Annotated in this window: 95 protein-coding genes and 6 pseudogenes (1 of these 101 running past the window's edge); 31 read left to right on the top strand and 70 right to left on the bottom strand. The window is 52.1% G+C overall.

Annotation, left to right across the window (positions count from 1 at the left end):
• From PSCS_RS13015 to PSCS_RS13005, 3 genes are all read right to left on the bottom strand, one after another.
• Positions 1 to 500, bottom strand: partial view of a long-chain fatty acid--CoA ligase gene (locus tag PSCS_RS13015; RefSeq protein WP_068812528.1) — the 5' end (the start) only. 1,141 nt of this gene lie to the left of the window's left edge; only the first 500 of its 1,641 coding nucleotides appear in the window; it begins with the start codon at positions 498 to 500; its stop codon lies off the left edge, out of view.
• Positions 501 to 709: 209 nt separating this feature from the next.
• Complete coding sequence (locus tag PSCS_RS13010; RefSeq protein ID WP_068812527.1) at positions 710 to 1,114, bottom strand: hypothetical protein; 405 nt, start codon at positions 1,112 to 1,114, stop codon at positions 710 to 712.
• A gap of 207 nt (positions 1,115 to 1,321) precedes the next feature.
• Positions 1,322 to 2,932: an FAD-dependent oxidoreductase gene (locus PSCS_RS13005; protein ID WP_068812526.1), complete on the bottom strand. Its 1,611-nt coding sequence runs from the start codon at positions 2,930 to 2,932 to the stop codon at positions 1,322 to 1,324.
• A 656-nt stretch (positions 2,933 to 3,588) separates the two neighbouring features.
• On the opposite strand from PSCS_RS13005, the gene PSCS_RS13000 reads away from it, so the two are divergent.
• From PSCS_RS13000 to PSCS_RS12985, 4 genes are all read left to right on the top strand, one after another.
• A complete protein-coding gene (locus PSCS_RS13000; RefSeq protein WP_068812525.1) occupies positions 3,589 to 5,838 on the top strand; it encodes a winged helix-turn-helix domain-containing tetratricopeptide repeat protein in 2,250 nt (749 codons plus the stop codon).
• A gap of 202 nt (positions 5,839 to 6,040) precedes the next feature.
• Positions 6,041 to 8,578: a TonB-dependent receptor plug domain-containing protein gene (locus PSCS_RS12995; protein ID WP_068812524.1), complete on the top strand. Its 2,538-nt coding sequence runs from the start codon at positions 6,041 to 6,043 to the stop codon at positions 8,576 to 8,578.
• A gap of 69 nt (positions 8,579 to 8,647) precedes the next feature.
• On the top strand, positions 8,648 to 9,826 hold the full coding sequence (locus tag PSCS_RS15690) for a c-type cytochrome (RefSeq protein ID WP_082866611.1): 1,179 nt from the start codon (positions 8,648 to 8,650) through the stop codon (positions 9,824 to 9,826).
• 189 nt (positions 9,827 to 10,015) lie between these two features.
• Positions 10,016 to 10,600 carry a MaoC family dehydratase gene (locus PSCS_RS12985; protein WP_082866610.1) on the top strand — a complete coding sequence of 195 codons (585 nt, stop codon included), beginning with the start codon at positions 10,016 to 10,018 and terminating at the stop codon, positions 10,598 to 10,600.
• Between the two features lie 28 nt (positions 10,601 to 10,628).
• Here the strand turns inward: PSCS_RS12985 and PSCS_RS12980 are convergent, their stop codons facing one another.
• The 4 genes from PSCS_RS12980 to PSCS_RS12965 form a co-directional block, all read right to left on the bottom strand.
• The gene (locus PSCS_RS12980; RefSeq protein ID WP_068812523.1) at positions 10,629 to 12,248 is read right to left on the bottom strand and encodes an FMN-binding glutamate synthase family protein; all 1,620 of its coding nucleotides are present in this window, start codon (positions 12,246 to 12,248) and stop codon (positions 10,629 to 10,631) included.
• Positions 12,249 to 12,296: 48 nt separating this feature from the next.
• The gene (locus PSCS_RS12975; RefSeq protein ID WP_068812522.1) at positions 12,297 to 13,253 is read right to left on the bottom strand and encodes an NAD(P)H-dependent flavin oxidoreductase; all 957 of its coding nucleotides are present in this window, start codon (positions 13,251 to 13,253) and stop codon (positions 12,297 to 12,299) included.
• A gap of 31 nt (positions 13,254 to 13,284) precedes the next feature.
• Entirely contained in the window at positions 13,285 to 14,292 is a 1,008-nt protein-coding gene (locus PSCS_RS12970) for a zinc-binding alcohol dehydrogenase family protein (protein WP_068812521.1), read from the bottom strand.
• A gap of 598 nt (positions 14,293 to 14,890) precedes the next feature.
• A complete protein-coding gene (locus tag PSCS_RS12965; RefSeq protein WP_068812520.1) occupies positions 14,891 to 15,340 on the bottom strand; it encodes an Hsp20 family protein in 450 nt (149 codons plus the stop codon).
• Positions 15,341 to 15,860: 520 nt separating this feature from the next.
• On the opposite strand from PSCS_RS12965, the gene PSCS_RS12960 reads away from it, so the two are divergent.
• Together PSCS_RS12960 and PSCS_RS12955 are read left to right on the top strand one after the other, a co-directional pair.
• On the top strand, positions 15,861 to 16,472 hold the full coding sequence (locus tag PSCS_RS12960) for a TetR family transcriptional regulator (protein WP_157885714.1): 612 nt from the start codon (positions 15,861 to 15,863) through the stop codon (positions 16,470 to 16,472).
• A gap of 97 nt (positions 16,473 to 16,569) precedes the next feature.
• On the top strand, positions 16,570 to 18,075 hold the full coding sequence (locus tag PSCS_RS12955; protein ID WP_157885713.1) for a hypothetical protein: 1,506 nt from the start codon (positions 16,570 to 16,572) through the stop codon (positions 18,073 to 18,075).
• A gap of 3 nt (positions 18,076 to 18,078) precedes the next feature.
• Here PSCS_RS12955 and PSCS_RS12950 read toward each other — a convergent pair whose 3' ends face one another.
• A complete protein-coding gene (locus PSCS_RS12950; RefSeq protein ID WP_068812517.1) occupies positions 18,079 to 19,680 on the bottom strand; it encodes a transglutaminase family protein in 1,602 nt (533 codons plus the stop codon).
• An 8-nt stretch (positions 19,681 to 19,688) separates the two neighbouring features.
• On the bottom strand, positions 19,689 to 20,870 hold the full coding sequence (purT, locus tag PSCS_RS12945; protein ID WP_068812516.1) for a formate-dependent phosphoribosylglycinamide formyltransferase: 1,182 nt from the start codon (positions 20,868 to 20,870) through the stop codon (positions 19,689 to 19,691).
• Between the two features lie 150 nt (positions 20,871 to 21,020).
• On the opposite strand from purT, the gene PSCS_RS12940 reads away from it, so the two are divergent.
• On the top strand, positions 21,021 to 21,965 hold the full coding sequence (locus tag PSCS_RS12940) for a D-2-hydroxyacid dehydrogenase (RefSeq protein WP_068812515.1): 945 nt from the start codon (positions 21,021 to 21,023) through the stop codon (positions 21,963 to 21,965).
• On the opposite strand, the gene PSCS_RS12935 is transcribed toward PSCS_RS12940, so the two are convergent.
• The 4 genes from PSCS_RS12935 to PSCS_RS12920 form a co-directional block, all read right to left on the bottom strand.
• Positions 21,950 to 23,887: an outer membrane protein assembly factor BamB family protein gene (locus PSCS_RS12935; protein ID WP_068812514.1), complete on the bottom strand. Its 1,938-nt coding sequence runs from the start codon at positions 23,885 to 23,887 to the stop codon at positions 21,950 to 21,952. The two genes, PSCS_RS12940 and PSCS_RS12935, sit on opposite strands and share 16 nt — an antisense overlap.
• A gap of 181 nt (positions 23,888 to 24,068) precedes the next feature.
• Entirely contained in the window at positions 24,069 to 24,419 is a 351-nt protein-coding gene (locus PSCS_RS16290) for a hypothetical protein (RefSeq protein WP_068812513.1), read from the bottom strand.
• Between the two features lie 2 nt (positions 24,420 to 24,421).
• The gene (locus PSCS_RS16285; protein WP_068812512.1) at positions 24,422 to 26,365 is read right to left on the bottom strand and encodes a DUF5916 domain-containing protein; all 1,944 of its coding nucleotides are present in this window, start codon (positions 26,363 to 26,365) and stop codon (positions 24,422 to 24,424) included.
• 313 nt (positions 26,366 to 26,678) lie between these two features.
• Positions 26,679 to 28,358, bottom strand: coding sequence for an aminotransferase class V-fold PLP-dependent enzyme (locus PSCS_RS12920; RefSeq protein ID WP_068812750.1), 1,680 nt, complete (start codon positions 28,356 to 28,358; stop codon positions 26,679 to 26,681).
• Positions 28,359 to 28,521: 163 nt separating this feature from the next.
• Here PSCS_RS12920 and PSCS_RS12915 point away from each other — a divergent pair, with 163 nt between their 5' ends.
• Positions 28,522 to 28,974: an Lrp/AsnC family transcriptional regulator gene (locus tag PSCS_RS12915; protein ID WP_317621812.1), complete on the top strand. Its 453-nt coding sequence runs from the start codon at positions 28,522 to 28,524 to the stop codon at positions 28,972 to 28,974.
• Here the strand turns inward: PSCS_RS12915 and PSCS_RS12910 are convergent.
• Positions 28,952 to 30,802 (bottom strand): CocE/NonD family hydrolase, encoded by a 1,851-nt coding sequence (locus PSCS_RS12910; protein WP_082866609.1) that lies wholly within the window; start codon positions 30,800 to 30,802, stop codon positions 28,952 to 28,954. The two genes, PSCS_RS12915 and PSCS_RS12910, sit on opposite strands and share 23 nt — an antisense overlap.
• A gap of 160 nt (positions 30,803 to 30,962) precedes the next feature.
• Between PSCS_RS12910 and PSCS_RS12905 the strand changes: the two genes are divergently transcribed.
• Positions 30,963 to 32,336 (top strand): phenylacetate--CoA ligase family protein, encoded by a 1,374-nt coding sequence (locus tag PSCS_RS12905; RefSeq protein WP_068812510.1) that lies wholly within the window; start codon positions 30,963 to 30,965, stop codon positions 32,334 to 32,336.
• A 70-nt stretch (positions 32,337 to 32,406) separates the two neighbouring features.
• Here PSCS_RS12905 and PSCS_RS12900 read toward each other — a convergent pair whose 3' ends face one another.
• The 3 genes from PSCS_RS12900 to PSCS_RS12885 all read right to left on the bottom strand — a co-directional run bounded on the left by PSCS_RS12900 (position 32,407) and on the right by PSCS_RS12885 (position 36,974).
• Positions 32,407 to 34,290, bottom strand: coding sequence for a TonB-dependent receptor domain-containing protein (locus PSCS_RS12900; protein WP_068812509.1), 1,884 nt, complete (start codon positions 34,288 to 34,290; stop codon positions 32,407 to 32,409).
• A gap of 12 nt (positions 34,291 to 34,302) precedes the next feature.
• Positions 34,303 to 35,289 carry a TonB-dependent receptor plug domain-containing protein gene (locus PSCS_RS12895; protein WP_068812508.1) on the bottom strand — a complete coding sequence of 329 codons (987 nt, stop codon included), beginning with the start codon at positions 35,287 to 35,289 and terminating at the stop codon, positions 34,303 to 34,305.
• An 866-nt stretch (positions 35,290 to 36,155) separates the two neighbouring features.
• Complete coding sequence (locus PSCS_RS12885) at positions 36,156 to 36,974, bottom strand: class I SAM-dependent methyltransferase (RefSeq protein WP_068812506.1); 819 nt, start codon at positions 36,972 to 36,974, stop codon at positions 36,156 to 36,158.
• 141 nt (positions 36,975 to 37,115) lie between these two features.
• Between PSCS_RS12885 and mrcB the strand changes: the two genes are divergently transcribed.
• On the top strand, positions 37,116 to 39,452 hold the full coding sequence (mrcB, locus tag PSCS_RS12880) for a penicillin-binding protein 1B (RefSeq protein WP_082866607.1): 2,337 nt from the start codon (positions 37,116 to 37,118) through the stop codon (positions 39,450 to 39,452).
• Positions 39,449 to 40,000, top strand: coding sequence for a tetratricopeptide repeat protein (locus tag PSCS_RS12875; protein ID WP_068812505.1), 552 nt, complete (start codon positions 39,449 to 39,451; stop codon positions 39,998 to 40,000). Before mrcB ends, PSCS_RS12875 begins: the two co-directional genes overlap by 4 nt.
• Here PSCS_RS12875 and PSCS_RS12870 read toward each other — a convergent pair.
• Positions 39,990 to 42,155, bottom strand: a complete 2,166-nt coding sequence (locus tag PSCS_RS12870) for a S1 family peptidase (protein ID WP_068812504.1) — start codon at positions 42,153 to 42,155, stop codon at positions 39,990 to 39,992. The two genes, PSCS_RS12875 and PSCS_RS12870, sit on opposite strands and share 11 nt — an antisense overlap.
• A gap of 173 nt (positions 42,156 to 42,328) precedes the next feature.
• Here PSCS_RS12870 and PSCS_RS12865 point away from each other — a divergent pair, with 173 nt between their 5' ends.
• From PSCS_RS12865 to PSCS_RS12835, 6 genes are all read left to right on the top strand, one after another.
• Positions 42,329 to 42,970, top strand: coding sequence for a matrixin family metalloprotease (locus PSCS_RS12865; protein ID WP_068812503.1), 642 nt, complete (start codon positions 42,329 to 42,331; stop codon positions 42,968 to 42,970).
• Positions 42,942 to 43,883 (top strand): hypothetical protein, encoded by a 942-nt coding sequence (locus PSCS_RS12860; protein WP_157885712.1) that lies wholly within the window; start codon positions 42,942 to 42,944, stop codon positions 43,881 to 43,883. The genes PSCS_RS12865 and PSCS_RS12860 overlap by 29 nt, the downstream gene beginning before the upstream one ends.
• A gap of 115 nt (positions 43,884 to 43,998) precedes the next feature.
• Positions 43,999 to 44,277: a sll1863 family stress response protein gene (locus PSCS_RS12855; RefSeq protein WP_068812501.1), complete on the top strand. Its 279-nt coding sequence runs from the start codon at positions 43,999 to 44,001 to the stop codon at positions 44,275 to 44,277.
• Positions 44,278 to 44,680: 403 nt separating this feature from the next.
• A complete protein-coding gene (gene vapB / locus PSCS_RS12850; protein WP_068812500.1) occupies positions 44,681 to 44,911 on the top strand; it encodes a type II toxin-antitoxin system VapB family antitoxin in 231 nt (76 codons plus the stop codon).
• Positions 44,911 to 45,315, top strand: coding sequence for a type II toxin-antitoxin system tRNA(fMet)-specific endonuclease VapC (vapC, locus tag PSCS_RS12845; protein ID WP_068812499.1), 405 nt, complete (start codon positions 44,911 to 44,913; stop codon positions 45,313 to 45,315). Before vapB ends, vapC begins: the two co-directional genes overlap by 1 nt.
• Positions 45,316 to 45,904: 589 nt before the next feature.
• Positions 45,905 to 46,957 carry an IS5 family transposase gene (locus PSCS_RS12835; protein ID WP_068812497.1) on the top strand — a complete coding sequence of 351 codons (1,053 nt, stop codon included), beginning with the start codon at positions 45,905 to 45,907 and terminating at the stop codon, positions 46,955 to 46,957.
• A gap of 480 nt (positions 46,958 to 47,437) precedes the next feature.
• Here the strand turns inward: PSCS_RS12835 and PSCS_RS12830 are convergent, their stop codons facing one another.
• Complete coding sequence (locus PSCS_RS12830; protein ID WP_068812496.1) at positions 47,438 to 47,782, bottom strand: hypothetical protein; 345 nt, start codon at positions 47,780 to 47,782, stop codon at positions 47,438 to 47,440.
• 296 nt (positions 47,783 to 48,078) lie between these two features.
• Here PSCS_RS12830 and PSCS_RS12825 point away from each other — a divergent pair, with 296 nt between their 5' ends.
• A complete protein-coding gene (locus PSCS_RS12825) occupies positions 48,079 to 48,483 on the top strand; it encodes a cation transporter (protein WP_068812495.1) in 405 nt (134 codons plus the stop codon).
• Between the two features lie 182 nt (positions 48,484 to 48,665).
• Here PSCS_RS12825 and PSCS_RS16480 read toward each other — a convergent pair whose 3' ends face one another.
• From PSCS_RS16480 to PSCS_RS12735, 19 genes are all read right to left on the bottom strand, one after another.
• Positions 48,666 to 48,776, bottom strand: coding sequence for a ubiquinol-cytochrome c reductase iron-sulfur subunit N-terminal domain-containing protein (locus PSCS_RS16480; protein ID WP_082866605.1), 111 nt, complete (start codon positions 48,774 to 48,776; stop codon positions 48,666 to 48,668).
• 7 nt (positions 48,777 to 48,783) lie between these two features.
• Positions 48,784 to 51,144: a phosphoketolase family protein gene (locus tag PSCS_RS12820; RefSeq protein ID WP_068812494.1), complete on the bottom strand. Its 2,361-nt coding sequence runs from the start codon at positions 51,142 to 51,144 to the stop codon at positions 48,784 to 48,786.
• Between the two features lie 36 nt (positions 51,145 to 51,180).
• A complete protein-coding gene (locus PSCS_RS12815; protein ID WP_068812493.1) occupies positions 51,181 to 52,323 on the bottom strand; it encodes an acetate/propionate family kinase in 1,143 nt (380 codons plus the stop codon).
• An 11-nt stretch (positions 52,324 to 52,334) separates the two neighbouring features.
• The gene (locus tag PSCS_RS12810; protein WP_052041364.1) at positions 52,335 to 52,598 is read right to left on the bottom strand and encodes a DUF5676 family membrane protein; all 264 of its coding nucleotides are present in this window, start codon (positions 52,596 to 52,598) and stop codon (positions 52,335 to 52,337) included.
• Positions 52,599 to 52,645: 47 nt separating this feature from the next.
• Positions 52,646 to 52,813 (bottom strand): hypothetical protein, encoded by a 168-nt coding sequence (locus tag PSCS_RS12805; RefSeq protein ID WP_229694565.1) that lies wholly within the window; start codon positions 52,811 to 52,813, stop codon positions 52,646 to 52,648.
• Between the two features lie 22 nt (positions 52,814 to 52,835).
• Entirely contained in the window at positions 52,836 to 54,191 is a 1,356-nt protein-coding gene (locus PSCS_RS12800) for an MBL fold metallo-hydrolase (protein WP_068812492.1), read from the bottom strand.
• Positions 54,188 to 55,096 carry a ribose-phosphate diphosphokinase gene (locus PSCS_RS12795; RefSeq protein WP_317621811.1) on the bottom strand — a complete coding sequence of 303 codons (909 nt, stop codon included), beginning with the start codon at positions 55,094 to 55,096 and terminating at the stop codon, positions 54,188 to 54,190. The genes PSCS_RS12800 and PSCS_RS12795 overlap by 4 nt, the downstream gene beginning before the upstream one ends.
• Positions 55,097 to 55,110: 14 nt before the next feature.
• Positions 55,111 to 56,625: a thymidine phosphorylase family protein gene (locus tag PSCS_RS12790; protein WP_397387503.1), complete on the bottom strand. Its 1,515-nt coding sequence runs from the start codon at positions 56,623 to 56,625 to the stop codon at positions 55,111 to 55,113.
• Between the two features lie 68 nt (positions 56,626 to 56,693).
• Positions 56,694 to 58,046 (bottom strand): APC family permease, encoded by a 1,353-nt coding sequence (locus tag PSCS_RS12785; protein ID WP_068812490.1) that lies wholly within the window; start codon positions 58,044 to 58,046, stop codon positions 56,694 to 56,696.
• Positions 58,047 to 58,157: 111 nt separating this feature from the next.
• On the bottom strand, positions 58,158 to 58,526 hold the full coding sequence (locus tag PSCS_RS12780; RefSeq protein ID WP_068812489.1) for a hypothetical protein: 369 nt from the start codon (positions 58,524 to 58,526) through the stop codon (positions 58,158 to 58,160).
• Positions 58,527 to 58,538: 12 nt separating this feature from the next.
• A complete protein-coding gene (locus tag PSCS_RS12775; protein WP_068812743.1) occupies positions 58,539 to 58,886 on the bottom strand; it encodes a hypothetical protein in 348 nt (115 codons plus the stop codon).
• 47 nt (positions 58,887 to 58,933) lie between these two features.
• Positions 58,934 to 59,359: a hypothetical protein gene (locus PSCS_RS12770; RefSeq protein WP_068812742.1), complete on the bottom strand. Its 426-nt coding sequence runs from the start codon at positions 59,357 to 59,359 to the stop codon at positions 58,934 to 58,936.
• A gap of 10 nt (positions 59,360 to 59,369) precedes the next feature.
• Positions 59,370 to 60,020, bottom strand: coding sequence for a methyltransferase family protein (locus tag PSCS_RS12765; protein WP_068812488.1), 651 nt, complete (start codon positions 60,018 to 60,020; stop codon positions 59,370 to 59,372).
• Positions 60,021 to 60,045: 25 nt separating this feature from the next.
• The gene (locus PSCS_RS12760) at positions 60,046 to 60,339 is read right to left on the bottom strand and encodes a DUF2933 domain-containing protein (RefSeq protein ID WP_068812487.1); all 294 of its coding nucleotides are present in this window, start codon (positions 60,337 to 60,339) and stop codon (positions 60,046 to 60,048) included.
• Between the two features lie 8 nt (positions 60,340 to 60,347).
• Positions 60,348 to 60,686, bottom strand: coding sequence for a P-II family nitrogen regulator (locus tag PSCS_RS12755; protein WP_068812486.1), 339 nt, complete (start codon positions 60,684 to 60,686; stop codon positions 60,348 to 60,350).
• 13 nt (positions 60,687 to 60,699) lie between these two features.
• On the bottom strand, positions 60,700 to 61,053 hold the full coding sequence (locus PSCS_RS12750; RefSeq protein WP_068812485.1) for a cupredoxin domain-containing protein: 354 nt from the start codon (positions 61,051 to 61,053) through the stop codon (positions 60,700 to 60,702).
• A gap of 24 nt (positions 61,054 to 61,077) precedes the next feature.
• Positions 61,078 to 63,423 carry a heavy metal translocating P-type ATPase gene (locus PSCS_RS12745; protein ID WP_188619112.1) on the bottom strand — a complete coding sequence of 782 codons (2,346 nt, stop codon included), beginning with the start codon at positions 63,421 to 63,423 and terminating at the stop codon, positions 61,078 to 61,080.
• Between the two features lie 15 nt (positions 63,424 to 63,438).
• The gene (locus tag PSCS_RS12740) at positions 63,439 to 63,756 is read right to left on the bottom strand and encodes a heavy-metal-associated domain-containing protein (RefSeq protein ID WP_068812484.1); all 318 of its coding nucleotides are present in this window, start codon (positions 63,754 to 63,756) and stop codon (positions 63,439 to 63,441) included.
• 19 nt (positions 63,757 to 63,775) lie between these two features.
• The gene (locus tag PSCS_RS12735; RefSeq protein ID WP_082866642.1) at positions 63,776 to 64,267 is read right to left on the bottom strand and encodes a MerR family transcriptional regulator; all 492 of its coding nucleotides are present in this window, start codon (positions 64,265 to 64,267) and stop codon (positions 63,776 to 63,778) included.
• Between the two features lie 1,129 nt (positions 64,268 to 65,396).
• Between PSCS_RS12735 and PSCS_RS12730 the strand changes: the two genes are divergently transcribed.
• From PSCS_RS12730 to ppk2, 6 genes are all read left to right on the top strand, one after another.
• Positions 65,397 to 66,149: a MauE/DoxX family redox-associated membrane protein gene (locus PSCS_RS12730; RefSeq protein ID WP_068812483.1), complete on the top strand. Its 753-nt coding sequence runs from the start codon at positions 65,397 to 65,399 to the stop codon at positions 66,147 to 66,149.
• 788 nt (positions 66,150 to 66,937) lie between these two features.
• Positions 66,938 to 67,150: a hypothetical protein gene (locus PSCS_RS12725; protein WP_068812482.1), complete on the top strand. Its 213-nt coding sequence runs from the start codon at positions 66,938 to 66,940 to the stop codon at positions 67,148 to 67,150.
• A gap of 110 nt (positions 67,151 to 67,260) precedes the next feature.
• A complete protein-coding gene (locus PSCS_RS12720; RefSeq protein ID WP_068812481.1) occupies positions 67,261 to 68,202 on the top strand; it encodes a DMT family transporter in 942 nt (313 codons plus the stop codon).
• Between the two features lie 87 nt (positions 68,203 to 68,289).
• A complete protein-coding gene (locus PSCS_RS12715; protein ID WP_068812480.1) occupies positions 68,290 to 68,571 on the top strand; it encodes a DUF5676 family membrane protein in 282 nt (93 codons plus the stop codon).
• A gap of 135 nt (positions 68,572 to 68,706) precedes the next feature.
• Complete coding sequence (locus PSCS_RS12710; protein ID WP_068812479.1) at positions 68,707 to 70,365, top strand: BCCT family transporter; 1,659 nt, start codon at positions 68,707 to 68,709, stop codon at positions 70,363 to 70,365.
• A 522-nt stretch (positions 70,366 to 70,887) separates the two neighbouring features.
• Positions 70,888 to 71,631: a polyphosphate kinase 2 gene (gene ppk2, locus PSCS_RS12705; protein ID WP_068812478.1), complete on the top strand. Its 744-nt coding sequence runs from the start codon at positions 70,888 to 70,890 to the stop codon at positions 71,629 to 71,631.
• A 191-nt stretch (positions 71,632 to 71,822) separates the two neighbouring features.
• Here ppk2 and PSCS_RS12700 read toward each other — a convergent pair whose 3' ends face one another.
• The 5 genes from PSCS_RS12700 to PSCS_RS12680 all read right to left on the bottom strand — a co-directional run bounded on the left by PSCS_RS12700 (position 71,823) and on the right by PSCS_RS12680 (position 78,993).
• Entirely contained in the window at positions 71,823 to 72,923 is a 1,101-nt protein-coding gene (locus tag PSCS_RS12700) for an ABC transporter permease (RefSeq protein WP_068812477.1), read from the bottom strand.
• A gap of 1 nt (position 72,924) precedes the next feature.
• The gene (locus tag PSCS_RS12695) at positions 72,925 to 74,019 is read right to left on the bottom strand and encodes an ABC transporter permease (RefSeq protein WP_027948886.1); all 1,095 of its coding nucleotides are present in this window, start codon (positions 74,017 to 74,019) and stop codon (positions 72,925 to 72,927) included.
• Positions 74,020 to 74,212: 193 nt separating this feature from the next.
• The gene (locus PSCS_RS12690; protein ID WP_068812476.1) at positions 74,213 to 77,242 is read right to left on the bottom strand and encodes a Tn3 family transposase; all 3,030 of its coding nucleotides are present in this window, start codon (positions 77,240 to 77,242) and stop codon (positions 74,213 to 74,215) included.
• 7 nt (positions 77,243 to 77,249) lie between these two features.
• Positions 77,250 to 78,509: a site-specific integrase gene (locus PSCS_RS12685; RefSeq protein WP_068812475.1), complete on the bottom strand. Its 1,260-nt coding sequence runs from the start codon at positions 78,507 to 78,509 to the stop codon at positions 77,250 to 77,252.
• Positions 78,499 to 78,993 (bottom strand): hypothetical protein, encoded by a 495-nt coding sequence (locus tag PSCS_RS12680; protein WP_068812474.1) that lies wholly within the window; start codon positions 78,991 to 78,993, stop codon positions 78,499 to 78,501. Before PSCS_RS12680 ends, PSCS_RS12685 begins: the two co-directional genes overlap by 11 nt.
• A gap of 127 nt (positions 78,994 to 79,120) precedes the next feature.
• Here PSCS_RS12680 and PSCS_RS12675 point away from each other — a divergent pair, with 127 nt between their 5' ends.
• Positions 79,121 to 80,206: a DNA-binding protein gene (locus PSCS_RS12675; RefSeq protein WP_082866604.1), complete on the top strand. Its 1,086-nt coding sequence runs from the start codon at positions 79,121 to 79,123 to the stop codon at positions 80,204 to 80,206.
• Positions 80,207 to 80,454: 248 nt separating this feature from the next.
• Positions 80,455 to 81,489, top strand: a pseudogene (locus tag PSCS_RS12670) (IS481 family transposase).
• Positions 81,490 to 81,528: 39 nt separating this feature from the next.
• On the opposite strand, the gene PSCS_RS12665 reads toward PSCS_RS12670, so the two are convergent.
• The 13 genes and pseudogenes from PSCS_RS12665 to PSCS_RS12610 all read right to left on the bottom strand — a co-directional run bounded on the left by PSCS_RS12665 (position 81,529) and on the right by PSCS_RS12610 (position 93,575).
• Positions 81,529 to 82,074, bottom strand: coding sequence for a heavy-metal-associated domain-containing protein (locus PSCS_RS12665; protein WP_267890018.1), 546 nt, complete (start codon positions 82,072 to 82,074; stop codon positions 81,529 to 81,531).
• Positions 82,075 to 82,127: 53 nt separating this feature from the next.
• A complete protein-coding gene (locus tag PSCS_RS12660; RefSeq protein ID WP_068812734.1) occupies positions 82,128 to 82,355 on the bottom strand; it encodes a hypothetical protein in 228 nt (75 codons plus the stop codon).
• A 27-nt stretch (positions 82,356 to 82,382) separates the two neighbouring features.
• Positions 82,383 to 83,159, bottom strand: a complete 777-nt coding sequence (locus PSCS_RS12655; protein WP_267890020.1) for an APC family permease — start codon at positions 83,157 to 83,159, stop codon at positions 82,383 to 82,385.
• Between the two features lie 104 nt (positions 83,160 to 83,263).
• Positions 83,264 to 84,208, bottom strand: a complete 945-nt coding sequence (locus tag PSCS_RS12650; protein ID WP_068812472.1) for an IS5 family transposase — start codon at positions 84,206 to 84,208, stop codon at positions 83,264 to 83,266.
• A 72-nt stretch (positions 84,209 to 84,280) separates the two neighbouring features.
• Positions 84,281 to 84,907, bottom strand: a pseudogene (locus PSCS_RS12645) (APC family permease); the annotation flags it as partial.
• Between the two features lie 23 nt (positions 84,908 to 84,930).
• Positions 84,931 to 85,215, bottom strand: a pseudogene (locus tag PSCS_RS16475) (hypothetical protein); the annotation flags it as partial.
• 165 nt (positions 85,216 to 85,380) lie between these two features.
• Entirely contained in the window at positions 85,381 to 86,484 is a 1,104-nt protein-coding gene (locus PSCS_RS12640; protein ID WP_068812471.1) for an ABC transporter permease, read from the bottom strand.
• The gene (locus PSCS_RS12635) at positions 86,484 to 87,578 is read right to left on the bottom strand and encodes an ABC transporter permease (RefSeq protein WP_008172528.1); all 1,095 of its coding nucleotides are present in this window, start codon (positions 87,576 to 87,578) and stop codon (positions 86,484 to 86,486) included. The genes PSCS_RS12640 and PSCS_RS12635 overlap by 1 nt, the downstream gene beginning before the upstream one ends.
• Entirely contained in the window at positions 87,575 to 89,305 is a 1,731-nt protein-coding gene (locus PSCS_RS12630; protein WP_068812470.1) for an ATP-binding cassette domain-containing protein, read from the bottom strand. Before PSCS_RS12630 ends, PSCS_RS12635 begins: the two co-directional genes overlap by 4 nt.
• Positions 89,306 to 89,311: 6 nt before the next feature.
• Positions 89,312 to 90,274 (bottom strand): HlyD family secretion protein, encoded by a 963-nt coding sequence (locus tag PSCS_RS12625; RefSeq protein ID WP_008172531.1) that lies wholly within the window; start codon positions 90,272 to 90,274, stop codon positions 89,312 to 89,314.
• 175 nt (positions 90,275 to 90,449) lie between these two features.
• Complete coding sequence (locus PSCS_RS12620; RefSeq protein ID WP_068812469.1) at positions 90,450 to 91,805, bottom strand: MBL fold metallo-hydrolase; 1,356 nt, start codon at positions 91,803 to 91,805, stop codon at positions 90,450 to 90,452.
• Positions 91,806 to 91,993: 188 nt separating this feature from the next.
• Positions 91,994 to 92,234, bottom strand: a pseudogene (locus tag PSCS_RS16165) (MarR family transcriptional regulator); the annotation flags it as partial.
• Between the two features lie 486 nt (positions 92,235 to 92,720).
• A complete protein-coding gene (locus PSCS_RS12610) occupies positions 92,721 to 93,575 on the bottom strand; it encodes an ABC transporter ATP-binding protein (protein WP_068812468.1) in 855 nt (284 codons plus the stop codon).
• Positions 93,576 to 93,733: 158 nt separating this feature from the next.
• On the opposite strand from PSCS_RS12610, the gene PSCS_RS12605 reads away from it, so the two are divergent.
• Together PSCS_RS12605 and PSCS_RS12595 are read left to right on the top strand one after the other, a co-directional pair.
• Positions 93,734 to 94,015, top strand: a complete 282-nt coding sequence (locus PSCS_RS12605; RefSeq protein ID WP_068812467.1) for a DUF5676 family membrane protein — start codon at positions 93,734 to 93,736, stop codon at positions 94,013 to 94,015.
• 1,266 nt (positions 94,016 to 95,281) lie between these two features.
• Positions 95,282 to 96,565 (top strand): ATP-grasp domain-containing protein, encoded by a 1,284-nt coding sequence (locus tag PSCS_RS12595; protein ID WP_068812466.1) that lies wholly within the window; start codon positions 95,282 to 95,284, stop codon positions 96,563 to 96,565.
• Between the two features lie 70 nt (positions 96,566 to 96,635).
• On the opposite strand, the gene PSCS_RS12590 is transcribed toward PSCS_RS12595, so the two are convergent.
• The 7 genes from PSCS_RS12590 to PSCS_RS12560 all read right to left on the bottom strand — a co-directional run bounded on the left by PSCS_RS12590 (position 96,636) and on the right by PSCS_RS12560 (position 102,996).
• Positions 96,636 to 97,094 carry an ATPase gene (locus PSCS_RS12590; RefSeq protein WP_068812731.1) on the bottom strand — a complete coding sequence of 153 codons (459 nt, stop codon included), beginning with the start codon at positions 97,092 to 97,094 and terminating at the stop codon, positions 96,636 to 96,638.
• Between the two features lie 75 nt (positions 97,095 to 97,169).
• Positions 97,170 to 97,397, bottom strand: a complete 228-nt coding sequence (locus tag PSCS_RS16160; RefSeq protein WP_068812465.1) for a hypothetical protein — start codon at positions 97,395 to 97,397, stop codon at positions 97,170 to 97,172.
• Between the two features lie 29 nt (positions 97,398 to 97,426).
• Positions 97,427 to 98,713 (bottom strand): APC family permease, encoded by a 1,287-nt coding sequence (locus PSCS_RS12580; protein ID WP_068812729.1) that lies wholly within the window; start codon positions 98,711 to 98,713, stop codon positions 97,427 to 97,429.
• Positions 98,714 to 98,883: 170 nt separating this feature from the next.
• Positions 98,884 to 99,762, bottom strand: coding sequence for a copper resistance D family protein (locus PSCS_RS12575; RefSeq protein ID WP_068812464.1), 879 nt, complete (start codon positions 99,760 to 99,762; stop codon positions 98,884 to 98,886).
• Position 99,763: 1 nt separating this feature from the next.
• Positions 99,764 to 100,213, bottom strand: coding sequence for a copper resistance CopC family protein (locus tag PSCS_RS12570; RefSeq protein WP_070116100.1), 450 nt, complete (start codon positions 100,211 to 100,213; stop codon positions 99,764 to 99,766).
• A gap of 27 nt (positions 100,214 to 100,240) precedes the next feature.
• Entirely contained in the window at positions 100,241 to 101,146 is a 906-nt protein-coding gene (locus PSCS_RS12565; protein WP_229694564.1) for a copper resistance protein B, read from the bottom strand.
• A gap of 59 nt (positions 101,147 to 101,205) precedes the next feature.
• Positions 101,206 to 102,996, bottom strand: coding sequence for a copper resistance system multicopper oxidase (locus tag PSCS_RS12560; protein WP_068812462.1), 1,791 nt, complete (start codon positions 102,994 to 102,996; stop codon positions 101,206 to 101,208).
• 199 nt (positions 102,997 to 103,195) lie between these two features.
• Between PSCS_RS12560 and PSCS_RS12555 the strand changes: the two genes are divergently transcribed.
• Both PSCS_RS12555 and PSCS_RS12550 read left to right on the top strand, forming a co-directional pair.
• A complete protein-coding gene (locus PSCS_RS12555; RefSeq protein WP_068812461.1) occupies positions 103,196 to 103,888 on the top strand; it encodes a heavy metal response regulator transcription factor in 693 nt (230 codons plus the stop codon).
• On the top strand, positions 103,875 to 105,278 hold the full coding sequence (locus PSCS_RS12550) for a Cu(+)/Ag(+) sensor histidine kinase (RefSeq protein WP_082866602.1): 1,404 nt from the start codon (positions 103,875 to 103,877) through the stop codon (positions 105,276 to 105,278). The genes PSCS_RS12555 and PSCS_RS12550 overlap by 14 nt, the downstream gene beginning before the upstream one ends.
• 1,459 nt (positions 105,279 to 106,737) lie before the next feature.
• On the opposite strand, the gene PSCS_RS12540 is transcribed toward PSCS_RS12550, so the two are convergent.
• From PSCS_RS12540 to PSCS_RS12505, 7 genes and pseudogenes are all read right to left on the bottom strand, one after another.
• Positions 106,738 to 109,872 (bottom strand): efflux RND transporter permease subunit, encoded by a 3,135-nt coding sequence (locus tag PSCS_RS12540; RefSeq protein ID WP_068812459.1) that lies wholly within the window; start codon positions 109,870 to 109,872, stop codon positions 106,738 to 106,740.
• Positions 109,873 to 109,885: 13 nt separating this feature from the next.
• Complete coding sequence (locus PSCS_RS12535; RefSeq protein ID WP_068812458.1) at positions 109,886 to 110,821, bottom strand: efflux RND transporter periplasmic adaptor subunit; 936 nt, start codon at positions 110,819 to 110,821, stop codon at positions 109,886 to 109,888.
• Positions 110,822 to 110,833: 12 nt separating this feature from the next.
• Positions 110,834 to 112,150 carry a TolC family protein gene (locus tag PSCS_RS12530; RefSeq protein WP_068812457.1) on the bottom strand — a complete coding sequence of 439 codons (1,317 nt, stop codon included), beginning with the start codon at positions 112,148 to 112,150 and terminating at the stop codon, positions 110,834 to 110,836.
• Between the two features lie 71 nt (positions 112,151 to 112,221).
• Positions 112,222 to 112,581, bottom strand: a complete 360-nt coding sequence (locus PSCS_RS12525; RefSeq protein WP_068812456.1) for a hypothetical protein — start codon at positions 112,579 to 112,581, stop codon at positions 112,222 to 112,224.
• Positions 112,582 to 113,003: 422 nt separating this feature from the next.
• A pseudogene (locus tag PSCS_RS12515) lies at positions 113,004 to 113,732 on the bottom strand (transposase); the annotation flags it as partial.
• Between the two features lie 21 nt (positions 113,733 to 113,753).
• A pseudogene (gene lspA / locus PSCS_RS12510) lies at positions 113,754 to 114,270 on the bottom strand (signal peptidase II).
• A 3-nt stretch (positions 114,271 to 114,273) separates the two neighbouring features.
• Positions 114,274 to 115,170: a cation transporter gene (locus tag PSCS_RS12505; RefSeq protein WP_068810633.1), complete on the bottom strand. Its 897-nt coding sequence runs from the start codon at positions 115,168 to 115,170 to the stop codon at positions 114,274 to 114,276.
• 95 nt (positions 115,171 to 115,265) lie between these two features.
• Between PSCS_RS12505 and PSCS_RS12500 the strand changes: the two genes are divergently transcribed.
• Positions 115,266 to 115,343, top strand: a 78-nt coding sequence (locus PSCS_RS12500; protein WP_157885690.1) for a MerR family DNA-binding transcriptional regulator, incomplete at its 3' end; no start/stop codon positions are given.

Raw genomic sequence — 115,343 nt, 5'->3', positions numbered from 1 at the left:
TATTTAACCGGTTTATCAGCGATGAAATCTTCGTAATCAATGACATTGGGCAAACTGGTGGACCAGTTCTCAAAGCCGGGCTCAGCTGCCACGACAATTGTCTGTACCGTGGGCATCTTGCCCGCCAGCTTTTCAAGCAATGGCAGGACATCAGCATCAACGATGATGACCTTATCTGCAGCATGATTAATGATGTATTCCAGGTCAGGAGGAGGCAGACGCAAGTTCAGGGTATGAATAACGGCGCCCATGCATGCCACACCATGGTAGGCCTCCAGGTGTCTGGCACCGTTCCACATCAGCGTGGCAACGCGATCACCAAGCTCAACACCGGCATCGTTCAGTGCATGGGCCAGTTGATGTGCACGGTTCCTGGTCTCCAGCATGGTCTGACTGCGCACACCGGTTTCTGTTGCCGTCAGCACTTCGACTTCAGGTTGCAGATCAGCACCACGATCCATGAGACGGTGCATTAGTAAGGGAGTCTGTTGCATTGTCATTGTTATTGGCTCTCCTGACATCATTGCCATGATTTGCGCTCAAACGAGCGAGGTTCTCAGAAGCGTAAACCAGCTACACTACTTAGAGCAATAGATGATGAATGCATTCACCTTGCCAAAAAGGCAGTTCAGAGGGGAATAAAAATGACAATTAAAAAAGGGCTGAAATTCGATAAAATCAGCCCTTTACGGGAGGGTGAGCGGATAAATTACTGACGAGTGTATGTCGATTGCAGAAGAATCTCACCTGCTTCATTTTTTTGAATCATTTCAACCTTGGGGCTGGTTGGCCCGAACATCCAGTTAGCTGAAATATACACACGATTAAAAACCGGTGGCAAAGTCACGTAACCACCTACCAGGTGTGTGGACTGTCCCATGCCGACACCATCCCACATGCAGGCTGCTTTACCACGAGACTCAACCCGATAATAACCATCACCAAACTTGGGTGCCGGAATATTGATTTCTGTGATAGTCATAACACAGTCGTCCCCGGCATCAGAATGATAGACACCTTCTATTTGCGCCAAAGAAACACCAGGTATCACAACTAATGCCGCGGCCAGACATGCCTTAACTAGTGATTGTTTTGCTGGAAACGATAATTTCATTTTATATACCTTCTTACTCAAACATCGTTTATTTAATGGGTGATGTAGAGTATTGACGATCAGCCGCCGGAGGGTATTGATTCATATCAAACCATTGACACGATAAAAAGAAAGGCCACCCTGGCAAACGCCAAGGTGGCCTTAAGGACTACCCATCAAGAGGAATTTTCAGGGTCTACTAACAAGAGGCACTTACGCACCTCACTATCAAGCGCGGGCTTCCGCCCGAACGCGTTGATCCAGTTGCTCCATCGCATAATGCGCGGAGAGAATTGCACTTTGCATCCAGGCAGCATGTCGTGTCACCTGGTCACCGATGAAGTAGTGGCGACCCGCAGGTTTGCGCAGCAATTCATAATTAAGCTCTTTCTCAGGAGTCATCTGCCCCCAGCGAGCAGAACAGCCCAGCATGTGATTCATGCGATGCCAGGCAATGGTAATCCCGTGCTCTGCCATGTCACGATATTCAGGGTGGACTTTCTCACCCGACGCCAGCATCGCTTCGATTCGCTGCTCCTGCGTCATACGGGTAAAGCCCATACCGCCGCCATAGTCATAGGCTGCCAGGACCACACCTTTAGGTTTCATCAAACCATGGAAGGGATACCAGATCTGGCGAATATCCTGATTGGTCCAGGTAATGCCACCATAAATATCCTGATCCTCCCAGAAACGGCGTTTCATCTGGAAAGCGCCTTTATAGGCTTCACCACGTCGAATGCCTTTCATGGCATTTATATAGTCATCCGGCAAGTTGTTATCGATACCCACCATCAGATGACTCGGAATACAGTTGAACACGTAATCCGCTTCAATTTTATGACGCTGTCCATTCTGATCATAGGCGATTTCTACGCGATCACCATGATCATGAACCCCAGCCACCATTGCATGATAGTGAATCTTGCCAGGCAGTTTACGGACAAAGCCCTTAATGATGTTGTCCATACCACCGACGGGTTGCATCAGCATCGGTGCGGTTTCGCCTTCATTTTCCAGGAAAGTCTGGCGCAGCATGAAAAAGTTCGCTTTAAGCAGATCACGAACATCAATCATCTCTTTCTGCACAGAATGATCCAGGTATCCGCCTGACAGGTAGCCTGCCCGGAAACTGCCGGAATACTTGCCTTCCGAACTCAGATCACCAAAAGCATTGATCACCTGCAGCATTTTCTCGGCTTCTTCATCCGTGAACGGCATATCCAGTTCGGCTTCTGTGAAACCTTTATGCATCAGCTCACCCATGAAACCTTTCAGGTTGGTGCTGATATCCAGGTTACGCATGGGTTTGCCACCGTTGAGGTCGGGGTCATGTACCAATGCATGCTTATTCTCATTGATGAATATTTCCAGCTCAACACCAAGCTCACGGCAGTAATGCAGTACATGCTTGTGCTGGCTGGGAATACGCGCTGCACCACAGTTGAAGTACATGTGGGGTTCAGCGTCGAATTTACAGACTTGCGGATTGCCGATTTCATCAATCAGGTCACCGTTGCGAACGGTCATCACACGACCACCGCAGCGGTGCGAGGCTTCCAGTACTGTGACATCATAACCTGCCCGCGTCAGCTCGTAGGCTGTCGTCAAACCTGATATACCACCACCCAGAACAACAACCTTACGCTGTGTTCCGTTTAAAGACATTAAATTCGGGACCGTAGCGGCGCTGGCGCTCGGAATTAGGCCTAAGGCTCCACCAACCCCCATGACTGTTGCAGTGCCACCGGCCATGGCTATTAAGTTCAGAAATTCTCGACGTGATACAGGTTTCGACACGGAATGCTTCCTCTGACAATCTTTCTTATTACTAGGCATGCTGGACCTACCAAACTTGCCTGACTTCTAAAACACGCTTGCATTATGGCGCAGTACAATTCAAAAAGTCCTGCCCGAAATATACTTAAAACCTACCGAAGCCGGAAAACAGGCACTTCCAGCCGGTTTAACGGCCTCTGATCATGCATTGCCTGAACACGGTGACTAATGGCAGCGCCATACCATCTCGCACACACATGGCCGCACCACAAAGGTGCGCCAGTCTACAGCCGCACCATGACGGCGCACTTGAGAAAAACGGTAATCACTGCTGAGCAGTAAAGTGTATATAACACTGAAAACTTAATCACATGATTCACAGACATTAACGACTTTTTCGTAGCCATATTAAGACATTTCATCACTTTCCCCCACCCTGTTTGCGATATCCAGGCCTGAAGCCTGACGATGGCCTCCAAATTGCATTGCTACACTGCATGAACGCAAAGTCGCTACAAGATCAGAACAAAACACCAACAATTGTAGCGACAAAGGGACATGTCTTATCGCTGTTTTCGAGCTATTCAAGACCAAACAGAGCTTGTAATAAAATCACCGTTATTGACCTTAAACAATTTATCACCAGCCGTGACATGTAAGATCTTGACGAATGAAGCAATTTTTGATTGCATTACAGGAAAAATAGAAGAAATAAAATGACCAAATCACGCTTGATTACCAATCATTCGTATCAATCGATACGCATCGGCGACTGGGAAGTGTCGCCGGGAACTTGTACGGTCTCCAAAATTGCAAGCCAGGATCAGCAGGCCAGTGAACCGCTGATCGAGAATAAGGTCACACCACGCAGCATGGATGTGTTGCGAATGCTGATTGATAGCGCGGGCCAGGTTGTAAGTCCGGGAGAATTCCTGGAAGCCATCTGGCAATCCCCTATCGCTACCGACCATGCGGTGCATAAGGCGATTGCAGAGTTACGTCATGCCCTGGAAGATCGTGCCAGCAAACCGCAATATATCAAGACCATACCCAAGCGTGGCTATACCCTGATAGCAGAAGTCTCTGAAATAAAACAAGAAATTGCCGATGACTCGACCAGCAGCACATCGTCGACTGCACAATCTCAACCAGTGGCAGATGTCAGCAAAGCGACTGGGGGCTCGCAAAAATCTCTAGCGGAACATGAGACAGCCTCGGCCCAGCCAGCAGCCAAAGCCATCAGCACGCCCAATGATGGAAAGCGTAAACCAGCCCGGTTCAGTGTTTTTAACCGCCTGCTCGCCGCCGCTGCATTGATCGCAGTGGTCATTGCTGCACCTGTTCTCGTCGAAAACCCGGATACCACGCCTGAAGCAGAGGGCATTGTTAACCTGGTAGTACTGCCCTTCTCCTCGCGTGATTTCAGTGACGAAAACCAGATTCTGGCAGATGGCATTCGTGAGGCATTGACGCACGGACTGTCCAAGCTAAACCAGATCCAGGTCATGTCTCCGCCACGCCAACCTGAATTGATGAACGCTTCACTGCAAACCGACAGCAACTATCTGCGTCAGGCAGATCATATCCTGCAAGGCAGTGTCATGACAGCCGATGACCACATACGCGTTATCGTGCAACTGGTTCGTGCTGATGATGGCCTTCGAGAATACTCCGATCAGTTTGACCTGCCAATGGACGACATCTTCGCCGTTCAGGATCAAATTGTAGAGAATGTGGTCAATGCTCTGCGTGTTTATCTTAACGATAGTGAACGCCGCGAAATGCAGGATTGGGGCACTACCAATCCACTGGCTTATGAGCGTTTCCTGCGCGGTGAATTCTATTATAACCAGTTCAACCCGGCCGACTGGCAGCGTGCTATTGATTATTTTGAAGCGGCCACCGAGCTCGATCCTAATTTCATGAATGCCTACCACGGCATGGCACGGGCGGCCAACAACCTGGCTGTCTACAGCGGCGCAGATCGCATAGAAGAGCTCTTTCAGGTCGTTCTGAATGTGCACCGCGAGATATCGCGAATTGACCCGGAGAGCCCAATACTGGATTCCATTCATGCGATTAAATTGCGGATGCGAGGCTCCAGTTACATCCAGCAAGAAGTGCAATTGCGAGAACAGATCCTGTCAGGTCACCCCCCTCAATTTGCCATGGCTCACTATGCCCTGATGCTCATCGGTGCCCGAATGTATGAAGAAGCGATTCAGTTCCTGGATAAAGCATCAGAAGCCGGCCCGTATGCCCTGTCACCTGATGAGATCTGGAGTTATAGACACAATGTGCTGATGCCATACGAGTCAATCATTGCCAGAAAGGAACAACTGCAGCAACGCCCCTACCATGTATCATACCTGGGAACCGTCGCCATTAATCTGGCACTGCTCGGTGATTTTCGCCAATCGCAGATCTACCTCAATCAACAACAGGAGGTTGATGAAGAAGGCATCCTGGCCCACTACTCAGAAAACCTGATTGAATACCTTGGCGGTAACCTCCAACCTGGCACAACACCCTATCAGGATGCATTATCTGATAACCCCGACAAATTCTTTAACAACGGCGCCCTCGCCTTCATGCTCGGTGACATAGAAACCGGCGTTAAGTACTGGCAGAACCTGCAACCTGTTCACTTGCGCCGCCTCTTTAACGTGACACACAGCGCCGAACGCTTTTTCCCTGACGAAGTCGTCGAATCCCCAGCCTACCAACAGGTGCTGGAAGATCTTGGGGCTGGCCACTCCTGGCAGCGTCGTCTGATGGAAGGCGTAATTTCCATGCAATCTATCACCGGCGTAGCACTGAGTCGCAAATCCCGTCAGGCTTATGATTCAGACACCATGATGACCCGCAACAACCTGTGGTCAGAGCAGGAATGGTCTGAATATCAGCGTCTGGTCCAGAAGCGTCTGACACAGACTTCCACCCTGAATGCTGCCCGCGTTCACTAATACGCTATTTTTCGCTAAAGCCTTGCCATTCCTGAGCTCAAGAGCCTTTTAGTAGGTATTGAGAAGGTTTTGGGGAGGACTTTGCGTGCCCCCAGGATAATAATTATATTCGCCGCTGACTTAAATAAATAAGAATCAGATAGCGGCAGGCTCTTAATCGGTTCACGAACAAGATGCACTTACTACAAAAAAGGAAAAATCGATGAACAAGTCACTAAAACTCTGCACACTCTCATCTACGTTGGTGTTGCTGGGGTCCATGACAGCAGGAGCACCTGCTGCATTTGCTCAGCAAGACTCTCCTGAACTTGAAGAAGTGGTTGTAACTGGTTCGCGTGGCGCCCCACGTACTGCGCTTGAATCAGCAGCTCCTGTCGATGTGTTCTCTGCCCAGGATTTCCAGGATCAGGGCACAGCCGACATGAACGATCTGCTTCGTAACCTGGTGCCCAGTTTCAACGTTGACGTCCAGGACATCAACGACTCCAACTCTCTGGTCCGCCCTGCAACATTGCGCGGCCTGCCAGCTGACGACACGCTGGTTCTGATTAACGGCAAGCGACGTCACCGGTCAGCGGCTATTCAGTTTGGCCGCCAGGGCACCCACTTCCCTGATATTGCCCAGATTCCACCAATTGCCCTGCAACAAGTGGAAGTTTTGCGTGACGGTGCTTCTGCACAATACGGTTCTGATGCCATTGCCGGTGTGATCAACTTCCGGCTGAAGGAGAACTCCTCTGGTGGTACTTTCGAAGCCAAGCATGGTCGCCTGACTCGTACTGACGACGGTATGTTGAACTACTATGCGGGTAACTACGGTCTGCCTCTGGGTGACAATGGTTTTGCCAGCTTAAGCTTTGATTACACCGACCAGCGCAAAAGTGACCGTGCGGTCCAGCGTGGTGATGCGCAAGCGTTGATCGACGCGGGTAACAATGCGGTATCTGTACCTGCACAGAAGCAGGGTCTGCCAGACACAGAGCTGATGAACTTCTTCGTTAACGCAGCTGTTGACCTGAGCCCTGATCAGGAATTGTACTCGTTTGGTGGCTACAGTGAGAAAGAGGTCTTCCTGGGCTTCTTCTTCCGTAACCCTGAAAACCGTGGCGGTGTATTCACCTCCGGCGGCAACCAGTTATTTGCCGACCTGACCCCAAATGACGGTAATGACTGTCCTGTTATCCCAACAGGGGTTAACCCTAACACAGGCGAAACCAGCTCTCTGGCAGCACGTGATGCCAGCCTGGCTAACCCGAACTGCTTCTCTTTCAACGAGTTCTATCCAGGCGGCTACACACCTGAGTTCGGTGGTGCGAACACAGATGTATCAAACGTTACGGGTATTCGTGGTGAACTTGATGACGGTACTAGCTATGACGTCAGTATCGGTAACGGTTTCTCCGAGATGACTTATTTTCTTAACAACACCACCAACCCGTCCATGGGCCCAGACTCACCCACCAATTTCGAGCCGGGTATCTATACCACTATTGAAAACAACCTCAACATCGATCTGGTGAAAGGGTTTGATGTTGGCTTGTACTCTGACCTGAACGTTGCATACGGTGTTGAATGGCGTCGTGAGATCTTCAAGGTGCGCTCTGAAGATCAGGACTCCTGGCGCATTGGCCCTTACGCAGACCAGGGCTTCGGTGTAGGTTCTGACGGCTTCCAGGGCTTTGGTCCTGACCAGGTCGGCTCCTGGGATCGTAAGAACTGGGCATTCTATGTGGATCTGGAAAGCGATGTTACAGATCGACTGTTACTGGGTGCTGCTCTGCGTTATGAGGATTTCTACAACACCTTCGGTGATACCACCAACGGCAAGCTGAGCATGCGTTACCGCCTGACTGACACCATGAACATTCGTGGTACCGTCAGCACCGGTTTCCGTGCACCCTCACCTGGGCAGGCTAACATCTCCAACATCTCTACCGGTGTCGTAGACTCAGTGCCTGTGAACCAGGGTCAGATTCCTCCAACCAACCCAATCTCGCAGCGTTTCGGCGGCTCAGAGCTGGGACCAGAGGAAGCCACTAACTATGCGCTAGGCTGGACTGCTGAATTCGGCGGCCTGGATCTGTCTGTCGACTACTTCCGCATTGAAATTGACGAGCGTATTCTGAACTCTGCCACTTTCGACTTGACACCTGAAATTGCTCAGGAACTGGAAGATTCCGGTGTCTCGGGCGCACGTAGTATCGTATCGTTCAACTATTACACCAACGACATGTCAACCGTGAACGAAGGTGTGGAAGTTGTCGGTTCATGGGACATGGACTGGGATAACGGCGGCAACACAGCCTTTAACGCATCCTGGGCCTACCAGAAGCAGGAGCTGACAGACTTTACTCCTGGCCTGCTGACCCGTGCTAACGTAGCAGACCTGGAAGATGGTATTCCTCGTAACCGTATCAACCTGCGTACAACGCACAGCCTAATGGACTGGCGCTTCACGCTGCAGGCGAACTACTACGATGAGTATTTCTCCGTACCTAGCAGCTCTGATCCAAGCCGGGACTACTGGGTTGGTGACAAAACTATCTTCTCTGGTGAGATTGCCTATACCTACAATGATAGCTACACCTTCATTCTGGGTGCAGACAACCTGTTCGACACTATGCCAGAGAAAGTACGGGATGTGGATTTCTTCCCCTACTCAAGTAACGAGTACCTGACTTCAGGCGCGTTCAGCCCTAACGGCCGATTCGTCTATGGTCGAGTGCAAATGAACTTCTAAGGCAAATGAGCTAGGGAGAGCGGGGTTTACCCCGCTCTCTTCAGCCAAAGATCAAGGAACCTTGGTACTATGATCAAGAAAAAAACAGGATTCTGGTTGCAGGTAGCGTTAGCCACCGCCGTTTGTGCTTCCACACAGGCAGCAGAGATTGATAATGTCGAAGTATCCGACAGATTCTGCCTGACCTGCCATGGCACAGATGGGCAAGGCAATATTGGTATCGACGCGCCCAGACTTGCCGGAATGGAGCCCTGGTATTTGAGACGTCAACTGGAGTTGTTTCGTGATGGTTTACGAGGCACGCACCCGGAAGACTTAACCGGTCAGGAAATGCAGCCGATGGCTGAAATACTTTCCGACGAAAGTATCGATGATATCGTTGACTGGGTCGGCACCTGGGAATACCAGCCTGCCGAAATCACCCTCACTGACGGTGATGCCGAGCGAGGCAGAACACTGTATCAAACCTGTGCCAGCTGTCATGGGGCACAAGGGCAAGGTAACGAAGGGATGGGTGCGCCCGCCCTGGCAGGGCAGAATGACTGGTACCTGCTAACTCAATTAAAGAATTTTAAAGCTGGCTATCGTGGTTATGAAAGACAGGATCAGTACGGCTCACAAATGCGCATGATGGCGCAGGCAATACCGAACGAGCAGGCAATGAAAGACCTCGTCGCCTACATCAACACCCTGGGTCGTCCGGCACAATCAAATGAGGAGAATGAAGATATGGGAATCACTTCACGAGTAGGCCAGGCAGCAGCTTCAGTCGCCCTGGCTGGCAGCATGGCAATGGCATCCACTCAGGCCAGTGCACAGGACGTTATCATTCACCCAAACTCAGGCACCTTCCCTATCGCTAATGCAGTTGAAGTCGGTCCGGAAGCATCCATTATTTTCCATAGCGGTGTTACACCGTCACCAGCAAACCCAAACGCTGAGCGTGGCACACCCGCTTACTATGGTGATACCGAGACACAGGCACTGAGTGTTTTCACCAAAATGAAGGCTGACCTGGAAGCCAAAGGGCTGTCCATGGGCGATGTGGTAAAAATGACCGTATTTCTGGTGGGTGACCCTGCTCTTGACGGTCAAATGGACTTCTCAGGCTTCATGAATGCTTATACCCAGTTCTGGGGAACCGACGAGCAGCCTAACCTGCCTGCTCGTTCTGCTGTTCAGGTGGCCGGCCTGGTTGCACCTTTGATGTTTGTCGAAGTTGAAGTCATCACGGCGAAACGCCGCTAATTACTGACTATTTCAAACGAGCAAAACCGGCCATCAGCCTCCCTCTCTCGACTGATGGCCGGTGAGCGCTCAGACCCGAACAACCGTTCTACGAAAAATGACTTTTGTCCATTGCCAACCTATGTAATTTATCTCATAATCCCTACAGTTGAACGTACTCATATTAATTATAAAAACTGAAGAACGCTCATGCCACAAGCCGATATTGCACAGGACCTGAAGGATTACCTCAGCCAGTCCGCGACTATTACGACAGATGCGCAGTTGCGCAATTACGTTAAAACCACCAGCCGTACGTTAGCAGCTGAAGGTTATCCTATACGTGTCGGTCTTGACGAAGCCCACGCCTACATCGGCCAGGAAGTCGGCATTACCAAATGGTTCCCCATCACACAAAAACGCGTTAACCGCTTTGCCGAATCGATCGGCGACTATCAGTTTCTGCATATTGATCAGGAGCGCACAACACGTGAGACGTGCTACTCCGGTACTATTGCACATGGCATGCTTACCATGTCCCTGCTGCCAACATTTGCAACCTATGCGACCCTGAAAATTCGCGGCACCCAACAATGCATCATTTATGGCATGGACCGGGTTCGGTATTTAAACCCGGTACCCATCGGCGCCCGTATTCGTGGCCGGTTTACGCTGCTCAGTGCGGAAGAGCGCAACCCACACGAAATCTTAATGCGACATGCAGCAACTATTGAAATTGAAGGCCAGGAAAAGCCAGCACTGATTGCTGACTGGATCGTGCTGACAACACTTTAGCTTGCAGAATGCCTACTGCTGAGGAGTTCTAGCAAAATGCATCCGCACGAGCCCGCTCCCAGTCTTTGAGATAGCTCTCCGGTACGGCTTTGTTTAGTAGTGCTCCTGGCGGTATCGGGACATAAATTTCATTGAAGTCCTTCAATCCTGATTCTGTTCGCTGATATAAATCGCTTGGCCCCAGATCGTCAGGATTGTCATATCCGAGCGCCCCACATAGCTCAAGAAACACATTGACCGTCGCTTGATGGTAGTTTCGAACACGCTGAGCGCGCAGGTCCACATTTATTGCCTTGGCACGCGCCGGATCCTGGGTTGCCACGCCTGTCGGACACTTATTGGTATTACAGGATTTTGACTGGATGCAGCCTAATGCCAGCATCATTGCCCGGGCAGAGTTGACGACATCTGCACCAAGCGCAACTTTGGACAGAAGATCAAAGCCGCTGGCTGATTTACCCGCCGATATTAACCGAATCCTGTCTCTTAGCCCGGCACCTATCAGAACCTGTTCCACGAAATAACCGGCTTCAATACATGGCATCCCCAAACGATTGGAGAACTCTACCGGTGCCGCGCCAGTGCCCCCTTCGGCACCATCAATGGTGATAAAGTCCGGGGTAATGCCGGTTTCCAACATCGCTTTAACGATGCCCATAAACTCTGATTTACGCCCGATACACAGTTTAAAGCCTATTGGCTTTCCATCAGACAGCTGCCGCAACTGACTGATAAAGGACATTAAACCCAACGGGGTTGAAAACTCAGGGTGGTTTGCCGGTGAGTAAACGGTTTTACCCACCTCTACCAGTCTGATACGGGCAATTTCTTCGCTGACCTTGGCTCCTGGCAGTACACCTCCATGCGACGGTTTGGCACCCTGAGACAGCTTAATCTCAATCATTTTCACCTGTGCCAAAGAGGCAGCTTCACGGAAAGCATCCGGGTTAAAACGCCCCTCCGGCGTGCGGCAGCCAAAATACCCAGTTCCCAGTTGCCAGACTAGATCACCGCCATGGCTTTGGTGGTAAGGACTGATCCCGCCCTCACCTGTATTGTGATAAAACCCGCCTTCTGCAGCCGCTTTATTTAAGGCACTGATCGCATTATTGCTTAATGCGCCAAAACTCATGCCGGATACATTTAATAAGGAAGCGCTGTACGGCTGTCTGCAATCAGGACCGCCGATCAAGACCCGGGTCTTGTCCGGATCCACATGTTTGGCATTTAACGAATGAAACAGGCATAAGTAACCCTCAGCAGTGATATCACGCTCTGTACCAAAAGGCATCGTGTCATCTATTTTCTTGGCACGCCGGTAGATAAGATCACGTGTTTCACGGTTGAATGGCCTTTCCTCCAGGTTATCCGCAATAAAGTATTGCCGTATTTCCGGGCGGAAGTGCTCAAACAGAAAACGGATATTGGCAAATACCGGATAGTTTTTACGAAGATTGCTATCTGCAATAAACTGATCGAACAGCCCCACCAGGGTAAACAGCAGAACCAGTAGCAAAACGCTGAGTAATCCAGGGTGTTGCAGCGCAAGAGGGTACCAGACGCCATCTGTGGCACTGTGCATGGCGAACGTACTTAGCGGCAAGGCAATGACGACGAAAATCCAGTAAAACCTGACAGCTGGCGTCATATGCTGGCGAAACTCCTTTATTGACTTAAATTATCGGTTCACACTGAATTAACGGCAAAGCCTGGTTTTCGCTTCTTCATACTCCGAGCGGAACCGGGCGATAAGCTCTGCTGCCGGAACCACTTCACGAATCGATCCCACTCCTTGCCCGCAGCCCCAAATATCTCGCCAGGCACGCTTTTCACCGCCTCCACCAAAATTCATCTTGCTGGGGTCAGCCTCTGGCAGGTTATCCGGATCCATACCGGCATTCTCGATACTGCCTTTCAGGTAATTGCCGTGCACACCGGTGTAGAAGTTGCTGTAGACAATATCATCAGAATTACTGGCGACTATCATTTGTTTATATTCATCCACGGCTCTAGCTTCATCCGTGGCGATGAAGGGTGAGCCGATATAAGCCAGGTCAGCCCCCATGGCCTGAGCGGCCAGAATAGCTCCGCCAGAGGCTATGGACCCTGACAGCAGCAGTGGCCCGTCGAACCACTCTCTGACCTCCTGCACCATTGCAAAAGGGCTTTTGACACTGGCATGACCACCAGCACCTGCAGCCACACAAATCAGGCCATCAGCGCCTTTTTCAATCGCCTTGTTAGCAAAGCGGTTGTTGATGACATCATGCAAAACTATGCCTCCCCAGCCTTGCACGGCTTTATTCACATCCTCGCGGGCACCCAGACTGGTGATCACGATTGGCACCTTATACTTCTCACACAGCGCCATATCATGTTCCAGGCGGTCATTGCTGCGATGCACTATCTGGTTGATCGCAAACGGCGCCGCAGGTCGGTCCGGGTGTTTGGCATTATGTGCAGCCAGCGCCTCAGTAATTTCCGCCAGCCAGTCTTCTAACTGCTCGGCTGGCCTGGCGTTAAGCGCCGGCATCGAGCCCACGACACCAGAAGTGCATTGCGCGATCACCAGTTTCGGATTACTGATAATGAATAATGGTGCCCCGACAACCGGAAATGGCAGGTTGGCAAGGACAGGCGGTAATTTGGACATGCTGCTTCTCCCTATATGGCGTCTCGCCAGCTTATATTCCTTCAAAACCTTCCAGTACGACCTTACCCCGGGTATGCTCGGTTTTCATAGCCGTATGCGCCCGTTCCAGGTTGTCAGCGGTAATCGCGCCATAGTGCTCACCCAGGGTAGAACGCAATTTACCTGCATCGACCAGTTCCGCCACCTTGCTCAACAACTCATGTTGCTTTTGCATATCATCGGTTTTGAACATGGCGCGGGTAAACATGAATTCCCAGTGCAAGGAGAGGCATTTCTGTTTCATCAACTTAATATCGAGCGGCTCGGAAGGATCATCAATCAGCACCAAACGACCTTGAGGTTTTAACATCTGGATCAGATTTTCATAATGCTCGCCGGTCCGGTTAGCTGAAGCCACATCAGTCACATTATCGATGCCATCGAGGGCCTCCAGTTGCGGTGCTAACGGTTCACGATGGTCAAGAACATGGTGCGCACCCAGGGATTTGACCCACTGGCGACTTTCTTCCCGTGAGGCCGTCGCCACAATCGTAGCCGAAGTCAGTTGGCGCAGCAGCTGAACCAGCATGGAGCCAACACCACCACCCGCACCCAGGACAAGCACGCGCCTGTCGCTCGCCTCATCGCCAAAAGGCACCTGAAGCCGATCAAACAGCATTTCCCAGGCAGTAATGGTTGTCAGCGGCATGGCCGCCGCTTCCGCATTATTAAGGGTGTCGGGTGCTTTAGCACAGATACGCTCATCAACACACTGGAACTGGGCATTGCAGCCACTGCGACTGACATCGCCGGCATACCAGACTCGGTCTCCAACGTTAAAGAGAGAAACCTCACTTCCCACAGCTTTAACAGTACCGACAGCATCCCAGCCCAGCACTTTGGGCTGGCCCTCAGGCGGAGTCACACGCGAACGTATCTTGGTGTCCACCGGGTTTACGGCGATAGCTGATACTTCTACCAGAATATCCCGTGCCTCTGGCACTGGCGTATCGCATTCAAATTGATAAAGATTTCCTGTTGTATAACCTATTGCCTGCATAACAATTCCATCTGAATAAGTGAAACGATGCCAGCAGTATACTGTAGATTTTCGTTGTCGTCAGACGGGAAGGCCATCATTCCACATATCGCAGCCGACCACTGCCTGGCGCTGCTCACCCGGCAGCCGAAAACTCGGCCGGGGGACGGTCAGAACAGTATAGATTCGATGGCAGACGACCACAGCACTTAGGGCCCCGCTCGGCGGGCGAAAACTCAGCCTGTGGCTTCAAACAGTCCGCTTTTGTTCTCGAGCGAAGGGAAGGCCATCATTCCACATATCGCAGCCGACCACTGCCTGGCGCTGCTCACCCGGCAGCCGAAAACTCGGCCGGGGGACGGTCAGAACAGTATAGATTCGATGGCAGACGACCACAGCACTTAGGGCCCCGCTCGGCGGGCGAAAACTCAGCCTGTGGCTTCAAACAGTCCGCCCGCTTTTTCGAACGAGGCCCTAAGTGCTAAACGTGGTCTTAGTGTCTGCCATCGAATCTATACTGTTCTGACCTTGTGGTGTACCGGCTGTTTGGCGGGCAATAAAAAACGGCCGCATTGGGCGGCCGTTTTTGGTGCAACAATCTGGAACTGAGCAGGGGGAGTTAGTTGCCCTGGATCAGTTTGTCTTCAGCGCGTCCAATCGGGATTTGCCGGGGCTTCATGGCTTCTGGTACTTCGCGTTCCAGTTCGATGTGCAGCAGGCCATTTTCCATTTGCGCATCAGTCACTTTCACATGATCGGCGAGTTGGAAAACGCGCTCAAAGTTTCTGGCAGCGATACCCTGGTGCAGATAAGTCCGGGACTTGTCATCCGCCTGCTTCTTCCCTGTCACCTTCAGTGTTTGCTGCTCAGACTGAATACTCAGTTCATCTTCAGTGAACCCTGCCACGGCCATGGTAATCCGGTACTGGTCTTTATCCAGGCGCTCAATATTGTAGGGCGGGTAACTGGGCTGGCTCTGTTCTCGTTGAACAATGGAGTCCAGAAGTTGGCTTAAATGGTCGAAACCAACAGTTGAACGGTACAGTGGTGCAAAATCTAACGTTCGCATATTCATATCCTCATCGAGCAATATAAATGTTAATTAACTACCTATCTTTATCTTGCCTGTGACCACCATCGAACTTAAGTCCTTGCGGTCCAGCAAGTAGATCAGGCAGGCGAGTTATCACCATGATAACTCTGGAGGAGACCCCTACCGGGCATCGCCTCTTAATAACAAAGATGGGGTAGCAAAAATCTATTTCAAGGCTTTCGTATAATTTTTTTTGATTCTGTCCTGCAAACTGTATTGGCAACAGCTATAACTTCAATGTGACCAGGGATCGGTTACTTATCTGTCAGGGAGGACGGACCCCAGGCGCCAGAAAACTTGCTTCCTGTTGGTGCCTGGCTGTTTGCGGGGGCTGCTACGGCAGTCCCCGCATTTTTGGGATGTGGGTTGATATAAAATTTTACAGGTTGACAAATCTGTTGCGAAAGCAAGATTTCAACTAAATGTAACAAACGTTCTGCTAGTACTCAGTCAATGGTATTATACATACAATATTGTTTGTAACTTATTGACTATTATGCCCCGACGAACCAAAGCAGAAGCACTTGAAACCCGAAACACGATCCTTGACGCTGCCATTGATGTATTTTTTGAAAAAGGTGTCAACAGCTCTTCACTGAACGACATAGCCCGACAGGCAAACGTTACCCGGGGTGCCATTTACTGGCATTTCAAGAATAAATTACATATTTTCTCAGCACTTCATGATCAGCTTCACTCCTACCTTGCTGATACCATATTCAAAGATTTACAGAACGACCACCCACACCCATTACTTCAGCTGGAGCGTCTATGTACCGAATTGTTAGTCGAACTTCAGCATGATCAGAACCGATTCAAAGCGCTAAGCATTGTGTATTTACGCTGTGATTATTCAGGGGAAATGGGGCAATTTCTGGAACAGCAGAATGTAAACCGGCAAAGAACAATCAACCTGTTCTCAAGTTATTTTAAACGTGCCAAACTCCACGGCCACCTGCCTAATGACATTAACCCACAGACGCTTAGCGCCGCTCTGCTGGCTTACATCAGCGGTATTGTTATTGAGTTCATACGATCCCATCCTGCCATTGACCTGGACACTGAAGGTGCTGGGTTCATGCGACTGTTTTTCCGTAATATGGGTTAAGGGTATATACTTCGGACATGACTAACCGCGAGTAGCGTTATGCGTCATGTTCAGCGAATACTCTGAAGCGCCTGTATCTCGCGCGGCAAGAAAGCGCGTGGTAATCGCAATACTGCTGTCCTTGCTGCTCCATACCGGTGCTGCAGGCAGTGCAGGCGTGGTTTATTGGTTGGCAAAAAGCACGCCAGAGCTGAACACAACACTTTCCCTGATAGTCCCAGCTACCAACCAGCAGCTCACAACATCAGCAACGGTCATTCAGTCAGAATCCAGTGAGCAACCCAAACAGCGCCCTCTCATATCACCCCAGGGCACACCTCAAACGAAAACTGTCAGTCAAATCCGAGAGAGAGACAGTCAGATTGCAATTACCTCCAATACAATCGAATCACTCCCAACACCTGAACCAATTGAACTACCTGAACCAATTGAATCCACTGTAGCAACTGAAACAACTGAAGCAACTGACAACGCAACGACAAGCAACACCGTCAGAGCCGCCAGCACTCTTGAACATATGCTGGTGCAGAATATTATCGCTACCGCATCGCAGGAGAATACGGCCATAGAGGTCACAGAAACAGTAAGCTCCCCCACTCCATCCTCTGACAGCAGCACCGTCACCCGCCCTCTTTCTGCGGCAATGCAACTCCCCCGCCATACTGTCCGCCTGGAGACCGAGATTGATGGCAAACGGGTTTATAGTCATGCCATCATCAAAGAAAAAGCTTTTTCGACCTATGCACATTTCATTGATCGTTGGGACAATGATGTCTACCTATCCAAAGATCAGATCATTGGAGATTTTCATGTTAATTCCCGCATAAAACTGGCCAGCTCATTCAATGAACAACCCACAATTCATGGTCGCTTGACGATTGGTGTGAATCAGTTTTTAACGCGTGAGTTCCAGAATCAGAATGCATTTCTCCAGGGAGTACAAAGTGGCGTTGGTATGATTCCTATGGATCGGGAACCGCTACTGTCTATGCTCGCTGACATCCGCCAGAATGAAACCCGTATGCATTATTTTCAGGGAGATACTGTTCTTCAGTTTCAACGCGATGGTTCGGTGAAATGGCAATCAATAGATGATGAAACTGTAGCAGGGCTAATTGCCGCCAGTGAGCAACCACAGGTGATCATTAATGAAGGGCGAAACCGTTTTGAGCTTAGCGGTGAAATCAACGGGCATTTTCTGGTTTATTCGCCGCACCAGATACTGATCACCGGCTCACTCAATTATGTTAACCCCACCGTTGGCGAACTAACCAAAAGCAGTCCGCTGTTGGGGCTTGTCAGCAGGCGCTCTGTTGAAGTTGCCTCCCGTTTTACGACCGGATCCGGAAATCTTAGGATTGATGCTGCCATTTACGCTGCACGCCGGTTCAGTGTCCGGCGCTTTGATGACATGCACCAGGGAATACTGCATATTTACGGCAGCCTGGCAGCGGGCAGTATTTCAGCAACAGAGCCTCGCTTCTCCACACGCATTGAAAAAGACCCGCGACTGGACAGCATTCGCCCTCCGGGTTTCCCTTTAACCGGGCAGACTGTTCTGGCTGAATGGGATGGCGTCTGGCTGGAGCAGCCAACACAATAATCACTAGCGGAAATACGATTCAACTTCCTGATAGCGTGCTTCGCAGCGGCCAGGCTCAGGCAGTTGCAGGCAATTCTGCAACCAGACCCAGGCCTGATCACGCAATTCCTGCTGCCATAGCGTGGCAAACTGATTCAGGTAGGCTGACTCCATATTTTGTTCGAATACGGCCCGATTCGGCGACTGAGGTGCCCAGTCCAGGTATTCCCTGGCAACATTGATGGCTTCAGCCCACTGTTCCTGTTGCCAGTGGTGTGTAGCCCAGGCAGCATGAAATTGATCCAGCGATTGATGACATACCACTGTCTGCAGACAATGCTCCTCAGCCTTTTCTGACAGTATGGGTGGCAAAGGCGCGAATACAGACTTCTCAGTCATACCCTGGATAACATCGCTAACCGCAATCGTGGCATCAAGCCGGATACTTTCATACTCACGCTGATCCGGGTCGAGTGTTCGCAACACACTGTCTGAGAGTTGCAAAGCCGCGATCCAGCGCTCTTGCCTTTCACCCTCACGCTCCCCTGGTGTTTCTGCTCCTGCTGCCAGCCATTGCGCCCTGGCAGCCTGCAGCAATAACAAGGGAATGCGCTGGTTATCATTCAAAGCTGCAGCGCCTGCCATGTCATCCTCAAATCTCTCTAGCACAGGCTCAATCAACCCCAATAGTTGCCAGCGCAAAGCCGGGTTGTTACTACGTCGCAAATAGTCACTTTCCTGATAGTAATAAACTAGCCTGTTCTGCTGGGCATCCAGGTTATCAGGCTGCATGGCTCCACGTATTTCTGCGATTCGCAAACGCATGGGGTAACTGGCACGTGAAGGACTAAGGTGCTGATTCCACATATTTTCCAGCCCCAGTGCCAGCGCAGATACCGAGCGACGCTGCTGATAATCTTCGAAGCTGGGCACATCAAGACCGCGCTCTTCAAACCAGCCTTCTGCCTGCCTGGCAAAGAAGCGCTCATCACGAACGACAGCAAAACCATCCTCAGATGTGGTCTCCACATCCAGTGTCGTACCGTCGGCGAGTTCAACTTCAACAAATGCATGACTTGGCATTAACACGCCTCGTACCTGCAGGCCGAGTTCACGTGCCAGTGCCATATAAATCAATGCCGAGCTGATGCAGTTATAAGTCCCTGTCTCCAAAACCCCACTGACCGTACTTTGTGCTTCATCGTATTGCTGGAAGAGATCTTCATGTAATGCCAATAAAAGCGCAGCTCCACGTTCCTCCTCATGCTGTAGATGACGCAGATCGTCATGAGCAGCCAGGAATTGCCAGGCGCGTGCGGACAACTTAGTGGCTTTTTCTGCACTACGCACATTGCCGGACGCCAATAAATACAGTTGCAGCAACTGGTTTGCCGTCAATTCAGCATCTACTGCTTCACGAACTGTGCTGATCAGGCTGGTTTCAAACGTGCTTAACGGTGTCCACAAAGCCGACGCGATGGCTGTATTGTCACCATACCCCTGTCGGTCAAAGTCACGTTCTTCAAACTGCTCTGCCCAGGCCGTATTTGTCGGGATCGGTGTTTGAGCCGACGCCGACATGGCTAGCGTGATTCCGATAGCAGCTGACAACAAGCGAGTGATCATAATGCTTCTCAGAAAGTAACCTTAATTTTGGCAGCAACCCGTTTCGCTTTTTCGACGGCACCTTCAATCGTGTCGGCTCTGGCCAGTGCAACACCCAGGCGACGACTGCCATCAATTTCCGGCTTGCCGAATAAACGCAGCGATGTATCCGCTTCATTCAATGCCTCACTGACATGGTGAAACTGCATCGCTGTTGATTTACCTTCAGGCAGCAAAACGGCTGACGCGGCAGGACCAAACTGACGGATTAACGGTACGGACAGACCCAGTATCGCCCTGACATGCAGGGCAAACTCAGACAGATCCTGCGAGATTAACGTCACCAGGCCAGTATCATGGGGCCTGGGTGAAACTTCACTGAAGTAAACCCTGTCCCCTTTGATAAACAACTCCACGCCAAACACGCCCCATCCTCCCAGCGCTTCAGTCACAGCACAGGCGATATCCTCGGCACGCTGCCGCGCTGTTGCTGTCATCGGCTGGGGCTGCCAGGATTCACGGTAATCCCCTTTTTCCTGGCGATGGCCAATCGGTTCGCAGAAGCTGGTGCCATTTTTATGGCGTACTGTCAGCAGGGTAATCTCATAATCAAAGTCGACAAACCCTTCGACAATGACTTTACCTTCACCACTACGTCCCCCGGATTGGGCATACGACCAGGCCGCTTCCACATCCTCTGCAGATGACAAGGTACTCTGTCCTTTACCGGAAGAGGACATAATCGGTTTTACCACACAGGGAAAACCGATCTCTGCCACAGCAGACTGAAACGTTTCATAGGTTTCGGCGAAACGGAAAGGCGATGTCTCAAGACCCAGCTCTTCAGCTGCCAGACGACGGATACCTTCGCGGTTCATGGTCAGATGGGCAGCTTTGGCGGAAGGGATGACATGCCAACCCTCGCTTTCCAGTTCTACCAGGGTCGCTGTGGCAATGGCTTCAATTTCCGGCACAATATAATCGGGTTGCTCAGATTGGACCAGTTGACGGATCGCAGCACCATCGAGCATGTTCACCACATGCCTGCGATGTGCAACCTGCATGGCAGGTGCATTGTCATAGCGATCCACGGCGATGGTTTCACAACCCAGGCGCATCAGTTCGATGACCACTTCCTTGCCCAGCTCACCACTGCCCAGCAACATCACTTTTGTCGCACCTTTGGCACCTGGGGTTCCTATCGTACTCATCAACGCTCCTAAACAGTCACAGCCAAACGAATCACTTTATTCTTTCAGAACCGCAGCAGACTTGGAAGCCAGATTTGCTACAATCGCGATAACTCTCAAGGCAAAGATCACGTGCTGAGAGATCAACCAGGCTGTAACGAGGTGGTTTTTATGAAAGCGGTTATTCTGGATGCAGAAACACTTGGTTCCGATGTCGACCTGTCCCCTTTGGAGGCGCAGCTGACAGGGTTACACTGTTATGCACGAACTGAACCCGAAAACGTACTCTCACGTTTGCAGGGTGCCGATATCGCCATCAGTAACAAGGTAGTGCTGGACCAAGCCGTGCTGGCTCAACTGCCTGACCTGAAACTCATCTGTGTGCTGGCAACAGGCACCAATAATGTGGATGGAAAAGCCGCCGCGGAACAGGGTATCGAAGTCAGCAATGTCGTTGCCTATGGTAGCGACAGCGTAGCCCAGCACACGTTGATGCTCACCCTTTATCTGGCCGGACAACAACCCAGATACCAGCGCGAAATCAGGCAGGGTCACTGGCAGAAAAGTCCTCAATTTTGCCTGATGCAGTACCCGACACTCCAACTGAGTGGCAAATCTGCTGTCATTGTCGGTCAGGGCGAACTCGGCACGCGCGTTGCCAGTCTGTATGAGGCCTTTGGCATGAAGGTAAGTTTTGCAGCACGACCTGGGAAAACGGATGACAAACGTCAACCCCTCGACAAACTGGTCCAGTCAGCCGATGTCATCAGCCTGCATTGCCCTCTGACGGCAGAAACAAATGAACTCATTAATGCATCCCTGCTGAGCAAGACTAAACGTGGCTGCCTCCTGGTAAACTGCGCGCGAGGCGGGCTGATCAATGAAGCAGATGCCCTGAAGGCGTTACGCGAAGGTATTCTGGCAGGACTGGCAGTCGATGTACTGAATCAGGAGCCCCCCAGAGGCGGTCACATTTTTCTGGACGCCATGCAGGAGGACCTGAATCTTATTGTTACGCCCCACCACGCCTGGATCAGCCCTGAAGCCAGACAAACAGTGGTGCAGAAAACGGCCGAGAATGTCACCCGGTTTCTGGCGACCTATCGTGGCCGGTAAGCAATCAACACATTGCCTTCTCGCTGACTGAAACGGTTGTAACCGGATCCTACGAAAATCATACCACTGCCCGCAGAAATGGTATGTGCATCCAGTGAGCCACCATGTCCCGGGATACCGTTATCCCCCTGGAAAGGAACGGCTGTGTCGTATACTCCAAGCACACTGCCATTTTCACTATCAAACAGATACAGCCTGCCATCAACCGCACCGGCTACCACGACTTCATCAACAACCAGTGGCATGGCAGAGAAGCCGAACCGGGTATCACAATTATCAACGCGCCTTTGGCGGCCACTCTCACAGGCCGGGCTGGCCGAATAAGACCAGACAGGTTCGCCACTCATTAAATCAAATGCATAGACCCCAGGAAAACGATCAGTTGACGGATAAGGCCCCGGATCACTGATTGGCAAAAACACACGCTCTCCGTCATGCGCAATTCCCCAGTGATTACCGCCCAGGGCGCCGCCATCACCAACACGTTGCTGCCAGAGAACCTCGCCGTTAGCCGGGTTCAGTGCCCAGAGGTGACCTGATTTCTGACCTGCCAGCAGCCGCTGCTCCCCTGATGCCAGTGTCACCAGTGCCGGCGCACTGCCAAAATCCCAATCTTTTCGAATGCTGTCTGATTCAGTGGGACAGTTGGCCCCATACTCTCTTCCCGTGCAGGCCATGTTCCACACATCATTGGCTACGGCCTGAAACTGCCAGACCACTTCACCGCTATCTATATCCAGTGCAATAAACGCATTACTGGTATCTGTCGCAGGCAACGATGTATTCTCGCCGGTGGTGATATAAAGTTGTCGACGCTCGGTATCCAGCGAGGGACTGGCCCATACCGGTGCGCCTGAAGGACCCCGTAAACGGGTACCGGCCGGGTTGCGTTCCCCCGTATAATCAGCTGGCGGCATAGTGACATAGCGCCAAATTTCTTCACCGCTCATAGCATCCAGGGCTATCACACCGCCTCGCCCATCACAGCACTCATGCGTATCCAGAGCACCTCGCTGCACACCAGAAGCCGATACCGGCAAATACAATCGTGATTCAAACACCACCGGTGCGCCCGTCAGGCGTGTATGCATGCCATCATCTAGCACTCCGGAACGAACCCATACCGGCTCTCCGTCAATTGGGTTAATAGCGTGCAGCCTGGCCCGTTCGTCAGTGACATAGAGCAGCGCCTGCTTATTGGCCTGCTCACCGGAAACAGTTTCACCCAGCACCGCTGATCCTCGTAGTGAAGTACCCGCATCGTAGGACCATTTAATACAACCTGATGCCACATCAATGGCAAAAACATGGGTACTGGAAGCTGCTGGATAAAAAAGCGTATCTTCGGTAATAACAGGAGATGAACGCAGTCCGCCAACACCTGGGAAAACTATCGACCAGGCGACTTCCAATGCGCTCAGATTGCTTTTCTGCAAACCACTTTGCGAGGCTGACAACTGCCTGCCAAACTCCAACCCTCCTCCCGGGCTGGCTAGTGAAGCTTTGTCCAGGCTGATAGCCATGCGCTCATCACTGCAACGGTTGGCAGCAATCCAGTTATCCGACACCGGGTCACGGGCAAGATGTTCAACCAGTATCGCCAGTTGGGATTCATTCAGGGACTGTCCCTGGGCCGACATGACACCGCCTGTCAGTGCAAAGCGCAGATCATCAGCAGACATGGTGTTTAATGATGCCAGTGACGGCGCACGGGGATCACCACCTTCATGGCAGGCGGCGCAATGTTGCGCAAACAATTGCTCTCCTGCGTTATCAGCCGAGGTTTGAGTGACTGCTTGAGTTGTTGTTTGGCTGGTTGATTGACCGTTTTCTTGAGTAGGAGCCTGAGACTGCACAGGCTGATAAACTGTGAACAATAACAGCAGTGCAAAAGCTGCTGGCCGGTTCGCCCATTTCATCATACCGTGATCCTGTTCTTATCGTTTTATTGGTATCAGTAACCTGCAATTCGGGATTGTGGTGCTTAGAAAAATTCGCCCCGTACATCACCATCACGAGGAGTGTTGTGATTTACAGTCTCCGGGGCAAGGCCGTTGCGGTGAACGGCGTGGAATACACCGTTCAACCGCAGAAAATCCGTGATCAGGAACCGAGCCGATAACGCAGTTTCACGACAAAGGTATCAACCACAGGCTCAGACCAGGCTTCCTGTAACAGACCGGTGTAGTCATCAATCACATTGCCAGGAATGTTGCCACCACGTGTGTACACAATGAACAGGTCCGACAGCGGCGCAATTTCCCAGCGATAGCGAGCCTGGAATGTCATCCGGCTGATGCTGAAGTTATGGTTGAGGTTATCGGGCTTGGCGACCTGGTGAAGCTCTTCAATCTGATTGGGGTTCACTTCATAGAAACTGTCTTCCGATGCCTTCAGGCCAGTCCACTGCAAGCCAATACGAAGTTGCTGAAAAGCATTAACGAAATAATCCATCGTCAGCTTGGGCGCCCATTGCGTAGCTTCGTATTTGGTGTAATTGCCATTCCCCGATAAACCATCAACCCTTCCCGGTCGGTATATTCAATATCCGCGTTGAAAGAAAAGTTATCTACAGGCCGATAACTGACGCCAGCCAGCGACTTGGTCCATGCTTCGCCCAGCACCTCCGAATCAGCATCTAGTTTAAGCCGGTAAACCAGCTCCTGTGACGGATTGGATTCCCACTCCGTCACAAATTGCCAGCGCCCCGGCACATGGAAGTCTCCACTACCACGGCCCAGCCGGTCATCAACCCTCCGGTGGTAGTAGCGTAAACTCGCCATGTAGGTATGATTGTTCAGAAATGTATATTCCCGAGTACCGAACACGCCCTGGCGAACAAAGTCGTCATTACTGTTCCACTGATTGAACCAGAAAATACTGGTATTCCGGGTACGCAGTCCTGGCACATTGGATTCATCACGAACATAGTTGTAATCCAGGTGCATCAGGTCATTACGGGTCAGAAAACCCAGCGTGTTCAGATCCAGTTTGTCATCATGGTACCCCGCCGCCACTCGGTGCATGCGACCGCGTTGAGGCAGATAAATCAGATCTGCAATAGCGCCATTACCGGTGACGCCGTTGACATCACTTTGCATAACCTGGCCATCGAAAATCCACTGTGCATTCGGTGAAAAATAGTGGACATCAATCCCGTTCACACTGGCATCCACATCCGGGTGAGAAACATCAGTCCCCATCCAGCCAATTGACCGGCGTCCCGCACTACTGGCATCTTCGTAAAGTAACCGCCCAACCAGAAAATCCCGCCCGGTTGCTTGTAATGCCACACTCTCGCCATTGGCATCGATGCCACGGATTTCCATGTCGTCTTCCATCGCTACCAGGGTGCCATAGCGTAAATTGCCGTTCTGACCAGTCAATTTTGCGGCACCTAGCAAGTCAGAAGGTGCACTCAAATCTGTCGCTAATGTACTGATCCCGTCAGGTACATCAAAAACCGCAGAACTACCTATGCGGCGGGTGTTCAACATAGTCGTCGGGCCACCGGGACCTCGTGCACTGACATTCCTGGGTGAAGTCGAAAACACATCCTGACCTTCCAGGAAAAAGGCGCGCTTTTCCGGGAAAAAAACTTCATAGGCCGTCAGGTTAACGACCACATCATCTGACTCTACGTTACCAAAATCAGGATTCAGGCTCGCAGACAACTGAGTGTTGGTAGAGGGTCGCCAGAAAATTTCCGCACCAACACGCATTTCAGTATCATCGCGAACCGCATCATGGGTGGCTGACACATAAGGATAGTAGGTAATTTGGCGGCGTGGCTCTATGTCCTGAAGGTTAAAGCGACGAAAAGAAGAGATATACTCATTAGCCGTAGATGGCAGTGGCGGAGATGACCAGGTTTCATTTAAATGCCCGACCTGGCGCTCTGTATAGACACCAATCGGTCTGTTATCAGCCGCAGCCTGAGGCAGAGCCATCATCGACCAGGGCATAAAGAATTCTGCGCTCCAGCCGCCATCGACGACAGCTGTTCTGGCATCCCATGGGCCGTCCCACTGCATGTTGAGCTGCTTTTCTGCGAGAATAGTGCCATCGGTTTTGGAATCACCCAGATTCACTCGCATAAAATAGCCATAGCGACCATCGCCTGAGGCGTCGATCCCAACCACGAAGCCATCGCGTTCCAAACGCGTATCTCTAGGAGTCATGCGAGCTACCAGGGAGTCAGTCGGCTGGTGATTCATGACACCAACATAGATACCTCGCTCGGTGTAAAAGATACGAGTTTCTGTGGTGTATTCGCTTTCAGCCAGCGTATCAGGTGTAATGACACGCATCCCATCGTAAGGTGTAATCTGTTGCCAGACAGATTCGGACAAGTTTCCGTCCAATTCAAACTGCAGATTCGACTCTTCAAACCTGGCCATTTGAGTAGCCGTCTGTATCGGCGACTCCTGCGCAGTACTCAAAACAGACATCGGTATTAACACTGTTGCCAAGCAACAGGAATAGATTCTTGCAGGCACAGCGCCCGACTTGCGAGACAACGTATATACCATCTGGGTACCCTCTCCGCCGAAGCCGCTTGCAAATCCGAGAACCTGCCCAGCCCCTGATTGTGATTATCATTGTTTTATTAACCGATCAGGTTTTCTGATGGCTGTTATTTAATAAATTGAACTATAGTCACATCAGTCAGCTTTAGGCGAGCGTTCGCTACAATTCGTAACAACAGACGGTTTATTCAAAATCGCTGGCAACCCAGAACCAACGCAACCTCTCATTCGGTTTACTAACGGGAGATAATCCGAGAGTGCTTCTGTTATTACGTGGCTTTGATTTATCCAGGGCTTTATGAGCAGCATGAAGGAAGGAGGTTAAATCTGTCCTGGGAAATGCCCCGTTGGTTGTATTTTTTACATTCTCTTCTGACTGTTTGAGCCAGTCTAATTGAGATAGGTCAGGCAAATCGGGCTGAACTGCCTGAACATGGTCCCAGGTGCCACGAACCTTGTTGTAATGGTAATCAGGCAACAAGTTAATAGCGTGAGTTGCCAAGGCCTCAATGGCGGAAAGCAAATACTCGATCACTTCTTCGTTCATGAAATAGGTAAAATTGATGCGCACCCAACCTGGACGAAGTACGGTGTCGCCATCCTGCATTGCCTGTAAAAGTTGCCGGCTTTCTTCTGTATCAATACCCAGCAAATGGTGGGCATAAGGTCCTGCACAGGAACACCCTCCCCTGGCCTGGATCCCATAAAGATCATTCAGCAGTGACACAACATAACCGTAGTGAAGCTGCCGCCCCTGGTGCCATAGACGCATTGAGATAATCGGCAGCCGGGGATTGCTGTGATCGCCGATAATTTCAATATCAGGGTGTTGGCTAAGCCGTTGTATCACACGCCTGGCCAGCTTCAGCTCGAGACCGTTAACTTGCGTCATGTCTAATTGCGAGCGAATAGAGAAGACTAATCCGGCGCGGATTGACTCAATAATGGCTGGCGTACCACCTTCTTCTTTTCTCTCAAGATCGGCAAGATAATGATGGTTATCCGGTGACACAAATGACACTGTGCCGCCTCCCGGCATACCTGGACGGGAGTTTCGGAACAATGATGCCTTGGCAATCAACAGACCTGGCGTCCCCGGGCCGCCAGGGAGCTTGTGGGTGGAAATGAAAACCGCGTCCAGAGCATGAACCCCGTTCATGTCAATGGGACAGTAGGCAGCCGCTGCGGCATAATCCCAGCAGGCAAGTGCACCGTACTGCTTCAGTATTTTTGTCACACCTGGCACATCGCTAATGGTACCCGTCACATTAGATGCGGCCGAGAAACTGCCAATTAACAGCGGACGATCGGCATATTTTTTGAGCTGCGCTTCCAGCACGTCACAGTCAATCTGCCCTTTGCTATTCAGTGGGATAGTGACGACCTTGGCCACTGATTCCCGCCATGGCAGTTCGTTAGAGTGGTGTTCATAAGGCCCGATAAACACGACCGGGCAGTTCTCGCCCTTGTCACTCTCCTTGCCAGTGCATGCCTGCCCGCCCTTCTCCAGCCCCAATAACTGAATCAACCGGTTTATCGCTGCTGTGGCACCTGACCCACAAAAAAGTAACCTGTCACTGGCATTCGCATTCACTGCCTTTTTGATCATGGCACGAGCAGCTTCTCGCCAGCCAGTGGTTTGAGAACCGGTGTAACTGGACTCACTGTGAGTATTGGCATAAAACGGCCTGACCTGATTATTCAACAGACTCTCAACCGCGACCAGCGATCTTCCGGACGCTGTGTAATCGGCATATATCAGCGGTTTAACGCCAAATGGCGTTTTGATCCTGGCCAGTGCTCCCACTTCATTGTCAGCAATCCATTGAAATACTGTCGAACCACCTTCTGCAGTGACTGCCATACATCCCTCAACCATTTGAAAAACCTGGTCATAGCATAATCAAAACTGCGCGAAACATTATCCCTATTAGTGCTTTAAATTAACCAATAAGTGGAATATTATTCTTTTATATAGCATCAGAACGAAAGAATATTTCGATTCAATTGATAACGGAGAAACCTCCTTGGAACTGGACAAAACAGACCGAAAACTGCTCAGGCTCATACAAAGCGATGCCAGCACGTCGGTGGCTGATCTGGCAGAGCAGTGCGCGCTGTCCAAATCAGCATGCTGGAGACGCATCCAGAAGCTTGAAGCGGAAGGTGTCATTAGGCAGCGAGTCACATTACTGGATCCAGCCAAGCTGAACCTGGGCCTGACTGTCTGGATAAGTATCCGCACCAACCAGCATAATGCGGACTGGGCAAAAAAATTCAATCAAGTTGTACAGAATGTACCTGGTGTACTGGAGGTGTACAGACTTGGCGGTCAGATTGATTACCTGATGAAGGCCGTCGTCGCCGACATGCACGACTACGACAGCCTTTATCAACAATTAATAGCAGCCGACCTGTTTGATGTTACAGCCAGTTTTGTCATGGAAGAAATCAAATTCACATCGGCGCTGCCGGTATAACCGGCAGTATCAAGCGCGAAGGGGTTTCTGCGCCAAAATGCAGTGTATTCTCAGGGGTTGGCGAAACTCGGGGCGTCGTTCTTTCATCAGCGAAATTCAGCGTCAACCTGATCCTGTGCCCCGCCTTGAACACGTTTGACATCATATAAAAATCAAATGCCAGTTCAACCGGCTCACCAGGCTGCAACATTTCCTGCGAATCTTCTGTAAAAGGATGATATGGTAAACCCAGATTGTCATAGGGTGCTGGCTCCGTGGCGCGTAGAGAAGCCCTCAGTCGCCCCTCTACTGTGTAATATGTTGCCGTGCCATCTGGCGCTATATCATCAATCCTGGCGACAACATCAGCATCCTTTGCGGTACTGGATAACCACAGGTGTAATACCGGGTGACCGGTTATCTGCATATCATGGCTTAAAAGGTCAGTTGTAAACTGAATGCCTTTTTCCCAGAAATTATCGTTATTAATTTCATAATCTACTTGCGTTGAAATTTCACTTCCTTCCCCTGCTGACTCAGTGGTCAGGCCATCAGGGATCAGATTAAATGCTGTTAATTGTTGATCAGGTAATGGCCAGGATTCGGCTGTTTGCCAGCCAGGCAGTCCTATATCACTTCGGTCCAGGTTATAGGTGTAGTACGTCACTGGCGCTTCGTCCATCACGCCGTTATCAATACCCTTTAGCCAGTGATCGAAGAAACGCAATTCCTCAATAAGTATGTCAAAGCCGGTTTCACTCATCACGGTTGTCCAATCGCAATGGGTTGCAGGCCCTATGACAAATTTTCGTGGGTTTGTGAGGTTATTGAAAGTAAAGGCTGGGCCATAACCTGGCCCCTCTTCATCTAGGTTGGCCGCGCTGTAAATCGCGATCCCTGATGCTTCTATTGTATCTTTGTAACGGTGCGGGCTGCTTTGCAGCCACCACTGGTTACCGAAATTCTCGGCAACACTATCACGAAAAGGGGTATAACCAGCTGTTTCAATATTATCTGTATGTTCATCAATCGCCGCATCAAGCAATACTCTCTCTGTATCACCATCGACAGGAACAGACATTCTGTCGCGAGCTTCCCGGTCGCCTCCTCTCATTAAGCGCGTCGGCACACCCTGGGGTGGAGCCATGCCGCCAAAGCTGGCAAACGGGTAAATGTCCCACTCACAACTCATCGGAAAAACGGCTTTCAGACTTGGCGGTGCTACGGTCAGTGCCTGCATCTGGCTACCACCTGTAGCAGAGCAGCCCCACATCCCTATATTGCCTGTGCTCCAGGGCTGAGCAGCCAGCCATTCCGTTATGTCGTAAGAGTCCCACCTGGCATGCTCCTGCCACTCGCCGCGATTATCACCCTCATTGGTACCAAAGCTGGCAAAAAGGCCGCGGAAGTCTGCCACCGCAACAACATAACCATGAGGAAGCAAGCGTAGCGCTTTACCTGGATAATTTTCAGCGGTTAATCCACCACCATAATTTCTTCGATGGTACGGGGTATGCATCCATAAAACAGGCAAAGGTTCGGTAACGACTTCGCCATTATCAGTCGGGCGGAATACATCAATGGCAATCTGCGTCCCATCACGCATTGGAATGTAGCGGGAAGACAGCTCATACCCATCATATTCCGCCTCACTGTACCCCTGGTAATGCCCCGGAAAGGACTGCATGGTGCTCTGTGCCGTTGCAGAAGACCCACTATTAACCGCAACTGATCCAGTGACTGAAGTGTCAGAGCCTGGCTGACAGGCACTCAAGATGAATGCAGCAACCAGCGTGATTGATGCAACCTGCATTTTCAGCATTACCTTTTTCTTCCTGTTATCTGTCATGCCCCCTCCCTGTACCCAAATTGGTTATCCCTGGATTACCTGCTACATTTCACATCTTGCATTACAGTCGACAGCCAATGCTTCCACAATCAGATAAGTTGTAAGCTATCTGCGCTGAATGTGTTTCGGATATTGGTTTGAATCAGGAAAGCGACTCAATATGTCACATCATAAATTCACGGCAGAATCAGCCAGTCCACTCCAGGTGCCAACCATGTATCCACCTGAATTGGCCCAGTTACTGCTCCTTAAACAGCAAATCAATAATTATGAGCACAGCAGCCCGAACAATATCAGGCAGGTGCAGGAGAAACAGCTGGCAGCTCTTTTCAGGCATGCTCACCAGTACTCGCAATTTTGGCAGAACCGACTGAACAGCATCGATTACCAACTAATAAAGGATGATCCGTTCAAGGTGTTAAGCGCTCTTCCTGTCTTGAGCCGAAATAATCTGCAGCAACATTTTGATTCGCTTAAAGCCAGGTGGAAGAGCCTGGAAGAAAAACAAATTATCACCGCAAAGAGCTCAGGTTCGACAGGCGAACCGGTTCGTGTTGAGAAAGAAGTCAATCGTTACATGTGTTATTACACGGCCACTTCTTTACTTGAACATGAATGGCAACAGCGTAACCCCCGTAAAACCATTGCTATCTTAGGCATTGGAATGACACCAGCCAAGCGGGACAGCTGGGGCAAGGTGTATGAGATGTTAGGCATGTTTGGCAGGAGCGAAATACGTGCAGCTGAGTCAGGCACACTCGACGATCATCTGGACTGGCTGGCAGCACTTAAACCCGCATACCTGAAATGCAGCCCTGTTCTGGCCATGGAACTGGCACGGCGTGCCATCGAACAAAAGCGCACCATTACATTTGATCAGGTGATTTCACACTGGGAGCGAATTGCTCCAGCACACCAGTACTGGGTAAAGTGTGCTTTTGCAGCGCCAATTATTAACCGCTACTCCTGTGAAGAGTTAGGTTGGCTGGCAATCAGCTGTCCACAGCAGCATTTGCATGTCTGTAGCCCTACGGTCCTGCTTGAAATTGTCGATAATAACAACCAGCCCTGTCCACCCGGTCAAACCGGGCGCGTATTAGTGACTGCGCTGCAATCATTTGCCATGCCATTAATCAGATATGAACTGGGTGATCTGGCTGAATGGGGAGAACCCTGTTCTTGCGGCAGGCCCATGCCCGTTCTCAAGAAAATCTGGGGACGTGAGCGTCATTTGATAAAACGACCTGATGGTAAACAGATTCCAATGCCGTTCCTGGGCGATGAAATCGGGCAATTAAAATCAATACGAGCTTTCCGGTTTCGGCAATATGCGAAAAAGGATATTGTTCTCGAGCTGGAGGTCACTCAAAAGCTAACAACATCTGACATCCAGCAGTTGACCCGAATTGTGAACAAAAACGGTCTGGACTGTTTTCCTTTTCACATTGCCGAAGTCAATCGCATCGACTGGCCAAAACAGCGCAAGCGCGATGAATTCATTCGGATAGATTCACCCTGGCAAGGCAATCTTTAGACAAAAAAAATGCCCCGGCACTTTCGCACCGGGGCAGAGCAATACCTCTATATCTACGTCAGTGACGTGATCAGAAGCCTGGCGTCCAGTCGACGCTTACCCAAAATTGACGACCAAACGGTGTTTGCAGTCGTGTTTCCATACCACCCAGTTGCGGGAGGCGCTGTGCGCGCTGGTCAAACATGTTGTTAACACCAGCACTTAAAGTCACTTCGCTATCAAAGAGATCGTCGAAGATGTATGAGTACTGTGCGTTAACCAGTGTTTGCGCCTGAATTGTACGAGCAGGCTTAATACCTGTTGTAAACGCAAAGAATGAACCATCAGTGACTACGTGATGCTGGTAGTTTGCAGACACAGAAGCACTGTGCGCATTTTTGAACCAGTTCAGACGCAGGTTAGCTTTCAGCTTAGGCAGTGGCGGTACGATACCGCTGTCACCGTTCTGTTTGCCACGCGCATCAGAAGTCTCACCGGACAGGTCAACATACTCGTATTTCGTGAAGTAAGACGCAGTCAACGTTGTTACAAACGTACCCCAGTTATTAGTTGGGATGCGGTAGCGACTTTTCACATCAATCAGGTCAATCATCACTTCAGCAATGTTTGCCGGGTTGCGCACTGTCTTAACGACAGACTGGTCCGTTGGATCACGCTGAATACCAGGCGCAGTCAATTCACCGCTTGGCTGCGAAGCTAACCATGCATTGGCCGCTTCACGAGTATCGGAACCAGGCGTTGCATCGTAATCAGCTTCAGAGATGCCAGTGGCTTCCAGCATACGTGCGAATTGCAGCTCTACTGAATCCACTGTGCTCAAAGAACGAATACGATCACTGTAATCGATAGTTTGATAATCAACGCTCAAGCTTAACTCATCCAGTGGCTCCCAGGTGAAACCAATGTTCATGATTTCAGAAGTCTCTGGCTTGATATCAGGGTTACCTGATGAACAAGACTGTGAACCAGCCAGGCTGTTGCCAGTCAACGGATCCAGTCCGGCAAACACTTCACCGCAACCTTCGTTGGCATTGAAAGGACGGTTCGTACCAGGATCTGGTGCCAGGAAGCTTTCGCCCCAGGACGCTCGCAGAGCCAGCTCAGGCAGTGCTTCCCAACGCAGTGCCACTTTAGGCGTCGTGGTATCAATATTCTGGTCGATGAAATTCTCGTGACGAGCTGCGATCTGTGCCGAAACAGTGTCGTAGAGAGGTACTTCAAACTCTACGAATGCAGCATTGACACGATCGGTGTAATCGGTCGCAAAGGGTGGCGCATCAGTGATAGAAGTATTGTAACTTTGCCCCATGACTGCATATACGTTTGGAGTCTCACGTACACGTGCGTCACGATGTTGCAAACCCAGAGCGATCTGAGAAGGCCCAAATGGCGTATCAAACACTTCACCCGTTGCCATGGTTTCGAATACTTCCAGGTTGCGACGGCTCACTTCGCGCTGATTCTCTTCTTCAAACATCCAGTCAACCAGTTCCTGACTGTTGTCTGTGACACCTGCTTCGTAGAATGGAGAACGTGAATCAGATGAACCAAATGGGTTAAACCACTGATCACCGCTTACGCCACCTTCGCCCATCAGCGCTGCCTGCAGACGCGGCAGAATCAGAGTGCGTGTATCAACAGAACGACGCATTTCCTGCACGGTGTAGTAAGAGTAGCCTGTCCAGGTATCAGAGATATCGTAACGGGCATTCAGACGGTTGGCATTGGTGTAGTAACGGTAGTCCTGCACATCACGGCCATCGTCTTTGAGGAAAGACGGGTTCGTGCCAGAAATACCATTGAATGGGCGCCAGTTACGAGGCACAACAGCTTCACCGAATGGATTGGCTGGATGCGCTTCTGGAATAAACAAAGCAAACTGATTATTGGTCGAGTTGCTCAGGCTGGCTGATGTGTTGTAACGCGACTCACGGTAGTTGTAGTTGGATTGCAACTCAAACTGCAGTCAGTTGGTTGGTTCCCAGGTAACGTTATTGTAGAACGTATAATCTACATTACCGCGCGCGTAGTCGTGTTGCGTACCGTAGTGAAACAGGCAAGTTGTCGAACCATAAGGTTGACCGCTTGGGAAAGCGCCAGACTCTGTTTTATCTTCGTTACCTTCATTGAACGTACCACAAGAAGGATCACGCATCAGTGCACCAGTACCACCATCGCCCAGTCCGCCAGCGGCTGCCTGGAAATTGCCTGGGTTACCTGATGATGATTCGGAGATATCAAACTCAAGGTACTCAGGACGCTCTGTACGCAGTACAGGTGTCTTTTTGGAAGCCTGGAAAGATGCTACCCAGTTCACATCATTGTCAAAAGAACGACCCCAGAGTAAACCGATTTTTGGCTCGTCAAAGCTGGTTTCTTCATCGGTCTGGTAATAAGTACGGACGCGGAACCCGTCGAATTCTTTAACCGGCAGCAAATTCACCACACCTGCAACAGCATCGGAGCCGTACAGGGCTGAACCACCATCCAGAACCACTTCCAGACGCTCCATGGCGATTTCTGGCAGCAACGAAGCAACCGCGCCATCATTCACAGAGCGAACACCGTCAACCAGTGTCAGCGTGCTGTTGGTACCCAGACCGCGCAAATTGAAGCGGGCAGCGTTTGAGTCCTGCTGGCCGTTTTGAGTTGAGTTTACGTTAGCAACAACGTCAGTGTTTTGCGTGTAAGGCAGGTCACGGATGTATTGACCCATTGCCGGTGCGCCAGACTCTAGCAGGTCAGACTGTGTCACTGAGTCTACGGGAGAAGCACCTGCAAATGCAGAATTTCTAATGTAAGAGCCGGTAACAACGACTTCTTCAACTTCCGGTGTATCTGACTGAGCCACAACCATAGCTGGCAGCGTGGCAGAAGATGCAACACAAGCAGCAACGAATGAACGAATCATCGCTTTCTTGCTGCGTTTAAAATTATTGTTAAACGTTTTCATGAAACCCCCTGATGGTATGTACCGGTCGTGCAGGCATTAAAAAGCAAAAAGACACATGCCCGTCTTCTGACCGAAGCGCGGTATTTTAGGTATCGAAAAGGGGGAATCAAGGATTGTTTAAAATAGTAACAATTGAATGTCACTTACCGACACTCTAGTGATACATATCACCACATAGTGACTGTAACGCCCAATATCAGTGCTTCTCAGGTATTAGGTAGATCTTGAAAGCAAGAAGAAAGGTAACACTACATCGTGACAGTATGGTTACATTGGGTGGGAGCGGTCAGGGCATCACACCACGCATCGCAACCGACCACTGCCTGGCACCATTCACCCGGCAGCCGAAAACTCGGTTGAGAGCGGTCAGGGCATCATAGCTCAGATGGCAGACGACCACAGCATACCGCTTGTCGCTCGGCGGGCAGAAACTCAGCCTGACGGCTTCAGACAGTCCGCCTGCACTTTCGAACAGCGGTCAGGGCATCACACCACGCATCGCAACCGACCACTGCCTGGCACCCTTCACCCGGCAGCCGAAAACTCGCCTGACGGCTCAAACAGTTCGGCTGCTCTTTCGGGTGAAGGGTGCCAGGCAAAGCGTGGTCTCACTGGCTGCGATGCGTGGTGTGATGCCCTTCCCTTGTGCTGTGTTCGTTGTGTCTGGGGTTTGTTGGCTAAAAAAAAGGCTGGCGCGAAGGCGCCAGCCTTAATCCACCCAGAGACGGGGGGAGGTCCACGTTGTATCCAGTGCCAGTATCATTTCACAGACTGGCATACAAAAGAATGCGACAAATCAGCGCACCCTTTGCTTTGATTGGTGACGTTGGTACCTCTCTGCCTTGTGGTATTTCATCGCGATGCGATTACATCTCCGGTTTGCGGAATTTCAGTGTCATGCGGTCACTTTCGCCGATTGCCAGGTAGTCCTCACGATCCTGATCGCCCAATTGCAGTGTCGGTGGCAGGGTCCACACGCCGCGTGCATAATCTTTTGTGTCGCTGGGATTGGCGTTAATTTCAGCACTGTCAACAAACTCGAATCCAGCAGCTTCTGCCAGTTCAATGACATAATCCTGAGTCACATAACCGGACGTGCTCATGAATTCCATGCTGCTACCCTCAGGCGCGCGATGCTCGACCACACCCAATACACCGCCGGGTTTGACAGCTTTGTAAAAGGTCTCAAAATGTTCATGCTGTGTGCCAGCCATGATCCAGTTATGCACATTGCGGAAAGTCAGGGCCAGATCTGCCGACCCTGGCGGTGCTATATACGTTGCATAGGGAGGGTTCAGATGGGTGATAGTGGTTTCACCATAGACTTCGGGGTTTTCAGCCAACTTGTCCTGGAATCGCATTAGCGCGGGAGGCTGATACGACAACGTACCGTTAGGTGAAAAGTGCGCCGCATAATATTGACCATTGCTCTTGAGGAAAGGAGCCAAAATTTCTGTATACCATCCACCACCGGGCAATATCTCAACCACAGTCATCCCCGACTCCAGCCCCAAAAACTCTAGTGTTTCAACAGGGTGGCGGTATTCATTACGGGCAATGTTAGCCTCGCTACGGTGATCCGCAGCAATCAGGGACTCCAGTTTTTCCGTATCATCAGCCAGTAATGGCGACGACAAACTCATACCGGCAATAGCGGCAGTCAAACCCAGGTAACGAATCTGCATATCAAATAACCTCATCAGGTTGGAATAATTGAAAAAACTCTATCAGAGAACATTTACAACTGCAGTATTTTTTGAGGAATTTTTCAGCAAGCAACCACGTTACTGATACAATGCCACCGATATACCCATTAAGCTGAGCTCATGACCAAACGACGTACCCGCTCGAAAAAACCAACCAGAAACACTCGGAAAGCCAAAAAGCAGTTTTCTTTTAAACGCTGGCTATTCAAATGGATTGCTCTGCCTGCTGTGCTTGTCGCCGCAGGCTGGCTCCTTTGGACTGATTACCAGATCCGTACCAGTTTTGGTCAGCTGCAATGGGAATTACCTGCGCGTATTTATGCCAAAGCACACGAGTTGTACCCTGGCATGTCCCTGCCGCCAGAGCAGCTAAGGTCAACGCTGATCGATCTGGGGTACCGGGAAAGTGACGTTCCTAACAACCCGGGTGAATTCAGGGAGTTAGGCAATCAATTTGAACTTTATACACGTGGCTTTCAGTTCTGGGATGGCCCTGAGCCCGAGCGGCTGGTCAATTTGCAATATGCCGGAAATTCCATCAGCCGGCTGACTGACAGTCGTGGCGACCCGGTACCTCTGATGAGACTGGAGCCTTTGGAAATAGCCCAGATCAACCCGGAAACCGGCCAGGACCGCCTGCCGATGAGCCTGGAAGACGTGCCTCAACAGCTGATCGATGCCGTGGTTGCTATTGAAGACCGCCGCTTCTACTCCCATTTCGGTGTCGACCTGCAAGGCATCGCCAGAGCCATGCTGGCCAATATCCGAGCCGGAGGCATTGTCCAGGGTGGCAGCACCCTGACCCAGCAGTTAGTCAAGAACCTCTACCTGCACCGTGACCAGACGCTGGCCCGGAAAGCAGAAGAAGCCATAATGGCCATTGCCCTGGAAATCCATTTCAGCAAAGCGCAAATCCTCGAAGGTTATATGAACGAGGTGTTTTTGGGGCAACAAGGCAACCGTGCCATCCACGGTTTTTCCTTAGCGGCTGAATTCTACTTCGGTCGTCGGCTTGACCAGCTCTCTTTGTCAGAATTTGCACTTCTGGCCGGAATGCCGCAAGCACCTTCACTCTATAATCCGCGTCGAAATCCACAACGGGCAATCGAGCGTCGCAATACGGTACTGTCACAAATGGCCACCCAAGGTCTCATTACCGAACGGGAGCGGGAACTTGCTGCGCGTGCTTCTCTGGATGTCATTGAGCGCCCCCGGTCACGCAGCAACGCCTACCCTGCCTTTATGGCACTGGTACAGGACAACCTGGCCCGTGAGTATGACATTGAGTCACTGCGCCGTTCCGGGTTACGCATCTTTACCACGCTTGATGTAGGCATCCAGGAACAGGTCGAGCAACGTATCCAGCGTGCCGTCGACTCAGTAGAAATCGACTCAGCCACAGCTGACCAGCTTCAGGCTGCTACCATTATCACTGATGCCAGCACTGGTGAGGTCAGGGCCATAAGCGGCGGTCGCGACCCTGACGACAGAGGCTTTAACCGGGCACTCAACGCCAAAAGGCAAATCGGCTCACTGATCAAGCCATTCGTTTATCTGGCCGCGCTGGACTCTGGGCGGTATTCCCTGGCGTCGATTCTGGATGACCGCCCTGTCGAGATTGAACTCGATAATGGTGACATCTGGTCCCCTTCAAACTACAACCGCGAATATGACGGTAATGTCTATTTACATGAAGCCCTTTACCGGTCATTAAACCTGGCAACAGTCGACCTGGGCATGGAACTGGGTGTACACCGTGTTATACGGATGCTGGAACGAGCCGGCTATAAAGGTGATGCCAACCCCTACCCTTCGGTACTGCTGGGTGCACTGGAAATGTCTCCACTGGAAGTCGCACAGGTGTATCAAAGTTTAACCAGCGGGGGGTACTACTCACCCTTGCGAGCCGTGGTTGCAGTGACCTCCGGTGAGGGACAGCCCCTGCAACGATACGGTGTCGAATCAACACCGATAACCGACCCGGAAACGATGTTCCTGCTCGAACACACCATGCAGTCGGTGTTCTATCAAGGCACCGCTGAAAGTGCCAAGAAAAAGCTGGGCAACCAGCTCCCGTTAGCAGGCAAAACAGGAACCACCAATGATTTAAGAGATAGCTGGTTTGTCGGCTATGGCAGCAACCTGATGGGTGTGGTCTGGCTGGGCCATGACGAGAACGTTGATACAGGTCTAAGTGGCGCGACAGGCGCTCTTCCAGTTTGGACCGATCTGATGGCTGGATTAAACATACAACCCCGATACACACCGGCACCGGAAAGTATTGTCTGGCACCGGGTCGCGCCGGTGCCAACCCAGGACCGTATCAATCAGGACTGCAGCCAGGCTCAATCGCTGCCTTTTTCGCCTTCGGTATTACCTCAACCCTCTGTGGATTGCGAGTCATCCGGATCATTGCTGGACAGGTTCTTTGGCCAGGTAAGGAGTATTACCCGATGATATTGATCAAACCATTAATCGTTTCATTAATGGCTTTGCTGTCTGCCTGCGCCACTTATGATCGAGTTTATGGGCCAGGCTCCCAGGGACCTGCGCCAGTCGAGCGCAGCCAGCCCGCTATCGTGTCTGATAATGGCTCAAACAGCAGCAGTGAACGACAGGTCTATGAAAGTACAGCTACAGGAGTTGCCAGCCCGTCTGCAGATACCGGAGCTATCGACGAGACCAGGAACTCTCAGCCACCACAGGATAGTCCACTGGCTAACCCTCGTGATACATCACCCACTGGTTCACTGCTGACCTCTGCACGCAGTGCCGCACAAGCGGGTGAACTGGAAAGAGCCGCCGCAATCACTGAACGCGCCCTGAGCATATCTCCTCGTGACCCCGTGGTCTGGTACGAGTTGGCACGCATACGCAGCCTGCAACAACGCTATGGCGAAGCTGATGGCCTGGCACGACGTGCCCTCAGCATGACTGGCGCTGACCGGGGGCTACGCCGGGAAATCGAGTCGCTGCTCGACTCCATTGCAAGACTCAGGGAATAAGTTTTTCAAGCTCTGATATATACAGGGTTCCGGATACAGCCCCGTTCTCATCATAGGTACCGAGCCAGATATCGAACCGACCTTCTGAACTGTCCGTTAGATACACCTGCGGGTTCAGTGTCAGTGCATGGGCATCATCATTACATACCCACCCACCAGTCGAAGTATTGACAATCAGCGTCGCATCCTCGTCACCATCATCCGCAACAAAGTACACATTCAAATCATCAGTGGAGCCATTCCATCTTAGTGTGACATCTGGTGATCTCGACGCATACCCCATGCATTCGCTGCCATAATCCTGTGCCGCCACATCGACACTGCCTCCGGCGATGACACTCACCTCATGAGGGTCCGGTACAAAGTATTCTGTCAACTCGATCTCACCAAAATTGGCTGTGGCAGACCAGTCCAGACCACCTTCAACGGAATCGTCAAATAGTGACGCAATAAAATCATCAGCACTACCACTATCTGACCCGCCGCCCAGTTCGGATATATACAAGGTGCCAGGGATCAAACCACTTTGCGAATAACGCCCTACCCAGACATCAAAACGGCCTTCCGCCTGCCCGCTTAATGCCACTTCAGGATTCAGCGTATCGCTATTAGCGTCATCATTGCATAGCCATTCACCACTTGATGTATTGATGATAAGCGTTGCATCCTGACCATCATCGGATTCAAAATATACCCGTAAATCCTCTGTACCGCCTGACCAGTTAAACTGGAAGTCCGGGCTCTGTGATGCATAGCCAGTACAACTGCTGCCATAACCCTGGGCGCCAACATCAACCTGGCCACCGGCCTGGATGCTCACTGCATGCGGATCTGGGATGAAGCCTTCTTCCAGTGAAACAGAACCATAGTGAGGTTCACCCTGCCAGTCCAGAGACAGATCAAAATTGCCCTCGCCACTATTTGGCTGGGCCACACCGGCGCCATCAAACAAATCACTCCCCTGTCTGGCCAGCAACGTACCGCCAAACACAGCGCCCGTCTGGTAGCTGCCAACCCAGACCCGGTAAGTCCCACTTTCAGCAAGATCCATCAACAGCGCCGGATTCATGCTGCCGTCATAAGCATCATCATTACAGTACCAGTTACCTGAAGGGTCATTGACGACGAGTACAGCATCATCACCATCATCCTCAGCAGCAAAGGCCAGCAGCATTTCACCGAGCGGCTCTTTGACATCAAACTGAAAATCGGGCTCGGCAGCCGCTTGTCCAACACACTCTCCCCCCAGGTAATTGACATCCCGGTTACCACCGGCATAGAGGTAGGTTTCAAAATCTTCAGAGAAAGAGGCCCTGTCCAGCTCATGACTACCTGAGGCGGCGAATGCAGAAGCAATAAGGCCGTTGCCATTTTCGTAATCTGACCATGCCGTCAGCAGTTCGGCGTCATTTGCCATGGTGTTACGAACCAGTGGAGTCGCCAGAATACTGCCCAGGCGACCACCGGTTGTCTGTTCCATGTATACAGCCGTTGGAATACCGATAATGTCACCATCCTGATTGACGGCCACACCGCCACTGTTGCCTGGTGACATCTCAGCATTGGTGCGATACCAGCCCACGACACTGGTATCATTGGCGCTATCGATTTCTTGCATTTGCACAGAAGAAATAATGCCGGTTGTGTAAACCAGTTCATCATCAGCCAGACCAGGGTATCCCAGAATGGCGATGCTCTCGCCACGACCCAGAATTTCCTGTTCTGAGGCAAGACTGATCATGGGCAAGGTAAATCCGGAAGGGTGGTTGCCAGCAAGCAGGTCTGAAGCTCTCACCGCTGCTCCGTTCAAATCTTCATAAACATGGTATAATGCCATGTCATAATCAGGTGAAAATGACAACAACCGCGCTTTAAACGTTGGCACTGCTGGTTCATTAACGTCCAGCAACACCGCGACTTCGACCTCCTCATAACCAACCACAACATGCCGGTTGGTTAGCAGCGTCACCCTGTCTCCCTCAACGATTAGCGACCCTGACCCGGTTCCTGTGGGCGTGCGCACCTGGGCAATTGCTGGTGCCAGCGCGTCAACATCGAACCCTTGCGCTACGACTGAATGGCTCAAACTGATGCCAAACAGGAGTGAAACCATAACGGCAATTACCGAGACTTTATGAAACCTGTCAGAACACATAGTGAAGCTTCCTTTGCTTTGCTTTGCTTTGCTTTTCTCCGATTATACGCAAGAACCCTTGCAAATGTCCGATAGACAAGTTGATCCACGCCATAGCCTGGCTCGTATAGCTCCCGGTCTGCGCTAGCAACTTTACGTAACTCTCCCCAGCTCATTTCAACAATGGCAACGAAATGCTGACGTTATTGAGAGAGGCTGCAGGGCGATGGGAAAAAGTCAGTGGTATCAAGATAGAAATCCTGCAAGCTGGCAATTACCGTGATGACATCACTGCCTCTGTATCACGACTGGACCGAGTCGTCAGTGTCACCTGGGTCAGTTCAGCAGAGAACTTCTCAGCCCGGGTTGCACCAAGGCGTGGTAATTATGACCCGGACTTACGCTATTACCCTTACCTGGATGGTTCAATTACGCTGAACAGCCGCTCCAGCAGATGGGACAACCAGACTAAAGCCATGCGCACACTGACTCATGAAATGGATCACCTGCTCGGGCTCGGTCATTCGGACAACCCCAACTCAATGATGTTTGCCAACCCCTATAATACGCTGCAATACCCAACTGAAGATGACATCCGTGCAGTTCAGGCACTGTACGGTCCACCTTCAGTTGCCATTTCTGCTTCGCAGCCGAAATCAGAATGGCTGTACCAGCCACTCCCCCTGGCAAGTCGCTCTTTCCTGGCAAAAAGCAGTATTACTGCTGAAGACAGCGCGTTGAATAACAACACGATCACAGAATCAACCCGTGAGGATGGATGGCTGAGACTGGACAGGTTTGATTCAATTGGATGTGCTAAAACATTTGCCTGGTAACTGGCAAATTCATATCAATGACAGTGACAGTAAACAGCGCTGGCAGACACTGAGTTTCACGGTAGACACATACCCGGAGTTTAACCAGCCACCTACTGCAAGAATTGCTGTGGCCCGAACCGGAACTGCAAACCGTATACAGGTTAAAGTTGTGGCGAATGATGCGGAGAACGACAGAATCAGTGTTCTCTGGTCGCCTCAGGAGGCACCTGAGATATTACCAGATGACGGTATTTCAGGCTGGAAAACTTTATACCTGACTCACTCCGGAACCCATTCCTTTTTCATCGAAATCAATGATGACAGCACTCGCTACCCAGGGTCAGGATCCACCACATCCGCCGGTGAAGGCTTTCGCACCCTGCTTCGCCTGGACGTCACACCCTCCTTCCGGGGCGATAACATGATCAAGGTGACTTCATCCAACCTGAATTCATATCATGGCTCAGCCACAAAGCTACTGACCTTTTATCGTTCAAACAGTCCTGTTTATGAACCCAGCAGCAGCTGGCCGGCTCCCTATAACGGTGTTACTCCACCGAATAGCGCCAATATGCACATAAACAACATCGCCGTTCTGGATACAAGCAATACAACCCTCCACTCCTGCGTCCGGATCGTGAAAAACGGTATGCCCGACAACCTGGACGGTATCGAACGCTTTGACATCAACTTCTCAGTATTGGATTTGGCCACCGGTTTGATCCAGGTAGCAGACATCAGAGCATTCAATACGGCTGGTGCACTTAATGAGAATTTTGAGCTACCGGACTGTAGTGGGCAATTTGATCTGAACACAAACGTCTATTCAGACTTGATCATGGTTGACGGCCAGGTGTTTGATACCGGGTTCGGGTTAAGCAATGCAGAGAATCTGACCTTCTCATTGACCAGCGCTAATGCTGCACCCTGATTCAGGCATACAGGTCTGTCAAAAATTCTGTGCAGGAATACAACGCTACCCGGTTCGTCAGTTATTCATGTAGGATGATTAATTCGTTTCAACAGCAACCAGGGAGGCTACATCAATGAGCAATAAAGACGCATACATCGAGAAAGCCCAGGCCAAGATCGAAGAATATTCAGCCAAGCTGGATCAACTCAGGGCTCAGGCCAAAAGCAAGCAGGCTGACGAGAAGATCGAAGCGCAAAAACATGCTGACCAGATGGAAGCCGACCTGCAGGTTGCCCGCCAGAAACTGTCTGAGCTGTCGAAGTCTACCGAAGATAATGCCAGCGACCTCTCTGATCGCTTCAAAACGCTGTCAGATGATTTGGAGACTTCATTCCGGAGGTTTTTTAAGTAACCCCCGGGGAGAAATTGGAGACATAAAAAAGCCCGCTAGAAGCGGGCTTTTTTGAATAAGTATGGCGCACCCGGCACGATTCGAACGTGCGACCACCTGATTCGTAGTCATGCCTTTTTTACTTATATTTCAATAGCTTAACCTAATTTTTCCGAATAAGGCCTAAGTTTTTTATTCAATATAATCAACAACTTAAAACAGCCCAAGATTCTATATTCGGAAAGGAATTTAACCCATTTACCTCACTCCCGGACCCTTAAACAAGATGCTCGCTGTACAGGGTAATTCGACGGACAGCGGCCCACCAGCGCAGGATATACTATTGACATATACCTGAACTAAATTTATCTTGGAGTAGCTACCCTCGCCACAAAACAAAACCGAGCCAGTTAAAGGATTGAGAATGGAGCGAGCAAACCTGTTCAAGAGCAACAAAAGCCAAGCGCTGCGTCTTCCTAAACCCATTGCCTACCCTGACAACGTCAAACAGGTAGATATTGTAATGATAGGCCGCACACGCATCATTACCCCTGCGGGTGAGTCCTGGGATACCTGGTTTGACGCTGAGGGTGTGTCCGAAGACTTTATGGAAGAGCGCAAGCAGCCAGCCCACCAAGAGCGTGAGTCACTTTAATGCTGAAGTACATGCTTGACACAAATATCGCGATTTATACCATAAAGAACAAACCGGACGAGGTACGTCAGGCATTCAAGGCCCATGATGGCCAGATGTGTATTTCTTCAATCACACTCCTGGAGCTGATCTACGGCGCCGAAGCCTCTGCCGCTGTCGAGCGAAATCTGCGTGACATCGAAGGGTTCGCGGCCCGCCTTGAGATACTGCCTTATGATACCGATGCGGCAATTCATACCGGTCAGCTCAGGGCAGAGTTAAAAAAGATTGGACGCCCGATAGGGCCCTATGACGAAATGATTGCCGGCCATGCTCGATCTCAGGGACTGGTGATCGTCACCAACAACACCAAGCAGTTTAAACATGCGCCGGGAGTCAGGCTGGCAAACTGGGTAGACAGATAGTCCGAGCTGCACCAGTTCCTTCGAACACTCAGCGCGTCTATTAAAATTGTGGCGAATCAGACAGTGGTTATAGTTGCAGGTGTAATGACAGAAATTCCCAAAAGTGGTCTAAAGTCTTTCGTAGCTAGATTAGCAATAGAGCGCAACGTTCAAATCGAGACATCGAATCACTCCAGTCTAGCTAGAATTATCACTAGGCTATCGGGTGATGATGTAATTCCTGACGAGACCGAAAGATTGATCATTGCGCTTCGCAACGCAAAAGTAATTGATGACAAGTTGATGGTTGAGATGCTTGGAAATTATTTCAACGAACTAAATAAAAATCGATCTGAAAGCGATAGCTAATCGATTTTCTCCCAAATCGATTTTTAGAGGTAAGAATCACTCAGCTAACACTATTTCTTAAATAACCTCGCCTGCCTCAGAAAATTCGAGGCGGGAGGCAAATTTGGTGTTTATTCATTTTATACGGACACCATGTCGCTACTATCCAAACACACAGACATCGTGCACCTGATGGCTAGCAGGCTGTTGAAAAACCCGAATTATGAGAAAATAGCGTCATCGAATTAACAGGGTCAATCCGATGCGCGGTGAAATTTCTCCCCAGGACGTTTTGTTCAGTTATCGCACACTGGAATCGCGGATTCCAGCCGATCATCCGATCAGAAAGGTGCGTAAGGTTGTTGATCAGGCTCTGAAAGAGCTGGCACCCACCTTCGATGATATGTATTCCAGTGTGGGGCGTCCGTCGATTCCGCCAGAACAGCTGATCAGAGCGATGTTGTTGCAGGTATTGTTCACAATCCGCTCCGAGCGTCAGCTGGTTGAGCGATTGGATTATGACCTGATGTTCCGCTGGTTTGTCGGCTTGGGCATGGATGATGAGGTCTGGAACCATTCGACCTTTTCCAAAAACCGGGACAGGTTGATGGTGCATGAGATTGACGCGCTGTTTTTTGATGCTATCAAGAAACAAGCGTATGCCAAAAAGCTGATGTCGCGTGAGCATTTCAGTGTTGACGGCACATTGCTGGAAGCCTGCGCATCGATGAAGTCGTTTCGACCTAAAGATAGCAGTGACGACGATGATTCTGGTGATGACTTTCATGGTCAAACGCGCAGCAACAAGACGCATGAATCGAAGACTGACCCGGATGCGAAGCAGTTTCGCAAGTCCAAAGGGAAAGAGAGCAAACTGTGTCACATGGGTCACATTGTGACCGAGAACCGCAACGGGTTGATCGTTGGCACTGAGGTGACTGAAGCAGGAACCAGCAAAGAGTGGGATGCGGACATCAATATCCTGGCGCAGCTGGGTACTCGACCTGGAATGACAGTTGGTGCCGACAAGGGTTATGACACAGGAGAATTTGTGCAAGGTTGCAGGGCGCTGAAGATTACACCACACGTGGCTGCCAAAAGCAGTCGCAGTCAGATTGACAAACGCACGACGGGTACAACGGGTTATCAGATCAGCCAGGTAAAACGCAAACAGATTGAAGAATGTTTTGGCTGGATGAAAGACATAGGGTTGATGCGAAAACTTCGCCACTGTGGTCGGGACAAGGTGTCCTGGATCTTCCGCTTTACGGCTGCGGCGTACAATATCACCCGCATGAAGCGGTTGATGGCTTGAGAGGCCGGAAACGTGGCTACAGAGGTCGAATAATGACCACTGGACCCGATAAAGTGACAAAAAACGCATCATAAATGAACAGTACAAATTAATATGGCTATGAAAAAATTGATGATCAATAAAATGTGTTCGGCGTCGAAACCGGGCAAATACGTTAATTTTTCAACGGCCTGCTAGAACACTGCTCAATTTCTTTAAGGCAGTAATCTAGTGACAGACTATCAACAGCAGCATCGTACAGAGGTCGCTGCTCTGTTGGAACCCAATGATATGCAAGCTCAACTGGTTTGTTATCCGCCACTATATATTCCCTCAAATGACATTGAGCGGATATACAATAGCCGCCCACAACAATAGGTAAAAAATGCGATACGGCAATGCGCATCTCCCCGCATACACGGGCAATATGGAAGGCATGAGAATGCTCCTACGAAAGTCTGAAAAACAGCTATTCCCTGATCAGGGAAGATATAAGCAGAGTCAGGCGATCGGAGGGCGCAGTAGTGGGGGGTGGATGCCTTTCAGCAAGCTGGCTCGATAAACCAGTACAACTGAAGTTTCGGCAGTAGCGGGAAGAGATGTCTGTGGTATCACCAAACCCATATGAAAACAGTTATGGTTGTGATGACAATCAGCGCTGGAGTGATGAGACTCATTCTGAGAGGGATTGCTTTTATGCACTTCTCTTTCGATGTCAGCCGACGCCAATGAATGTTCATGGTGCGTTGCTGACGCGTGGTGAAGCTGCTCTTCATAGGCAATAGAAGTCACTGACTGCAAAGCAACCATGAGCGCTACCGCTAAAATGAAACAGCGTTTGATCATAAAATCTACCTAGAGTTCGTCAATAAATTTACCAGAACCACAATACTAAAGAAAGACCTCCAAATTCTACACGATTCCTGCAGGCGGGTTTTGACCCAGCCTTGAGTGCTGGTAATAAGGTCGTCGACGACGACACATTTCTGTTTATAATGAATAAGGGTTGAACTCATGTAGATCATGCACGAGAATCGCGAGCACTCAAATGGTTGTTAGGTATCAACGCGGCTAAGTTTGCTCTAGAGTTAGCAGTCGTCTGGATAGCGTAGTCTACTGGCTTGATCGTAGATTCGTTAGATATGTTCGCAGATGCCGCAGTTTACGGGCTGGCACTATATGCAGTGGGGCGCGCCAGCAGCTTGAAGTTACGTGCAGCCCATCTGCCGGGCCTTTTACAGATGCTGCTCGCGTTGAGCGAACTTAGTGAGGTCGTGCGACGTTTCTTTTTGTGTAGTGAGGATGTTTCCGGATTGATGACAGGCTTTCGGGTGCAAGCGTTAACAGCCAACATCGCTTGTCTCACAATAATCCATCGCGAAAAAATCAGCGGCTCACATATGAATGCCAACTGGATTTTCTCGCCCAATGACTTTATCGCCAACTATGGCGCCATTCTCGCCGGTGTGTTGGTCTGGCCAGTATCGAGTTATCCAGACATGGTGATTGGTTTTATTATTGGTTTCATCGTATTAAACGGTGCCTGACGCATTCTTCAGCTTAAAAATTATCACGTTGGACATTTTTACGTGCTTCTATGATGAGCACTACCTTGAACAACACGTTAATTCCCCCGTTTACAATAGAACCATCAAGCGGGGCGTAAATATCCCTTAATTGAGGACTCGATAGGCTGCCTGTGTAGATCGTGTCGAATCGTGTTTGACAGCTAGAGCCTAGATAGAGAAAAGGGTTCGGCGATTTCGACCACACCCGCACCTGCAACAACGGAGGTGGCTCCTATCAGGAACCGGCGCCGAGGCTCATTCTCTTCAGTCATTTCATGCCTATCCTCTGTTTATTTGCTGCCTTACCACTGTGGCAATGGACTGCGCATCAGACTGATTCGCTCGTAATAAACCTGACGTATCCAAAGTGCCGCCTTGATTGCAGTATCCAAAAGCGATACATCGATCAACGCCAAGATCCAGAGGGCGGCAGACACCCAGCAATATTTCCGGTCGCAGGTGTGATACAAAAATTCGCAAACGAATGTCATCGGGAAACAGGCTCGTGTGGGCAGCCACATCGCTGACATAAGTCTGCTCATAAAGGTCTCGCGGTTGGCGAAAGCGACCCGGTTCCAACAGGTACGTTATGCGGCATTGAATACCTTGTTTAGACAAAGTGCGTTTTACCTCCTGACAAACGCCTAATTGATAGGCGCCTACCGCGACCAGTTGTACCGGTGCACCGTCAGTCTTATCCAACGTCAATGCGCCCTGCTCTGCCAACTGGGCTGCCTGCTTGGGTGTGAATACTGTAACAACGTCATTTTTGGGAATCGTCATCCCCCAGATTTGACCCTGGGTCTGGTAACAGGCATCGAGGCAGGCGACAGCACTATTGGCATCGGCGGGATACACAACTCTCGCCATATCGCTCATTTCCCCCAGCAGTACCTCGCCAAAGGCGGAATCCTGATGGGATTGTTCATTCTTTCCGTTCTCCCATAGATGCGAGGTGGCAATCACCGGCACCGACAGCCAGCCCGGCGGTCGCCCCAGCGCTTTTTGATGGCGCGCAAAAATGATTTCCTGGCGCAGTGCACCGATCATTTTCATGGCGAAGGCTTCATAGCTCACCACCAGGTTCAGACCGCCTTTGTTTCCCAGCGCCGCGTTTACGACCGCCTCTTCATTGAGTGCGGTAATCACCGAGCCGTGAATGGATTCGGCCACACCCTGTTCTGGCTTCAGCACCCGGTGCTTGAGCAAATCCAGTGTCTTGCCCATCCGGTTGCTACTCAGCTCATCCGGGTTGCCGATACGGACCCGCCTATCGGGATTACCAAGGTGCCATTCGCAGAATCGCGCGTCCACCGCTGCCATCGGCGATATCGGGTCGCCCTCGGTTTGCCATTGTGGTTCTGTGGGAGATTGAAGCATGACGTTGCGCATACACAGGGCATGATGTTTTTCTGATACGCGATTATCGGCCTCATGCTGCGCAATTTGTGAGATAGCCAGTTCCAGCTCACTTCGCGGAAGAAATAATTTGGCCGCATGTTCGTTAAACAAGTTGCGGGAGTGTTCATCAATACTGGGGTTACCCGGTAGGGGCGTGCCGTGGGCGGCATTGGTACCGGCACCGTAAAAGCCGTAGCCTTTTTCTGTTTCCGCTATTAGGTAAGGCAGCTTCACCGGATAGTGCATATGGCCTTCACGGATGTGCGCGCTGCAGGCTTCCAGCCGCGCTTCGGATTCAAAAATACCCCAGACAAACGCCGCCGGATCACGCCCGTCGATGGCGATGGGGTGAAAATCATTGTGTTCCAGATGTTCGTAAAACCAGGACAAACCACCTTGCTGATACATTGTGGAACGCTGGTCAATGCGCCTGCCATTGGCAATCATCACCGGTGTCACCAGCCCGCAATCCTCGGCGCGCCACCAGCGGCTGGCCCAGTCGCTACCGCGCTGTTCTTCAAAGGCACCGTCACTTAAAAACGCCACTAGCCTTTCGCCGGATAAGGGCATATGCACGTATTGCAGTTCAGCGAAGCCCAAATAGCCGCCCTCAATCAGGCCACCGGCGGTGTGAGGACTCACATGGCTACCCAGAGGAACGCCGGGGCGACCATCATCCGTTATGGCGTAGCTGTAAAAATCCTGCGCTAGCTGTGTCAGCCCCTGTTCACTCAACGGATAGCGTTCAGACTGCTCCGGATAGAGGTTTTGCAACAGCACGTTGACCGAATCGATGGCGGCCACACAGTGCCCTTGTCCCATCAACCAACTGCGGGTGATACCGGCCAGGCGATTGGCAGCCATATAGCCCACATAGGCAGGCACCATATTCAGGGAGCCGCCGGTATGCCCCTGAGGGTTAGTTTTAAAATCTGATGGCCCGAGTGCGCTGCCGCTGAAATCCACTCTGTTGCTATAGGTCATATGCACCACCAACCACATGGACGCGCTGGCAAGGCGATCTGCGGCAGACAATATATCCAGCACTTCATCGATCTGTTTAAACCGTCCTGTACACAGCAGTTGCTGGCAAAGATCGAACACTCTCACCTGCGTTTCGTCCCGGTGTTGGATCACACCATAACCTTCCGCCCAGCGCGCAAAGGAGGGATAGGTATCTCGATATAACTTTGCCCGCTGTTGTGTCCGATGATCGTTTTGTTGATCTATGGCATACATGGAATTTCCTCAATCAGTCAACGACTGAAATTCATTCTAAAAAGAAAAGTGGTGTTGTATGGAGCGCAACATAGAATCCGCCTCATCGGCGGCCACCACCCAACACTGCACTGGTGATGCTGGTTGCGATAAAATCAGTGGTAAAGCAGACTGAACCAGAGGCTCTTTTAATGCAATACCCAAGTGGGAAAGACCGGACAACAAGCGGCAGCAAATATCGACGTTGTTTTCCGCAATACCGCCGCTAAGCACGATACCGTCCAGCCCGCCCAGAATGGCGAAATACGCGCCCAGTGTTTTCTGGAATCGATAACGGAAAAAATCAAACGCCAGCTGGTGTTGAAACTGTTCGCTCGCAAACAAATCCGCCATGTTATCGATTCCGCCGGACAAACCCCGCCAGCCGGATTCGCAATTGAGAACCCTGTCGGTATCCTCGGGCGTCCAACCCTCCTGCCGCTGCAACCAAGTCAGCAATCCGGGATCGATATCTCCGCTGCGCGTGCGCATCAACAACCCTTCATTGGGCGTAAAGCCCATGGTGGTATCGACTGGTTTGCCATCGCGGATGGCAGCCATGGAACAGCCGCTTCCCAGTTGCGCAGTCACCAGGGTGTAGTGTTCGATATCGGGATTCACTGTCTCCCACTGTTTGACCATGGACTCATGAGCAAAACCGTGAAACCCGTAACGGCGTAATCGATATTTCTCAGTGAGTGCGACGGATAGTCCATAAATCTGTGACAGCACCGGCAGGTCGCTGAAAAACTCACTATCGAAAATCGCAAAAACGGGAATGGAAAATCGGGTATTCCGAAGCTGCTCAATCAGTTCAATGGCCGCCTTATTGTGCAGTGGCGCCAGTGGTATCAGGGTTTGCAGTTGCCGAAAATTATCGTCGTTGATGGGTATAGGTTTATGATATTCAGAGCCCCCGTGTACGACTCTGATAATCACCGCGCGAACAGCATGATTTGTCAGCACATCGATCAGCCAAGGGGGCGCGCCAGGATAAGTCTGCGCAGCTGATTGGCCGACACCTGCTTGCCCAATAGCAACAGGCTCCGTTGCACCCGCATATTCAAGCGCCGAGACGTTATGCGTGCTCCACTTGATGGATGAACTACCCGGATTCAACACCAACAGAACCGGTTTGTCATAGCGCGGCAAACTGCTCATCAGCTGGATAATCAGTCGGATGACTGCAAGCGGTTATAAATGGCCGCCAGCAACCACCCGGCGATACCCGCTACCACGAACCAGGCCACCAGCCCGATAACGACACCAGTGAGAGTCAAGTGCCAACCCATCTCATTCAGTTGCATATGCACCATTTCTCCGGACATGGACAACATCATGGAAGGCATTAACATCACCAGCAGACTGCAAGCCAGCCACAGTATCGCCGCGGTAATCGCGCTGGCCATCCCGAATTTGAACGCATTAAGTGTCATGATTATTCCTCCGTTTATGGTGGTGTATCTGTGAGAAATTAGTGTCTCTACAAATCCCCGAACCGGTTGGCAGACTGCGCCATACGCATCATTTCGTGCTCCTCCAGCGATCGGAGTGATTCCATCAACTCTTTGGCAGAGGAGATCTCCGCCCTGGAGGCGAGATAGCGATACAGTTCAATCACCTGCTGGTGTTGATCGACTATCACCTCCATGATTTGCGGATTATCTCTTCGATTACAGGCGCAAAATGTCACGATAGCCCGCGACATTCACCGCAAACGCGGTGTGCTCCTGCAAGTGCACCCGCATACCTTCAAGGGCTTCCGGGTCACCGTGAATCAGTTGAATTCGAGTAGTATCGGTCAGCGCTGACTGCTGTAACCACTGGGTCAGTTCGAGGTAGTCTGCGTGCCCCGACAAACCGGAGATGACTTTGACAGTGGCTCTCAACGGTACCCAGCCTCCGTGGATTTTAACCCCATCAACACCCTCCAGCATTTTTGCGCCGCGAGTGCCGCCCGCCTGATAACCGGTAAACAGTACCGTGGTTTTAGAACTGCCTAACAGGCGTTTGAAGTGGTGGAGAATACGACCCCCGGTAGCCATGCCGCTGCCAGCGATAACAATATGGGGGAAAGCCTGTCCGGCAATCGCCTTCGATTCGTCCACCGTGCGGGTATAGGTCACGCCATCGCATAGGCGGTAGCATTGCTCGTGACTCAACCGGTGCTGATCACTGAACTGGCAGAAAATATCCGATACTTTGATCGCCATGGGGCTGTCGAGATAGATGGGCATTTTGGGGATATCGCCCTGATCCATCAGGGTCGCCAACAGATGTTGCAAGGCCTGCGCCCGCCCTACCGCAAAGGCCGGGACTAGCAGCACGCCGCCGCTTTTGGCGACACGGTTAACAATTTCCGCCAACTGCTGAAACGGATCTTGGGTGTCGTGCCGGCGGTTGCCGTAGGTGGACTCCATCAACAGCAGATCCAGCTCCGGCAATGGTCGAGGGGGGGTCATTAGCACATCATCGAAGCGACCGACATCACCAGAAAAGCCGATTCGTTTCCCTTCCGCTTCAACGATAATGCTGGCGGCGCCGAGAATATGCCCGGCGGGCTGCAGATAAAAGCGGATATCCCCAACCTCGATCTGTTCATCAAACTCCACAGACTGAAATAGCGTCATGCTGGCTTCCGCCGTTTGACGGTCGTAAAGCGGCTCAGGGTGCGCGTGCTTGCCCAATTTATGTTTGCTGTAATACTTGGCGTCTTCCTCCTGGATATGGCCGCTGTCGGCCAATAAAATCTGACACAGGGCCTTAGTGGCGTGATGGGTAAACACCGGGCCGCGAAAGCCGCGCTTGTATAGCACCGGAATATAACCGGAGTGATCCAGATGTGCGTGGGTGAGCAGTACCGCATCCAGCTTATCGATGTCCAGAGGCAAAGTTTGCCAGTTGCGTTCCCGCAGCCATTTGTAACCCTGGAACAAACCGCAATCGACTAAGACTGTTGTCGTGTCTGTTTCCAGCAGAAATTTTGAACCGGTAACAGTCTCGGTACCACCGATAAAGGTGATTTTCATAATGATTGTCCTGGCATTTTAAGCATACTGATAACGGGCTCAATCAGTTGCGACGTGATATCAATAACATTGGAAGAATGGGGGATAGTATTGGACGTGACCAGCTGGCTTAGGCCGGAGGCAAGTAAGGTTTTATCGGAGTGATCGGCAAATATACCGTGTACCGCCACACACTGAATGTTGCCGATACCTTTGAGCCGAAGTGTTTTAACGCATTCCAGAATTGTTTGCCCGCTGGAGATAACATCATCGATAATCACTGCCGTTCTATCTTTGAATTCGTTGATGTCGGGCAGCATGACTTCGACTTGGCGATCCCCGAAGCGCTGTTTTTCTCCAATCACAAAAGGGTGTTGACTAAAGGCAGCAATCTCAGCAACCCATTGCTCACTCTCGCTGTCCGGCCCAACCAACAGTAGGTTGCTTTGCGTTTTGAGCCAGTGCGCTAATGCCGGAGCCCCTTGCACAACACGACTGGGTATGGAATAGATTTCATCCAGGGAATGATAGCGATGCAAATGTGGATCGACCGTAACCAGCCAATCAGCATGTTGAGAAAGGGACTTGGCAAAAATACGTGAAGTAACCGCTTCCCCATCAACAAAACGGCGATCCTGACGCATATAACTGAGGTAAGGCACCACTAACCCCACTTGCGACGCTCCCAGCTCCCGCAGTGTTTCCAATAAAAACAACAACGGCAGATATTTGGTGTTGGGGTGTGACAGGTCAGCCAGAACAATACAGGCGCGATTTTCTACATCAGATTGAATACGCAGATAGGACTCCCCATCGGGAAACTGCCGAGCGTTAAATTCGCCAGGTTGACCACCAATCGCTTTACTGAGTGACTCAACCAACGGATGATTGTTTAGGGAAAACATCAACGGAGGTTTATTGTTCACTGCCATCGCCTCGCTCATCGTTCCTTCTCGATCATAAAAATTGTCGATTGGCGATAAAAATCCATCGCATATTGTTGCTCTCCGATCGTATCGGAACAGAGCGTAAATAAAGGTTGTCCGACAGTGATCTTGTCGCCGACGCAGGTATGAAGACGTAACCCCGCAGCTGCTGTCGCCGGAGCACCTGCCAGCTTCGCCAGACGCGCGAGTTGACGATTGTCAATAGCGGTAAGTGTGCCCGCTGCTGTGGCCGCTTCGGTATGTTGGTAGCTGGCGTCAGGCAGGGCTTTCATCCCACCCTGCGCGGCCAAAATGCGCTGGAACTGCTGCCAGGCTTTACCTTCATCCAAAATCGCGATTGCTCTTTCCAGCCCTTGTTCATAACGCTCTTGATAAGCAAGTGAAAACAGATGTGCAGCCAGAAACAAGGCTCGCTCCCGAAGATCCTGCGGTGCATTTTCCTCGCACTGCAATACCGCCAGCACATCCCGCGCCTCTTCTACTGGGCCGATACCAAGCCCAACCGGTTGGCTACCATCCGTAATAAGGCAGCGAATTTGAATACCACAGGCAGCTCCCACCTGGGTAAAAAGTGAGGAGAGCCGCTCGGCGTCTTTTTGCGAACGCACCTTAGCGGTAGGGCCAACGGGAATGTCTATCACCGCATGCGTGGAACCAGCAGCGATTTTTTTAGATAAAACCGAGGCGATCAACTGCCCTTCACCATCCAAATCCAGGGCCCGTTCAATGCGAATCAACAAATCGTCGGCAGGACTCAGGTTGACAGCTCCACCCCAAACAAGACAGGCATGGGTTTCAGCCACTACGCGTTGAATCTCATTGAGCTCCAGATTGACGGTAGTCAATGCCTCCATGGTATCCGCAGTACCGGCAGGAGAGGTGATCGCCCGCGACGAGGTTTTAGGGATGGTGAGTCCCACAGCGCTGACAATGGACACCACGAGCGGTGTGGTGCGGTTGCCCGGCAGCCCACCGATGCAGTGTTTATCAAGAACCATGGCTTCGTCTGGCCAGTTCAGCCGCTTACCACAGGCCACCATGGCCTGGGTGAGACTGATGATTTCATCTACGTCTAAACGGCTACCCGCGCACACACTGAGGAAGCTGGCGATTTCGATATCCGAATAGCGGTGGTCGCCGATGTCCTCGACAATAGCGGTAATCTCTTGATCACTGAGTTTGTGTCCAAAGATTTTTTTGCGCACGGCGGCAAGTGATGTCACTACCGGTGCGTGGTCGACACTAACCGCGGCGCCATCATCGACGTCCAAGCGCTGCATGGCACTTTTAGACAACCCTGCACTCCCGGAACTCAGTACCTGTTCGTCCACCACATTCAGCGTGGCGATAACGCTGTTTTCCCCGTACCGCAGCATGACACGGCTGTTGGCAGTGAAACCTTCAGAGCGGCAGATGTGACAATCACTGCGCATATACACCACCGGTTCCTGGTGGGTGTCGATGCCCATGTCGATCACCTTAAGTGTGTTAATTTGATCCATTAGCATTTCCTGAACAACAAAATTTAGCCATTGCCTTTCTTTCAGTGGCCAGCAGGCTTTCTCCACCACCATTTTTAATGGTGATGTTCATTATCCTGACTCAGGTGCACAACCTGCTTTCGTTTTTTAGATCCCAGAAATAGTTGCTCGCCGATAGCGATTAGCATCATTGTGACAACGGCCACACCCAACACAAATGGGTCTGAATTCAACTTCACCCAAACAAACCCGCTTAGTGCAAGCAAATCTAATATAATCGCAGTGACGGGAACCCAGCTTTTAGCTTTAACATCGTCCAACAAGTAGCGCAGAACACCCCAATGAATGGCGATATCCATCACTAGATAGAAAACGATGCCAAGTGCTGCTATACGGGAAAGATCAAAAAACGCTGTGAGCACAAGACCGAGTACCACGGTGTATACCAATGTATGTTTCTGAATGCTGCCAGGCATACCGAAGTGTCGGTGAGGCACCAACTTCATCTCTGTTAGCATCGCGAGCATCCTGGAGACCGCAAAAACACTGGCAAGAATCCCACCCGCCGTCGCAAGCATGGCAATCGCAACAGTGAACCACACGCCATACTCACCGAGTGCGGGTCGAGCGGCTGCAGCCAGGGAATAATCACGGGTTTCGATAATCTCACTGAGTGAGAGGTTGCTGGCCACCGCAAAACCAACCAATGTATAGATGACGACACAGGCAGCAATCGAAATAACAATGGCGCGACCAACATTGCGGTGTGGATCGACCACCTCGGAACCACTATTGGTAATGGTGGTAAAGCCTTTGAATGCCAGAATCCCCAGAGCCGTGGCGCCGAGAAAATTACTGGTTGAACCGGTCTCGCTTACCTGGTCAAAGTCCACCGCCAGGCCATCAGCCAACCAGATTCCGACGAGGCCAATAATCAGAATGCCGCCAATTTTCAGTAGACCGATGAATCCTGCAACTCCTTGAATCAGCCGATTACCCAGCAGGTTCACAATGAACGCCGCCAAGATTAGGGAGACGCCGAGTATAGGCGTCATTTGTCCTGATGGGTCACCGCCAAACAATTGCATGGTGTAGGAACCGAACGTACGCGCGAGAAAGCTCTGAGCGATGACCATCGAAAAATACATAAGTAGTGCATTAAATGCAGTGGGCAACCGATCGCCATAGGCCTTATGCAAATACATGCCAATACCCCCTGCTGATGGGTAGGCATTGGATATTTTGATGTAAGAGTAAGCGCTGAAACCAACGATGATTGCGGCCGAGAGAAATGCCAATGGGAACAATGCACCAGTCATCTCTGCCATTTGACCGGTTAGCGCGAATATTCCCGCCCCGATCATCACCCCAGTCCCGAGCATCACCGTACCTGATAGAGTGAGGCTACCTTCGTCGTAATGTGTCGAACGATCGTCTTTTTCCTTCATTCAGGACTCCTAAAAATAATGGTTAATCCCCTTTCTGGGCTTTCGGTGCAAGGTATGCAGGCTGCTTAACTGCAATTCTCTATTTATCGACATTCACCATGGAGGTATACACTAGCGCTTGCGGCCAGCGCCCGGGGGTATTTGATGACAGCTCCACGGTTCGTGACTGGCGTTGTTTTTAACGTTCTGATCGACAAATTTGTAATAACCTTCTTTAAAATGCGTCCACCAATCATGGCTTACTTCGACGCCATGCTTTTTCAACACATCTTCGATACCATCCAGACAAATCCTGGAGGCGTCATAAGCAAGATTCAGCACATGACTTTTTTCATCAATGGAAATGGCGTCGAGCCCGTAAAGCTGATCGACTTCAGCAACCACTGCTTGCAGGTTGTTCTGATCGGCAGGTTCCAGTTTTAAATGGCGTACCACAAGATTGATTTCTGATACGCCCAGCCGATGCTCTTTTTTGCTCATTTTCGATTTCCTCTAATGAGGCGGCATCTTGTTGCAACAATGCGCTTCATGCCTGGCGTTATCCTTGATATTTTCATCCGTCTGTCGCTGCCAACTAAGCCTTGTACGGTTCCACCAACTATCTTTAATAACCGCGCCATGTTTTTCGACAATGGCAATCATTTCATCGATATTATGGTGAGAGGCGTCATAGGCGATTTTGAGAGTACCTTTCGTCATGTTCAGCCAAACACGGTCAACACAAGGAAGTCCATCCAACTCCGCTGTGATAGCATGCGCGTTACTTTCATTCACCCCGCGCAAACTTAAGCTGTGCTTGGTTAGAAAACCCGGATTGATACCCAGTCGATGCTCTGCCACCACTTTCTCCAAATTATCGATTACTAACGATCAATAGTCCGCTTTGCTTATTTCTTAATGTGTTTAGGACGACTCTTGCGAGCTTCGACCATGTTGTCCATCATCTGCCCCATCATCATCTGCATCATCCCCATACGCTCTTCCATCATTTTCATGCGCTCTTCGGTAGAGCTGGATGCCATGTCGCCTTCACCCTGATTTAGCGTCATCATGCATTGCTGCATCTCTTTCATATGTGCTTCGATGAGTTCATCCCGTTTGCCTTGGTCTGCTTCCTTTTTCAGCTGACCCATCAGGCGCTCCATGGATTTTTTGTGTTCTTGCATCATTGGCATCATTCGCTCATGGCTCATCATCATGCTGCCTTGCTTACCCTGTGTGTTCGGGTCACCGTCATGTTGATGCTCACCTTCGGCGAAGACTGGAGATGCCAATAATGCGGAAATAGCGAGTGCTGACATTAAATTTTTCATTGTTTTATCCTCAGACAGTTTCAGGTTCATTGATTTTAAATTTCGGAATCCACGCTGGCGTAGATTCCATATAATGGCGATATATTTCGCCAAATTCTTCCAGCGCCATCCGCTCCTCTCGCTTAGCGAGTCGCACGTAGACCACTACCAGTATCGGGAACATCACGAGCGTTGGAATGGTCGGCCACTGCAACAGGAAGCCGAACATAATCAAAATAAAAGCAATGTATTGAGGATGACGGCAGCGGGCATACCAGCCTGTGGTCGCCAACGACCGGGTCTGCTGCGCCTTGTGCAGTACACCCCACGCCGAGGCCAGCAAAAAGAAACCCAAAACGATCAGAACATTACTGGCGATATGCAGCGGATCCCAATGTGGATTACCTTCAAAACCAAGCAACGTGTGCAACAGGTGGCCGTTTTCGTGGGACAGAAAATCAATGCCAGGATATTTTTCCGCCAACCAGCCGGAGAGAAAATAAATGGTTAATGGAAAGCCATACATCTCAGTAAATAGGGCAATAACAAACGCCGAGAAAGCGCCAAAGCTTCGCCAATCGGTTTTGGTTTGCGGCTTGGTAAAGCTGAAGGCAAAGAAGATAAATATCGCTGAATTGAGTATCACCAGCGTCCAGAGGCCGTAAGCAGATTCACCGTGCATGCTTCTTCTCCTGTAATGTATTGGGTTAATGGTGATGACGGTTTTCGTTTTCCCGACGGCCTTCCTCCAGCCCCCGCTGATAGGCATCCTGATCGGATTCATCCTCGTGCTTGCCATGGTCACCGTGACCGCCATGCCCCCCATGTCCGCCATGCATAAACAAATGCATAAACGGACAGGCTAAGAGAATCAAGAAAGGCAAAAACTGCCAGACGTGTTGCCGATGCTCGATCAATAGGAAATAGCTTGCCGCTGCAATTAAACCCAGGGCGGCCAGACCTTTGGGAGTCAACCAGAATGATGATTTTTGGGTTGCCATGTCACACCTCACCTGTGAAATTGAAAATCGTTGTCTGTTGCACTGCGTTTATCGTGTATCCACAGCAGATCGTTGACTGGCACGATGCAGACCAGCCCTTCGCTATCGGCATTAACATGCGCCGCATCCACAATCAGCTGCGCAATTTCCTTCGCCTGCTCCGCCTTGGCATAAATCTCCATTTGAATATGCTTGATCAAGTGGTTTTCGTTAAAACTATCGAAGTAATAGCCCCGGCCGCGAACCGGGTGTAAGGTAAAGCCCTTCACACCGTGTCGTATCAGGGTTTCTACCACTTCTTTCAGGCGAAACTCATCAAAAATGGCCGTGACTTTATTGATGTCCATCAGATCCTCCTGCCTATTTCACCGTGATCTGTCCACGGTACATCTGCATCTGGCAATGAAACGCGTATTCACCTGCTGCCAACGCGGGTAACTGAATGGTTTTCAATTTATTCAATGGCAGGGTGTCGCTGATTTGCAGTTCGGGGATCAGTAAAGTCTCAGAACAGGGTGATTGATCTTTGCGGATAAATTTGATTTCGACAGGTTCTCCGGTCGGCACTTTAATCCGCGAAGGAGAATAGGTGCCATTTTCAACAGTAATCACCAAATCGCTTTCCCCCAGCTCGGCTTCTTTCGGCTTGTAAAGCCAGAACCACCACACAATCAGAGCGATTAACGCCAATCCGGCTATATTGATCAGTAACATGTCGCATTTCTCCTGGTGTTGGACTTAGTGTTCCTGCGCTTTAAACAAACGCAGTCGATTGGCGTTGGTCACAACAGTGAGTGATGAAAACGCCATCGCAGCCCCGGCAATCACCGGGTTCAACAACAAACCCAAGAATGGGTACAACACGCCAGCCGCAAAAGGTACGCCGGCCACGTTGTAAATAAAGGCGCCGAATAAATTCTGTTTGATATTGCGCAAGGTCGCTTTACTCACTGCAATGGCATCGGCCAAACCATGTAACGAACCCCGCATCAGGGTGATGTCGGCACTTTCAATGGCCACATCGGTACCTGTGCCAATGGCGAAGCCGACATTGGCGATGGCCAGGGCTGGCGCGTCGTTGATGCCGTCCCCGGTCATGCCCACCACTTCGCCTTCCATCTGCAGTTCCTGCACTTTTTTGGATTTTTCTTCCGGCAGTACTTCGGCGAAAAATTCCTTGATACCGGCTTTTTCCGCCACCGCTTTGGCTGTGGCGCGGTTATCGCCGGTGAGCATCACCACCCGTATACCGTTATGTTGCAGGCGCTTGATGGCAGCGATGGAGTCTTCCTTAATCGGATCGGCTACTGCGATAATCGCTGCGAGCTTATTATCAACGGCGAAATACATCGGCGTTTTAGCCTCGGCGGCCAGCGCCTGGGCCTTTTCAACAAAATCACCCAGTTCGATAGTGCGCTCGCGCATGAGCTTTTCATTGCCGAACAACAGTGTTTTTCCGTCCACGTCAGCCTGCACACCATGGCCGGCAATGGCGTTAAAATTGGAGACCTTGCCCATTTCGATCCCCCTTTCCTGAGCACTTTCAACAATAGCCATCGCTAAAGGATGCTCGGAGCCTGATTCAAGCGTTGCTGCCAATCGCAACACCGCCTGCTCGTCATGTTCACCTGCCACCAATACATCGGTAACCTTCGGCGCGCCCAGGGTGATGGTGCCGGTTTTATCCAGAATCATCGCCGATATCTTCGACGCGGTTTGCAGGGCCTCGCCGTTACGAATCAGCACGCCCGCCTCTGCGGCCTTACCCACACCCACCATCACCGACATCGGCGTGGCCAGACCTAGCGCACAGGGACAGGCGATAATCAATACGGTGGTCGCCGATACAATCGCAAAAGCTACCGCTGGTTCCGGCCCAAAATTCAACCAAGTCAGGGCGCTCGCTACAGCGATAATCATGACCACCGGAACAAAATACGCTGAGATGACATCAGCCAAACGACCAATGGGCGGCTTGGAGTTTTGTGCGCGCTTGACCATATTGATGATTTGCGCCAGCGCCGTGTCTTTACCAACGCGGGTAGCTTTAAACAGAATTGAGCCTGACTTATTGATGGTGCCCGCCGCCACGGTATCCCCAGTGGCTTTTTCAACCGGCATCGGCTCGCCGGTGAGCATGGATTCATCAATCGCGGTATGCCCTTCAACCACCTCTCCATCGACGGGAATTTTTTCGCCGGGACGCACCCGCACCACATCGTTCAGCAGTACCAGTTCGATGGCAATATCGAGTTCTTTATCGTCGCGAATGACCCGTGCTGTTTTTGCCTGTAAACCAATCAGGCGCTTAATGGCCTCCGAGGTACGACCACGGGCTTTCAGTTCCAGTGCAAGGCCAAGATCAATCAAGCCGATAATGATCGCCGTAGCCTCGAAGTAGACATGGCGCGCCTGATCGGGAACGGCGTCGGGAAAAAACACCACCACCATGGAATACAACCATGCCGTGCCAGTACCCAAAGCAATCAGCGTATCCATATTGGCAGAGTGATTGAGAAAGGACTTCCAGGCGCCGACAAAAAAGTGCTTGCCGGAAAAATAGAGAACACCAAAAGTCAGAATACCCACGACCAGCCAGGCGATGCGTTCTGTGGTGGTGTTGACGTTGACTTCACCGGTGATCAGCGCATAGGCCATCAAAGGGCCACCCAGTGAGAGAGCAATCCAGGTTTCTTTCATCAAGCGCTTGTAATAAACCTGATCCGCCTTTTCTTTTTCGGCCAATGCATCATCTTCATTCTCAGCAGCCGCAAGCTTGGCGTTATAGCCCGCCTTCTCCACCGCCTTAAGCAAGTCAGACGCGGCTGCATTGCCAATCACGCTGACGGTGCGCTGAGCGAAATTCATTTCCGCGTTCTCCACACCCGGTACCGCCTTCAGAGCTGATTCGATTTTTCCCACACAGCTGGCACAACCAGCACCCTCGATAATCAGTTCCTGGTGCGCCGCGCTATCAACATGATTATGGGGACCAGAACCGTTTTCATGATTATGATGCTGTGTGTTGTTATCGGTATCTTTATGACAACCCGGTTTGCCGGATTCCGTGTTCACTGAACTCATGGGATCACTCCTGAATTATTTGATGACCGCCGCAGGAAAACCCGCCCTATGCAATGCCTCTATCAACGCGTTAGACTCGACCCTGCCAACGACCGAAGCGACACCCGTCGCCAGATCCATACACGCATCGCTTACGCCGGAAACAGAGCGTAGCGTTTGCTCAATGCTTCTTACACAACCACCGCACGTTGCGCCCTGCACCTGTAGCCGCTGCAGCGGGATATCGCTATCTGAGTCAACACTGCTCCGAGTGTTAGCTGCAGTGGATGACTTGCTGGCGCAACAGCAGCCGCTCTGGTGCTTAGTAGGGCTCTCGAAATTCTGTGTATTCATGACAAATCCTTATGTTAATTTACTGAGCAAACTCTTCAATTAGGTGACAGATCATATCGCCGGTCGGCACCTTATCCGGCTTTTGGCTCCACTCGATCGCGGCCTGTTGCATGCGTTCCCGAAGTTGCTGAGTCTCCGCGAACCGTTGCTCAGTTTCATTCAGGCGGTGTTCAATCAAGCGGCGCACGGTTGGGCAAGGAGATTTTTTCTTATCCGCGTGGTTCAAGATTTCCTGAATATCTTCAACGGAAAAGCCCAGTTGCCGTGCACTTAGCGCGAATCGCAAGCGGTTGTAATCACTTTCGCTGTATTCCCGATATCCATTGGTTTTGTTCTTACCCGGTTTCAGAATCTTGATCCGGGTATAAAACCGCACGGTATCGGCCGTAACTCCTAAACGCCTGGCCATTTCGATAACTTTCACACAGCCCTCCTCGCAGCTCAGTCTGACTATCGCAAGATTCAGATTAACCCCGAAGCTCTGTTCCTTGCCTTGATATGATTCAATCATCAGTTCCAAACCCGAGAGAAAATCCAAAGACTTTATCCGGCTTTTTGCAACCTTACACCTGTGTCCAAGACACAGGTCAAGAAATTTTCATTAACAGGCATCAAGTTTCTGTACTCAACACTACACGCCCCTCGATCTGTAGCCTTTACGCCGTCAACCGTCAATATTGGCCAGATATCCTGTCACGTCGCTTCCGCATTGAATCGACCCATACCCAACTCCCAAGCGGCACTTAGACTTGTACATTGCCACCGTAGAACGAAGTTTCTGACCTTAGGATTACACGTTCATTACATTGCTGTAATGAACGTGTAATCCTGTTTTCTGACTCGTCGGAACGCACGTTGCTCCCAGCGCAAAGCGGCAGAACCGTCAGCAAAAATTTCAAAGGTTCAAAAACCAGAATCCACAAAGGCGAAACCACTCACGACACAGGTATAGGGGTTGCTATGCCAGCGGAATTACCAGTCTTATCAGGCCTTTTCGGGGACGCCGAAAAATGCATATGAGAGCCGCGCTAGCAGTGGTCCCGGCACGGTATAGAACATATCGCAAGCGTTGTGACTCATAGTATTTATATAATATGACCTGGTGGCCCCAACTATTCCCTAGATTGAACAGGCCGACGCACAGTGATTTGTCGAAAAAGAGCCTTAGTCGCAATGACCAGTTGGGCACTTATCACAGGCTTTGAAGTAAATCACTACTGTCGGCATTTTGGTGACAGTGCATTGTCGAAACTGTGAGGCTAAGTCCGGCCGCCTAATCACCACGGCCATTCGGGTTGATAGGGTGGGAAGTGACTGCAGGAACTGGAATCGTATGATCCAGATCCGCTATCGAGACGAACGAGCCATGATTGAGCGCGTTTGCCCATGCGCGAAGGTGAATGGGCCTTTTCACCCTTTCGAGAAGCATTTTATGCATCCTCTCAGCGCTCCTACTTTGGCCAATTGCCGGTCCACTTTCAAATACCATATTAATTTATGAAAAAAGAATTACCTCAAAATTACATTTTTGTAATCTCCAGATCATGTTTAAGACAGAATAAAATCGTTATAATCAGGCTGTTTAAGCCGTCTTAACACTATTTATTCTGCTAAGTCAGTCGAACAAGGAGGAATCACAAATGTCAGACTCCAAGACAGCTGAACTGTACCGAATGGTAACGGAGGACCATGTGTGTCCTTACGGCTTAAAATCGAAACACCTACTGAAAACTCAAGGATTTCACGTGGAAGACCACCACTTGAAAGACCGGGAAGAAATCGAGGCATTCAAGGCCGAACATGATGTAGATACCACCCCACAGACATTTATCGATGGCGCCCAGATTGGTGGTTATGATGAACTACAGACTTATTTTGGTAAAGAACCCACAGATGAGGACGAAACAACTTATTGGCCTGTTATCAGCCTTTTTACCACTACTTTCCTGATGGCTTTGGGAGCAGCTTCGATAGCTGAAGGACAATGGCTGTCCTTACGCACTTTCGAATGGTTCATCGCGTTCTCAATGTGTGCGCTTGCGTATCTAAAGATTCGGGATGTGGAAAGTTTTTCGACCATGTTTCTTAACTATGATCTTCTAGCGCAAAAATGGGTACCGTACGGGTACGTATACCCCTACGGAGAAGGTATTGCTGGCGTGCTTATGATTGCCGGGGTGCTAAACTTTGTTTCGATCCCCATCGCCTTGGTCATAGGCACAGTAGGTGCCATCTCGGTTTTTAAAGCCGTCTATATTGAGAAACGAGAACTCAAATGTGCTTGCGTCGGAGGCGAAAGCAATGTGCCATTGGGTTTTATATCACTCACGGAAAACCTCATGATGCTCGGCATGGGGGTATGGATGCTTGTCAAGCATAGCACTCTAGGATAGAAGCGACCAACAGGTTCTCAACGTAATGTGCTTTCGAGATGCCGAATTGGCGACTTCCTCCTTCACACAACAAAATCTTCGGCACATTGGGGAATCGCAGTCTCTAAGCCTACACGAAGGGCAGGTATGGCAGACCTTTCTACAGCGTCCGATTTCTAAATTGTAGTTAAGGCTTAATGGACCTTGACTGACGCCTTAGACAAAGCTTTGTAGTTCACAAAATGAAACATACCAAGGGCTGATACATTCCATGATCGGGGGGGGGGACGATTGCCATGACCACCAACTCCCTGTCGGTGATCGGTAATTTTTGCGTCCAAAGCGGGTAAGGCTGGATATAGTCTATATGACGGATTTGATACCAAAGTGAAAACCCCGTCTAATGGACCATATAGAAAATATTCTATGAAAAAAAGACCAAATATAGGGTGATGATCACAGTCTACACGGCATTACAACGAGCATTCTCGTAGGTGCAGTGCTATGCTTTATCTTCGCTGAACATGGCGCCAAGTCCTTCAGTATCTGCCTTTGATGATTATGCCGCATTGCCCACTGATGCACACCTGCATGCACAAGGCACACTGCGATGCGCACGATCATGATCATGCCAACGTTGGGCATAATCACCAAAATGAAGAAGAGGCTTCTTGCCGCCGCATGGAAGAAAAACGCAGGCAAGTGGATCTAAAACTGTGATCGTGATACCTGAAAAATCATGGCTTCCCTATCTGGGTTACCGTTTTGTGTTCCGGATATCGATCAAGCTAGCTGCCAGGAGCCTGACAATGAGCAACAATGAGTATCGACTGAGTGTTTCGGCAGTTAAACTCATTAATAGTCACCTAGGCCTTTTTGAACTGGCTAATGCTGTAAATTTGAGCGCAGCGATTGCAGAGACTGGCCAATTATATGGTCTGGATGAGGTCGATTTCGATCAAAAATATGCCAAGTCTAATTCTACATACGACACATTTCAGCTGCACGTGCAAAGGGTGTAAGAAAGTTTGGACAATCACGTTATTCAACTGACGCGGGTCTGGTGGGCACAAGTCAAGATTGACGATTACTTGTTCTGCTTCCGGCTATCCGTAAATTCGGTCGACTCATTATGAATACCTATCCAAAATTTACCAATGTTGCCTGGATGCTAGTGGTTACTCTGCTTTGGGCCATCTGCTTTCCGTTCATCGTGACCGGGCTACCGGATGCCCCACCCTTGCTGTTTGCTGCTTTGCGTGCTTTTCTGGCCAGTGGAATACTTTTTGCGGTGTACATGGTAAAGCGCGTGCGCGAGCCATATCTTTTTAACCTCCAGGACACTGGCCAGTTGGGCCTCATCGGGTTGTCGTACACGGCGATGGGCTTTGGCGGCATGTTTTTAGGGGCCGGTCATCTGTCTCCAGGGCTGGCAACTGTTCTGGCAAGTACGCAGCCATTGATTGCTGCGGCAATCGCCGCCGCTTGGCTGGGGGAAACTTTGAAGACCAAGGGCATAGCCGGGCTGTTCGTCGGTTTTTTGGGCGTCGCCTTGCTTTCTTGGTCCGGATTTGGCAATAACAATGCCGGTTTTTTGTGGGGAATCATCTGGGTTCTTATGGGCGCTTTTGGAGTGGCCATTGGCAACATCCTGTTAAAAAAGCGTGGCGGGGGATCAATTGCCGCACCCATGGCTGTCCAATTGTTAATAGGCGGCGGAATACTTTTGCTTGCATCTGCGATCAGCGGTGAACAATGGGATATTCGGTGGACATTTCGATTCACCGGTTCCTTGCTCATTCTATCTGCTTTGGCGACAGCCGCCATGGTATTCTTGTGGTTCGGGCTACTGGCTCGTGCGCCTTTGAATCAACTGAACGTTTTCAGCTTCCTGACCCCGGCGCTTGGCCTGCTTATTGGCTATTTGTTCTTTGATGAACGGCTGCAACTCGTCCAGATCTTGGGAATCATTGTGATCATTTTTGGTATTGCCTTAATGCACACTAGCGACGCTGTCCTAGATCCTACCCATAAAGCAGGGCTTTCTTCGCCAATTAAACCACTAGGCTCGTGAATGAATCGACAAAGAAACAATGACTGAAACAACATTTACCCAATAATGAGTACACTTTTTCACCACAATGAAAAGAGGAAACTAGCTATGAACAGTTCGAACGCACCTGATGTTCGTTTACGTATCGTCCCGTTAGGCAACACCTTGTCACTGCTACTGGCAATCAGCTACCTGCTCTGCGTGGGCTTTGGCCTGCTTGCACCGGAACAGATGCGCATGTATGAGGCTTGGGCGCCATTGTTGCCCGGTTTCGAATGGCTTACGTGGACGGGCTTTTTCATTGGCTTAGTCGAAGCCTATTTGTACGGTTGGTATATCGCGGTTTTATTCGTACCCTTGTACCGGCTGTTCTCCAGAAATGGCCATTGACGGCATCACACCCGTCATAGGTCGAACGAACCGTTTGAGAACCTTCGACCATTATTCGCAGGCTGTTGGCGAATTTTCAAACTTTATTATTTATGCCTATGAAGCTTAACGCGAATAGCTTCAAATGAATCGTTTATGAACAGGTTAACGAAATTTCTGCGGGAATATCTGGGCGATGTGGGAGTGGTGTTTTACACCTCCGTAGTGATTATCACTGCCTTCGTCACCACCTCCGTGCTTTATCCCGATGCGGTGGAATCCACAGCCCAGCAAATTCTCGATATCACCGCCCGGAAACTCGGCTGGATGTATCTGGTGGCAACCACCGGCTTTGTGTTGTTTGTCCTGTTTCTCGCCCTTTCCAAATTTGGAAGCATTCGCCTGGGCGCGGAGAATGAACCGCCGGAGTTCTCGTTCAACAGCTGGCTGGCGATGATATTTTCAGGTGGAATGGGTGTCGGTCTGGTTTTCTGGGGCGTGGCCGAGCCGATGATGCATTTCAATGATCCGCCCCTTGGCCTCGCCGAACCCCGTACCTCAGATGCGGCGCAACTGGGCATGCGCTACGCGTTTTTCCATTGGGGATTCCACCAATGGGCCAATTTCACACTGGTGGGGCTGGCCATTGCCTATGTACGTTTTCGTCACAGCAGTCGCGGCTTGATCAGCGAAAGCTTCCGCCCGTTACTGGGCGATCGGGTGGACCGCGGCTGGGGCAATATCGTCGATATCCTGGCCGTGGTCTCCACCGTATTCGGCGTCGCAACGACTCTGGGCCTTGGAGCGTTACAGGTCAACAGCGGCCTGGCCAATCTGGGATTGGCTGCCTACTCGACGACATCACAATTCTACATTCTCGCGGGACTCGCAACCTTGTTCATCATTTCGGCAATGACGCCCCTCGACATGGGAATTCGCTATCTCAGCAATGCCAATATGGTGCTCGCCGCCGGACTGTTATTTTTTGTGCTCGCCACGGGACCGAGCGGTTTTATCTTCAGCGAACTCACCCAGACAGCGGGTGAGTACCTTGGCAATATCATAGAGATGAGCCTGGTAACTACTCCCTATTCCCACGAACACTGGGTGGAGCAGTGGACCATGTTCTACTGGGCATGGGGGTTGAGCTGGGCCCCCTTCGTAGGCAGTTTCATAGCAAGAATCTCAAGGGGCAGAACTGTCCGCGAGTTCGTCCTGGGCGTGATGATCGTCCCCGTGGCTTTAAGCATGTTGTGGTTCGCCACCTTCGGTGGCTCCGCCATCTACTTCGATTTGTTCGATGGCGTCGCCATTGCAGATGCCGTGTCGGAGGAAGTGCCGGCCGGACTTTACGTACTTCTCGATCAGTTACCCTGGGGCGAGTTCGCGGCCATACTGACCGTGGCGCTGGTCTCCATGTTCGTGGTGACTTCTGCGGATTCCGCCACCTTTGTGCTGGGCATGTTCACCTCCAAGGGGGTTCTGACTCCAACACGGTTTGTTCGCATCCTCTGGGGAGGTCTTCAGCTACTGATGGCGTCCGTCCTCTTGCTAACCGGTGGGCTGAACGGGCTGCGAACCGTATCCATTATCGCCGCTTTCCCCTTTATGTTGTTGATGCTGCTGATGGCATTCTCCCTTCACAAAGACCTCGCGGCGGAGATCAGGCGGCGGGAGGAAAAGGACCAATTGCTCCACACCCGGATTGAACAATTACTAATGCGGGAATCCGAGCGGGACGCGGAGCGCCGGGAAGAGGAAGAAATTCATCCAACCGCTCCGGAGGAATGTCCCGTGCAGAAGTGCGACAACTAGCCAATCCGAACCGCCTTCATTGGGATTTGTGATCGTGGCTAAAGGTTGCCTCCACAACCTCGTCCCGCTACGGCAGCTGTATGGCCAGCCAAATACGGTAGGGAGCCTCGCTTTAGGGTATTGGCACCCTCGCCAATCAACCCGTCGGACACAGAAGCGCTTTCGAAATGACTGAATACAATGAGAATCAGCATCGATTGATTATCACGCTTCCAGAGGGCTTTGATCGGTAGGCCCTGACAGGTGAACGCGTGGGATTGATAGACGTTATCGATCACCTACAAGGCCCCGCTTTACAAATTCAATGTATATAGCTTTTAACGCCAGTGTTTGGACTCTATTTTGGTTACGCCTATTTTTGTGAAACACTATCGTGGATACAATGACTGGGCATCCTCCTGATTATAGGAGCCATTCTCCTGGAGACCTCGTTGTCCAAAGAGCAAGTGGCTTTAGTGAATGTGTAACCAGAAATTCAACCTGAATGAAATTTTGAAAACGGCCTACCAATAAGGTAAAACCATGACCAAATCAGAGAAGACAAAACAGCCCTATAAAACACAGCTTAAAAATCTGCAAATTCAGCTCGTCAGGTTGCAGCGCCACATTATCAAGAACGATCTGCAGCTACTGGTCATTTTCGAGGGAAGGGATGCAGCTGGTAAAGACGGCATGATAAAGCGGATCACCGAACATTTAAGTCCGCGAGAGACGCGAGTGGTCGCGTTGGGTAAACCCTCAGAGAAAGATACCAACAGCTGGTACTTCCAACGCTATGCAGCCTTTTTGCCGAGCCGCCAGGAAATGGTACTCATGAATCGCAGCTGGTATAACCGTGCAGGCGTCGAAAAAGTTATGCAGTTTTGTACAGAAGCGGAATACGATCAGTTTCAAAAAACAGTCGTCCCTTTCGAAAAAATGCTCTGTGATTCCGGCATACAAATCATTAAATACTATCTCGACATATCGAAAGAGGAACAGCAACGGAGACTGGAGGATCGAAGAGTAAACCCCCTGAAACAATGGAAAATCAGCCCTATCGACGATACCGCTATCAAACATTGGGATGATTACTCGGCCGCCCGCGACGACATGTTACAACACAGCCATAGCGAGCATGCCCCCTGGTATATTGTCAAAGCCGATAACAAAAGGCGCGCCCGCTTGAATGTCATACGGCATTTATTGTCTATTGTTGATTGCCCTGACAAAGATCAACATTTGACGAAAGCAGATGCTAAAGTCGTATTCCAATTTAGCAGGTAATTTATCGAGAATGAAACAGAAGATCTCAAGCCTAAAGCTTAACTTGTAGTGGTCAGTTACTGCCGCCACTACCGAGCCATAACCAGCATCATAGAAGTCAAAAATAGTTGGTATCGGAAAAATACATCACCAATTGGCCACACATGAGGATTTCATTACTCGCTAGAATATTAAAGGAGCTTCGGGAATTGTTACTGCAACCGACGTCGAAATATACCCAATGACAAAATCAACATTGGAATTGCGATGGCGATCAGGCATAAGCTTTCATCCCACAGATCCCTCCAGCCGACACCTTTTAAAAACACACCGATAATAATATCCATGTAATAGCGCAACGGACTCAGGCGGGCTAACGCCTGGAGAACGTCTGGCATCGCCTCCACGGGCGTCAGGGTACCCGATAGGAACATCACCGGAAACAACCCAAAAAAAGACAATAACAGGGCTTGTTGCAGGGTTCGGCTATAGGCGGCGATCAGCACCCCAAGAGCAACGGCACTGAGCAGGAAGAATCCCGTAAGGATCAGAAACAACGCGAGGCTGCCACGCATTGGCACGTCAAAGGCACGCACAATCAACAGGCTGGGAAACACGGCCAATAGGCCTATGATCATGGTCGGGGCAATTTTGGCGAGGAACAGCTGGAACGTGGAAATCGGCGCAACTAACAGTTGCTCTAGGGTACCACGTTCCTTCTCACGCACAATCGAGGCGGCGGGATGAATGACGCCCACCATCATACCGGCCAGGGCAATCATCGACAGTACCATGAAGCTCGATGTGGTCAGTTGCGGATTGTACCAGACGCGTGTCACCGCGATTGCACCGGTGTTCGCTGCAAACGGCAGTTGTTCGCGGACCAGCCTGGCAAGAACACCTCTCGCGTTATACAGCGAGTTAGCGGCAATATTGGAATCGGTGCCGTCCAATAACAATTGTAGTGTCGTCTGCTCACTGGAACGAATCGACCGCTCAAATCCCGGCGGTATCACGAGGATGGCAGTCACCTTGCCGTGCGCTAAGTGCGTTTCCGCAACCGATACCGCGCTTTCCTGATACTGAAGGTCAAAGGATTCACTCAGGGCAAATTTTTGCACCAACTCGCGACTGATAGTACTGCGGTCCTGGTCAACAATGGCCAGCGGCACATCTTCCACGTCAAAGCTAAGCGCGAGGGTGCAAAACACCGCTTCGACGGTGTATAACCACAAAATCAACACCAGGATCACTCGATCGCGAAAAAACTGGATAACTTCCTTGCGCAGCAGGCCAATCATCGCTATGGACATATCAGGCCACCTTCTGCTTCATACGCCAGACAGCAAACACGAATACCACCAGGGTGTACCCTATCAACAGCAGCAGATTGGGCAACACTGCCTCAACACCCAGCCCTTTTAATAAAATCCCTCGCGACACCTCCATAAAATAACCGGCGGGGAATAACCGACTGTAGAGCTGCAGGCTGTAAGGCATTGTAAAAATGGGGAACAAAAATCCGGAAAACAGGAAAGACGGCATCAGGGTGACGATCAGGGTAATCAGCATGGCGGCAAGCTGCGTTCGCGCCAGGGACGAAACCAGCAACCCGATGCCCACCGTGGTAAACACATAAACCAGTGAGGCGACAAACAACAACGGCAGGCTACCGGCGATAGGAATCTCGAACCAGACAAAGCCGACCAGGATGACCATCAGGATTTCGAGAAAAGCCACCAGGGCATAGGGCAGCAGCTTTCCCAACACATACTCAGCGGAGCGCAATGGCGAGGCATAAATCTGTTCCACGGTGCCTGTTTCTTTTTCCCTGACGATGGCCAAGGTGGTCAGCAACGGCGGAAAAGCCATCAAAATCACCGCAAACAACCCGGGAATGACAAAGTTGATACTGTTCAGGGACGGGTTGTACCAAACGCGGGTCTGCATCTCAACGGGCTCGGGCCGCGGCGCGGGAAAATAAGCGATGACGGCGTCGATATACGCCATCCCCAACCCGGCAACCATTGGATAGCCGCCATCGACGATCACCTGCACCGGCGCCGGCTGATCCCTTAGCAGCGCCCGGCCAAAACCGGGAGGAATCACAATGCCTGCGCGGATACGGGATTGCTGCAGGCTGCGGTCAAGGTCGCGAGTATTGTGACGGTATTCGATGATGTCGAAATAGGGAGAACCAGCAAAGCGCGCCACCAGCGCACGACTGGCAGGCGTATTGTCCTGATCGTAAAGACCCAACGCCAGCTCATCAACATCCATATTGATGGCATAGCCAAACAAAAAAAGCATGACCAGCGGCATCACCACGGCCAGCGCCAGCGTCACTGGGTCCCGCACCAGTTCCCGAGTTTCCTTGAGCAGCAAGGCAACAATGCGACGCGCGTTCATCCCTCACCTTCGCTCAATGATGCGCTATCGGCCCGTGCAACTGCGGTGAGAAAAAGCGTTTCCATATCGGTATCGGGCGACAAGGCGAGAGATTCAATGAGTGCATCGCGGCTACCAGAGGGTTGGCAGACAAACGTGAAAAATTGTCTAAAAATGCCCCTAACCCAATGAATAATTAATAGTTTAGCCGTTTCTATTTCGGCTCATATTTGGGGTTCACCTGATCACCGGACGTTCTTTGAGAGGTAAGCTCAGCAAGTTTCAAATCAAACAACTGCTGCCCTACCGGACGTCTAAAGTCCAATGTGTAATCTCCAAAACGATTGATATGACGGGTTCGGTACGGCGAGAGCGTTTTCAGGACATCTTCGGTGATGGCGATCCCTTCCGCTGCCATATCGCGCAACACCCGGCTGAGGGCTTCGACGTTGTGTAAGATCAGCATATTCGCCACCAGGTGGTTGTACTTCACCACCTTTTGCTGTTCATGCCGGAGGTTGGCCGCAATGATGCCCTCGCCACCAAAAAAACTCCATTTTGCAAACCCGTTAAACTGCTCGTTCTTATTGGTTGCGGCGTGAATGGTCTGACGCAATTCCACATCGTCGATGTAATTCAACAGGAAGCCGGTCCGAACAACCTTGCCCAGCTCCCGGAAGGCGAAATACAGCTTGTTCTTGCGGCTGTAGGTTCCCAGCCGTCTCAGGATCGTGGATGCGGTAATTTTACCGAGCTTGATGGATACGGCCACACGCAACATATCCGGGAGGTGTCGTTCAATTCGTGCCCAGTCTATATGGCCGTTGAACAGTTCTTCGATATGCGCGTAACGGAATCGCCTGTCGGGCCGGTAGAAGTTCAGATCCTTGATATTCCGGATACGCGGCATCAGCTTGATCCCCAGTAGATACGCGAGCCCGAAAACGGGATAGCTTTGGGCCTGCGTATCACCGTGCAAGGTATCCGGCTGGATATCGCTCTGGTTCTCAAGCAGTCCGTCGAGGATGTACACCGCCTCGTGAACGCCACAGGGGATGAAATGGCTGAACAGTGCGATATAGGTGTCGGAGACGTGGTAGTAACCGATGCCACCGTAGCCGCCATAGCGAATGTGGTATTCGCTGAGCAGGTTTTGCTCGTAAAGATTCCATTTGGTGCCGTCAGCGGCGGCCCGCCGACCTGTACCCCAGTATCCGGGCAGTTCGTACTTCTTGTACGCGTTGATGATTTTGACGATAGCGCGGTCTAGCCTGTCTTCAGTGACGTGATTGAGATTGAGCCAGGCCACCTGGCGACGGTTTAGTTGCTTGATGGAGTCGGCCGTCTGGGAGGGACCCAGATTGCAGCCGTAGCAAAAAAGCGTAGCGATGAACCGCAACCGGGGGTTTTCCACGCGCCCCTCATAGCCTGACAGCGGCCCGAATTCCCGATGTAACCCAAGCCAGCGCTCCGCATCGACCAGAACGTCGACGATGCTGCGGGTGCCAAGCCGACGCGTGATGTCGTCATCGAGCGCCTGCCAATTGGTCGGTAGCCCCTGTTTCTGGTTGCGTTTGATTACGATGCGACCGTCTTCAATCGCGGCGTGTGTGTTGTCCGGGAAGGCGGAGTCCACCGAGCGGCTCACCTGAGTCAATTGATCCTTGAGATGGCGGCTGAGAGCCTTCGGTTCGATGGGAAGCTCCACTTCCAGCCCGTACTGGTCAATTTCCTGCTCGTAAACCGACCAACTCACCAGTTGATCGCGATGGTCATCGAAACGATCCCCGTGAACGACCGCAATATCGGCCGACTTCAGCTCCTGCTTCACCAGGTTAAAAACGGCCAATTCAAGATATTTGCGGTGAACCGTCAGACTGTCCGGCCGGATGAAAATCAGACGGCGCCACTTTTCGAGCGTCCACTTGGTCTGTTGGATGCTTTCGACCAGATCCGGCGCATGGACCCGCAAATCCAGCGTCTCGGCTTTCAATGAACGGGTGTTCCGGAGTAACTCGATCAGTTGAATCGACAGCAAGTCGCTGGAGGTGCTTTGAAACGTGAGTATTTCCAGGCAGTTGTACAGCAGGCTTCGCTTGGTTCGAAACGGTCGCAACATGAAAGGCAGGTAGTTATTGCCCGCGTAGGCCAGATGCTCCTCGCATTCGTCCAGCCACTCCTGGCGCTTGTCTCCGACAACGGCTTGAAGCGATTGCCACGGGTTCGGCTCGGCCTCCATGGCAGTCAACACGTCTTTAAAGCGCGACACCAGTCGATCGGTGCGCTGGGTCTGCTCCATTTGATAGGCCAGGAGATTTTGCTGGGCGGTGTTTTCCAGCTGCCTCATCAGCTTGATCAAGAGCTCAGCGTTGTCGTCCAGCGATTGGGCATACTGTTGCCGGATCAGAATCACCGCCAGGGCATAGCGTTTACGCGCAGGGATTCGAGCCATTTTGGCCACATCCAACGCTCGTGCTTCGTGGGCGAACTGTCGCCGCTTGGTCACGGGAATTGATTTGACGCCCGGCAATTGTTCGACGATATCCTTCAGCCACTTGAGGTGTTGCAGGTAGGACCGGATCTCTTTATTCGTCGGCTTGCGAATCTCACGCTTCAGACGTTGCCAGCCGCTGATCTCGATTCCTGGTGGTGATATCAGCAAGTCATTGACCAGTGCCTTTGTTTCGTCGTTGAGTTCGCTGACGATGGATCGGTAACAGCGGTCATTGACGATAGCCCGGGAATCCTTGGCGAGCCTCAATAACACCGTGAAGCCGGGGATCTCGAAACGGTGACGTACCAATTCTTCCAGAAGAATATTGATGATATCGGCCAACACCTCGCGGGACTCGGCGGCTTTTATGGCCTGACTGGACAGCCAAGCATGAGCCGCCTCGTCCAGAGTCCGGCTGCCCACATAAGTTCGAATCCACGGGATATGGCGTTTACGGGTGGCAGAACGATCATACTGTTGTCGTTGGGCTTTGGTCGGCTGCTTGTCGAGACCAAGGCACTGCGCAATGTGACGACGCAAATCGCCCGGCAAATCGACCGACGAGGAAAAGAACCCTTGTTTCTGATACGCCTTCAGGTGAAGCAGTAAAAAGAAGCGCTCCAGGATCGGCCGGGTGCGCCGACGAGCCCAGTGCTGTTCGCCGGACGTGGGCGTGTATACTGCATCAAGTTCCTGTTGCGAGATATCCGTCCGAAACCGTGGATAGGCTGTTTCCTGAATAGCACTCATAACCGGCTCAATCCCATGCTTGCCCGGTGGCCGGGTCCTTGATCAGTGTCTCCACCCAGCAGGCTTTATCGGACGCAATGCGGTGTATCTCATCGATCAAGTCGTCCATCATTTCGTCCAGCTGCTCATCCGACGTTGCAGGCACCTCAATGCGGTAGTCCCCATTGTTCTGCTGTTCCATCTCGAACGGTTTCAGGCAGTGGGCTTCGATTACCGTGCGGGCCTGATGGTGTTTCCGGCTGCGAGGACGTTGCGGCTCCAGGGTGAGCTGAACGGTTAATGCCCGGTAACTTGGCTCGGATACGCTCGCCAAGCGCGGCTGACCGGCAGCAGACGCCACTTCGGTTGGAATTTGCATCAGGGCCTGCTCGAACGGCGATTTAGCTTCAATGTATCGCAAGGCGGTCTGGGTATCCTGCCAACCGACGTACTCCATCAGCGCTTTGATTTCCCAGCCGGAAGCACTGGCCCAAGTGGCAAAACCGCGTCGCAGCGAATGGCTGCTGAACGCTTGTGCTGCGTCAATGTCTGCGTCAGACAGTAGCTGACGTAGCAACGGCACGATGCTGTTCGGGTGCAATGAAGTATTGGAAATATTTCCCCAACGATCAATCGCCCTGAATAGCGCACCGCTGGGCTGGTTCAAAAAGTCCAGCCAATCCTGACAGGCCTCGACCGGACAACACTGCCTCAGAGCGGGTACCTTGTACAGGCGACCTTCGGCCTGACGGTCCCCCTTACTTCTCCGCAGGTACAAGGACATACCGGCACCGGGGGCCAGCGTGATGTCTTCAATGGTTAACCGACAGAGTTCGTCACTGCGAAAGGCGCGCCAGAATCCGAGCAAGACCATGGCCCGGTTACGCAACCAGGTCCCGAGACGCCGGGCATCGTGCTGCCGCGCCTCTGCGATCTGTCCTGCTAGCCACTGATCCAATTGCTGGAGCTGGGGGATGGCCAGCGGCTTTGCTTGTTTTTGCCGGTAGGGATGCTCTTCGCGAATGCCCTTCAGAACCGTGCGTACTAAAGGAGCTCTCGTCGGATCTGGAAAACCTTGGTCCCAGTGCCAGCGAGCCAACGCCGCCAGGCGCTGCTTCAGGGTGGCAGCAGAAAGACGTCCGGCATGGTCGGCCAGATAGCGAGCCACGCTGTCGGCTGTTGCGGGCAGAAACCCGCCCCAGGTCACCTCAAAATGCTCGACCGCTGACCGATAGCTGCGCCGTGTATTGTCCCGTGTGGCGGCGCTAACGTACCGATCAATCGTCATTGGGCGCACCGACGTCGTTCGACTTCGGCAGTGCTCGTATCGCTTCCCTTAACCACCTTTCTGCCGACGCGCACACGGCCTCATTGTCTGCCTTTGAAACCATCTTTGTGAACGTCATAGTCACCGCATCGCGCACTTGTTTTTCAGTTGGATCGTCGGGGTTGGAGATCAGTGAACCGGCGAGCCTATCCAGCGGAGAACCCTTGGCTGCTCGTTTCTGGCGGGCCTGCACCCAGCTTTGGGCCTCTGCCAATGACGCAAACGGCTTTTGCTCCACCCAGAAGAAACTGTTTGGAATGGCAATCGAGCGGCCGTCTTTGAGGTAGGCCCTGATCTGTGCCTCAACATCCGGCATATAGGCGTCCTCGCTTTGCAGGCATTCCAGGGCGGCACGGAAGTTCGGTAATGGGTCTGGAAATCGGTTCCGAAAATCAAACGCCCGAAAGGCAAACACTTGGTCAAGTGGGTCGGCTTGTTTGTGCACTTGTGGGCTCCTTCATTGTGAGCGTATGGCCTCGGGCCGGGGTAGTTGACCAACGCCATATCGTACCGGGCTTTGGTCAGTATAGTCGTCGAAATGGGTATCACAATGGATAACTCTGGATTATCACATGCCTGTAAAGCTGTACTTTCCAACGAACTTTCTGGTGTATATAGTACGTAATTACATATTACGTACCAAAGTACGAAATAAACATGAGGACACGATCATGGCCCGAGGCGGCATCACCCAACCCCTGGTCGAGGACGCCCGTAAACGTCTTCTGGCTCGCAATGTTCACCCCTCCATCGACGCCATACGAACCGAGCTGGGCAACACCGGCTCAAAGACCACCATCAGCAACCACCTGAGAGCGATTGAGGCGCGTGAAAGTACTCGTCTGGACGACGAAGCGCTTCTGAGCAACCACGTAACCGACTTGGTAGGCCAACTGGCTCGGCAATTACGCCAGGATGCGCAGGAGACCATCGAGCAGGCCGAACAGCGCCAACAAGCCGAGGTGGCCGGCCTGCAGGAAGCCTTAACGGTACAGACCGCTGAAACCAGGCAACACCAGGCACAAAATACCGTGTTGGCTCAGGCGCGGGATGATTTACAGGCGGAGGTCCGTGGGCTGCGTGGGGCGCTCTCAAAACTCGAAGGCGATAACTGCGCACAGGCCCAACGTATTGAAAGTTTGACTGAGCAGGTTCAGGACAAGCAACGCCAGGTGAATTCACTCGAAGAAAAACACAAGCATGCCCGGCAGGCGTTGGAGCACTATCGCGGTTCCGTGAAAGAGCAGCGCGAGCAGGATCAGCGGCGGCATGAGCAGCAGGTCCAGCAAGTCCAGGAAGAGCAACGCCACCTGCAACAAGCCCTGGCCGTGAAACGCGACGAGCAGACCCAGGCCACCCGAGAGATCACCCGGCTGTTCACGGAGGTGACTGAAGTTCGAAAGCAGTCGGATGGGTTGACTCAGCAACTGGGCGAGCGGGAGCGCGAAAATCGTCGTCTGGCCGACAAAACGGTGCGGCTAGAGCAGCAAGCCGTGGCGTTACGCCAACGAAAGGCTGCCTTTGAGAAGCAGCAGCGCGTGAACGACCAACTGAAAGCGAAGGTGCAGCAGCTTGAAACCGAGCTGAGCGTGAAGAATGAGCTGTTGGATCGCTTGAGCGCTGGCAACAATTCCGACGATGTGAACAGGGTTTCTTGAAATTCCTCCAGACTATGTTTTAAAGCCTACTGCAAGGCTATTGTCGCTCAAGTCTCAGGTGTTTTTCATTGGGGGAGCCCGAGTGGTTTGGATGGCGGGTTTAGGGCGACGTGTTGTCCGGTCTTTTGTCGTCCATCATGTGGATTAGTTCAGACCAGATCTGACACCTCTCCTTGAAAAAGTGAGGGTTACCGGTTTTGATTGAAGGTGACTAAACCCGAAATCAACCGAAACCAAAGGTAACCCTCATGCTCCATACTAATGACAAGATTGTTAAACACAAGGTAGGTCTGCTCAATTTGGCGGACGAATTGGGCAATATCTCGAAGGCCTGCAAGATGATGGGTGTGTCACGAGATACATTCTATCGTTACAAGGAAGCTGTCAATGATGGCGGTGTAGAATCGCTGCTAGATCAGAATCGACGTGTTCCTAATCACAAAAACCGGGTCGACCCCACCGTTGAGTCTGCGGTAGTCGCGTATGCTGTGGAAGAACCGGCACATGGCCAGGTACGGGTCTCGAACGAGCTGCGCAAGCGTGGTGTCTTCGTCTCGCCAAGCGGTGTCCGGTCAATCTAGCTGCGGCATGATCTGGCCAACTTCAAACAGCGCCTGAAGGCCTTGGAAGCCAAAGTCGCCGAGGAAGGCATCATCCTAACCGAGTCTCAAGTGCAGGCTCTTGAGCGCAAGAAACAGGACGATGAAGCCTGTGGTGAGATCGAGACAGCGCACCCGGGCTACCTGGGATCGCAAGACACATTCTACGTCGGCACCTTCAAGGGCGTGGGCCGGGTGTACCAGCAAACGTATGTCGATACCTACGCCAAAGTGGCCCACTGCAAGCTGTATACGACCAAGACGCCGATCACGGCAGCCGACCTGCTCAACGACCGCGTGCTACCGTTCTATGCTGAGCAGGAACTGCCTGTGTTACGCATTCTAACGGATCGCGGTACGGAGTACTGTGGCAAGGCTGATAGCCATGATTATCAGTTGTACATGGCGATCAATGACATCGAGCATACCCGCACGAAGGCGCGCCACCCGCAAACCAACGGTATTTGCGAGCGCTTCCATAAGACGATCCTGCAGGAGTTTTATCAGCCTGCACTGCGTCGAAAGATCTTTGGTTCGCTCGAGGAATTGCAGACCGATCTGGACATCTGGCTGGATTATTACAACAATGAACGAACCCATCAGGGCAAACAATGCTGCGGCAGAACGCCAATGGAAACCTTGCTTGATGGAAAAAGAATCTGGAAGGAAAAGTTCGTAAACTGAACCTGACCTGACAGACACCTTCTGCAAAACCGGTAACTGTCAGATCAAGTCTGAATTACTACACATGATCAGTGTTGTCGGTACCGCAGCGATCCAGAACCTGCGTAATGCAAGCTTCAGATAGGCCTCTTCAACGGCCGAGTCCTCCTCCTGACTGGCATCTCCCTCAAGAGCGACAGCAGCAACATCATATCCGGCGCCCTCTATCAGCTCTTTCAGCTCATTTTCTGTCGGCCCATCCGAGCCGACCACCACGCTCACTGTGTGATTGGCTATGTTGGTTGACGTCGTCTGCACGCCGTCGTGTCGCGCAAGGGTACTCTTGATAATACCCGCACAATGGTCGGACCCCATTCCGGGTACCGTGACCCTGAAAGTCCTGCCACCCACTTCCCTCACGGAGGCCACATCGTAACCGGCACCCTCCACAGCGTGTTTTAAGGCTTCCCCGTCAGGCCCCGACGCAAGGGAGCGAACACTCACCTTATGTTTGGCAATGTTAGTCTCTATCTGGTCGATTCCGTCCAAGCGGCCAATCGTTTTGTTGATAATGCCGGCGCAGTGGTCTGACCCCATTCCCGGCACAATCAGCTCAAGGTCCCTTTGCCTTTGCGGTGCCTATGTTTTCGTACTGTTCATCAAGATCTCCCGTCATTGTTTCTGTTGCTTGGCCAGTCACTGAACGCAATGAAATAAAGTAATACGAGATTGACGATGGGAATCAGTATCAGGATGCCCATCCAGCCCGGATACCCGGTACGCTGGCAAATACGCCAGGCCGGAATCACAACTACAATGGCAATCACCAGCATCCACAGCCAGTGCCCTGCCCACATGGTGTTGCCAAACATATTACCTTCCATCATAGCACTGCCCTCCACGTCGAATGCCGGTTAATGGTGATCATGAGCATGAGATTCCTCATCTCCCGATTGCCGGGAATTCTCGGACTTTTTCAAAAAAATCTGCTCTGCCACTGCAATAACGATCATGGTGGCCACCGCAACACGGATGACAAACGGGTCCGTATTCAGCTTGACCCACACAAAGCCCCCAAGAACGAGCAAATCCAGCAAAATGGCCATGACTGGCACCCAGGCGCTGGCCTTCACGTCTTCGCGTAGATAGCGAAGTACACCCCAATGGATGGCAATATCCATGATCAGGTAGAACACGATCCCCAGTGCTGCAATTCGGGAGAGGTCGAAGAAGGCCGTAAGGATCAGCCCCAGGACCACGGTGTAGACCAGGGTGTGCTTCTGGATGCTGCCAGGCATGCCGAAATGCCGGTGGGGGACCAGCTTCATCTCCGTCAGCATGTCCAGCATGCGTGAGACCGCAAAAATGCTGGCCAGAATGCCTCCGGCAGTAGCCATCATGGCAATGGCAACGGTGAACCACACGGCGTACTCCCCCAGTGCCGGGCGGGCGGCGGCGGCAAGGGAGTAGTCCTGTGTCTCGATAATCTCGGCCAGGGACAAGTTGCTGGCAACAGCAAAACCAACCAACGTATAGATCACCACGCAGGCTGCAATGGAAATAATGATCGCCCGTCCTACGTTCCGCTTGGGGTCTATTACTTCGGAGCCGCTGTTGGTAATGGTGGTGAAGCCCTTGAAAGCTAGGGAGGGTCTGATTAACGCCTGATTTATCGCTGAATCGCTTTTCAACTCGAAAAAAAGCCATTCAAGCGCGATTTTGGCGTTATCACCCTCTGTTTTGTTCGATTTTTGCCTATTTCCCGCCGTTTTGGCGGAAAACAGGCGCACTGACCCTACGCCAGCAGGTATTTTTCACCCATCAGCAGGTTGCTGAACGCAGCCAGCAAGTGCAATCGGTTACTGTTTTTGGCCAAGCCGCGATAGCGAACTTTGCTATAGCCAAAGACCTGCTTGATGTACCGGAATGGGTGTTCCACTTTGGCCCGGGCGCTGGCTTTGAGCTTCTCGGCCTTTAGCTTTCGGTCGTCCAGTTTTTTACGAGAACCGGGGCGCTTGGCAATGAACCAGGATACATTTTGGCGATCTTTATGCTCATCCCGCTTTTGAATGCCAAGATAACCGGCATCACCGAACACGCGCAGCTCGTCACCGTGAAGAAGGTTGCCGGCGGACACGATGTCGTGGACATTGGCAGCGGTGGTATCGATGCTGTGGATCAAGCCGAGCGTATCGTCCACGCCGATATGCATCTTCATGCCAAAGTACCACTGGTTGCCTTTTCTGGTTTGTCGCATCTCAGGGTCGCGCTGGCCGCTTTCATTCTTCGTGGAGCTTGGTGCAGAAATGATGGAAGCATCCACAATGCTGCCTTCACGCAGCATCAAACCATTTTTCTCCAGGTGCTTGTTCACCTCTTTGAACAACACCTTGCCAAGGCCATGGCGCTCCAGGAAATGACGAAACTTGAGAATGGTGGTTTCGTCCGGCAATCGGTCCAGCTTCAGGCCGGCGAACTGGCGCATGGATTCGATCTCATACAATGCGCCTTCCATGGCAGGATCACTGAGGTTATAGAACAATTGCATGCAGTGGACTCGCAGCATGGTCGGCAGCGGATACGGTGGCCGGCCAGTCTGGCCCTTGGGGTAATATAGGGCTACCTTCTTCTCCAACTGCTTCCACGGAATCAGCTTGTCCATCCGTTCCAGAAAAATCTCGCGGCGGGTTTTACGCTTCTTGGTCTGGTACTCGGCTTCGGAGAAGGTGATCTGATCCATGGTGGCAACGAATCCTGTGCAGTTAACGATGACCGTATTATCGCTGATTTTGAGACTTATTCAGAGTCTCCCTAGAATTCCGAGCGCGGTTGCTCCAAGGAAGTTGCCCACAGTTCCGGCCTCTCCGGGATTCGAGAAGTCAACCGATATGGAGTCGGCGACCCATACCCCCACCAACCCGAAAATCAGTATGCCGCCGATTTTCAGGACGCCGATAAAGGAAGCCACACCCTGAATCATCCGGTTACCCAGCAGATTTATGAGAAACGCTGCCAGGATCAGTGACACCCCGAGAATGGGCACCATTCGCCCGCTTTCGTCGCCACCGAAGAGCTGCATGGTGTAGGAGCCGAACGTGCGGGCCAGAAAACTCTGGGCGATCACCATGGAAAAGTACATCAGCAAGGCGTTAAATGCGGTCGGCAGCCGGTTTCCGTAGGCCTTGTGTAAGTACATGCCGATACCGCCCGCAGACGGGTACGCATCGGAAATTTTGATGTAGGAATAAGCACTGAAGCTGACGATCACGGCGGCCGCCAGAAACGCCAGGGGGAACAGAACGCCCGTCATCTGTGCCATCTGTCCGGTCAACGCAAAAATACCAGCGCCTATCATGACGCCGGTACCCAGCATGACGGTTCCTGGCAGGGTGAGACTGCCTTCCTGATAGCGAGTGGTTCTGTCTTGCTCCCTGCTCATTCAACCTCCGGTTATTGTCGTTTCTATTTACGCTTCATAGGTGGGATTTTGGAACAGCAAAACGGATCATGTTTTGCGTTGGCCCGAACATTGTCGTCTGTAAACCGACACCACGCCAGTTTCCGCTGGGTCCACCACCCGGCCTGCAACCCGCCTCCGTGGGTTTTGATCAGTTCCATTAACTCGTCAAGAGACCAATGGGTTCCATCGTAGACGACATGCAGCTGGTTGTTCGGTTTGCGCTCGGCAAAATCAACACAGGGATGATGGTTGAGTTCATGGATGAAATCGCCCCACTGACTCTCGCCAAATCACTCACCATTTTGGCACGTAGATGCCGGTGAGGTGAGGAGGAGTCCATCCCATTGATTCAGGTTACTGATGAAAATGAATAATCACGGTAATCCTGATGCCTATGCGCCGTATCCTCTTGGCCGTGTAGCGACAAACGTCAGGCACTCACCCAACCGATCTCATTGTACCCGGCGTCGAAAGACCCAAAGGGAGAAAATAAACAGCGTGACACCGATTACCAGCAAGGCGAGAGCCTCATCCCAGAGAACCGCCAGGCCGGCGCCTTTGAGGAAAATACCGACGATGATATCCATGTAATAACGCAGTGGACTCAGCAGGGAGAGGCTTTGCAGGAAAGGCGGCATGGCTTCTACCGGCGTCAAACTGCCCGACAGGAACATCAGCGGGAAAAGTCCGAAAAAGGAGAGCAGCAACGCCTGCTGAAGGGTCCGGCTGTAGGCGGCAATCAGTACGCCCAGCGCAATCGCACTGAGCAAAAAGATGGCGGTCAGCACCAGAAATAAAAGCAGACTGCCCTGAAGGGGCACATCAAAGACTCTGACAATCACCAAACTCGGAAAAATGGACAGTACGCCCATGATCAGCGTGGGTGTGACCTTGGCCAGGAACAGTTCCAGGGTGGAAATGGGCGTCACCAGCAGCTGCTCGATAGTGCCTCGCTCCTTTTCCCGGACAATAGAGGCGGCCGGGTGAATAACGCCCACCATCATACCGGCCAGAGCAATCATCGATAACACGATAAAACCCGATGTTGTCAGATCGGGGTTATACCAGATACGGATCAGGGGTACCGCGACCCCCTTCTTCCCGGCAGCAGGGAGCGCTTCGCGCTCCTGGCGCTGGACGATCTGCAGAGCATCATTGACGGCGTTGGCGGCAATGTTGGAATTGGTTCCGTCCTGGAGGAACTGGAGCTGAACGCCGACGCCAGCGACAAGGTCGCGCTCGAACCCGGCTGGAATAACCAGCACCGCAGCGGCATCACCCTTTTCCAGATGGTCGGTTGCGGTTGCCACACGAGCTTCCTGAAATTTCAGGTCGAAGGTTTCGCTCACCGCAAATTTCTGGATCAACGAGCGACTCAAGGCGCTGCGATCCTCGTCCACCACCGCCAGGGGCAGGTGGCTTACATCAAAACTGAGCGCAACGGCACAAATGACGACTTCAATGGTGTAAAGCCAAAGTATCAGGGTCAGTATCAACCGGTCACGAAAGAACTGCACGAGCTCCTTGCGCAACAAACCAAATAAGGCAATTCCCATCAGGCCACCTTCTGCTTCATTCGCCAGGCCGCGAAGACAAATACCAGGACCGTATAGACGATCAACATCATCAGATTTGGCAGAACGGCTTCAAGGCCGGCTGATTTCAGTACGATGCCCCGGGAGATTTCCATAAAATAACCGGCAGGGAAAAGCCAGCTATACAGTTGCAGGGCAAGAGGCATGGTGAACAGAGGGAACAGAAAACCGGAAAACAAAAACGACGGCATCAAGGTGACAATCAGCGTTATCAACATGGCCGCCAACTGGGTACGGACCAGGGATGAGACCAACAGGCCGATACCCACCGTGGTCAGCACATAAACGAAAGCGGACGTCAGCAGCAGTATCGGGCTGCCGGCAATGGGGACCTGAAACCAGGCAAACCCCACCACCATGACCATAAGAATCTCCAGGAAAGCCACCAGACCGTAGGGCACCAGCTTGCCGACAACAAACTCGGTTGAGGTGACCGGCGATGCATAGATCTGCTCAATCGTACCGGTCTCTTTCTCACGCACGATCGCCAGGGCGGTCAGCAGGGGTGGGAACGCCATCAGGATCACGGCAAATAACCCGGGGATGACGAAATTGACGCTGCGCAGGGAGGGATTGAACCAGACCCTGGCCTGGACCCGGACGGCGCTCTGACGCGGGGCGGGGAAATTTGCGATTACCGCCTCGGCATAGGCCGATGCCAATCGACCCAGAACAGGATAGCCGCCGTCCACGATCACCTGGACAGGCGCCTCGTCGCCTCTGAGCAGTTGCCGGGCCAAGCCGGCTGGAATCACCACGCCCATGCTGATGGTCGAGCTTTGCAGTGCCGACTCCAGATCGCGGAGATCGGTCGTTTTCTGCTCTAATTGAAAATACCGCGAGCTGTCGAAACGGGCTGACAGGTCGCGGCTTGCCGGCGTGTTGTCCAGATCGTAAATGCCCACGGCAACCTGTTCCACATCCAGATTGACCGCATAGCCGAACAGAAAAAGCATGATCAGCGGCATGATCACGGCCAACGCAATGGTAACCGGGTCGCGAATCAGCTCGCGACTTTCCTTGACGATGAGGGCTCCAAGCCGATGAGCCTTCATGGTCCCAACGCCCGGGAATTGGCCGTTCCCGCCTGTTCTATGGCCGCCGTGAAGAGCATCTCCACCGTGGCGACGGCTTCGAGGCCGAGCGAATGATTCAGCGATGATCGGCTACCGTGTGCAAGCAGCCGCCCGTCCAGCATTAACGCCAAACGATCACAATAGGCCGCTTCCTCCAGGTAGTGGGTAGTGACCAGCACGGTCATACCGCTGGCGGCCAGCTCACGGATAACCCGCCAGAAAAGGTACCGGGCGACGGGATCGACACCCGAGGTGGGCTCATCAAGGAACAAGACCCGGGGCCGGTGAAGCAGGCTGCAGGCCAGCGCCAGACGCTGGCGCAAGGCACTTGAAAGATCACCGGTGAGCTTGTCGGGAATATCTGTCAGCCCCGTTACTTCCCTGGCCCAGTCGATCGCAGCCCGCGCCGCGCCTCCGGCCAGGCCGTAGGCATTGGCGAAGAAGCGCAGATTTTCGCGGGGAGTCAATTCCAGATAGAGGGAAAATCGCTGCGACATGTAGCCGATTTGTCGGCGCAATGCGGCGCTGCCCCCACCGGAGCTCAGCCCAGCCACCTCAGCACTGCCCTCATCGATAGTAACAAGTCCGCACAGCGCCCTGATCAGGGTCGTCTTGCCCGCTCCGTTGGGTCCCAGCAAGGCGAGCAGCTCACCGGACGGGGCGTCGAAACTCACCCGGTCAACGGCTTTGAAATGGCCGAAGTGGACGCTGAGACCTTTTACCGCCAATCCCTCCCCTTTTCCCCGGTCTTGCCGGGCCAATTCCGGAAACTGCTGCTCGCCGGCCCTCCTGTCCGTCCGCAGCACAAACAGATCCTCGAGCCGGGGCTCGGCCGCCGCCAGGTGGGTTCCCTCGGGCAATAACTCGGCGAGCTGGTTTTCAGCGATGTCCGCGTTCATCACCAGTCGCAGGTGATCCGGCAACCACTGCACTGAATGGACGCTGTCAATTTGAGCCAGGATGCCGGACAACTCCCGCAAGCCTCGTCCGGTATCTCCAGCATTTACAGTGAACACCCTTCCGGCGGCGGGCCTCAGCAGCTCTTCCAGCGACCCATCCGCAAGAACGCGGCCCTGTTCCAGCAGCAGTATCCTGTCGCAGCGCTCCGCCTCGTCCATGTAGGAGGTAGCCACAACCATGGTCAGGCCCTGCGACCGGAAGCGGTCGAGCATGGTCCAGAGATGGCGCCGGGACAGGGGGTCGACGCCGAGCCCCGGTTCGTCAAGGATCAGCAGCTCCGGTTCATGGACCAGATTGGTACATAGCGACAACTTTTTCCGCATGCCACCGGACAGTTTGGCGGCGGGCCTGTCAGTAAAGCGGCCAAGCCCCGACATGGATAGCAACCTTTCTGAACGCTCCCGATAGAGTTCGTCGGGCACATCCCGGATGCGAGCGGCAAAGCTCAGGTTTTCCTTGACGCTGAGTCGATCGTAAAGCGTAAATCCCTGGGACATATAGCCAATCCGGGCAGCAACCTGCTTGGCCTCACGACGGGTATCGAAGCCCAGGACCCGGCATTCCCCCACAGTGGGGTCCAGGATGCCAGCCAACATCTGTAACAGCGTCGTCTTGCCAGCGCCATCAGCACCGACAATGCCCACTCGTTGGCCGCGATCAACGGAAACATCCAGTGGCTCGATGACAACATTGTCTCCGAATTGGCGGCCAAGGCCTTTGGCGACGATGGGTTCCGGGGAAGACATGACGGCTCAGCGCGCCGGAACCGAGAGGGTCGCTGGCCACTCGGCGTCCGGATCCCAGCGAATCCAGGCATCTGCCGGCATACCCGGTTTCAGAGCATCGGCCGGATTATCCAGCACCAGGGTAACGCCATAGACCATCCGAACTCTCTCGTCGGGCATGTGGACATCGCGGGGGGTGAACTGGGCGAAATCGTCAATCCTGCCGACTTTGGCGGAAAAGTCCCCGGGCAAACCGTCCACGCGGATTCTGGCGGGATCCCCCAAGCTGATCCGGTTGAGGATATCACCGGGGACATAGACCTTGAGTTCGAGCTGCTGCAGATTCACCATCGTGGCCAGCGGCTGGCCGGTATCGACAACCTCTCCCGTCTCCACCGCCCGGATCAGAATGGTTCCGGAGAGCGGCGCGGCAACCTCCGCTTTGTCCAGTTGCGATTCAGCCAGTGCCACCTGCGCCGCCCTTGCAGCCACCTGTTCTTCGGCGGCATCCTTCTGCCGCTGGAGAGACTCAAGTCGGCCCCGGGCCTCACTGACGGCATTTTCCGCCTGATCCAGATCACTCGAGCTGGCCAGATTGCGGGACCGCAAGTCCCGGATCCGCTGCCGTTGTTTCTCGGCATTCTTGAGATGATGACGCCAGGTGGTGATTTGGCTGTCGAAGCCGTCACGGACTTCCCGCGCCGAGGCCAGCTCGGCCTGTGCCGAGCGCAGGCGGTCTCTGGCATCGGCGGGGTCGATCACGGCTACCGTGTCGCCAGCCGAAACCTTGCTGCCTTCCGCGAGATGGTGCTCGATGACCCGACCGGCCACTTCGGCCGCGATCCGCACTTCCCGCCCCTCGATATGGCCATTGCCATAGACGATTCCCTGCGGCAAGGGCTCTTCCCCAAACAGTACAAAAACCCCATAAGAACCGCCGGCGAGCACCAACACCGCTATCAGAGACCAGAGCCAGGATTGGGATTTCACAAAACACTCCTTATGACATTACTGTTCAGGTTGGAGCCGGGTTCAGGGCCACTGCCTCTCACTCCAGCCAATGAGATCGCCCACTCTAGCACACGGCAGCAGCCGCGAGCAAGGTCGTTGCCGGATCTTAAGCGGCTCATTCAGGTCGCCCTCGAAGATGGCCGTCAGGGCATCGTCAAAGACGCAAAATGGATTGGTAGCCTGCCACCTCCACCTCAAACCGGGTGTTCTGACGCAAGTGATCCTTCATGGCCTCCAGCGCATCAGGGTCTCCATGAATCAAGTTGATCGGCGTTTCGGGGGCTAAGTCACTTTGAGCCAGCCACTGTTCGATCTCTGTGAAATCTCCATGTCCGGAAAGCCCACTCAACACTTCCAATCTGGCTTTGACAGGAAACCAGTCACCGTGGATCTTGATCCTTTCCGCTCCGCCAATCATCTTGGCCCCTCGTGTTCCCCCGGCCTGATAGCCGGCGAAAATAACAGTTGTGCGGTGCTGGCCCAGGAGGCGCTTGAAATGATGAAGTATGCGTCCACCTGTTGCCATGCCACTGCCGGCAATAATTACGTGGGGGTATGCCTGGCCAGCCAGCGCCTTGGAGTCCTGAACACTGCGACTGTAATGAACGGTGCTACACATTTCGTGGCACTCGGAACTGCTCAATCGGTGCTGATCCTCGTAGCGGCAGTAAATCTCGGAAACATCGATTGCCATGGGACTATCGAGGTAAATTGGAAGCACTGGAATTCGCCCCGCCTTCATCAGGGTAGTGAACATATGCTGTAAAACCTGCGCCCTGCCCACAGCAAAGGCCGGAATCAATATATTGCCCCCTTTGTCGACGGTTTCATTAACGATGTCTGCCAACTGCGACAACGGGTCCGCATCGTCGTGGCGACGATTGCCATACGTTGACTCCAGCATCAGCATGTCCAGAGCTGGCAGAGGCGCAGGTGGCCTCATGAAAATATCGTTGAGGCGCCCAACATCGCCGGAAAAACCGATGCGTTTACCTTCCGTCTCAATAATGATGCAGGCAGCACCGAGAATGTGCCCAACCGGCCGAAGATGGAAGCGTATATCACCGAGCTGGACTTCTTCGTAAAAGTCTACCGGCTGAAACAACTCCATACAGGCGTCCGCATCATCCTGGTCATACAGAGGCTCCGGAGTTTCATGTTTACTCAGTTTATGGCGGCCGAGGTAATGCGCCTCCTCTTCCTGGAGATGGCCGCTATCAGCCAGCAGTATTTCACTCAAATCACGGGTAGCGTGGTGGGTATAAACCGCCCCTCGAAACCCCTGCTTGTACAACACAGGTATATAGCCCGAGTGATCCAGGTGGGCGTGGGTCAGAAGCACTGCGTCCAGTGATTCTATATCCAGCGGCAATGGCTGCCGGTTGCGCTTTCTCAGCCACTTGTAACCCTGGAACAAACCACAATCAACCAGAACCCGCGTCTCCCCCGCTTCAATCAGGAACTTGGATCCGGTAACCGTCTCTGCGCCACCAAGGAATGTAATATTCATCGACTCTTACTCCTGTCCTGATTGAGAAAATGCCTGATCGGTGGCGCCAGCAACTCACTGACATCAATACCGTTGGTACTGTGTGGAATGGTGTTGGTGGTCACCAGAGACTGTAAACCCGCAGCCAAAAGATACTGATCCGAAGCCTCGGCAAAGATGCCGTGCACCGCAGCACAGAGAATAGCCTCCATACCCTGCTCCTCGAGGCTGTCAAGCAGGCGGACCAATGTCGGATTCTCGATGGTCATCAAATGGGCTAACTCCCGCTGGGTCAATCCTCCACCACCACGCTGCAGGCAGACCATGGTGAACCATCGAGCCTGGGTAACCCCAAGGTCTTTCAAGCGCTCATCCAGTAAACTTGCGCCAGCGCCTTGCCACCCGAGCACTGGTGAAAGGAAACTGATCTCGAGGGATTTGTGGGTCCATATCGCTGTCCTGCTATTGCTGACTCAGTAACAGTAAATCGTAAGCTAATCATTGAGGCCAACATAAGTCACACATTGATCTGGGATCAGGCTTGCGCCAGATCAATATGCAACATCACGCGGATTCCGAGGCCAGCTAAGGAACTTCTCCTTCCAGTGAGACAGGTAACTCCTCACTTTTTCAGAGACAGGAGGCCTTCAGCGTATTGTCGCCCTGGTAGACACCCTTGCACCGTGACCGGCAACCGGCTTAAAAAAGCTGGCGCCGAGCGCTCCACAACGCTGTAGCATCTTCACTCGAAACCAGCCCGGTCTTCGGCACGACGTCTTCCAGGCAATCCGCATCCGCTAAGGTCAGTCCCCAGTCGGGTAGAGTATGCGGGGTCGACAACAAGGCCAAGTTCCGCTTATCGGCCAGAATGGCATGTACTCGGGAGGTTGGGTGACCAAAAAATCAGTAGTTCAATAGGTTGAGAGTGTTTTTGCGCTATTTTTCGCGTTTGTCTGCCAGCCCTCTACCATGTGCGATCAGGCGACCGTTCATCATCAGCGCCAATCGATCGCAGTAAGCGGCTTCGTCAAGATAATGGGTGGTCACGGCCACGGTCATGCCTTGTGACGCCAATACCCGGATGACCTCCCAAAAGCGGTAGCGCGAGGCGGGGTCAATACCGGATGTCGGTTCATCGAGAAACAGTACTGCCGGCCGATGCAGAATACTGCCAGCGAGCGCCAGCCGCTGTCGGATGGCGCCGGACAAATCCCCGACCATGGTCCGAAGAGGCACCGTCAACCCTGTTACTGCACTGGCCCATGCCACGGCGGCACGCGCGGTATTGCCCGACAATCCGTAGAGGTTGGCAAAAAACGCCAGATTCTCCCCCGCCGTCATATCCAGATAGAGCGAAAATTTTTGCGACATATAGCCGATTTGCCGTCGCAGATAGCGATTTTTCAAACTCACTGCTTCGCCACCGACAACCGCCCCGCCCTCGGCAATTGCCGTCAGACCACAGATGGCCCGGATCAACGTGGTTTTGCCCGCGCCGTTGGGTCCCAACAGCGCCAGCAACTCCCCTCTCTCAATCGTCAGATTAATGCGATCGACGGCGGTGAATTCGCCAAAACGGATACTGAGGTTTTGCGTTTGCACGCCGTTGCGATCTTTATCCGCATCAAGTTTGGCTGCTGCTACAGGGAATCTACTGGCCTGTTCACCATTCCCCATAGCAGGTGGTTCAACACAGTCCATTTCAACCTCCGTACGGCTATCCAGCACGAACAGATCTTCAAGCTGTGGTTCAGCTGGCGTAACCACGGTATTGGCTGGCAGCTCGCGCATGGCTAGACGCTGTCCTAGATCCTACCCATAAAGCAGGGCTTTCTTCGCCAATTAAACCACTAGGCTCGTGAATGAATCGACAAAGAAACAATGACTGAAACAACATTTACCCAATAATGAGTACACTTTTTCACCACAATGAAAAGAGGAAACTAGCTATGAACAGTTCGAACGCACCTGGGATCCATTTGCGTATCATCCCGTTAGGCAACACCCTGTCACTTCTGCTGGTAATCAGCTACCTGCTGTGCGTTGGCTTTGGCCTAGTCGCCCCGGGACAGATGCGCATGTATGAGGCGTGGGCACCGTTGCTACCTGGTTTTGAATGGCTTACGTGGACGGGATTTTTAATTGGATTGATAGAAGTCTATCTGTACGGTTGGTATATTGCCGTCTTGTTTGTCCCTTTGTACCTCTGGTCCTCAAAAGACAGACATTGAAATTTTTTGACGCCCATAATGCTTTTTCCTTGTCGTGGTTCCAACGGCATTTGTTCTGGCCAACTAAATCTGGCGCGTGGCAGCAACACGTGAGCTTCAAGACCGGGCGCATTGCTGTTAAAAGTGTAGCTACTTGATCATTTCGAAAAAAGCCTTCAATGAGTAAACCGGAAGGGAATCACCAAACAGAGAAAGGTATGATCAAAAGAGTATTCGGGGACGCAATCGACGGTCCGGAACACAGATACATCCCCCGTTTTCCAGAGCTTCCTCTAGCGGGGTTCGGGTTTCTGACGCATTTCTTATGGGAAATGCTTCAGGTGCCTTGGTATAGCGGAATGGCAGAGGCATCCCACGCTTCGGTGGTTTGGTTATGTACACGCGCCACAGGCGGTGATGTCGTGATTCTTTTAATCAGCTTCTGGCTGGCATCGGTAACCTGCAGTAACCGACAATGGCTGCTCAGAGGCGATCGAAAACCTGCGGTCGTCCTGATTATCACGGCTCTCGTCGTCACTGTCGTCCTAGAATGGCTAGCGATTGGTCCACTGGAACGATGGACGTATGCCGACTCTATGCCAATTATCCCGATGCTTGACGTGGGTTTGACCCCTGTGTTTCAGTGGCTGTTGTTGTCACCGGTGATAATGTGGCTGGCGCGCCGACACATGCTTGGTTACACCGCCCTCTTACCGTGCAAACCAAGCTAATCGCGCGGGATTATTGACCGCAAGACAGGGGGAGAACGAACGCAGCTATGATATGAGATGACCGAGTTCGTCTTTTTAGCGCTCCTTTCATGGTCTGATAGAGGCGGTGATCAGTGTTCGCAGCTCTCCTGCTCTGCGTTTTCCATCTTCTGCTCCGTCATGCCCTGCATTAACTCAATATGATCCCGTCTTTCCTCATTCTCCATACCTATGCGCTCGCCTTTACGCTGTCATCATGCATGCGATGGTCTTGGCTTTGCCCCTGATTCCCCCGTTTGCCGCTGTCCGCCTGGCAAGGTCTCGGCCAGCATCGGCGTCAGGGGCATTATTGAATTAGCCAACAGTGCTTGCAGTAAAATTTCTATTTTGCGGTCTCCATATAAGTAAGTGTTACTGAACTCACTCTCGTGCATACCGCTGGAATTGTGACTATGCAATAAACTGAAACTCTGAATGCTGAGGGAGTTGAGCCACCGACTTTTGTGCGCAACAATGGGGTGATTACGACAAAAGCTGTACAATACCTCTCTGCATCAGTTTCCAGGAGAAGCAGGCTTTGTACTCTATCGATAATTCTTCAGACCGAGCAGAAGCGGAAAGGTTGAACCAGCACTGCATTTGCGTCACACTTGACCAGTCAGCAATCGTTCACAATATTGCCGATCAACTGGGTGACAACGCCGACGAAATCCTCTCCAGCGCTGCTTGGCAGCAATTTTTCTCGAGCACCGCAGTGTTTATCCGTGAGCAGATACTGGAACAAATGAAAGGCATTGTCCATGCTCTGGAAGCTGTGGCCACACTCCCCGACTATCGTCGTCGTGTATTATCGTGGGCACCACAGAGCGCGCAGGTCGACTCGGGACCATCAGGCGCATTTATGGGCTACGATTTCCACTTGGGAGCGGATGGTCCTCGCCTTATTGAAGTAAATACCAATGCCGGTGGCGCATTCCTCAACGCCGTAATGGGACATGCCCAGATTCAATGTTGTGGTGCATCAACACGCATATCAGGCGCGGAGAGCTTTGACTCTGCCGTGGTTGCGCAATTCGACAGTGAATGGCGCGCACAGCGCGGCAGCGGCCGACCCAAAACAATAGCCATAGTGGACGAGCAACCAGCCGAACAGTACCTGTATCCCGAATTCAGACTGGCACAACAGTTGTTGCGGAACAATGGGTTCGATGCATTAATACTGTCTCCCTCAGATCTCCGGTATAAGGATGGCGCACTGTATAGCGGCGACAAACAGATCGATATGGTATATAACCGCCTTGTGGATTTCGGACTGCAAGCTCCTGAGCAGGCGGCCCTGCGCTCGGCATGGCTGGACGGCAGCGCTGTCATCACGCCCAATCCTTTTGTTCATGCGCTTCGCGCAGACAAGCGTAACCTGGCACTGTTATCTGATCGTGATACCTTGCTCGACTGGGGGCTAAGCCGCGAACATTCTGAATTCCTACAGCATGGCGTACCGCGCACCGTGCAAGTGAATGCAACCAACGCCGATGAGCTTTGGCAGCAGCGAAAGCAATTGTTTTTTAAACCGGTGGCAGGTCATGGCAGCAAAGGTGTCTACCGCGGCAGCAAGCTGACCAAAGGTACATTTGCCCGTATTCTTGACAGCGATTATATCGCTCAGGCTTATGTACCTCCTTCGGAACGAGTGGTTTTGGTTGATGGAGAACAGCAGATGCTCAAGGTTGATGTGCGTCTTTACACCTACAAGGGCGCCGTTCTATTGGCTGCAGCGCGGCTCTATCAGGGGCAAACAACCAATTTCCGCACACCGGGGGGTGGTTTCGCCCCGCTGCTGCTGTTAAATTCAGCTGAATAGGCCTTGGCTCTGCTAAGTTCCGAAAACCGTGATTAATTGGGAGTCGTGTTGCCAGAATCAGTAATCACGCTTACAAATCATCCATCCGTCCGAGTTGCCGAACCAGCAGCTTTGTTTCATTCTCCTCCATGTCGAGCAGCAGTTGCATCAGCTCTGCAGCTTCTGGGATCTCTGCCTTGCGCAGCAGAGTGCGGTACAACTCAATGACTTGCTCATGAAAATCGATGACTTCAGCGCTGATCGCATCAGCATCCATTTTCGCGTAGTGATCATCACAATCGAGATGTGTCTTAATCGGATTATGAGGAATGTAATCGTAGACATACGTCTTTGCCGCCTTGGGATCAGCCTGATGTTCAAAGCCAGCCACCATTTTTTCCATGGCAGTTTCACAGGACGCAAGATACTCCAGCAGCATGGCCGTGCGCTCTTCATGGTGCAATTTCGCACAGTGTGACAGGCATTGCGCCAGTTGCGCATGCAATGAGCGGGACCATTCGATCAGATCGAAAAACGTTTTGATTTCCATGCCAGATGTTTCCTTGATAAATATTACGTTACGTTCGCTGATCATTATTAATTCAGCGATTAGATACCAGTTTATTCACTCATCATGTCGCCGGGCTTTCTCCGCCGGCCATTGAGCAAAAGCAAGAAAGTACAACAGAACCAGATTCACCAAGGGTATCAGTATCAAAAATCCTAAAAAACCTGGATACCCTGTACGTTGACATATACGCCACGCCGGGATCACAGCCACAATTGCGATTACCAGCATCCACAGCCAGTGTTCTGCCCACATTGTATTTCCCGCCATTTCATTCCCCATCATGGTGCTATCCTCCATTTCATTTTTCGTTTTTAGTGATGACCTTCATGAGATTCGTCACCCCCGGCATCTCGTGCCTCCGAAGTTCTCTTGAGAAAGATTTGCTCGGCAACTGCAATCACGATCATTGCAACAACTGCAACCCCGATTACGAAGGGGTCCGTGTTCAGCTTAACCCAGACGAAACCACCAAGCGCGAGCAAATCAAGCAGAATCGCCACAACAGGCACCCAAGCATTGGCATTTATATCCTCGCGTAAATAACGCAGCACTCCCCAATGGATGGCAATGTCCATGATCAGGTAAAACACAATACCCAGCGCAGCTATTCGGGACAGATCGAAAAATGCAGTTAAAACCAGCCCCAAAACTACGGTGTAGACCAGTGTGTGTTTCTGTATACTGCCGGGCATACCAAAGTGGCGATGCGGAACAAGCTTCATTTCTGTCAACATCGCTAACATGCGCGACACCGCGAATATACTGGCCAGAATTCCCCCGGCAGTGGCCATCATAGCGATGGCTACCGTGAACCATACGCCATACTCACCCAGCGCTGGCCGCGCGGCGGCGGCAAGCGAATAGTCTCGTGTCTCAATGATCTCGGCAAGCGAGAGGTTGCTCGCAACCGCAAAGCCTACCAGGGTGTAGATCACCACACAGGCTGCAATGGAAATCACTATGGCGCGTCCGACGTTCCGTGTTGGGTCCTTAACCTCCGAGCCACTATTGGTAATCGTGGTGAAGCCTTTGAAAGCCAAAATACCCAGAGCGGTAGCGCCCAGAAAGTTGCCGACTGTGCCTGTTTCTCTTGAGTTCGAGAAATCAACAGCGAGGCTGTCTGCTATCCATACCCCCACTAATCCGAAAATCAGTATACCGCCTATCTTCAGGATCCCGATAAAAGAGGCGACACCCTGAACCCATCGATTCCCGGACAAGTTGACCAAAAAGGCTGCAACTATTAGAGACACGCCCAACACAGGAATCATCAGACCAGTATCATCACCGCCAAAGAGTTGTATGGTATACGCGCCAAATGTACGTGCCAGGAAACTTTGCGCAATTACCATTGAAAAGTACATTAACAAAGCATTGAACGCGGTAGGTAGTCGGTTCCCGTATGCCTTGTGCAGGTACATACCAATGCCACCGGCAGACGGATAGGCATTGGATATCTTGATGTAAGAATACGAACTGAAGCTCACGATTACCGCGGCAGCCAGAAATGCCAACGGAAACAATACGCCCGTCATTTGTGCCATCTGCCCTGTCAACGCGAAGATACCTGCACCTATCATGACACCAGTGCCCAGCATCACGGTGCCGCCCAACGTTAAACTGTCTTTGGCGTAGCTTGATTTGCGATCATTTTTGTCGTCGGATTCCATGGTCAACGCTCTCCTGTATTAGCGGATTAGCCTGTCGGGCCGGATTCGAGATTTAATTTATGCCTCCTCCCCTTGCGCACGGTGGACGGTGGACGGCATTAAGGTCCAACATTCGTAGTCAAATGGACCGTCATGGCCAGTATCCCCAGCGCCATTACCATTTCCAACCCAATAGAGCGAGCCAGACTTTGTCTGCCAGTGTCTACGTACAGACGAGAGACAAGAAAAAATTTATTTAAAGCGCCCAGCGTCAACAGAGCAACCACAGCAAGTAGTTTAATAAGCATGGCTTGACCATACGGGGTACTGAACAATTGGTCGATTGAGGACAGTAGCTGAGTCAGCAAATACACGCCCGCAGTGAGCAACAAAGCCACTAAATAGATGGCAAACCGACCAAATTTTTCCATAACAGTCTTTAACTTTGCACTCGAAACATCTGCGTTGCACAAAAGCCACAAGGGATACAAAGACCCTATCCACAGAAGAGCGGCTGCAACATGAATCACAATGCTCAGACGGGGAAGAATGCCAAGTTCGGCGATATGCCCCATCATAGTAAACGAAAAAAACAGTGATGCCAGAGCGCTAAGGCCAAACACAACGTAAAGGTAGTAGAGCCGAGATCGTTCACGATATTGCCACATTAGCATCGCGGCAATCGCGATCGTAAAACCGGCGAACCTTGTCCCTGTGGCATAGCCGAGTGGTGACTGACCGATGATCAAAGCCATTTGAGGATCAAACATGCCACGCAACCCGTTTTGATTGATTGCGCCGAGCTGCGTTAGAAATGTCACCATTGTCGCCACAGCTCCAAGCATTGCCCCAAGGATGATATAGCGACGCATTCGCCCGCTGATGTCGTCTCCGAAATCCCGGCTCAGATAAAGACTGAATGTACCACCAGAAACAGTGCTTGCGCCAACCAGGACAAGCAATTTACTGACCAAGGACCAGATATCCCAGGGGCTCATATCAGTGAGCGTGCCCGTGTTCGGAGTGCCCCATATCGGATGTGTCCTCGCTCTGCATATTTTGCATATGATTGCCGTGCGCAGACATCGCGTCCGACGTCAGGGTGAAATCAGAGCTGCCGTCCATCGTGTGGCCGTCAGCCCCCATAATTGTCCATTCCACCTCGTATTGTCCTTGTTGAAGGTTTGTCAGTGGCACAACAAATTGACGCTTCGTGTCGGCGGTGGGATTAAATCCAATATCTATTGAGTGTTGTCCTGCATGCAAAAGGGCCAGACGCAAAAGTCGAACATCTGCATTAAAGTTTAGTTCCAATGCAGATAGCGGCATATTGATCACGGCACCCTCCGCTGGAACGATTTCGGAGAGCTCTGTATGGGCCCGCAACGCACCCGTTTGCAACAAAATCAAGCTCGACAGTAAAATTGTCAACCGGTTTACTTTTCTCATATTCATTTCCCGATAATGTATTGATTGTTAAAACCAGAACCGAACACCCGCCACCAGGCGAGTGTCACGCACCGGCGCCCCCTCTGCTCTTTGGTAGTCAGCAGTTTTACCATAACTCCCTGTCCACTCGAATCCGAAATAGGGCGCGAATTGACGTGAAAACTCATAACGTAGCCGCATTCCTAAAGCAGAAGTTGAAAGACCGCTTCCCACCCCATTCGATAAATCGTCGTTACCATAAAACGTCAATTCGGCTCGTGACTGCAAAATTAACCGCTGCGTAAACAATAGTTCGTATTCAGCCTCGAAGGTCAGCGCTGAGCGCCCACCTTCCGCAATATATGCCGTTGCATCAAGTTCGAACCAGTATGGTGCGAGTCCTTGGATACCAAATGCCAGCCATTGGCGATCCTCACCCTCATCATTGTTATCGAAACGCACACCCAGTTGTGTGTCGAAATAGGCATTCAGGGCACGCGCCCAAAGCAGGTCTGTCTCACTTTCCTTTAATGTGCCCTCCTCGACTTCGCCTTCTAGTTTGACAACAGCTTTGTTGTAGGTGGACCCATACCAGCCTTGAAGATCAAACACAGCGGTCTTGTTGTCTGGATCATATTCCAACCGCTCGCCCAACACTGACCAGAACTGATGCTCATCGGCCAGTTTCAGTTGCCGTGGACCTGGTCGGGCGTAGGGCCCCTCAGTTAGCGAATAACCATCGGAGTACGCATGGGGGTCTCGCGCGTCCGCAGGTGCTTCCGCTCCTTGCATCTGCATCTGACCGTGGTTCATAACGCCATTATTAGTCGCAGGACTTTCCGAAGAAGCCGTTGCCACCTCTGAGTCCGCATGCCCTGCATGGGCGTCTACCATCGGGTTCAGGTTATGCCCGGCATGTGGGTCATTCGGCTGCGCCCAAAGCGCAACTGGCATGATCAACGAACCAAAAACCATCAAGACTCTACTAGAGCTGCAAATGTTAATTTTATACATCACGATACAACCACCTCCCGGAACATGCCTGCGTCCATGTGAAACAATAAATGGCAGTGCCAGGCCCAACGCCCAAGGTCATGAGGGGTGGTGAGAAAGCTTATTCGTTGTGCCGGCTGCACCGGAATCGTATGACGCCGCACAAGGAAGTCACCCTGGTCGTTCTCCAGGTCGCTCCACATCCCATGCAGGTGCATGGGATGGGTCATCATGGTGTCGTTTTGCAGAATCACCCGAATCCTCTCTCCATGTTTCATTGATATCGGGGTACTCTGGCCGAACTCTAGTCCATCAAAAGACCAACTATACCGTTCCATGTTGCCCGTCAAATGCAACTCGATCTCCCGAGTCGGCAGTCTCTGATCAACTGGTCCGCCGATAGTCTTCAAATCGGCAAGGGTTAACACACGTCGACCATTTTGTCGAAGACCAACGCCCGGGTCGTCTAAATTGGTACGGGGCGTATGGACAAGCATATCTACAGATGGCCCGTATTCGGAACGCGCGTGGTTGACGCTGGACGAGGGTATGGCTAAAGGATTGGAATGCATGACATGCTGACTGTGGTCCATCGCCATTTCACCGTGGTCCATGTCCATACCCATGTCATTGTGATTCATGCCGGCGTGATCCATCGAACCCATCATATCGCGCATTGCCAGCCATTCTACGGCATCAAGCGCCGGTGTCGGTGCCGTAAGTCCATGCCGAACTGCGAGTGTGCCTCTGGCGTAGCCGGTACGCTCCATGCTTTGCGAAAAGATCGTATAGGCGTCATTTTCGGGCTCTACCACCACATCATAGGTTTCCCCGGGCCCAAACCGAAACTCATCAACAGAAACTGGTTCGACATTTTGACCGTCGGCCTGGACTACGGTCATTTTCAAGCCAGGAATTCGAATATCATAAAAGCTATTGCCAGCAGCATTGATAAATCGCAATCGAACTCGTTCGCCGGGTGAGAACAGGCCCGTCCAGTTGCCTGCTGGTGTTTGACCATTCATCAGGTAGGTTAAGGTTGAGGCAGATAGATCGCCCAGATCAGTAGGATTCATGCGCATCTGATTCCACATGCGACGCTTGTTGAGAGCACCCGCCAAGCCTAGCGTCGATACGTCGCGCATAAAACCAGGCACAGTAGGCTGATTGAAGTTGTAGACATCGCTTTGGACTTTCAGTTTGCTAAACACCCGCATTGGGTCTTCGTCAGTCCAATCGGACAACTGCACCACATAGTCTCGGTCTGCTCGTATAGTTTCGCCGTCACGAGGCTCTACAATCAAAGCACCGTACATTCCCGTAATTTCCTGAAAACCGCTATGAGAGTGATACCAATATGTACCGCTTTGCTGAAGCGTGAACCGGTACTCAAAGGTTTCTCCAGGCGCTATGCCGTCAAAACTTATGCCCGGCACTCCATCCATCTGGTATGGTAAGATGATGCCGTGCCAATGAATGGAAGTCGCTACTGCAAGGTGATTGGTCACACGAATGGTGACTTCCTCACCTTCGCGCAGACGCAATGTCGGCGCCGGTATAGAGCCGTTGATAGTCGTTGCCATACGGACTTCACCGGTAAAGTTCACCGGCGACTCAGCTATCACAAGCTCAATTTGATTGCCGCTGAGCACGGGCGCCGTACCCGTGTGAGTCAACGTCGCGCCTGCCCGGCTGGCAGCCTGCAACACTGCGGGAAAGGCCGCCAGCACGCCACCAGCAGCCAAGCCCTGTACGAACCTTCGCCGGTTTACATTGATTGGGGATGGCAATGGTTGTTCAGACTTTTTCATAGGAGCAGCTCCTTTCGCCGATGCCTTTATCGTCAATACGTTTATAGTGCCGATACAATCCAGTTGAGAGTTGACAAGGGTAGCGAAATCGACCTGTCCAGAGGATGACGTCTACATTACATTGTTGTAATCGTCGTGTAATCTGACTGTCGGATGCAGTAATCTATAGTGGCAAGGCACCAATCAGGAGAGGCACGCTATGCGATTGCTCGTAGTGGAAGACGAAACAAAGACTGGCAACTACATTCGCCAGGGCCTGTCTGAGGCTGGCTTTGTCGTTGAGCTAGTTCGCAACGGCCTGGACGGATACCACTTGGCCATGACAGAGTCTTTTGACCTGATTATCCTCGATGTAATGCTCCCGGATGTAGACGGGTGGCGCATCATGCAATCTTACCGAGATGCCGGGCATCAGACCCCTGTGTTGTTCCTTACTGCTCGGGACTCTGTCGATGATCGCGTCAAAGGCCTGGAATTGGGCGCCGACGACTACCTTGTCAAACCCTTTGCATTTGCCGAGTTACTGGCCAGGATACGAACTTTACTCCGCCGACGATCCATGGCTTCACCAGCAGAGCAGATTCAGGTAGCAGACCTGACACTTGATCTGCTCAAACATCGCGTATCACGCGCAGGCAAGAGAATACTCCTGACCCAGAAGGAATTTTCGCTATTGGAACTCCTGGCGCGTCGCCCAGGTGAAGTGCTACCGCGCTCACTCATAGCCTCCCAAGTGTGGGACATGAACTTTGATTCAGACACTAATGTTATCGATGTAGCGATTCGCCGCCTGCGCGCCAAGATCGACGACAATTTTCAGCCTAAATTGATTCATACCGTTCGTGGGATGGGATACAAAATGGACCTGGAATCCAACGATGAAACCCATTAGTCGATACCCACTCCCCCTTGCTGCGCGAGTCATGCTGTTCGTTGGCCTGACCATTGGTCTGAGTTTTATGCTGATTGGCACTCTGGTGCTGAATGCTGTGGAGCATCATTTCTCCGAGCAAGATGCTAGTGAACTTGTAGTAATGTCCAGCGCCGTGACGAATGCACTGGAAAATGCAGGAAATCAGCCCGATCGCCTGCGCGCGGCCCTATTCAATGCCATCTCCGGTCATCATGGTGTGTATTTTCAAGTAAGAAATAACAACGAAGAGATCCTGTACCAAACTGTCGGAGCAGGGTCGGGTTTGGCGCAAGCGGGACGTATCCTGACACCAACCGATGTGATACAACCTGGCAATTTACAAACCTGGCGCGAAGGCACCAAGACGTACAGAGGGGTGCTCAGCCAGCTAGAAGTCTCTGGACAGAACTACACCATCATTAGCGCCATTGACATGAGCTTTCACCTACAGTTTCTGCGAGACTTTCGGCAAAGCTTATTGATCATCATGAGTCTGGCTGGCGTTATAACTTTATTGGCTGCAGGCTATGGTGTACATCAGGCCCATGCCCCACTACGTGGTCTGTCTGCAAAAATGGGCGACATTCAAGCAGACAAACTACACGTGCGACTCGATCCAACCGCAATACCGTCGGAGCTGAAAGATCTGGTAACATCTTTTAACCATATGATCGGTCGTTTGGAGGACAGTTTTACTCGTCTATCACATTTTTCCGCTGACATTGCTCACGAGCTAAGAACCCCCCTTACCAATCTTATTACTCAGACCCAGGTTGGACTAGGCAAGGCCAGAACACTCGAGAAATATCGCGAGCTACTATACTCCAATCTAGAAGAGCAGGAGCGGCTAGCCAAAATGGTCAATGATATGCTTTGGCTTGCGAAAAGTGATCATGGCCTGCTCAAACCCGAGCAAGTACCCCTCAACCTGACCAATGAAGTTAATGAACTTTTTGATTTTTTCGAAGCACTGGCAGAAGAGAGAAATATCCGCCTGACGCTGGAGGGTTGCGCACCTATGACTATGGGTGACCGCGCCATGCTGAGACGAGCTATTTCCAACTTGTTGTCCAATGCCATCCGGTACACTCCACCGGGGAAAGAGGTGAAAGTTTTGCTCGACAACGCTCCTCACCACGAAGTGTCGCTTAGTGTACAGAATCCTGGCCCCCTGATTCCCACCGAATACTTGTCCCATTTGTTTGACCGCTTTTATCGAGTTGAACCCTCTCGTGAAAGACAGGGTGAAGGCGCAGGTCTGGGGCTGGCTATTGTCAGATCCATCGTTGAAGCACATGGTGGGCATGTGGAGGCTACGTCTGTCCGGGATAAGACGTCTTTCACACTCTTTTTACCAGTAAAATCCTAAAATTATCCCTGTAGTTAGGTTGATTCGGATTAGTCGCCTCCTATCTGGACCGCTGTTGTCCAGTCCACTTTCCTGTTAGGATTCAAGCTCGAATAGGAGTTGATACCGGAAGAGATCGAACAACACTCTTACGCGTCGACCGCGGCTGTAAACCGCAGCTGCCGATGGAGCAGAAGCAGGGATGAGCGCTGACGGCAATCGGCGGAATTTTCTGCCTTAGACAGCGGTTTTGTTGACTTCGCTCTGGACGGATCACTGGGGAGCGGAGCAGTTTGCGCGCCCACTCAAGAAGCTGCGCCGACAATGGGGTATCTCCGGCGCCACTGGTGGGGCTCTGGTTGGCCTGGCCGCCGCAGGCCCTGAGATTGGAGGCATCAACGCTAGCAGTGCTTGGCGAGGCTCAGCCGATGTCGGGTTTGGCGTTAGACTCGACAGCAACATCCTAGCCATTCCGCTGATGGCGGCGATGGCCTATTTGGCCTCGCGCACTAAGAGACTCCTCGGCGCGGTCTGCAGCAGATGCTCGATGCATTCATGTGTCATCGGCGTCATGAATGGTTGTTTGCGGTGCCGGTGCGCGTCGTCATCGAGGCCCTGCACACAACTTTGTCCGAGCAATGTCATATGAATCGCCATAGGCATCGCACCGTGGCGCACGAAGCGGCTCGAATCATAGAACAGTCTTGCTGCCTCCGGGCCTGTCACCCAGACCACCTGACGAAACCCAAGCCGCGTTTCTAATAAATCGGCCTCAAGGTACCTGCAATGCTTGGAGACAAATCTCTAGGGGTCCCTGACCAACGCCAACGTGCTGTCGAATCTCGGACCCCCGGAATTTCTAGCATCTGCTCTATTCCTCGACAGATAAGAAGCATTAATCAGCCGACTTCCCGAGGTTTGCTCCGGTTGACCGCGACCTCTTTTCTGAGAACGTTGTACTAATCCGAAAGCGGACAAGTGGGCGCGCTGCTTCAGTGAGGGCGATCGCTTACTGACCGAGTCCCGCTGATACGAATACTAACAGCACAAACCCGCCCGTGAAACTCAGAACGGAACAGTGCCAGTCGTCACTCTCATGCACGTCTGTGATCATATCATGTACCCCGGTAGCGGTCAGCAGCCCGGCAGTAAAAGGCAAAGTGGCCATTTGGAGAAGGCCACTCTGACTCCTGATCAGATAATACGAAATCAGCGGCGCTCCAACGACCGGCCCCTAATAGCAGCGGCTAACAGCATCCTCTTGGGCCTAGCCAGGCGTTTGTTATTCATCTTGGCGACGATGGAATAACCCTCCGGGAAGTCAGCAAGCGCTTGTCCCAGCACCACCGACCTGTACTATTCTGTTGCGGACGGCTTTCGATGGGGCGGAAAATCCGCCCACTAACCCTCCGCTGAAATTGCCTAATGCGGGTAACAGCGCCAGGTTTATGACTGACTGTCCAGATCCGGTCCATTTGACTCACTTGAAAGTTCGGTTAGCGGCTAGTGCGTTTTTACGTCCATGAACAATCCAATATAACGCCGGCAACACCAGCAAGGTCAACAATGTAGAGGAAATTATCCCTCCAATGACAACCGTTGCCAATGGCCGCTGTACTTCAGCGCCGATGCCAGTGTTCAGTGCCATCGGCACAAAGCCGAGGCTGGCAACGAGTGCCGTCATCAGTACCGGGCGTAGACGTATCAACGCTCCTTCGATGATGGATGCGATCAAGTCGCCCTTTTTCTCAACCAGATCGCGGATGAACGTCAGCATCACCAGACCGTTCAGCACCGCAATGCCGGACAGGGCAATGAATCCAACCCCTGCTGAAATAGACAGCGGCATGTCCCGCAGCCACAACGCCAGCACACCGCCAGTCAAGGCCAGGGGAACACCGGTGAAGATGATCAATGCATCCCTGAAAGATCCCAATGCCATCAACAGCAGACCCAGGACCATGAGCAGTGTCAGCGGGACGATTATTAACAATCTCTGGCTCGCGGACTCCAACTGCTCGAAGGATCCTCCATACTCCAACCAGTATCCCGCCGGCAGGTCGACCTGTTCCAGTACCTGCTGTTCGACTTCCGCCACGAATGAGCCTAAATCGCGGTCCCGTACATTCGCACTGACGACTACGCGGCGCTTGCCGCTCTCGCGGCTGATCTGGTTGGGTGCCGGTGCGATCTCCAGTATGGCAAGCTCAGCCAAGGGAACATAGCCACCGCCTGGCAGTGGCACCGGCAGCTCGCCCATGCTGTTGATGTCATTGCGCAATGCCTCAGGCAGGCGCACTACCAGCTCGAACCGGCGGTCCCCTTCGAAGATCACGCCAGCCGACTCACCTCCCATCGCCATCGAGACGTAATCCTGCACATCGGCTACATTCAGGTCATAGCGGGCGATTGCCATGCGTTTGGGGTGGATCGACAGCATGGGCAGTCCTGTTACCTGCTCGACCCGGGCGTCTGCCGCGCCTTCGATTGTCGTTACGACTTCCAGAACGCTTTGCGCGGACGTCAAGAGCAGGTCCAAATCATCGCCGAAGACTTTGATAGCGAGGTCCGCACGTACGCCGGAAATCAATTCGTTAAAGCGCATCTCTATGGGCTGGGTGAACTCGTAATTATTGCCCGGCAGTTGTTCGAGTGCTTCCTGGATTTCAACGAGTAGTTCCTCTTTGGTTTGATCCGGGTCAGGCCACTCCTCCGTGGGCTTTAGTATCACGAAGGTATCCGCGATGCTCGGAGGCATCGGGTCGGTTGCGACTTCTGGCGTACCGATTCGGGCGAAAACCTTATCGACTTGGGGAAATTCCGCTATTCGGGTCTCAAGCATTTCCTGCATGGCAACGGATTGATCGAGTCCGGTGCCGGTTGTGCGCAATGCCTGCACGGCGAAATCCCCCTCGTTCAGCTGAGGTACGAACTCTGAACCGAGCGTCGTGGCAAGCCACGCTGACATGGCAACCAGAATCGTTGCACAGACGACAACCAGCCAACGCAACTTCAAGGCTCCGACGAGCAGGGGCTTGTAGAGTACCTTTGCCCCCGTGACAACCGGGCTCTCCTTCTCGCGAATTCTACCTCCCATGAGGACCGCGATCGCAGCAGGCACGACCGTGACAGAAAGAACCAGCGCGGACAGCAATGCCATCACGACCGTCGCTGCCATCGGCTGAAACATCTTTCCCTCCACTCCTGTCAGCGTGAACAGCGGAATGTATACGATGGTAATAATGAATACACCGAACAGGCTGGGGCGGATGACTTCGTTCGTGGCTGAAAAAACGATGTCCAGTCGTTCGCGCAACGGCAGTCTTGCTCCTGAGGCTGGCTGAGCCAATGAAAGGCGCCTGATGCAATTCTCTACAATAATCACGGCACCATCCACAATCAGACCAAAGTCCAGCGCGCCAAGGCTCATGAGATTTGCGGAAACGCCGGTACGCACCATCCCGGTCAGCGTGGCCAGCATGGCCAAGGGTATCACAGCCGCCGTGATCAGTGCGGCCCGCATATTGCCAAGCAACAGGAACAGCACCACAATAACCAGCAGCGCACCTTCAAGCAGATTTTTCTCGACGGTGGCAATAGCCTTATCCACCAAGGTGGTCCGGTTGTAAACCGCCTCGGCGACTATTCCATCGGGCAGAGACTGCTGAACAATTTCCAGGCGTTCTGCAACGGCGCGTGCAACAGTCCGGGGGTTTTCCCCCATCAGCATCATTGCCGTCCCCAGCACGGTTTCCTGACCGTTCAGGGTTGCTGCTCCCGTGCGTAGCTGGCGGCCAATTGAAACTTCGGCAATGTCACGGATCTGAACCGGCGCTCCTGCGCGGTTGGCAATGACCACCTGCTCGATATCCGAAATTGTTTTCAGCTGCCCTGGCGAGCGAATCAAAAACTGCTGACCATTGCGCTCAACGTATCCGGCTCCACGATTGTCATTGTTCGTGCGAAGCGCCGCAGCAACATCTTCCATGCCCAGACCAAAGGCCAGCAGTTTTTCTGGCCATGGGGTCACGTGGTACTGTTTGTTGTAGCCCCCAATGCTGTTGACCTCCGTAACTCCTTTAACGAGCGCCAACTGGGGCTTGATGATCCAGTCCTGAATTTCGCGCAGCGCTGTCGGGTCGTAGGGTTCGCCGTTGGCCTGAACTGCGCCGGGCAATGCTGATACTGTGTACATAAAGATCTCACCCAGTCCTGTGGCGATAGGCCCCATTTCTGGCTCAAGCCCTGGTGGCAAGGTGCTCTTGATCGTGCCCAGCCGTGCATTGACCAAATTGCGGGCGAAGTACAGGTCTGTGCCTTCCTCGAAGACAACCGTGACTTGGGAAAGGCCATAACGCGATATAGAGCGCGTGTACTCCAGGCTAGGCAAGCCCGCCAGGGCGGTTTCCACGGGATAGGTGATCCGTTGCTCCGACTCCAGCGGCGAGTAGCCCGGAGCATTGGTATTGATCTGAACTTGGACATTGGTAATGTCGGGAACGGCATCAATCGGAAGTTGCTGGAAGCTCCAGATTCCCGCTCCGCTCAGAACTAGGACAAGAGACAACATAAGCCACCGCCGCTCAATTGAGAGGCGCAATATTGAAGAAATCATTTTTGTCTCCTGATCAGTCGTTGTCTTCGACGCTGGATTTTTCCAGGTCGGCCTTGATGAGATAGCTGTTCTCTACGACATACTGATCGCCGGGCTCGAGGCCACCCAGAATTTCCGTCAGCGCATCGTCCTGCCGCCCAAGTTGCACCGGTCGGGGTTCATAGATGTCACCCTCCTTAACGAAGACCACCGGCACATTCTCGAACGTCTGAATGGCGCGATTGTCGACGGCAATCGCGACGTCTGCTTGACCGATAACTACGTCCGCCTGCACTAGCAGGCCTGGACTCCATAGCCCGTCACGGTTATCCAACGGCACCCGGGCGACGACCGCCGGCGATTCGCTAGTGCCCGGTAAAATGTGAGCTATGCTGCTGCGAATCGCTTGCGCGTTCGTTCGCAGAATGACTTCCTGTCCCACTTTGATACGTGTCGCATCGAGCGGAAAGACTGCCAGTTCTGCCCATAGGTGATCATAATTGGCGAGGGTCAGCAACGGTTCGTCGCTCGTTGTCTCCCCCGGATTCGCATTGCGGGAAATCACGATTCCATCTATCGGCGCCCGTATAACGTAATCATTCAGACTCTCGCTGGACTCGATTCCCGCGATGGCATCGCCAGCCGCGACCAAGTCACCGATGCCGGGCTCCATGCTGACGACTAGCCCAGGAAAGCGGGCGCGGATGTGGCTGATACCCCGAGGGTCGACGACAGTCTTTCCATACACTGAGACGGCGTTCCGTATGACCCCTGCACCGGCGGCTGCCGTCGTAATGCCAGCCTGTTGAGCCATGGCGTAATCAATAATCACGCTCTCGGCATGCCCTTGCTCCTCTTCTTCATGCTCCTCTTCTGCTTCAGCAGCCAGCAATTCAGATGAGAGCAAAGCGAGTGACATAAACGTTAAAAGCGCAGCGAGTAGCTGCTTCCATCGGCAATGCAGTTTCATAATTTAATCCTGTTAGTTGGTCTGCTCAGTAAGAGGAGAAAGTAAAGGCTCACCCGTTAGTTGCTCGACGTCCGCGCCATAGCGCAAAGCGGCGGCCGCTGCATCGATGAGGGTCTCGCGCGCGCTAATGAGTTCCTGCCTGGCAGTCACCCACTCCAGGTAGCTATATCGCCCGCTCTCATAGGCGGCTCGTATCCCAGACAGCGCCTCTGTCAGCAAGGGGATCGTGCGGTTTTGTAGTGTATCAATGGTGATGAGTGCCTGCTGCCGGTTCTGGAAGGCATTGAAGAGCTGAGTATGCATCCTGACCAATTCAGCTTCGCGTCGTACCTCTACCTCATCGCGCGCTGCCATCGCCGAACGCGTGGCGCCCTGGTTGCGCTCTGCACTAAACAGCGGAATGCTGAAGCCTGCAACCAGGCCTACGTCGCCAGTCTCCTGAAGTCGCCTGGCACCCACAGACCAGCGCAGATCAGCCACTGACTGCGTGCTGACGAGACGTAGCTCCGCCTCGCGAAGGCGCTGTTCACTGGCAAATACCTGAATGAACGGGTTCTGCTGGACTCGCGCAAAGAGGTCCTCAAAGCCCACCGTTTGCTCGATCTGATAAAGATCTCCCGTCACGAACGCAAAGTTGGGATTTGTTTCACCCCACATGGCTGCCAACGCAACCTGAGCATAGAGACGTTGATTCTGCTCGGCAGACACAAGGAGTTCGGCCTGTGACAGCGCGGCTCGAGCCCGTAGGACCTCCGCATCGGGCGTGGCTCCGGCCGCTGCGCGATCCTGCACAATCTGCAGTGTTTGACGAGCGAGGCTTTCTGCATCCTGCGCCAATGCAAGTCGTTCCTGTGCCGCCAGGGTGTCGATGTATCGACGCGTCACCTCGCCCAACAGATCCAGCGCCTCAACCTGACGTTCTGCGTCCAACTGGCCCCGTCTGGCTCCGATGGAGGCAACTCTCGCCTCACGCTTATCGCCAAGCTCAATCACGGAGGAAAGTGAAACCGTCAGTTCGGCACCATCAATGCCTTTGAAATCGCCAATGCCACCGATGTTCTCGATATCGGCACCAACTTCGAGCGGCGGGTTGAGAGAGGCGGTTTCAAGCTGCCCCTGAAGCGCCTCATCGCGGAAGTCGAAGGCCTGCAACTGAGGATTCTGGGCTAGAGTAAGCTTTACGGCTGATTCAAGCGTGAGTGTGCCATCAGCCGTGGCGGTAAGCGCTCCGGGGCTAAATATTAAAGCAATGCTAATGAGGAGTGGCCGCGACCGGATAGCCAGCCATGCCGCCAACTCGATAGGCGACGCCTTATAAAAGAAATTCATTGTAAAATCCTGCGTAAAGATTTATGCAACACGAGCCGAGCGCACTCAGCCCGCCATTGAAGGCAGCAGGATCAGGCTATGGGAGGTCTAAAAGGAGAGAAAGGGGGATCTGGAGGGAAGAACAATTCGTAACCAACCACGGCCAGCATTGGCGCGGCCAGAATATTGTGTACATAATTGCTGACCACTGCAGCGCAGGCAACACCATGACAGTGACAGTAATGATCACAATCATGCGGATCTGACGGGGATAATCGATCAAACTTTTCTAAACCGGAGTTCTCATAGTCAGAATCATTTTGCTGATCAAGGCCAACTTCAAAACGCGACGCGCCCGACTGATGAACCTGATGATCATCCGCCATAGCAATAACTGACTGAAGGGGGGCAACCAGTGCTATTAAAGAGATTGACAACCAGTGTTTCAACATTAACGCCCGTTTTTCACCCCATTAAGACCTAGAGTCTGTCGACAGACATTCATAGTACCTGATATGTATTCCCATGAATAGGGGTAGCAGGACCAGATGCCGCGCAATCATAGCATAGATCCAATATCTGAGGCTGCCGTGGGATACGCAGGCGTCGTTTTCCTGGTTGTTCCGCGGTCAGTTTCTGCCGATAGCCAGGCCAAAGATACCGATGATCTCGTCCGCAAATGGCCCATCCGGACGCGCACCTAAGATCAGATTTGATTCGTCTTCCACCAGCATCTTGAAGCCATAGACTGTCTCTGCAGTCTGGCACGCCGAAAACTAGTTGGGTGTGAGTTGACTTTTCAATTCGAACTTCAGATCTTGGCCGGGCGCCTGAGCTTCACTCAAGCCAACCAAGGCAATGGGCGGCGGCGTGTGCGCATCCTCTCTAAGGCATTGTTGGCCATGCGCACCACATGGGACCTATCGACCACGATACGGGCCTGGGCCAGCACAGCCTTGACCGCTGCCCAGCAGGGGTTCCACATGTCGATGCTGACGATCTCGACCTTCTGCCGGTCTTTCAGCTTCATCAGGTAGTTGGTCACCACGTCCTAACGGCGGGTGGCCAGCAGGTCGAGCAGGGTTCGCTCCTCGATGTTGGTCAGGATGCAGCGGTAGCGCTTGTTCAGGTACAGCTCGTCGATGCCCAGAATGCGGGGCGTCTCGAAGCGGTGCCAGCGCCCCAGGAACTCGGCGCGGGCGTTGAAGATGTCGCGCACCGTCTTCTCGTCCAGGCCGGTCTGTGCCGCCACAAAGGTGTAGGGGTGGTTGAAGGATTCCTTCTCCACGTACTCATGCAGCCGCAGTGTCATACGGAATCCGTCCACCATCTCCGGTAGCTGGGGCCTGAATGTTGTCTTGCAGGCCCGGCAGGTGTATCGGCGGCGGACCACCCAGAGAGTGACCCGCTTGCCGTGGATGGGCAGATCACGATAGGGAACGTCACGCTTGCCGAACCGTACGAACTCACCCTGCACGCCGCATTCCTCGCAGGCGATGGGATCGGGCACGTCCACCTGGAAGTGCATTTCGTCGCCGGCTGATTTGCAGCCCTGTACTTGGTATTGCGGCAGGTGCAGGATGTTGTCGGGAAGTTCGGTCATGGTCTTATATAAGCATAGGTGTCAGTCAGATCCATCCGGCTCGGCATTGGTGTTTGTTTTTTTACCCAACAAGCTGCCGGAACTAAAAGTAAGACACCGAGGACAATTGCAATATCAGCCAGGTTGAAGACCGGCCAATGCCGTTCTCGCAAATAGAAATCAAAGGAATCCACAACATAATCACGAAAGACTCGGTCAATCAGGTTGCCCATGGCGCCACCGAGGATAGGACTGTAAGCGATAGCTTCTCCTTTATGATGATTTTCAAGGATCACCTTGATCAGAAAAATCGAGACCATCACCGCGATTCCGATAAAAAGTTGCGTTGCCAGCCTCCACCATTCGCAAAAAGACTGAATGCGCCACCGGTGTTACATAGGTGCACCAAGTTAAAGAGCGGGGTCACCGAAATATAAATATACTCGCCATAGGCCCTTGATTGCTGCATCAGCCACTTTTCAGCCTGATCAGACGCTGCCCGCAGGCCCGATATGGACAATAAGGCATACGGCGAGAGCTTTCTGCCAATAATGAGCATTATTTAATCTTTCAACGCCAGAATGCGTCTGGCGCCGTTAAGTACAATGACTCCCGCGATGGTGCCGATAATCAGATCCGGATAATTGGAGCCGGTCCACGCGACCAGGGCGCCGGCGGTGATGACCCCCAGGTTGATCACCACGTCGTTGGCCGAGAATATCCAGCTTGCCTTCATGTGCGCCCCGCCTTCCCGATGTTTGGATATGAGCAGCAGACAACTGGTATTGGCAATCAATGCGACGAATGCGATAGCCATCATCACCAGCGATTCAGGCTCACTACCGAATACAAAGCGTCTCACCACCTCTACGAGCACGCCCACAGCCAAGATCAGTTGCAGTACACCAGCAAGATGCGCGGCACGTACCTGCATTTTCACGCTATGTCCAACCGCATAAAGGGCAAGCCCGTACACCGCCGCATCGGCAAAATTGTCCAGGGATTCTCCAATCAGGCCGGTGGACTGGGCGATCAGACCGGCAGTCATTTCCACCACGAACAGAAGTGCATTGATGCCGAGCAACCAGCGCAGGGTCCCGGATTCTTGCTTAGCAGAAGCTGCCGAAAACTCGGCGGCCTTGATGGTCTCCGGATTTGCAGCGACGGTTTCCTGAAGCGAGGCGCCTAGCCCCAAGGTCTTCAGTTTCGAGGTGACGGGCTCGACCTCGCCGTCATGCACGACCTTCAGCCGGCGGTTCGACAAGTCGAAGGACAGCGCCCGAATCTCCTCAAAGCCGTTCAGGGCTAGGCGAATCATTCGTTCTTCTGATGGACAGTCCATCTTCGGCACGGCATAAACACTGACCCATCTCCCTGGCGCCTCGGAGGAGGCCTGTATATCGGTATCCGCTGCGGACGTTGCATCACCGCCACAGGCGCCACCACAGGATTTGCTCATGATACGACTCCACTTGAACAATGTTGTGGTACCATTTAAAACTATAAAGCTACTATAAGGTCAATAGAGTAAAGAATCCGTTGGGGAGGAGGCTGATGCGCATTGGTCAGTTGGCGCAGTTGGTAGGGGTCGAAACACAGACGATCCGCTTCTATGAACAGCAGGGCTTGTTG

The sequence above is a fragment of the Pseudohongiella nitratireducens genome, from assembly GCF_001642735.1.
Lineage (GTDB): Bacteria > Pseudomonadota > Gammaproteobacteria > Pseudomonadales > Pseudohongiellaceae > Pseudohongiella > Pseudohongiella nitratireducens.
This window is presented reverse-complemented; position numbering and strand designations above follow the sequence as displayed.

Excerpts from the sequence above, each read along its gene's own strand:
- PSCS_RS12690 (WP_068812476.1), bottom strand. The coding sequence starts at position 77,242 with ATGAGTGCTATTCAGGAAACAGCCTATCCACGGTTTCGGACGGATATC.
- PSCS_RS16285 (WP_068812512.1), bottom strand. The coding sequence starts at position 26,365 with ATGGCCAGGTTTGAAGAGTCGAATCTGCAGTTTGAATTGGACGGAAAC.
- PSCS_RS12695 (WP_027948886.1), bottom strand. The coding sequence starts at position 74,019 with ATGAACGCGCGTCGCATTGTTGCCTTGCTGCTCAAGGAAACTCGGGAA.
- PSCS_RS12630 (WP_068812470.1), bottom strand. The coding sequence starts at position 89,305 with ATGTCTTCCCCGGAACCCATCGTCGCCAAAGGCCTTGGCCGCCAATTC.
- PSCS_RS12640 (WP_068812471.1), bottom strand. The coding sequence starts at position 86,484 with ATGGGAATTGCCTTATTTGGTTTGTTGCGCAAGGAGCTCGTGCAGTTC.
- PSCS_RS12875 (WP_068812505.1), top strand. The coding sequence starts at position 39,449 with ATGATATTGATCAAACCATTAATCGTTTCATTAATGGCTTTGCTGTCT.
- PSCS_RS16160 (WP_068812465.1), bottom strand. The coding sequence starts at position 97,397 with ATGATGGGGAATGAAATGGCGGGAAATACAATGTGGGCAGAACACTGG.
- PSCS_RS12685 (WP_068812475.1), bottom strand. The coding sequence starts at position 78,509 with ATGACGATTGATCGGTACGTTAGCGCCGCCACACGGGACAATACACGG.
- PSCS_RS12555 (WP_068812461.1), top strand. The coding sequence starts at position 103,196 with ATGCGATTGCTCGTAGTGGAAGACGAAACAAAGACTGGCAACTACATT.
- PSCS_RS12940 (WP_068812515.1), top strand. The coding sequence starts at position 21,021 with ATGAAAGCGGTTATTCTGGATGCAGAAACACTTGGTTCCGATGTCGAC.
- PSCS_RS12895 (WP_068812508.1), bottom strand. The coding sequence starts at position 35,289 with ATGAAAACGTTTAACAATAATTTTAAACGCAGCAAGAAAGCGATGATT.
- PSCS_RS12535 (WP_068812458.1), bottom strand. The coding sequence starts at position 110,821 with ATGAAACTGCATTGCCGATGGAAGCAGCTACTCGCTGCGCTTTTAACG.
- PSCS_RS12635 (WP_008172528.1), bottom strand. The coding sequence starts at position 87,578 with ATGAAGGCTCATCGGCTTGGAGCCCTCATCGTCAAGGAAAGTCGCGAG.
- PSCS_RS12755 (WP_068812486.1), bottom strand. The coding sequence starts at position 60,686 with ATGGACATCAATAAAGTCACGGCCATTTTTGATGAGTTTCGCCTGAAA.
- PSCS_RS12975 (WP_068812522.1), bottom strand. The coding sequence starts at position 13,253 with ATGTCCAAATTACCGCCTGTCCTTGCCAACCTGCCATTTCCGGTTGTC.
- PSCS_RS12610 (WP_068812468.1), bottom strand. The coding sequence starts at position 93,575 with ATGCGCGAGCTGCCAGCCAATACCGTGGTTACGCCAGCTGAACCACAG.
- PSCS_RS12970 (WP_068812521.1), bottom strand. The coding sequence starts at position 14,292 with ATGCAGGCAATAGGTTATACAACAGGAAATCTTTATCAATTTGAATGC.
- PSCS_RS12660 (WP_068812734.1), bottom strand. The coding sequence starts at position 82,355 with ATGATGGAAGGTAATATGTTTGGCAACACCATGTGGGCAGGGCACTGG.
- PSCS_RS12960 (WP_157885714.1), top strand. The coding sequence starts at position 15,861 with ATGCCCCGACGAACCAAAGCAGAAGCACTTGAAACCCGAAACACGATC.
- PSCS_RS12735 (WP_082866642.1), bottom strand. The coding sequence starts at position 64,267 with ATGATTGAATCATATCAAGGCAAGGAACAGAGCTTCGGGGTTAATCTG.
- PSCS_RS12540 (WP_068812459.1), bottom strand. The coding sequence starts at position 109,872 with ATGATTTCTTCAATATTGCGCCTCTCAATTGAGCGGCGGTGGCTTATG.
- PSCS_RS12575 (WP_068812464.1), bottom strand. The coding sequence starts at position 99,762 with ATGAGCCCCTGGGATATCTGGTCCTTGGTCAGTAAATTGCTTGTCCTG.
- PSCS_RS12580 (WP_068812729.1), bottom strand. The coding sequence starts at position 98,713 with ATGCTGGGCACTGGTGTCATGATAGGTGCAGGTATCTTCGCGTTGACA.
- PSCS_RS12740 (WP_068812484.1), bottom strand. The coding sequence starts at position 63,756 with ATGAATACACAGAATTTCGAGAGCCCTACTAAGCACCAGAGCGGCTGC.
- PSCS_RS12505 (WP_068810633.1), bottom strand. The coding sequence starts at position 115,170 with ATGAGCAAATCCTGTGGTGGCGCCTGTGGCGGTGATGCAACGTCCGCA.
- PSCS_RS12765 (WP_068812488.1), bottom strand. The coding sequence starts at position 60,020 with ATGCACGGTGAATCTGCTTACGGCCTCTGGACGCTGGTGATACTCAAT.
- PSCS_RS12530 (WP_068812457.1), bottom strand. The coding sequence starts at position 112,150 with ATGAATTTCTTTTATAAGGCGTCGCCTATCGAGTTGGCGGCATGGCTG.
- vapC (WP_068812499.1), top strand. The coding sequence starts at position 44,911 with ATGCTGAAGTACATGCTTGACACAAATATCGCGATTTATACCATAAAG.
- PSCS_RS12750 (WP_068812485.1), bottom strand. The coding sequence starts at position 61,053 with ATGTTACTGATCAATATAGCCGGATTGGCGTTAATCGCTCTGATTGTG.
- PSCS_RS12780 (WP_068812489.1), bottom strand. The coding sequence starts at position 58,526 with ATGAGCAAAAAAGAGCATCGGCTGGGCGTATCAGAAATCAATCTTGTG.
- PSCS_RS12835 (WP_068812497.1), top strand. The coding sequence starts at position 45,905 with ATGCGCGGTGAAATTTCTCCCCAGGACGTTTTGTTCAGTTATCGCACA.
- PSCS_RS12995 (WP_068812524.1), top strand. The coding sequence starts at position 6,041 with ATGAACAAGTCACTAAAACTCTGCACACTCTCATCTACGTTGGTGTTG.
- PSCS_RS13005 (WP_068812526.1), bottom strand. The coding sequence starts at position 2,932 with ATGCCTAGTAATAAGAAAGATTGTCAGAGGAAGCATTCCGTGTCGAAA.
- PSCS_RS12950 (WP_068812517.1), bottom strand. The coding sequence starts at position 19,680 with ATGATCACTCGCTTGTTGTCAGCTGCTATCGGAATCACGCTAGCCATG.
- PSCS_RS12790 (WP_397387503.1), bottom strand. The coding sequence starts at position 56,625 with ATGCTAATGGATCAAATTAACACACTTAAGGTGATCGACATGGGCATC.
- PSCS_RS12910 (WP_082866609.1), bottom strand. The coding sequence starts at position 30,802 with ATGACAGATAACAGGAAGAAAAAGGTAATGCTGAAAATGCAGGTTGCA.
- PSCS_RS12720 (WP_068812481.1), top strand. The coding sequence starts at position 67,261 with ATGAATACCTATCCAAAATTTACCAATGTTGCCTGGATGCTAGTGGTT.
- PSCS_RS12905 (WP_068812510.1), top strand. The coding sequence starts at position 30,963 with ATGTCACATCATAAATTCACGGCAGAATCAGCCAGTCCACTCCAGGTG.
- PSCS_RS12920 (WP_068812750.1), bottom strand. The coding sequence starts at position 28,358 with ATGGCAGTCACTGCAGAAGGTGGTTCGACAGTATTTCAATGGATTGCT.
- PSCS_RS12830 (WP_068812496.1), bottom strand. The coding sequence starts at position 47,782 with ATGATCAAACGCTGTTTCATTTTAGCGGTAGCGCTCATGGTTGCTTTG.
- PSCS_RS12805 (WP_229694565.1), bottom strand. The coding sequence starts at position 52,813 with ATGGAGGTGATAGTCGATCAACACCAGCAGGTGATTGAACTGTATCGC.
- PSCS_RS16480 (WP_082866605.1), bottom strand. The coding sequence starts at position 48,776 with ATGACTGAAGAGAATGAGCCTCGGCGCCGGTTCCTGATAGGAGCCACC.
- PSCS_RS12825 (WP_068812495.1), top strand. The coding sequence starts at position 48,079 with ATGTTCGCAGATGCCGCAGTTTACGGGCTGGCACTATATGCAGTGGGG.
- PSCS_RS12820 (WP_068812494.1), bottom strand. The coding sequence starts at position 51,144 with ATGTATGCCATAGATCAACAAAACGATCATCGGACACAACAGCGGGCA.
- PSCS_RS12815 (WP_068812493.1), bottom strand. The coding sequence starts at position 52,323 with ATGAGCAGTTTGCCGCGCTATGACAAACCGGTTCTGTTGGTGTTGAAT.
- PSCS_RS12675 (WP_082866604.1), top strand. The coding sequence starts at position 79,121 with ATGCCTGTAAAGCTGTACTTTCCAACGAACTTTCTGGTGTATATAGTA.
- PSCS_RS12620 (WP_068812469.1), bottom strand. The coding sequence starts at position 91,805 with ATGAATATTACATTCCTTGGTGGCGCAGAGACGGTTACCGGATCCAAG.
- PSCS_RS12700 (WP_068812477.1), bottom strand. The coding sequence starts at position 72,923 with ATGTCCATAGCGATGATTGGCCTGCTGCGCAAGGAAGTTATCCAGTTT.
- PSCS_RS15690 (WP_082866611.1), top strand. The coding sequence starts at position 8,648 with ATGATCAAGAAAAAAACAGGATTCTGGTTGCAGGTAGCGTTAGCCACC.
- PSCS_RS12885 (WP_068812506.1), bottom strand. The coding sequence starts at position 36,974 with ATGCAGATTCGTTACCTGGGTTTGACTGCCGCTATTGCCGGTATGAGT.
- vapB (WP_068812500.1), top strand. The coding sequence starts at position 44,681 with ATGGAGCGAGCAAACCTGTTCAAGAGCAACAAAAGCCAAGCGCTGCGT.
- mrcB (WP_082866607.1), top strand. The coding sequence starts at position 37,116 with ATGACCAAACGACGTACCCGCTCGAAAAAACCAACCAGAAACACTCGG.
- PSCS_RS12985 (WP_082866610.1), top strand. The coding sequence starts at position 10,016 with ATGCCACAAGCCGATATTGCACAGGACCTGAAGGATTACCTCAGCCAG.
- PSCS_RS12730 (WP_068812483.1), top strand. The coding sequence starts at position 65,397 with ATGTCAGACTCCAAGACAGCTGAACTGTACCGAATGGTAACGGAGGAC.
- PSCS_RS12785 (WP_068812490.1), bottom strand. The coding sequence starts at position 58,046 with ATGAAGGAAAAAGACGATCGTTCGACACATTACGACGAAGGTAGCCTC.
- purT (WP_068812516.1), bottom strand. The coding sequence starts at position 20,870 with ATGAGTACGATAGGAACCCCAGGTGCCAAAGGTGCGACAAAAGTGATG.
- PSCS_RS12715 (WP_068812480.1), top strand. The coding sequence starts at position 68,290 with ATGAACAGTTCGAACGCACCTGATGTTCGTTTACGTATCGTCCCGTTA.
- PSCS_RS13010 (WP_068812527.1), bottom strand. The coding sequence starts at position 1,114 with ATGAAATTATCGTTTCCAGCAAAACAATCACTAGTTAAGGCATGTCTG.
- PSCS_RS12570 (WP_070116100.1), bottom strand. The coding sequence starts at position 100,213 with ATGAGAAAAGTAAACCGGTTGACAATTTTACTGTCGAGCTTGATTTTG.
- PSCS_RS12855 (WP_068812501.1), top strand. The coding sequence starts at position 43,999 with ATGAGCAATAAAGACGCATACATCGAGAAAGCCCAGGCCAAGATCGAA.
- PSCS_RS12935 (WP_068812514.1), bottom strand. The coding sequence starts at position 23,887 with ATGATGAAATGGGCGAACCGGCCAGCAGCTTTTGCACTGCTGTTATTG.
- PSCS_RS12870 (WP_068812504.1), bottom strand. The coding sequence starts at position 42,155 with ATGTGTTCTGACAGGTTTCATAAAGTCTCGGTAATTGCCGTTATGGTT.
- PSCS_RS12770 (WP_068812742.1), bottom strand. The coding sequence starts at position 59,359 with ATGAAAAATTTAATGTCAGCACTCGCTATTTCCGCATTATTGGCATCT.
- PSCS_RS12810 (WP_052041364.1), bottom strand. The coding sequence starts at position 52,598 with ATGACACTTAATGCGTTCAAATTCGGGATGGCCAGCGCGATTACCGCG.
- PSCS_RS12980 (WP_068812523.1), bottom strand. The coding sequence starts at position 12,248 with ATGACGCCAGCTGTCAGGTTTTACTGGATTTTCGTCGTCATTGCCTTG.
- PSCS_RS13000 (WP_068812525.1), top strand. The coding sequence starts at position 3,589 with ATGACCAAATCACGCTTGATTACCAATCATTCGTATCAATCGATACGC.
- PSCS_RS12650 (WP_068812472.1), bottom strand. The coding sequence starts at position 84,208 with ATGGATCAGATCACCTTCTCCGAAGCCGAGTACCAGACCAAGAAGCGT.
- PSCS_RS16290 (WP_068812513.1), bottom strand. The coding sequence starts at position 24,419 with ATGGATTATTTCGTTAATGCTTTTCAGCAACTTCGTATTGGCTTGCAG.
- PSCS_RS12965 (WP_068812520.1), bottom strand. The coding sequence starts at position 15,340 with ATGCGAACGTTAGATTTTGCACCACTGTACCGTTCAACTGTTGGTTTC.
- PSCS_RS12865 (WP_068812503.1), top strand. The coding sequence starts at position 42,329 with ATGCTGACGTTATTGAGAGAGGCTGCAGGGCGATGGGAAAAAGTCAGT.
- PSCS_RS12745 (WP_188619112.1), bottom strand. The coding sequence starts at position 63,423 with ATGAGTTCAGTGAACACGGAATCCGGCAAACCGGGTTGTCATAAAGAT.
- PSCS_RS12725 (WP_068812482.1), top strand. The coding sequence starts at position 66,938 with ATGAGCAACAATGAGTATCGACTGAGTGTTTCGGCAGTTAAACTCATT.
- PSCS_RS12605 (WP_068812467.1), top strand. The coding sequence starts at position 93,734 with ATGAACAGTTCGAACGCACCTGGGATCCATTTGCGTATCATCCCGTTA.
- PSCS_RS12760 (WP_068812487.1), bottom strand. The coding sequence starts at position 60,339 with ATGGCAACCCAAAAATCATCATTCTGGTTGACTCCCAAAGGTCTGGCC.
- PSCS_RS12800 (WP_068812492.1), bottom strand. The coding sequence starts at position 54,191 with ATGAAAATCACCTTTATCGGTGGTACCGAGACTGTTACCGGTTCAAAA.
- PSCS_RS12590 (WP_068812731.1), bottom strand. The coding sequence starts at position 97,094 with ATGGAAATCAAAACGTTTTTCGATCTGATCGAATGGTCCCGCTCATTG.
- PSCS_RS12525 (WP_068812456.1), bottom strand. The coding sequence starts at position 112,581 with ATGTTGAAACACTGGTTGTCAATCTCTTTAATAGCACTGGTTGCCCCC.
- PSCS_RS12560 (WP_068812462.1), bottom strand. The coding sequence starts at position 102,996 with ATGAAAAAGTCTGAACAACCATTGCCATCCCCAATCAATGTAAACCGG.
- PSCS_RS12710 (WP_068812479.1), top strand. The coding sequence starts at position 68,707 with ATGAACAGGTTAACGAAATTTCTGCGGGAATATCTGGGCGATGTGGGA.
- PSCS_RS12565 (WP_229694564.1), bottom strand. The coding sequence starts at position 101,146 with ATGCCAGTTGCGCTTTGGGCGCAGCCGAATGACCCACATGCCGGGCAT.
- PSCS_RS12550 (WP_082866602.1), top strand. The coding sequence starts at position 103,875 with ATGAAACCCATTAGTCGATACCCACTCCCCCTTGCTGCGCGAGTCATG.
- ppk2 (WP_068812478.1), top strand. The coding sequence starts at position 70,888 with ATGACCAAATCAGAGAAGACAAAACAGCCCTATAAAACACAGCTTAAA.